This is a genomic window from Metabacillus hrfriensis (assembly GCF_030127205.1).
Classification (GTDB): Bacteria; Bacillota; Bacilli; order Bacillales; family Bacillaceae; genus Bacillus_P; species Bacillus_P dongyingensis.
Window position 1 is genome coordinate 1,943,575 of sequence record NZ_CP126116.1, and the last position, 114,098, is coordinate 2,057,672.

The 114,098-nt window shown below is 41.4% G+C and carries 124 protein-coding genes and 1 riboswitch (2 of these 125 only partly in view); of the genes, 96 read left to right on the top strand and 28 right to left on the bottom strand.

Going from position 1 to position 114,098, the window contains the following annotated elements; genetic code table 11:
* Window positions 1-76: the end of a DUF3993 domain-containing protein gene (locus QLQ22_RS09635; protein WP_223441734.1), read on the top strand. Its footprint begins 608 nt before the window's first position; only the last 76 of its 684 coding nucleotides appear in the window; the start codon falls outside the window, past its left edge; it ends in the stop codon at window positions 74-76.
* Between the two features lie 303 nt (window positions 77-379).
* Window positions 380-1,384, top strand: a complete 1,005-nt coding sequence (locus tag QLQ22_RS09640) for a DUF3231 family protein (protein ID WP_284016547.1) — start codon at window positions 380-382, stop codon at window positions 1,382-1,384.
* A 260-nt stretch (window positions 1,385-1,644) separates the two neighbouring features.
* Here QLQ22_RS09640 and QLQ22_RS09645 read toward each other — a convergent pair whose 3' ends face one another.
* Window positions 1,645-1,890: a glutaredoxin domain-containing protein gene (locus tag QLQ22_RS09645; RefSeq protein ID WP_223441738.1), complete on the bottom strand. Its 246-nt coding sequence runs from the start codon at window positions 1,888-1,890 to the stop codon at window positions 1,645-1,647.
* Between the two features lie 10 nt (window positions 1,891-1,900).
* Entirely contained in the window at window positions 1,901-2,869 is a 969-nt protein-coding gene (locus QLQ22_RS09650; RefSeq protein WP_284016548.1) for an MBL fold metallo-hydrolase, read from the bottom strand.
* A gap of 203 nt (window positions 2,870-3,072) precedes the next feature.
* Here QLQ22_RS09650 and QLQ22_RS09655 point away from each other — a divergent pair, with 203 nt between their 5' ends.
* From QLQ22_RS09655 to QLQ22_RS09680, 6 genes are all read left to right on the top strand, one after another.
* Window positions 3,073-3,309, top strand: coding sequence for a YkuJ family protein (locus QLQ22_RS09655; protein ID WP_101564785.1), 237 nt, complete (start codon window positions 3,073-3,075; stop codon window positions 3,307-3,309).
* A 13-nt stretch (window positions 3,310-3,322) separates the two neighbouring features.
* A complete protein-coding gene (locus QLQ22_RS09660; RefSeq protein ID WP_223441744.1) occupies window positions 3,323-3,472 on the top strand; it encodes a hypothetical protein in 150 nt (49 codons plus the stop codon).
* 472 nt (window positions 3,473-3,944) lie between these two features.
* The gene (locus QLQ22_RS09665; protein WP_223441747.1) at window positions 3,945-4,463 is read left to right on the top strand and encodes a ribonuclease H-like YkuK family protein; all 519 of its coding nucleotides are present in this window, start codon (window positions 3,945-3,947) and stop codon (window positions 4,461-4,463) included.
* Between the two features lie 74 nt (window positions 4,464-4,537).
* On the top strand, window positions 4,538-4,729 hold the full coding sequence (abbA, locus tag QLQ22_RS09670) for an antirepressor AbbA (protein WP_223441750.1): 192 nt from the start codon (window positions 4,538-4,540) through the stop codon (window positions 4,727-4,729).
* Window positions 4,730-5,116: 387 nt separating this feature from the next.
* Window positions 5,117-5,563, top strand: coding sequence for a cyclic-di-AMP-binding protein CbpB (cbpB, locus tag QLQ22_RS09675; protein WP_223441753.1), 447 nt, complete (start codon window positions 5,117-5,119; stop codon window positions 5,561-5,563).
* 70 nt (window positions 5,564-5,633) lie between these two features.
* Window positions 5,634-7,148, top strand: a complete 1,515-nt coding sequence (locus QLQ22_RS09680; RefSeq protein ID WP_223441757.1) for an MDR family MFS transporter — start codon at window positions 5,634-5,636, stop codon at window positions 7,146-7,148.
* A 94-nt stretch (window positions 7,149-7,242) separates the two neighbouring features.
* On the opposite strand, the gene QLQ22_RS09685 is transcribed toward QLQ22_RS09680, so the two are convergent.
* On the bottom strand, window positions 7,243-7,623 hold the full coding sequence (locus QLQ22_RS09685) for a VOC family protein (RefSeq protein WP_223441760.1): 381 nt from the start codon (window positions 7,621-7,623) through the stop codon (window positions 7,243-7,245).
* A gap of 12 nt (window positions 7,624-7,635) precedes the next feature.
* Window positions 7,636-8,367 carry a sulfite exporter TauE/SafE family protein gene (locus QLQ22_RS09690; protein WP_223441762.1) on the bottom strand — a complete coding sequence of 244 codons (732 nt, stop codon included), beginning with the start codon at window positions 8,365-8,367 and terminating at the stop codon, window positions 7,636-7,638.
* A 121-nt stretch (window positions 8,368-8,488) separates the two neighbouring features.
* Between QLQ22_RS09690 and QLQ22_RS09695 the strand changes: the two genes are divergently transcribed.
* The 7 genes from QLQ22_RS09695 to QLQ22_RS09725 all read left to right on the top strand — a co-directional run bounded on the left by QLQ22_RS09695 (window position 8,489) and on the right by QLQ22_RS09725 (window position 13,612).
* Entirely contained in the window at window positions 8,489-9,367 is an 879-nt protein-coding gene (locus QLQ22_RS09695) for a transcriptional regulator CcpC (RefSeq protein ID WP_223441763.1), read from the top strand.
* A gap of 119 nt (window positions 9,368-9,486) precedes the next feature.
* A complete protein-coding gene (locus tag QLQ22_RS09700; protein ID WP_420828840.1) occupies window positions 9,487-9,963 on the top strand; it encodes a flavodoxin in 477 nt (158 codons plus the stop codon).
* Window positions 9,953-10,849, top strand: coding sequence for an exo-alpha-sialidase (locus tag QLQ22_RS09705; protein ID WP_223441767.1), 897 nt, complete (start codon window positions 9,953-9,955; stop codon window positions 10,847-10,849). Before QLQ22_RS09700 ends, QLQ22_RS09705 begins: the two co-directional genes overlap by 11 nt.
* Before the next feature lie 17 nt (window positions 10,850-10,866).
* Window positions 10,867-11,325, top strand: coding sequence for a flavodoxin (locus QLQ22_RS09710; protein WP_223441769.1), 459 nt, complete (start codon window positions 10,867-10,869; stop codon window positions 11,323-11,325).
* Window positions 11,326-11,404: 79 nt separating this feature from the next.
* Window positions 11,405-12,115 carry a 2,3,4,5-tetrahydropyridine-2,6-dicarboxylate N-acetyltransferase gene (gene dapD / locus QLQ22_RS09715; protein ID WP_223441770.1) on the top strand — a complete coding sequence of 237 codons (711 nt, stop codon included), beginning with the start codon at window positions 11,405-11,407 and terminating at the stop codon, window positions 12,113-12,115.
* A gap of 71 nt (window positions 12,116-12,186) precedes the next feature.
* Window positions 12,187-13,314, top strand: coding sequence for an N-acetyldiaminopimelate deacetylase (locus QLQ22_RS09720; RefSeq protein ID WP_223441773.1), 1,128 nt, complete (start codon window positions 12,187-12,189; stop codon window positions 13,312-13,314).
* Between the two features lie 55 nt (window positions 13,315-13,369).
* The gene (locus QLQ22_RS09725) at window positions 13,370-13,612 is read left to right on the top strand and encodes a YkuS family protein (RefSeq protein WP_223441776.1); all 243 of its coding nucleotides are present in this window, start codon (window positions 13,370-13,372) and stop codon (window positions 13,610-13,612) included.
* Window positions 13,613-13,647: 35 nt separating this feature from the next.
* On the opposite strand, the gene QLQ22_RS09730 is transcribed toward QLQ22_RS09725, so the two are convergent.
* Window positions 13,648-14,505, bottom strand: coding sequence for a mechanosensitive ion channel family protein (locus QLQ22_RS09730; RefSeq protein ID WP_275976751.1), 858 nt, complete (start codon window positions 14,503-14,505; stop codon window positions 13,648-13,650).
* Window positions 14,506-14,837: 332 nt separating this feature from the next.
* Here QLQ22_RS09730 and QLQ22_RS09735 point away from each other — a divergent pair, with 332 nt between their 5' ends.
* The 5 genes from QLQ22_RS09735 to QLQ22_RS09755 all read left to right on the top strand — a co-directional run bounded on the left by QLQ22_RS09735 (window position 14,838) and on the right by QLQ22_RS09755 (window position 17,995).
* Window positions 14,838-15,380 carry a peroxiredoxin gene (locus QLQ22_RS09735; protein WP_223441779.1) on the top strand — a complete coding sequence of 181 codons (543 nt, stop codon included), beginning with the start codon at window positions 14,838-14,840 and terminating at the stop codon, window positions 15,378-15,380.
* Window positions 15,381-15,449: 69 nt separating this feature from the next.
* Window positions 15,450-15,905 (top strand): TlpA disulfide reductase family protein, encoded by a 456-nt coding sequence (locus tag QLQ22_RS09740; protein WP_223441781.1) that lies wholly within the window; start codon window positions 15,450-15,452, stop codon window positions 15,903-15,905.
* Between the two features lie 622 nt (window positions 15,906-16,527).
* The gene (gene cspD / locus QLQ22_RS09745; RefSeq protein WP_070878053.1) at window positions 16,528-16,731 is read left to right on the top strand and encodes a cold-shock protein CspD; all 204 of its coding nucleotides are present in this window, start codon (window positions 16,528-16,530) and stop codon (window positions 16,729-16,731) included.
* 154 nt (window positions 16,732-16,885) lie between these two features.
* The gene (locus QLQ22_RS09750; RefSeq protein ID WP_223441783.1) at window positions 16,886-17,503 is read left to right on the top strand and encodes an acetate uptake transporter; all 618 of its coding nucleotides are present in this window, start codon (window positions 16,886-16,888) and stop codon (window positions 17,501-17,503) included.
* 96 nt (window positions 17,504-17,599) lie between these two features.
* Window positions 17,600-17,995: a cytosolic protein gene (locus QLQ22_RS09755; RefSeq protein ID WP_223441785.1), complete on the top strand. Its 396-nt coding sequence runs from the start codon at window positions 17,600-17,602 to the stop codon at window positions 17,993-17,995.
* A gap of 36 nt (window positions 17,996-18,031) precedes the next feature.
* Here QLQ22_RS09755 and QLQ22_RS09760 read toward each other — a convergent pair whose 3' ends face one another.
* The gene (locus tag QLQ22_RS09760; RefSeq protein WP_070878059.1) at window positions 18,032-18,322 is read right to left on the bottom strand and encodes a DUF6509 family protein; all 291 of its coding nucleotides are present in this window, start codon (window positions 18,320-18,322) and stop codon (window positions 18,032-18,034) included.
* A gap of 306 nt (window positions 18,323-18,628) precedes the next feature.
* Here QLQ22_RS09760 and QLQ22_RS09765 point away from each other — a divergent pair, with 306 nt between their 5' ends.
* The 9 genes from QLQ22_RS09765 (at window position 18,629) to QLQ22_RS09805 (ending at window position 30,545) form a co-directional block, all read left to right on the top strand.
* Entirely contained in the window at window positions 18,629-19,519 is an 891-nt protein-coding gene (locus QLQ22_RS09765) for a nitrilase-related carbon-nitrogen hydrolase (protein WP_223441787.1), read from the top strand.
* 66 nt (window positions 19,520-19,585) lie between these two features.
* On the top strand, window positions 19,586-20,902 hold the full coding sequence (locus QLQ22_RS09770) for an NAD(P)-dependent oxidoreductase (RefSeq protein WP_223443294.1): 1,317 nt from the start codon (window positions 19,586-19,588) through the stop codon (window positions 20,900-20,902).
* Between the two features lie 199 nt (window positions 20,903-21,101).
* Entirely contained in the window at window positions 21,102-22,388 is a 1,287-nt protein-coding gene (preA, locus tag QLQ22_RS09775) for an NAD-dependent dihydropyrimidine dehydrogenase subunit PreA (protein ID WP_223441790.1), read from the top strand.
* Between the two features lie 17 nt (window positions 22,389-22,405).
* A complete protein-coding gene (hydA, locus tag QLQ22_RS09780; RefSeq protein ID WP_223441792.1) occupies window positions 22,406-23,824 on the top strand; it encodes a dihydropyrimidinase in 1,419 nt (472 codons plus the stop codon).
* A gap of 41 nt (window positions 23,825-23,865) precedes the next feature.
* Complete coding sequence (locus QLQ22_RS09785; protein ID WP_223441795.1) at window positions 23,866-25,341, top strand: NCS1 family transporter; 1,476 nt, start codon at window positions 23,866-23,868, stop codon at window positions 25,339-25,341.
* 16 nt (window positions 25,342-25,357) lie between these two features.
* Window positions 25,358-25,573, top strand: coding sequence for a hypothetical protein (locus tag QLQ22_RS09790; protein ID WP_223441797.1), 216 nt, complete (start codon window positions 25,358-25,360; stop codon window positions 25,571-25,573).
* Window positions 25,574-25,699: 126 nt separating this feature from the next.
* Window positions 25,700-27,322 carry a PucR family transcriptional regulator gene (locus tag QLQ22_RS09795; protein WP_223441799.1) on the top strand — a complete coding sequence of 541 codons (1,623 nt, stop codon included), beginning with the start codon at window positions 25,700-25,702 and terminating at the stop codon, window positions 27,320-27,322.
* Window positions 27,323-27,698: 376 nt separating this feature from the next.
* Entirely contained in the window at window positions 27,699-29,162 is a 1,464-nt protein-coding gene (locus tag QLQ22_RS09800; protein ID WP_223441801.1) for a CoA-acylating methylmalonate-semialdehyde dehydrogenase, read from the top strand.
* 18 nt (window positions 29,163-29,180) lie between these two features.
* Window positions 29,181-30,545, top strand: coding sequence for an aspartate aminotransferase family protein (locus QLQ22_RS09805; RefSeq protein WP_275976752.1), 1,365 nt, complete (start codon window positions 29,181-29,183; stop codon window positions 30,543-30,545).
* A 55-nt stretch (window positions 30,546-30,600) separates the two neighbouring features.
* On the opposite strand, the gene QLQ22_RS09810 is transcribed toward QLQ22_RS09805, so the two are convergent.
* Window positions 30,601-30,915, bottom strand: coding sequence for a DeoR/GlpR family DNA-binding transcription regulator (locus tag QLQ22_RS09810; RefSeq protein ID WP_223441805.1), 315 nt, complete (start codon window positions 30,913-30,915; stop codon window positions 30,601-30,603).
* Between the two features lie 65 nt (window positions 30,916-30,980).
* On the opposite strand from QLQ22_RS09810, the gene QLQ22_RS09815 reads away from it, so the two are divergent.
* On the top strand, window positions 30,981-31,541 hold the full coding sequence (locus tag QLQ22_RS09815) for a maltose acetyltransferase domain-containing protein (protein WP_223441807.1): 561 nt from the start codon (window positions 30,981-30,983) through the stop codon (window positions 31,539-31,541).
* A gap of 46 nt (window positions 31,542-31,587) precedes the next feature.
* On the opposite strand, the gene QLQ22_RS09820 is transcribed toward QLQ22_RS09815, so the two are convergent.
* Window positions 31,588-31,998 carry a VOC family protein gene (locus QLQ22_RS09820; RefSeq protein WP_223441809.1) on the bottom strand — a complete coding sequence of 137 codons (411 nt, stop codon included), beginning with the start codon at window positions 31,996-31,998 and terminating at the stop codon, window positions 31,588-31,590.
* 254 nt (window positions 31,999-32,252) lie between these two features.
* Between QLQ22_RS09820 and QLQ22_RS09825 the strand changes: the two genes are divergently transcribed.
* The 10 genes from QLQ22_RS09825 (at window position 32,253) to QLQ22_RS09870 (ending at window position 42,082) form a co-directional block, all read left to right on the top strand.
* On the top strand, window positions 32,253-32,423 hold the full coding sequence (locus tag QLQ22_RS09825; RefSeq protein WP_223441812.1) for a DUF6440 family protein: 171 nt from the start codon (window positions 32,253-32,255) through the stop codon (window positions 32,421-32,423).
* Complete coding sequence (locus QLQ22_RS09830; protein ID WP_223441814.1) at window positions 32,413-33,000, top strand: GrpB family protein; 588 nt, start codon at window positions 32,413-32,415, stop codon at window positions 32,998-33,000. Before QLQ22_RS09825 ends, QLQ22_RS09830 begins: the two co-directional genes overlap by 11 nt.
* Window positions 33,001-33,013: 13 nt before the next feature.
* A complete protein-coding gene (locus QLQ22_RS09835) occupies window positions 33,014-33,562 on the top strand; it encodes a flavodoxin family protein (RefSeq protein ID WP_223441816.1) in 549 nt (182 codons plus the stop codon).
* A 229-nt stretch (window positions 33,563-33,791) separates the two neighbouring features.
* Entirely contained in the window at window positions 33,792-35,546 is a 1,755-nt protein-coding gene (locus QLQ22_RS09840) for an ABC transporter ATP-binding protein (protein WP_223441818.1), read from the top strand.
* Between the two features lie 9 nt (window positions 35,547-35,555).
* Complete coding sequence (locus tag QLQ22_RS09845) at window positions 35,556-37,376, top strand: ABC transporter ATP-binding protein (protein ID WP_223441820.1); 1,821 nt, start codon at window positions 35,556-35,558, stop codon at window positions 37,374-37,376.
* 140 nt (window positions 37,377-37,516) lie between these two features.
* Window positions 37,517-38,224 (top strand): YknW family membrane protein, encoded by a 708-nt coding sequence (yknW, locus tag QLQ22_RS09850; protein ID WP_223441823.1) that lies wholly within the window; start codon window positions 37,517-37,519, stop codon window positions 38,222-38,224.
* Entirely contained in the window at window positions 38,221-39,348 is a 1,128-nt protein-coding gene (locus QLQ22_RS09855; protein WP_223441826.1) for an efflux RND transporter periplasmic adaptor subunit, read from the top strand. The genes yknW and QLQ22_RS09855 overlap by 4 nt, the downstream gene beginning before the upstream one ends.
* A complete protein-coding gene (locus QLQ22_RS09860) occupies window positions 39,345-40,031 on the top strand; it encodes an ABC transporter ATP-binding protein (protein WP_223441830.1) in 687 nt (228 codons plus the stop codon). The genes QLQ22_RS09855 and QLQ22_RS09860 overlap by 4 nt, the downstream gene beginning before the upstream one ends.
* Entirely contained in the window at window positions 40,028-41,221 is a 1,194-nt protein-coding gene (locus tag QLQ22_RS09865; protein ID WP_284016549.1) for an ABC transporter permease, read from the top strand. Before QLQ22_RS09860 ends, QLQ22_RS09865 begins: the two co-directional genes overlap by 4 nt.
* Before the next feature lie 252 nt (window positions 41,222-41,473).
* Complete coding sequence (locus tag QLQ22_RS09870; protein WP_223443297.1) at window positions 41,474-42,082, top strand: YdcF family protein; 609 nt, start codon at window positions 41,474-41,476, stop codon at window positions 42,080-42,082.
* A gap of 81 nt (window positions 42,083-42,163) precedes the next feature.
* Here the strand turns inward: QLQ22_RS09870 and QLQ22_RS09875 are convergent, their stop codons facing one another.
* The gene (locus tag QLQ22_RS09875) at window positions 42,164-42,802 is read right to left on the bottom strand and encodes a LysE family transporter (protein ID WP_223441835.1); all 639 of its coding nucleotides are present in this window, start codon (window positions 42,800-42,802) and stop codon (window positions 42,164-42,166) included.
* 223 nt (window positions 42,803-43,025) lie between these two features.
* Here QLQ22_RS09875 and lepB point away from each other — a divergent pair, with 223 nt between their 5' ends.
* Window positions 43,026-43,577 carry a signal peptidase I gene (lepB, locus tag QLQ22_RS09880; protein WP_223441837.1) on the top strand — a complete coding sequence of 184 codons (552 nt, stop codon included), beginning with the start codon at window positions 43,026-43,028 and terminating at the stop codon, window positions 43,575-43,577.
* Window positions 43,578-43,645: 68 nt separating this feature from the next.
* Window positions 43,646-44,581: a DUF4349 domain-containing protein gene (locus tag QLQ22_RS09885; RefSeq protein ID WP_223441838.1), complete on the top strand. Its 936-nt coding sequence runs from the start codon at window positions 43,646-43,648 to the stop codon at window positions 44,579-44,581.
* A gap of 136 nt (window positions 44,582-44,717) precedes the next feature.
* Here the strand turns inward: QLQ22_RS09885 and QLQ22_RS09890 are convergent, their stop codons facing one another.
* A complete protein-coding gene (locus tag QLQ22_RS09890) occupies window positions 44,718-44,978 on the bottom strand; it encodes a hypothetical protein (RefSeq protein WP_223441839.1) in 261 nt (86 codons plus the stop codon).
* 196 nt (window positions 44,979-45,174) lie between these two features.
* On the opposite strand from QLQ22_RS09890, the gene QLQ22_RS09895 reads away from it, so the two are divergent.
* Window positions 45,175-46,794: an ABC-F family ATP-binding cassette domain-containing protein gene (locus QLQ22_RS09895; protein ID WP_223441840.1), complete on the top strand. Its 1,620-nt coding sequence runs from the start codon at window positions 45,175-45,177 to the stop codon at window positions 46,792-46,794.
* 101 nt (window positions 46,795-46,895) lie between these two features.
* Here QLQ22_RS09895 and QLQ22_RS25135 read toward each other — a convergent pair whose 3' ends face one another.
* A complete protein-coding gene (locus QLQ22_RS25135; RefSeq protein ID WP_420828841.1) occupies window positions 46,896-47,141 on the bottom strand; it encodes a glycine betaine ABC transporter substrate-binding protein in 246 nt (81 codons plus the stop codon).
* A gap of 277 nt (window positions 47,142-47,418) precedes the next feature.
* Between QLQ22_RS25135 and QLQ22_RS09900 the strand changes: the two genes are divergently transcribed.
* Window positions 47,419-48,333: a ketopantoate reductase family protein gene (locus tag QLQ22_RS09900; protein ID WP_223441843.1), complete on the top strand. Its 915-nt coding sequence runs from the start codon at window positions 47,419-47,421 to the stop codon at window positions 48,331-48,333.
* Window positions 48,334-49,181: 848 nt separating this feature from the next.
* Here QLQ22_RS09900 and QLQ22_RS09905 read toward each other — a convergent pair.
* Entirely contained in the window at window positions 49,182-50,096 is a 915-nt protein-coding gene (locus QLQ22_RS09905) for a CobW family GTP-binding protein (RefSeq protein ID WP_223441844.1), read from the bottom strand.
* 276 nt (window positions 50,097-50,372) lie between these two features.
* On the opposite strand from QLQ22_RS09905, the gene QLQ22_RS09910 reads away from it, so the two are divergent.
* Window positions 50,373-51,230 carry a DegV family protein gene (locus QLQ22_RS09910; RefSeq protein ID WP_223441846.1) on the top strand — a complete coding sequence of 286 codons (858 nt, stop codon included), beginning with the start codon at window positions 50,373-50,375 and terminating at the stop codon, window positions 51,228-51,230.
* 56 nt (window positions 51,231-51,286) lie between these two features.
* On the opposite strand, the gene QLQ22_RS09915 is transcribed toward QLQ22_RS09910, so the two are convergent.
* Window positions 51,287-52,516: an aminopeptidase gene (locus tag QLQ22_RS09915; RefSeq protein WP_223441847.1), complete on the bottom strand. Its 1,230-nt coding sequence runs from the start codon at window positions 52,514-52,516 to the stop codon at window positions 51,287-51,289.
* A 156-nt stretch (window positions 52,517-52,672) separates the two neighbouring features.
* On the opposite strand from QLQ22_RS09915, the gene QLQ22_RS09920 reads away from it, so the two are divergent.
* The 3 genes from QLQ22_RS09920 (at window position 52,673) to abc-f (ending at window position 56,774) form a co-directional block, all read left to right on the top strand.
* Window positions 52,673-53,851 (top strand): acyl-CoA dehydrogenase family protein, encoded by a 1,179-nt coding sequence (locus tag QLQ22_RS09920; protein ID WP_223443301.1) that lies wholly within the window; start codon window positions 52,673-52,675, stop codon window positions 53,849-53,851.
* Complete coding sequence (locus QLQ22_RS09925) at window positions 53,848-54,729, top strand: aminoglycoside phosphotransferase family protein (RefSeq protein WP_223441848.1); 882 nt, start codon at window positions 53,848-53,850, stop codon at window positions 54,727-54,729. Before QLQ22_RS09920 ends, QLQ22_RS09925 begins: the two co-directional genes overlap by 4 nt.
* 287 nt (window positions 54,730-55,016) lie before the next feature.
* Window positions 55,017-56,774 (top strand): ribosomal protection-like ABC-F family protein, encoded by a 1,758-nt coding sequence (gene abc-f / locus QLQ22_RS09930; RefSeq protein WP_223441849.1) that lies wholly within the window; start codon window positions 55,017-55,019, stop codon window positions 56,772-56,774.
* Between the two features lie 45 nt (window positions 56,775-56,819).
* Here abc-f and QLQ22_RS09935 read toward each other — a convergent pair whose 3' ends face one another.
* Both QLQ22_RS09935 and mreBH read right to left on the bottom strand, forming a co-directional pair.
* Entirely contained in the window at window positions 56,820-57,674 is an 855-nt protein-coding gene (locus QLQ22_RS09935; RefSeq protein ID WP_252208572.1) for a VanW family protein, read from the bottom strand.
* 284 nt (window positions 57,675-57,958) lie between these two features.
* Window positions 57,959-58,966, bottom strand: coding sequence for a rod-share determining protein MreBH (gene mreBH, locus QLQ22_RS09940; protein WP_223441855.1), 1,008 nt, complete (start codon window positions 58,964-58,966; stop codon window positions 57,959-57,961).
* Window positions 58,967-59,068: 102 nt separating this feature from the next.
* On the opposite strand from mreBH, the gene QLQ22_RS09945 reads away from it, so the two are divergent.
* The 8 genes from QLQ22_RS09945 (at window position 59,069) to ade (ending at window position 68,221) form a co-directional block, all read left to right on the top strand.
* Window positions 59,069-59,635 carry an acyl-CoA thioesterase gene (locus tag QLQ22_RS09945; protein WP_223441858.1) on the top strand — a complete coding sequence of 189 codons (567 nt, stop codon included), beginning with the start codon at window positions 59,069-59,071 and terminating at the stop codon, window positions 59,633-59,635.
* A gap of 277 nt (window positions 59,636-59,912) precedes the next feature.
* Window positions 59,913-60,365 carry a DUF6884 domain-containing protein gene (locus tag QLQ22_RS09950; RefSeq protein WP_284016550.1) on the top strand — a complete coding sequence of 151 codons (453 nt, stop codon included), beginning with the start codon at window positions 59,913-59,915 and terminating at the stop codon, window positions 60,363-60,365.
* 82 nt (window positions 60,366-60,447) lie between these two features.
* Entirely contained in the window at window positions 60,448-61,755 is a 1,308-nt protein-coding gene (locus QLQ22_RS09955) for an ATP-binding protein (protein ID WP_284016551.1), read from the top strand.
* A gap of 15 nt (window positions 61,756-61,770) precedes the next feature.
* On the top strand, window positions 61,771-62,631 hold the full coding sequence (locus tag QLQ22_RS09960; protein WP_223441867.1) for a gamma-glutamylcyclotransferase family protein: 861 nt from the start codon (window positions 61,771-61,773) through the stop codon (window positions 62,629-62,631).
* Between the two features lie 130 nt (window positions 62,632-62,761).
* Window positions 62,762-64,090, top strand: coding sequence for a cytochrome ubiquinol oxidase subunit I (locus QLQ22_RS09965; protein WP_284016552.1), 1,329 nt, complete (start codon window positions 62,762-62,764; stop codon window positions 64,088-64,090).
* Between the two features lie 15 nt (window positions 64,091-64,105).
* Window positions 64,106-65,119, top strand: coding sequence for a cytochrome d ubiquinol oxidase subunit II (locus QLQ22_RS09970; RefSeq protein ID WP_284016553.1), 1,014 nt, complete (start codon window positions 64,106-64,108; stop codon window positions 65,117-65,119).
* 76 nt (window positions 65,120-65,195) lie between these two features.
* A complete protein-coding gene (locus QLQ22_RS09975) occupies window positions 65,196-65,858 on the top strand; it encodes a potassium channel family protein (RefSeq protein ID WP_223441875.1) in 663 nt (220 codons plus the stop codon).
* 476 nt (window positions 65,859-66,334) lie between these two features.
* Window positions 66,335-66,437, top strand: a riboswitch (purine riboswitch).
* 56 nt (window positions 66,438-66,493) lie between these two features.
* A complete protein-coding gene (ade, locus tag QLQ22_RS09980; RefSeq protein WP_284016554.1) occupies window positions 66,494-68,221 on the top strand; it encodes an adenine deaminase in 1,728 nt (575 codons plus the stop codon).
* A gap of 79 nt (window positions 68,222-68,300) precedes the next feature.
* Here the strand turns inward: ade and QLQ22_RS09985 are convergent, their stop codons facing one another.
* The 3 genes from QLQ22_RS09985 to QLQ22_RS09995 form a co-directional block, all read right to left on the bottom strand.
* Window positions 68,301-68,450, bottom strand: a complete 150-nt coding sequence (locus tag QLQ22_RS09985) for a hypothetical protein (RefSeq protein WP_223441879.1) — start codon at window positions 68,448-68,450, stop codon at window positions 68,301-68,303.
* Window positions 68,451-68,606: 156 nt separating this feature from the next.
* Window positions 68,607-70,274 carry a ribonuclease J1 gene (rnjA, locus tag QLQ22_RS09990; RefSeq protein ID WP_223441882.1) on the bottom strand — a complete coding sequence of 556 codons (1,668 nt, stop codon included), beginning with the start codon at window positions 70,272-70,274 and terminating at the stop codon, window positions 68,607-68,609.
* A 5-nt stretch (window positions 70,275-70,279) separates the two neighbouring features.
* Window positions 70,280-70,489, bottom strand: a complete 210-nt coding sequence (locus tag QLQ22_RS09995; RefSeq protein ID WP_070878987.1) for a DNA-dependent RNA polymerase subunit epsilon — start codon at window positions 70,487-70,489, stop codon at window positions 70,280-70,282.
* A gap of 443 nt (window positions 70,490-70,932) precedes the next feature.
* On the opposite strand from QLQ22_RS09995, the gene QLQ22_RS10000 reads away from it, so the two are divergent.
* Window positions 70,933-71,703 carry a Cof-type HAD-IIB family hydrolase gene (locus QLQ22_RS10000; protein WP_223441885.1) on the top strand — a complete coding sequence of 257 codons (771 nt, stop codon included), beginning with the start codon at window positions 70,933-70,935 and terminating at the stop codon, window positions 71,701-71,703.
* A 97-nt stretch (window positions 71,704-71,800) separates the two neighbouring features.
* Here the strand turns inward: QLQ22_RS10000 and def are convergent, their stop codons facing one another.
* Window positions 71,801-72,355 carry a peptide deformylase gene (gene def / locus QLQ22_RS10005; RefSeq protein ID WP_223441889.1) on the bottom strand — a complete coding sequence of 185 codons (555 nt, stop codon included), beginning with the start codon at window positions 72,353-72,355 and terminating at the stop codon, window positions 71,801-71,803.
* 151 nt (window positions 72,356-72,506) lie between these two features.
* Entirely contained in the window at window positions 72,507-72,632 is a 126-nt protein-coding gene (locus QLQ22_RS10010) for a YjcZ family sporulation protein (RefSeq protein ID WP_223441891.1), read from the bottom strand.
* 383 nt (window positions 72,633-73,015) lie between these two features.
* On the opposite strand from QLQ22_RS10010, the gene QLQ22_RS10015 reads away from it, so the two are divergent.
* The 5 genes from QLQ22_RS10015 (at window position 73,016) to lpdA (ending at window position 79,258) form a co-directional block, all read left to right on the top strand.
* Complete coding sequence (locus QLQ22_RS10015) at window positions 73,016-73,702, top strand: YkyA family protein (RefSeq protein WP_223441893.1); 687 nt, start codon at window positions 73,016-73,018, stop codon at window positions 73,700-73,702.
* A 509-nt stretch (window positions 73,703-74,211) separates the two neighbouring features.
* Entirely contained in the window at window positions 74,212-75,327 is a 1,116-nt protein-coding gene (pdhA, locus tag QLQ22_RS10020) for a pyruvate dehydrogenase (acetyl-transferring) E1 component subunit alpha (RefSeq protein WP_223441895.1), read from the top strand.
* A gap of 3 nt (window positions 75,328-75,330) precedes the next feature.
* Complete coding sequence (locus QLQ22_RS10025) at window positions 75,331-76,308, top strand: alpha-ketoacid dehydrogenase subunit beta (protein WP_101564924.1); 978 nt, start codon at window positions 75,331-75,333, stop codon at window positions 76,306-76,308.
* A gap of 171 nt (window positions 76,309-76,479) precedes the next feature.
* Window positions 76,480-77,841, top strand: coding sequence for a dihydrolipoamide acetyltransferase family protein (locus QLQ22_RS10030; protein ID WP_223441897.1), 1,362 nt, complete (start codon window positions 76,480-76,482; stop codon window positions 77,839-77,841).
* A gap of 4 nt (window positions 77,842-77,845) precedes the next feature.
* A complete protein-coding gene (lpdA, locus tag QLQ22_RS10035) occupies window positions 77,846-79,258 on the top strand; it encodes a dihydrolipoyl dehydrogenase (RefSeq protein WP_223441898.1) in 1,413 nt (470 codons plus the stop codon).
* An 87-nt stretch (window positions 79,259-79,345) separates the two neighbouring features.
* Here lpdA and QLQ22_RS10040 read toward each other — a convergent pair whose 3' ends face one another.
* Entirely contained in the window at window positions 79,346-79,735 is a 390-nt protein-coding gene (locus QLQ22_RS10040; RefSeq protein ID WP_223441899.1) for a hypothetical protein, read from the bottom strand.
* 238 nt (window positions 79,736-79,973) lie between these two features.
* Here QLQ22_RS10040 and QLQ22_RS10045 point away from each other — a divergent pair, with 238 nt between their 5' ends.
* Both QLQ22_RS10045 and QLQ22_RS10050 read left to right on the top strand, forming a co-directional pair.
* The gene (locus QLQ22_RS10045; protein ID WP_223441901.1) at window positions 79,974-80,228 is read left to right on the top strand and encodes a hypothetical protein; all 255 of its coding nucleotides are present in this window, start codon (window positions 79,974-79,976) and stop codon (window positions 80,226-80,228) included.
* A 172-nt stretch (window positions 80,229-80,400) separates the two neighbouring features.
* Window positions 80,401-81,237 carry a polysaccharide deacetylase family protein gene (locus QLQ22_RS10050; RefSeq protein ID WP_284016555.1) on the top strand — a complete coding sequence of 279 codons (837 nt, stop codon included), beginning with the start codon at window positions 80,401-80,403 and terminating at the stop codon, window positions 81,235-81,237.
* Between the two features lie 25 nt (window positions 81,238-81,262).
* Here QLQ22_RS10050 and QLQ22_RS10055 read toward each other — a convergent pair whose 3' ends face one another.
* The gene (locus tag QLQ22_RS10055; protein WP_284016556.1) at window positions 81,263-81,661 is read right to left on the bottom strand and encodes a DUF1885 family protein; all 399 of its coding nucleotides are present in this window, start codon (window positions 81,659-81,661) and stop codon (window positions 81,263-81,265) included.
* A gap of 151 nt (window positions 81,662-81,812) precedes the next feature.
* On the opposite strand from QLQ22_RS10055, the gene QLQ22_RS10060 reads away from it, so the two are divergent.
* Both QLQ22_RS10060 and QLQ22_RS10065 read left to right on the top strand, forming a co-directional pair.
* Complete coding sequence (locus QLQ22_RS10060) at window positions 81,813-82,112, top strand: DUF3055 domain-containing protein (protein WP_223441906.1); 300 nt, start codon at window positions 81,813-81,815, stop codon at window positions 82,110-82,112.
* A 199-nt stretch (window positions 82,113-82,311) separates the two neighbouring features.
* The gene (locus QLQ22_RS10065; protein ID WP_083328358.1) at window positions 82,312-82,452 is read left to right on the top strand and encodes a GapA-binding peptide SR1P; all 141 of its coding nucleotides are present in this window, start codon (window positions 82,312-82,314) and stop codon (window positions 82,450-82,452) included.
* A 955-nt stretch (window positions 82,453-83,407) separates the two neighbouring features.
* Here the strand turns inward: QLQ22_RS10065 and QLQ22_RS10070 are convergent.
* Window positions 83,408-84,880 (bottom strand): aminotransferase class I/II-fold pyridoxal phosphate-dependent enzyme, encoded by a 1,473-nt coding sequence (locus QLQ22_RS10070; RefSeq protein ID WP_223441907.1) that lies wholly within the window; start codon window positions 84,878-84,880, stop codon window positions 83,408-83,410.
* Window positions 84,881-85,138: 258 nt separating this feature from the next.
* On the opposite strand from QLQ22_RS10070, the gene QLQ22_RS10075 reads away from it, so the two are divergent.
* From QLQ22_RS10075 to QLQ22_RS10185, 23 genes are all read left to right on the top strand, one after another.
* Entirely contained in the window at window positions 85,139-86,365 is a 1,227-nt protein-coding gene (locus tag QLQ22_RS10075; protein WP_223441909.1) for an acyl-CoA dehydrogenase, read from the top strand.
* Window positions 86,366-86,376: 11 nt separating this feature from the next.
* Entirely contained in the window at window positions 86,377-87,153 is a 777-nt protein-coding gene (locus QLQ22_RS10080; protein WP_284016557.1) for an SDR family oxidoreductase, read from the top strand.
* Between the two features lie 16 nt (window positions 87,154-87,169).
* On the top strand, window positions 87,170-88,345 hold the full coding sequence (locus tag QLQ22_RS10085) for a thiolase family protein (RefSeq protein WP_284016558.1): 1,176 nt from the start codon (window positions 87,170-87,172) through the stop codon (window positions 88,343-88,345).
* Window positions 88,345-89,097 (top strand): SDR family NAD(P)-dependent oxidoreductase, encoded by a 753-nt coding sequence (locus tag QLQ22_RS10090; RefSeq protein WP_284016559.1) that lies wholly within the window; start codon window positions 88,345-88,347, stop codon window positions 89,095-89,097. The genes QLQ22_RS10085 and QLQ22_RS10090 overlap by 1 nt, the downstream gene beginning before the upstream one ends.
* A gap of 77 nt (window positions 89,098-89,174) precedes the next feature.
* Entirely contained in the window at window positions 89,175-90,785 is a 1,611-nt protein-coding gene (locus tag QLQ22_RS10095) for a long-chain-fatty-acid--CoA ligase (RefSeq protein WP_423246256.1), read from the top strand.
* Between the two features lie 83 nt (window positions 90,786-90,868).
* Window positions 90,869-91,432: a TetR/AcrR family transcriptional regulator gene (locus QLQ22_RS10100; protein ID WP_284016560.1), complete on the top strand. Its 564-nt coding sequence runs from the start codon at window positions 90,869-90,871 to the stop codon at window positions 91,430-91,432.
* A 76-nt stretch (window positions 91,433-91,508) separates the two neighbouring features.
* Window positions 91,509-92,393 carry a 3-hydroxyacyl-CoA dehydrogenase family protein gene (locus tag QLQ22_RS10105; RefSeq protein ID WP_284016561.1) on the top strand — a complete coding sequence of 295 codons (885 nt, stop codon included), beginning with the start codon at window positions 91,509-91,511 and terminating at the stop codon, window positions 92,391-92,393.
* Window positions 92,390-93,172: an enoyl-CoA hydratase gene (locus QLQ22_RS10110; protein WP_284016562.1), complete on the top strand. Its 783-nt coding sequence runs from the start codon at window positions 92,390-92,392 to the stop codon at window positions 93,170-93,172. Before QLQ22_RS10105 ends, QLQ22_RS10110 begins: the two co-directional genes overlap by 4 nt.
* A gap of 15 nt (window positions 93,173-93,187) precedes the next feature.
* Window positions 93,188-93,595, top strand: coding sequence for an acyl-CoA thioesterase (locus QLQ22_RS10115; protein WP_284016563.1), 408 nt, complete (start codon window positions 93,188-93,190; stop codon window positions 93,593-93,595).
* A gap of 25 nt (window positions 93,596-93,620) precedes the next feature.
* Window positions 93,621-94,676, top strand: a complete 1,056-nt coding sequence (locus QLQ22_RS10120; protein ID WP_284016564.1) for a phosphotransferase family protein — start codon at window positions 93,621-93,623, stop codon at window positions 94,674-94,676.
* Between the two features lie 2 nt (window positions 94,677-94,678).
* Entirely contained in the window at window positions 94,679-95,422 is a 744-nt protein-coding gene (locus QLQ22_RS10125; RefSeq protein WP_284016565.1) for a 2-phosphosulfolactate phosphatase, read from the top strand.
* Between the two features lie 14 nt (window positions 95,423-95,436).
* A complete protein-coding gene (locus tag QLQ22_RS10130; protein WP_223441932.1) occupies window positions 95,437-96,201 on the top strand; it encodes an SDR family NAD(P)-dependent oxidoreductase in 765 nt (254 codons plus the stop codon).
* 19 nt (window positions 96,202-96,220) lie between these two features.
* Window positions 96,221-96,994 carry an enoyl-CoA hydratase/isomerase family protein gene (locus QLQ22_RS10135; RefSeq protein WP_284016566.1) on the top strand — a complete coding sequence of 258 codons (774 nt, stop codon included), beginning with the start codon at window positions 96,221-96,223 and terminating at the stop codon, window positions 96,992-96,994.
* Between the two features lie 5 nt (window positions 96,995-96,999).
* Window positions 97,000-97,983: a quinone oxidoreductase family protein gene (locus QLQ22_RS10140; RefSeq protein ID WP_284016567.1), complete on the top strand. Its 984-nt coding sequence runs from the start codon at window positions 97,000-97,002 to the stop codon at window positions 97,981-97,983.
* 298 nt (window positions 97,984-98,281) lie between these two features.
* Window positions 98,282-99,148 (top strand): branched-chain amino acid ABC transporter permease, encoded by an 867-nt coding sequence (locus QLQ22_RS10145; RefSeq protein WP_223441937.1) that lies wholly within the window; start codon window positions 98,282-98,284, stop codon window positions 99,146-99,148.
* Window positions 99,145-100,125: a branched-chain amino acid ABC transporter permease gene (locus QLQ22_RS10150; protein WP_252208583.1), complete on the top strand. Its 981-nt coding sequence runs from the start codon at window positions 99,145-99,147 to the stop codon at window positions 100,123-100,125. Before QLQ22_RS10145 ends, QLQ22_RS10150 begins: the two co-directional genes overlap by 4 nt.
* Complete coding sequence (locus QLQ22_RS10155; protein ID WP_284016568.1) at window positions 100,125-100,904, top strand: ABC transporter ATP-binding protein; 780 nt, start codon at window positions 100,125-100,127, stop codon at window positions 100,902-100,904. The genes QLQ22_RS10150 and QLQ22_RS10155 overlap by 1 nt, the downstream gene beginning before the upstream one ends.
* Window positions 100,882-101,589: an ABC transporter ATP-binding protein gene (locus tag QLQ22_RS10160; RefSeq protein WP_252208587.1), complete on the top strand. Its 708-nt coding sequence runs from the start codon at window positions 100,882-100,884 to the stop codon at window positions 101,587-101,589. The genes QLQ22_RS10155 and QLQ22_RS10160 overlap by 23 nt, the downstream gene beginning before the upstream one ends.
* Before the next feature lie 68 nt (window positions 101,590-101,657).
* The gene (locus tag QLQ22_RS10165; protein ID WP_284016784.1) at window positions 101,658-102,821 is read left to right on the top strand and encodes an ABC transporter substrate-binding protein; all 1,164 of its coding nucleotides are present in this window, start codon (window positions 101,658-101,660) and stop codon (window positions 102,819-102,821) included.
* 151 nt (window positions 102,822-102,972) lie between these two features.
* Complete coding sequence (locus QLQ22_RS10170; protein WP_284016569.1) at window positions 102,973-104,646, top strand: long-chain-fatty-acid--CoA ligase; 1,674 nt, start codon at window positions 102,973-102,975, stop codon at window positions 104,644-104,646.
* Between the two features lie 4 nt (window positions 104,647-104,650).
* Window positions 104,651-105,652 (top strand): phosphotriesterase family protein, encoded by a 1,002-nt coding sequence (locus tag QLQ22_RS10175; RefSeq protein WP_284016570.1) that lies wholly within the window; start codon window positions 104,651-104,653, stop codon window positions 105,650-105,652.
* A gap of 117 nt (window positions 105,653-105,769) precedes the next feature.
* Window positions 105,770-106,726: an NAD(P)H-dependent flavin oxidoreductase gene (locus tag QLQ22_RS10180; RefSeq protein WP_284016571.1), complete on the top strand. Its 957-nt coding sequence runs from the start codon at window positions 105,770-105,772 to the stop codon at window positions 106,724-106,726.
* 35 nt (window positions 106,727-106,761) lie between these two features.
* A complete protein-coding gene (locus tag QLQ22_RS10185) occupies window positions 106,762-107,031 on the top strand; it encodes a UPF0223 family protein (RefSeq protein ID WP_223441956.1) in 270 nt (89 codons plus the stop codon).
* A 34-nt stretch (window positions 107,032-107,065) separates the two neighbouring features.
* Here the strand turns inward: QLQ22_RS10185 and QLQ22_RS10190 are convergent, their stop codons facing one another.
* Entirely contained in the window at window positions 107,066-107,704 is a 639-nt protein-coding gene (locus QLQ22_RS10190; RefSeq protein WP_223441959.1) for a YktB family protein, read from the bottom strand.
* A 253-nt stretch (window positions 107,705-107,957) separates the two neighbouring features.
* Between QLQ22_RS10190 and QLQ22_RS10195 the strand changes: the two genes are divergently transcribed.
* The 3 genes from QLQ22_RS10195 to QLQ22_RS10205 all read left to right on the top strand — a co-directional run bounded on the left by QLQ22_RS10195 (window position 107,958) and on the right by QLQ22_RS10205 (window position 109,550).
* Complete coding sequence (locus QLQ22_RS10195) at window positions 107,958-108,146, top strand: hypothetical protein (protein WP_070879022.1); 189 nt, start codon at window positions 107,958-107,960, stop codon at window positions 108,144-108,146.
* Window positions 108,147-108,302: 156 nt separating this feature from the next.
* A complete protein-coding gene (locus tag QLQ22_RS10200) occupies window positions 108,303-109,094 on the top strand; it encodes an inositol monophosphatase family protein (RefSeq protein ID WP_223441962.1) in 792 nt (263 codons plus the stop codon).
* Window positions 109,095-109,550, top strand: coding sequence for a GNAT family N-acetyltransferase (locus QLQ22_RS10205; protein WP_284016572.1), 456 nt, complete (start codon window positions 109,095-109,097; stop codon window positions 109,548-109,550). It abuts the gene before it with no gap.
* Between the two features lie 57 nt (window positions 109,551-109,607).
* Here QLQ22_RS10205 and QLQ22_RS10210 read toward each other — a convergent pair whose 3' ends face one another.
* A complete protein-coding gene (locus QLQ22_RS10210) occupies window positions 109,608-109,793 on the bottom strand; it encodes a YlaF family protein (protein WP_223441967.1) in 186 nt (61 codons plus the stop codon).
* A gap of 140 nt (window positions 109,794-109,933) precedes the next feature.
* Between QLQ22_RS10210 and typA the strand changes: the two genes are divergently transcribed.
* From typA to QLQ22_RS10225, 3 genes are all read left to right on the top strand, one after another.
* Window positions 109,934-111,778 (top strand): translational GTPase TypA, encoded by a 1,845-nt coding sequence (typA, locus tag QLQ22_RS10215; RefSeq protein ID WP_223441970.1) that lies wholly within the window; start codon window positions 109,934-109,936, stop codon window positions 111,776-111,778.
* A 106-nt stretch (window positions 111,779-111,884) separates the two neighbouring features.
* Window positions 111,885-112,139 carry a YlaH-like family protein gene (locus tag QLQ22_RS10220; protein ID WP_223443309.1) on the top strand — a complete coding sequence of 85 codons (255 nt, stop codon included), beginning with the start codon at window positions 111,885-111,887 and terminating at the stop codon, window positions 112,137-112,139.
* Complete coding sequence (locus QLQ22_RS10225) at window positions 112,136-112,420, top strand: hypothetical protein (RefSeq protein WP_284016573.1); 285 nt, start codon at window positions 112,136-112,138, stop codon at window positions 112,418-112,420. Before QLQ22_RS10220 ends, QLQ22_RS10225 begins: the two co-directional genes overlap by 4 nt.
* A 9-nt stretch (window positions 112,421-112,429) precedes the next feature.
* On the opposite strand, the gene QLQ22_RS10230 is transcribed toward QLQ22_RS10225, so the two are convergent.
* Together QLQ22_RS10230 and QLQ22_RS10235 are read right to left on the bottom strand one after the other, a co-directional pair.
* Window positions 112,430-112,765, bottom strand: coding sequence for a hypothetical protein (locus QLQ22_RS10230; protein ID WP_284016574.1), 336 nt, complete (start codon window positions 112,763-112,765; stop codon window positions 112,430-112,432).
* Window positions 112,766-112,860: 95 nt separating this feature from the next.
* Window positions 112,861-113,061, bottom strand: coding sequence for a YlaI family protein (locus QLQ22_RS10235; RefSeq protein WP_223441976.1), 201 nt, complete (start codon window positions 113,059-113,061; stop codon window positions 112,861-112,863).
* A 393-nt stretch (window positions 113,062-113,454) separates the two neighbouring features.
* Here QLQ22_RS10235 and QLQ22_RS10240 point away from each other — a divergent pair, with 393 nt between their 5' ends.
* Window positions 113,455-113,910: a pyridoxamine 5'-phosphate oxidase family protein gene (locus QLQ22_RS10240; protein WP_223441978.1), complete on the top strand. Its 456-nt coding sequence runs from the start codon at window positions 113,455-113,457 to the stop codon at window positions 113,908-113,910.
* 60 nt (window positions 113,911-113,970) lie between these two features.
* Here the strand turns inward: QLQ22_RS10240 and QLQ22_RS10245 are convergent, their stop codons facing one another.
* Window positions 113,971-114,098, bottom strand: partial view of a YhcN/YlaJ family sporulation lipoprotein gene (locus QLQ22_RS10245; protein ID WP_284016575.1) — the 3' portion only. 493 nt of this gene lie beyond the right edge of the window; 128 of the gene's 621 nt are visible here — the last part of the coding sequence; the start codon falls outside the window, past its right edge; it ends in the stop codon at window positions 113,971-113,973.

Consider the following 114,098-nt stretch of genomic DNA (forward strand, 5'->3'; position numbering starts at 1 on the left):
TTCCTATTTTGAAGCCAAAACCTTTTTAACCGATTATTACCAGCCGCAAACTGATTTTGCCTATTACGGTGAGTAAAGCACAGGGACATCTGTTTCTGTGTTTTTTTGATGTTTAAAATTGATAAGCCTTTATAATGAACAGCCGGCTCCGCTATTCTATTAGTAATAAGACAAATCACACGCCCTGCATACAGGGTTTTTGAACCTATTTAATGGGTTTTGACTTTTTTATAATGGACATCAAGTAGAGTACACATAAGGGAAAATGCCAAATTCACAGCCAATTAAGAAGGTTATCGCTCCAACCTTTTTCTGCTCTCAGAATTAATAATACAAATCTTTATTGCACATATTAAGAAAAAAATCAAGGAGTCTAAAAATGGAACATAGCCCTAAACTTGTTTCTTCAGAAGTTGCAGCTTTGTGGAGTGCCTATATGCAGAATTCAATGTCTTATTGTATAGTTCAGCACTTTGCCAATGTAAATGAAGATCATGACAGTACAGATATTATTCAAACCGCTCTAACAAATTGTTCATATGTTGTAAATGAAGTCAAACTAATCTTTGAAAATGAAAATCACGCCATACCCATTGGATTCACACAAGAAGATGTAAATTTAAAAGCTGGTCGATTATATTCAGACTTATTTGCCTTGAGATACATAAAACATATGGCTGCTGCTGGAACAGCTGCCGCAGCAGCTTTACTCGAAGTATTGGCGCGAAACGATGCAAGAGATTTTTTTTCGAAAACATCCCAAATGTTTATGAAACTTTACAATGATGCTTGTGATTTACTTCTTAAGAAGGGAGCTTTTGTCCGTTCTCCTACTATAGCTCCAATGGAAAAGGCTGAATACCTTCAAAGTGAAACATTTTTATCAGGATTAATCGGAAAGCATCGTCCGTTAACAGCCATTGAACTAGCCCATATTTCGAAAAATACGGAAACAAACTCCATTGGCAGAACATTTGTCTCTGGCTTTTCCCAAGCTGCTAAATCACCTGAAGTTAGAAAATATATGGAGAGAGGCACGGAGATAGCAGCAAAGCACGAAACCGTTTTTAGGCAGGTTTTAATAGAAGATGGTGTGCCGATGCCAAGTACGTGGGATTCAACCATTTCTCAATCCATTGATGCACCTTTTTCGGATAAGTTGATGATGTTTCAAACCAATAGTCTGACTGCAATTAGCATCGCTGGGTATGGTGCCGCCATTGGAGCAACTCTTAGAAAGGATTTAGACGGCCATTACACAAGACTAGTGGCTGAAATAATGCAATATGCAAATGATGGGATAAAATTGATGATTGAAAACCAATGGATGGAACAGCCACCGCAAAATATAGACAGGGAAGCTTTGAGAAACAGAAGGGTTTAATTGAAGTAATAACAATGAAAACAGCGATTTAGTATTGCAGATCGCTGTTAATTTTATTATAGAACTTACAGGTTCACAATTCCTAATTGAGAACCAGCAGCCTGAACACCATAAAAAAAGCAAACTCGCCGATACCGCGGCGAGTTTTGCTTTTTTATATACCAATAGCTATGTCAAAATGACTGTCATTTCGTCTTATAATTTAAGAAAAGCACCTCAAAACGGAAACCTTTACATTTCGGTGGCGGCTTTATAACGTTTTATGAAAGACCAAGCAATTTATCAAGCTTCTGCAGGTCAAAACCTGCTACAATTTCCCCATCAACTGTAACAGTTGGGGTTGAATATGACTTAAACTCGTTAACCATTTTGTTTCTGGCATTGGCATCTTCCGAAACGTCAAATACCAAATAGTCAATCTTATGATGATCTAAATATTGCTTCACAATCTGACAAGGCGGACAGTCAGGCTGTGTATAAACTTCAACACGTTTACTCTGTGACATAGAGACTCCTTTATGTACCTGATTTCATTTTTATATAACATGCATCAACAAGACCCATGGCACAGACCGATAAATCTAATGCTAATATATTATACACGCGGTGAGACCTGGAAATTCCCTGTTGATCCAGGAAAGAAAACACTTGATTTTGAAGCTCTATTTTAACATGCTCTGCTGCATTTTCTAAAGAAAAAGGTTTGGAGAGTTCCATTCCTTTTTGTGCACATTCGAGGAAAATAGGAAGCCATTTTCTCATCGCGTTTATGGCGTGATTGGGATTTGTACTGACGCCGTAGTGACTGAAATTAAGGGCATTTAGTTTCATTCTTTCATAAAATGCAGCTGATTTTTCCATAGCTTCCGGATCGAACTGGTTCGGTGAGGTAGAAGGCAAATAAAATTCAAGACCATCTGGCAGCAGCTCCTGGTAAAATATTCCGATTGTATCGCCTGTGAACATGCTGTTGCTTTTATGGTCAAGAATACTGAAGTGATGATTGGCGTGTCCCGGTGTATCATAAAATGTAAGGACTGAATCGCGGCCAATCCGGAGTGATTCTCCGTCCTCTTTTATTACGATGCGATCTTCTGGAATCGGTACAATCGGTGAAAATAATTCTTCAAATTTATCTCCGTACACCGCTTTTGCCCCAGCAATTAAACGCGAGGGATTAATTAAATGTTTTGCGCCTTTCGGATGCACAATCACTTTTGCTTTTGGACAGCTTTCAAGCAGCAAACCCGCGCCCCCAGCGTGATCTAGGTGAATGTGTGTAACAATGATATTGGATATATCTTCAAGATTTATACGGAGTTCCTTTAACCCATTTTTAATATGTGGGACAGAAGGACTTGATGAAGGCTCAAAGAGTGTGATATCCTCTTCAAGTAATACATAGGAACTTGTCCGACCCGTCATCCCTAAATCATGACTATCAATGATTGCTAAACGTTCATCAATTTTGGTTACAAGCGACATTTATCTTAAACCCCCTTGTGATCGATAAAAAATTTGTTTCTCCCATCACTACCATTTTAAATTTGCAGACTCTTAATGTAAAGAACGATGCGAATATTCTGATTTATTTTCAAATTAAAATGGATGGATAGAATAAAGAAGGACGCACAAACTAGAGGCGAAGGCGGACCTCAAGTTGACTCACTCTGTTGGAGGTGATACTAATGTCACAGCTTTTAGGTATCATTACTAGACTTCAAAGTCTGCAAGAAAACGCGACTTCAAATGAACCCAACCAGCGCTTCTTTGAAGTAGAGGGTGAAAAACGTTGCAGTGTTAAATACTTTGATAAAACCGATACGTTCGAATTAGAAGTATTTCAAAAAGATGAAAAGCCTCAATCTTATCAATTTGACAATATCGATATGATCGCAATTGAAATTTTTGATTTGCTCCAATAATAGGAGGGAACTGATGAATACGAAACCAAGCGTCATTTGTCCAAATTGTCATGAGCAGCAGCCTCTTGATGAAGTGCTGACTGCCCAGTCCAATCAAAATGTCATTTATTCGTGTTCCAACTGCAATTATCATATGCGTAATATTCAAACGAAAAAAGGTTAAGCAGCCAAATTTATTGGCTGTTTTTTTATTTTTTAAGAAAATATTAAATATCGTTTTGCGGTTAATTGTTGGATAAATTGTTCGTACATAAATATAAGGAATGATATTGCCCATGTTAATGGGTATCTTTAAAAAGAGTGTCAAAGCAGATGAAATAAATAAATCTTTTCCATCTCATATTGCCATTTCAACGATAAAAAAGCAGTCATCATAAATTTTTTTAACATTTTTTTAAAAATCGGAAACTTTCAAGATGAAATGGGCGTCTTATAACTAAATGGAATTTCAGAAAAGAGGGTGATGAAAAAGCTCCATGAGAAGAGGGAAAGGCTTTAATACGGATTCCAGTTTAAAAATGGAAGAGTGAGGAAAAAATATACAATAAAATTTACGCCAATTTTACTCAACACTCCAAACAGCCAAGCATATAATATGTTGTTTCCGTATTCTTTTCTTGAAAAGGAGCTGCCATATGACTGATCACTTTATCTTTTATAATGTGTCTGAAGGAAGTATGTCATTTGAAACTATGATCCAAAGAATTAAAACGTTCATTTCAAATGATCCGCGTTCTGAATATATATTGTCCATCGGAACGGATTCTCAAGTGCATCAGCACGATACCAAGTTTATAACAGCAGTGCATGTTCACCGTGTTGGAAAAGGGGCATGGGGCTGTTTAAAAAATACGGTCATCCCAAGACCGATTGATAGCCTGCATGAAAAAATTTCAATGGAAACAACATTAAGTCAGGAACTTGCTTATGCTTTTACAACAAGCTATCTTTCAGAGCTTGCAGAAATTCTGATTCCTTTTTCAGATGAAGGGGCAGATCTGCTGTTTGAAATTCATCTTGATATTGGGAGAAAAGGACTAACTAAAGACCTGATCCAGGAGATGACAGGCAGAATTCAGGCGATGGGAATAGAGGCTAAAATAAAGCCTGATTCCTATACTGCATTCAGCTATGCCAATCGATTCACAAAATAAAGAATGTGTCGGAATTTGCGGTTGACGCAAGCTTGAAAAATTGATTACTCTAAATAACAAGGGGGCATTAAAAAATGAATTCTGCAGTCGAAATACTCTCATCAGACGATCAAAAATTTTTAGTGGAGCTTTTGCTTAAACAGCAATATGCACTAGAACTGATCAGCAGCGAAATTTATGAAATCGAGAGCGGCACCAAACAAACAGATAACGCAACGTATCAGAAGCTCGTAAGCTTGTATGACCGAATCAGATTTGAACTATAGAGATACATATGTTTGATACTCTGCGTTAGAGTATCTTTTTTTGTGATATAATTTAGAATGTATGCGCTTTCAATAGGTTGGAATTGCTTGTCGGTCACAATTATGCGGAGTTAATTTTAAAAGTCTTGGAATTAAATACGAAAGTCTTGGAATTAAATTCGAAAGTCTTGGAATTAAATCACGAAGGTTCTGGAATGAATTTCTGAGGGGCATGGGATTGAACATAAAAGGATCCGAAATAAATGAAACCACTTTCTGTCTGTCGGAGTAAGCCAGGGGTTCCGCATTTCTTGTATCCTTTGTGGTAAAATAAAAAAGAGATGTTTCAAAAAAGACATGAAAGGGTATTATTGTTCGGTCTGAACTTTTTTAGAGAGGAAGAACATATTGATTAGTCTACATACAACCAAATTATTAAATGATTCAACAATAGAAGAGTATATGATTCCAGCTGATAAAGTTGCGCATGTGCAAGTGGGGAATAACCTTGAGCACGCCCTTCTGGTTCTGACAAAAACGGGATATACAGCGGTACCTGTGCTTGATCCTTTTTTCAAGCTTCACGGGCTGCTCGGCACAAATATGATGATGGATGCGATTCTTGGCCTCCAGAGAATCGAATTTGAAAAGCTTGAAGTGATGAAAGTCGAAGAAGCGATGAATTCTGATATCCCGAGTCTCTTACTGAATGATCCACTGTCTAAAGGATTAGATTTAGTCATCGACCATTCTTTTGTCTGCGTAGTGGATGCGGAAGGTGTGTTTGAAGGGATTTTGACAAGACGCGCCATTTTAAAAGAATTGAAAAAACAAATGAAAATAAATGACAATTAAGCGATGAAGCTAAGAGAAGGAGAGCATGCCTCCTTCTTTTGTTTTGCGGTCCCCGAGGGAGTGAGATCATATGACACAGGCAGTACTTGAAAAAGAACGAATCAAAAAGCAACCATCCAATATGAAGCGTCCCTTCGTTCTTGCGGCTGTCATGCTTGCTATGTTTATGGCAGCGATTGAGGCGACAATTGTATCCACCGCCATGCCTGCGATTGTAGGCGAGCTTGGAGGCTTCTCTCTTTACAGCTGGATTTTTTCTTCTTATTTGCTGATGAATGCCGTGACGGTTTTAATTTATGGAAAGCTTTCTGATTTATTCGGGCGAAAGCCAGTATTGATATTTGGGATTTCCGTTTTTTTAGTCGGCTCCATTTTATGTGGACTGGTGAATTCAATGGAATGGCTGATTGCAGCGAGATTTGTCCAGGGATTTGGTGCAGGAGCTGTCATGCCGGTAGCGTCAACGATTGTAGGGGATATTTATTCGAAGGAAGAGCGGGCCAAGATACAGGGGTATTTATCCAGCGTTTGGGGAATCTCAGCAATCATGGGCCCGGCAATAGGAGGATTGCTCGTCCAATTTGTCAGCTGGCGATTTGTGTTTTGGATAAACATTCCGCTTGGGCTATTGGCGATAGCTGGATTGGTGCTGTATCTCCATGAAGATGTGGAGCGGAAAAAGCATTCGATTGACTACAAAGGCGCTTTCCTCTTATTTGCGTCAATATGTACAGCAATGGTCGTTCTTGTTGAAGGCGGCATCAGATGGCCGTGGCTGTCAACTCAAATTCTTTTTCTGACTGCTGCAGCCATTCTTTCTTTTGTCCTATTTATTCGACAAGAAAAATGTGCGAAAGAGCCTATGATGCCTTTTGAAATTTGGAGAGAGAAAAGCATCTTTATTGCGAATATGACATCGCTGACTACCGGTGTCATGCTGATTGGCATTTCTTCCTTTTTACCGGCATTTGTCCAGGCAGTAATGGGACAAACCCCAATCGTCGCAGGTTTTACACTAACAGCAATGTCGATTGGATGGCCGATTGCTGCCACTGCATCGGGCAATCTGCTGTTGAAAATTGGGTTTCGGACAACCTCTGTTATAGGGGGAATCGCCCTGATTGCAGGAAGTCTTGTATTTTTTAATTTAAGCCCTGATGATGGCCCATTATGGGCAGCCCTAGGGTCGTTTATTGTCGGGATTGGCATGGGGATGACGACGACAGCATTTATTGTCTCCATTCAAAGTACAGTCAGCTGGGAGCAAAGAGGATCAGCGACAGCGGCAAATATGTTTATGAGAACGCTTGGCAATACAATTGGAGCAGCCCTTTTAGGCGGGATTTTAAATACAAGGCTACAATCCTATTTTAACAAACAGGGAATTAATGAATCGGTCAATTTGGATTCCGTGAATCAGCTGTTAAGCTCTGAGTCTGCATCCAAGCTTTCAAACGAGGCTATTCAGGCGTTAAAAGCCGGTTTGACGCAATCCCTTCACAGTGTTTACATGGTTGTTTTTGCGTTTGCAATCATCAGTTTTCTGCTGGTTTTAAATTTGCCTAAAGAAAGAAAAAAAGCGTAGGGGGGGGGAACCTCTTATGCTTTTTTATTATGTGCTTCAAGCTAGAGTCCACCCTCAAAGAGGTCTAATCTGTGTGCACCTCTTCTCTCTATTGTTAAGCTTCGCTTTTCTGTATTTGAAGCAGCTCTATCCTATTTCCAAAAGGATCAAAAAAAGAAAGCCGCTGAATTCCGGGAATCTCTGTTTCTTCTTGAATTTTGATATTATTTTTTACAAGCAAACATCTTGAAGCTTCCAGATCCTCTACCTGAAAGGCAGGATGGCGTTTGCTTTTAGTCTCTTCCATTTCCTCAAGCCCAATATGGAGCTCCACATTTCCCGCTTTGCACCAGAACCCGCCATTCTTAATAAGAGATTCGGGTTTATTAATTTCTTGGAAACCCAATTTTCCTAAGTAAAATTCACGCGCTTTTTCTGCTTTTTCAAATGGTGCACACAGCTGGATATGATGCAGCTTTACAATCGACAAACTCATCCGCTTTCCCTCCTAAAAAATAAGATTATAAAATAACTGGATGATGATCAGGACAGTGATCAGCCGTATCAGCCAAGAGGCATGGGCAAAACTGAGCTTTCTCGCAAACCTCACTGCAAGCTGTGCACCAATAATGCTTCCCGCCGCCAGACTCAAAGCGATCGTCCAGTTCATGATTCCGGCCATTGCATATGTGGCAAATGCGCCAGAGCAGCTTAAAAACGTTTGAAATCTTGTAAACGCAACGGATTTAATGTACGAAAAACCCTGATGAAGGAATGTGTACATCAGAAGAGTGCCCTGACCTGGTCCGAACATGCCGTCATAAGCGCCGATCCCAAAGACAAGAGGATAGAGTCTTTTTTTAATTTTGCTCTCCCCCGAGTTTTGTTCCTTGGGCTTTCTTAAAAAATTTAATCCCAATGCGAAGATCAACAGAAAAAGAGCGATGTATGTCATCGTGTTCTCATTAATCCTGCTCGTGAAATAAGCTCCGGCAATTCCTCCTGATATTGTAAAAGGGGCTGTATACAAAATCTCTTTAAAATGAATTTCCCGTTTCTTCAGCAGCACATAAAAGCTTGAAAAGGAGCTCAAAGTATTGGCAAATTTATTTGAGGAGATGATTGTATGAACAGGCAAGCCATAAAGCAGCATGAGCGGCATATTGATCATGCCTCCGCTGCCCGCAAGAGTTCCGATAAATGTCGCTGCAATTCCAATGAAAAAAATCGGCCATTCCATATTGTCATCACATCCCGATTAAAAGTGTTTCTCTAAAATTAGTATATTCTTCCTTTAATGATTATGAAATGTTGAAAAAATTAGCTTATAATATAAGAAAAACTTATCAAGGAGAATATAGATGCAATTAACCGAATTGAGAATGCTTGTTGTTCTGTCAGAGGAAATGAATATGCGAAAAGCATCTGAACGGCTGTTTGTCTCCCAGCCTGCGTTGTCTCAAAGACTTCAGTCGATTGAGAAATCATGGGGGTTTCAGATTTTTATCCGCTCTCAAAAGGGACTCACTCTCACTCCTTCAGGAGAAAAAATTGTGGCCTTTGCAAAAGAAGTAACAAAAAAAGAAGAGAAACTGAGAGAAGAAATATCAGAGCTTGAAGGAGAGGTTCATGGAACGCTCAAGATAGCTGTTGCGTCAATTATTGGACAGCACTGGCTTCCTAACATCTTAAAGCAATATGTCAATAAATACCCGCATGCAAAAATATCGCTCATAACAGGCTGGAGCAGTGAAATATTGAAAAGCATGTACGAGGACCATGTTCACATCGGCATCATCAGGGGAAATCCTGAGTGGAAAGGCGTCAAACAGCATTTACTGACAGATACTCTGTATTTAGTAGACACTGAAATTCAGAAGGTTGAGGACCTTATTGAAACAGAAAGACCTTTTATTCAATTTAAAAGCGATTCATCTTACTATCAGGAAATTCAGGATTGGTGGCACAAGCATTTTCAAAGCAGTCCGAAGCGCACCATTGTTGTCGATCAAATCGAAACGTGCAAACAAATGGCATACAATGGCATCGGCTACGCCATTCTGCCATCCGTCACACTGCTTGATGATGAACGGGATATTTATAAAATACCGCTGCTGAATGAACACGGCGAGCCAATTGTCAGGGATACGTGGCTGCTTGGATTTGAATCTTCTTTTAAGTTAAAGCAGGTTCAGGCATTTCTTGATGTTTTAAAAGAGAATAATAAAGAGATTCATTAAGCAGCTTGTATCTGAAGCTGCTTTTTCTTTTTGTAAAACGCTATTGACAATGAGAATCAATTTCAATTATAGTGAGTTTATGAAAATGAAAATCATTATCAATTAAAGAGGTGGCTTTATTGAAAAAAACTCTTATTATATATGCAAGTATGTCAGGAAACACAGAAGATATCGCTAAACTGATCGGAAAAAGACTTCAAGAAGACGAGATGGATGTTACATATGAAGATATGGATGCTTGTGATAGCGAGAGTCTCAGGAAATACGATTATATACTTGCAGGATCTTATACCTGGGGGGATGGAGATCTTCCTTATGAAGCAGAGGACTTTTACGAAGAACTCTCAGACGCTGATTTTACAGGCAAAAAAATCGGCTGCTTTGGTTCTGGGGATCACGCATATCCGAAATTTTGCGAGGCGGTCGACCTCTTACAGGGAAGATTTGCAGAAACAGGGGCGGATGTTTTTACAGACTTGCTTAAGATAGAGGGTTCTCCTGAAACGGATGAGGCCATTTCTGAATGCATCCAGTTTGCAGAATCTTTTTCTGCATGGTGTGCCAAAAGCGGAAGGGTGACAATGAATGCTTCATAGAGGTGCGACAGCAGTCGAAAAAGTACAGGGGAGCGGATATTTTGTTGCAATAAAAAATGAAGGGCTTTATTTTTTTGACGGCCATGATCACTGGGAAAGGCTTCTGAGAATTGATAAGAAAATCCGCTGCTTAAAAATGCTTGGTTCTTATTTATTCGGGGTCGGTGAAGAAGGCTTTATTTTCCGTATGAATACATCTGATTTGACAAGCACTGAAGCATACCTTCCGACAACAGCAGCCATTTGGTCCATTGCAGGCGATGATCACGGAACGGTCATCATTCATGGAAAGCATACGATTTATCAGTCAAATGACAGCGGGAGATCATGGAAAGGCTTTAAGCCATTTAAGCACTTTTCCTCAAAACCTGTTATCAGATCACTCTATCTGCATGAAAATCAGCTTTTTATCGGCACGCAGATTCATGCAGAGCATGGGGGCCTGTGGAAATATGATCATAATCATGGCTCCTTTGCAAGAATTAAAAAGGAAGCTTACTCCATGATTTCTTCAATAGCGGTTGATAAAAATAGGAACCTTCTTATCTGCAGAGGCTCTGCAAAAGGCCATGCAGGAAGTATTGAAATGGCTAAACTAAATGATGGGAATAACCTCAACTGGGTCAGCTGTCAAAATATCTACAGCGAGGAAGCCTTTTTGGATGTTTTTTGTGATGAAACGATCACGTACGCAGCGTCAAGCCAGGATAAGTACGGCTTTTCCAGGATATACGCATTAAATGAAGATACCATGGCTCTTTTTCCTGCAGAAACATTAAAAGGGCATGCGTTCAGGGTTGCAGGCAGCGGACGTTCTTTTTTCGCGGCAGGCCTGCATGAAAGCAAACAGGGTGACTTGTACGGTTATTCAGCAGTGGTCCATTAAGAAAGGAGATTGATCAAATGGGGAAAACAGCAATTATCTATGCAAGCATGTCAGGCAACACGGAAGCCATTGCCGATTTAATTGAAAAAGGATTAAAAGAAGCGGGTGCAGAAGCAGAGAAGTTTGAAGCAATGGATATTGACGGCTCTGTTTTCACAAAATATAATCACTTATTGATTGGTGCTTACACATGGGGAGACGGGGAGCTGCCTGATGAAATCATGGATCTTTATGATGAGATGGACGATTATGATTTTTCGGATAAAACCATCGCTTTATTTGGTTCCGGCGATACGGCTTATGATATTTTTTGCGGTGCGGTTGATCTGCTTGCTGAAAAAATTCAGGAAAATAAAGGCTCTCTAGCGATTGAAAGCCTTAAGATTGAGTGTTTTCCAGATGGTGAGCAGGAAGATGCGTGTTTGGAATTTGGTCGTCAATTTGCTCGCTTCATCCAATCTGCCGTGCGCTCATAAATTGTATAGACAATCGGCTTGTCAACTAACACTTCCTTTGATACAGTAATGAAGTACATAGTCTGAAGGAGGAATACATATGAAAATGATGGATGCAAATGAGATTATTTCATTTATACAAAATAGCACGAAATCGACACCTGTAAAAGTTTACGTAAAAGGTGACTTAGAAAGTATTGATTTTGGTACTTCTACACAAACGTTTTTAAATGGTAACAGCGGGGTTGTTTTTGGCGAATGGGCTGAAATTCAAGAGGCTTTGACAAAAAATGAGGCTAAAATTGAAGACTTTGTTGTGGAAAACGACCGCCGCAACTCTGCGATACCTCTGCTTGACATGAAGGGCATCAAAGCCCGTATTGAGCCAGGCGCTATCATCCGTGATCAAGTGGAAATCGGCGATAATGCTGTTATTATGATGGGTGCTTCAATTAACATCGGTTCTGTCATCGGGGAAGGTACAATGATCGACATGAACGTTGTCCTTGGCGGACGCGCAACTGTCGGCAAAAACTGTCACATTGGTGCAGGTTCTGTACTTGCAGGTGTAATTGAACCGCCTTCAGCTAAACCAGTTGTCATTGAAGATGATGTTGTAATCGGAGCTAATGCAGTTGTCCTTGAAGGCGTTACGGTCGGAAAAGGAGCGGTTGTTGCTGCTGGTGCAATTGTAATTGATGACGTTGCCCCTTATACAGTGGTAGCTGGTACTCCTGCACGCAAGATTAAAGAAATCGACGAAAAAACAAAATCAAAAACAGAAATCAAACAAGAATTAAGACAGCTATAATACGATTTTCTGTTTTTCGGCGTGGATGACTTTCATCCACGCCTTCTCTATAGGTATAAGGGGGAAGCATTATGGATCTATTACCATCATTAATCAATATTCGAAGGGATCTCCACCGTATCCCTGAACTTGGCTTCCAGGAGTTTAAAACACAGGAATATCTTTTGGCTTATTTAGGCTCCCTGCCTTCTGAAAGAATGGAAATCAAAACGTGGAAAACAGGAATATTTGTAAAAGTAAAAGGGATCGATCCTGTGAAAACAATTGCCTATCGCGCAGATATGGACGGGCTTCCGATTATTGAAGAAACGGAATATTCTTTTCAGTCAGAGCACCCAGACCGAATGCACGCCTGCGGTCATGATTTTCATATGACTATTGCCCTTGGCATTATCACTTATTTTGTTCAGAATCCAGTAAGAGACGATCTCCTTTTTATTTTTCAGCCTGCTGAGGAGGGACCAGGCGGAGCTGAACCGATGCTTCGCAGTGATATCATGAAAGAGTGGAAGCCGGATCTTATAACAGCTCTTCATATTGCACCTGAATATCCGGCAGGAACAATTGCAACTCGTCCCGGGCTGCTTTTTGCCAATACATCTGAGCTGTTCATTGACTTAAAAGGCAAGGGCGGACATGCAGCATATCCTCATACAACTCAGGATATGATCGTTGCAGCTGCATCATTGGTCACACAGCTGCAATCTGTAGTGGCAAGGAATGTAGATCCTCTGGACAGTGCAGTCATTACTTTCGGAAAGATTACGGGCGGGACAGTACAAAATATTATTGCAGAGAATGCAAGACTCGAAGGCACCATCCGTACGCTCTCTGTAGAATCCATGCAAAAAGTGAAGGAACGGATTGAGGCGCTTGTCCATGGTCTTGAAATCGGCTACTCATGCAAGGCTGTTATTGATTATGGTTCTATGTATCACCAAGTATATAACCATCACGAGCTTACAGAAGAATTTATGGACTTTACAAAAGCAAATACCGATACAGAGGTTGTATTATGCCGTGAAGCCATGACAGGCGAGGATTTCGGTTATATGCTTGATGAAATTCCGGGATTTATGTTCTGGCTTGGAGTGGAATCACCATATGGACTCCATCATTCCAAGCTGCAGCCAAAGGAAGAAGCTATTCAAATGGCAGTTCAGCTGATGTGCAAATATTTTCTCTATAAAGCAAACTGATTCAAAGAATAAACGTCCCTTCCATGTGACACATTAGTGATAGGAGGTGGATGTAATGCCAAAAATAGGTGTTGAACAATCATTATCAGATGTAACAGCTGCTCTTCAGGAAAAAGGTTATGAAGTTGTTCAATTGCGAAATGAAGAAGATGCGAAAGGCTGTGACTTCTGCATCATCACAGGTCAAGACTCCAATATCATGGGGATCAGCAATGCGGTGACAAATGGTTCTGTATTCAGTGCAAGCGGTTATACGGCAGATGAAATTTGCCAGCATGTTGAGAGCAGAATGCAATAGCACACAACATTAAAGAGCTGCCTGATGGCAGCTCTTTAATGTTGTACTTCATTCGCCTTCTTTTCCACAAAAACCTGATGCGGAAATGGAATTTCAATTCCATGGGCATCAAGCGTTTCTTTTAATTTTTTGCGGAGATTTCTCTCAACACCCCATTGCATCATGTTTTCTGTTTTGGCAATGATGCGGATCACAACATCTGAAGCTCCTAAACCCTGAACGCCAATGACGCTTGGGCCATCAACGATAGCCGGATCTTCCGCGGCAATGCGGTCACATGCTTGCTGAAGAACTGCGATGGCTTCATCTATATTATCATCATAGGATATTCCTATATCTACGAGCGCTCTCATATTTCCGCGCGAATGATTGCTTAAACTGATAATTTCCCGATTCGGCACAAAGTTCAGAGTGCCGTCAAAACTTCTAATCTGAGTCGTCCGCAGTCCAACCTGTTCAACAATTCCTGAGTATCCTGCAGTTGTAACGTAGTCCTCCACATCAAGCTGTTTTTCAAGAAGTAAAAAGAAACCTGTTACCACATCGCTTACAAGCCCCTGGGCCCCAAAACCGATGGCAAGACCGACAACACCGGCACCGGCAAGCAGTGCAGTCGCATCATATTCAAATACCTCGAACACCATTACGACAAAAATGAAAATCAGAATATAAGAAAAGAGATTTAATGTTAAGCTTTGAAGTGTTCTTGATCGGCCGATTGAAATGGACTGGCGCTCCTGCACACGTGCAAAGGTCTTATCAACGATCCTTGTGCCAATCGCTCTCACCACGATAAAAGCAATCAGGATTCCAATCAGCTTTAAGGTGATAATTCCAGCAGTTGTCATAAGACCTGCCCAATTAATTTTGTTCAGTAAATCAATAAAATCCATGTACAACATCCTTTCTGTGCAATTAAAAATAAGTCTAATTATTTGGTTACCCGCTGCTGTGCATGTTAAACTTAATTTGTTGAAATGAATCGCATTTTAAAGATATTTGTTGATTGATTTTGCACAGAAAAGGGAATACCAATTGATGTATTCATTTTAACTCGAGCGGTCTATATTAAATTAATTATTATTTAACATTGACTAAAAATACAGATTGCTCTATAATGATCAATGTGAAAAGATTATGTCACCAGTTGAGAAAATCATTTGATTATTCTCAATTAAGCTGATATCGATACAAGATATCAAAATACATTTTGGAGGGATACATAATGGCAGAACGCATGGTAGGAAAACAAGCTCCGCGCTTTGAAATGGACGCTGTAATGGTTAACAAAGAATTTGGTAAAGTAAGTCTTGAAGAAAACATGAAAAACGATAAATGGACAGTATTATTCTTCTATCCAATGGATTTCACGTTTGTATGTCCAACTGAAATTACATCTATGTCTGACCGTTACGATGAGTTCGATGACCTTGATGCTGAAGTAATCGGCGTTTCAACGGATACAATTCACACTCACTTAGCATGGATCAACACAGACCGCAAAGAAAACGGTCTTGGCGAATTGAAATTCCCGCTTGCAGCTGATACGAACCATGTTGTATCACGCGAGTACGGGGTGTTAATTGAAGAAGAGGGTGTTGCTCTTCGCGGACTATTCATTATCAATCCAGACGGCGAGCTTCAATATGCTGTTGTAAACCACAACAACATCGGCCGCGATGTAGATGAAACACTTCGTGTGCTTCAAGCATTGCAAACTGGCGGACTTTGCCCAGCTAACTGGAAGCCGGGACAAGCAACTCTATAAGTTTTAAATGAAAAGTAAGGTCTAACTCTCTGTTAGGCCTTTTTTAAACAAGTAATGGAGGAATTTACAATGAAATTACGCGAACAAATGCCGGAATTAAACGGTGCTGTGGAGTGGCTGAACGGTCAGCAGACAAAAGAAGATTTAATCGGGGAAAAACCAACGCTCATTCACTTTTGGTCTGTAAGCTGCCATCTTTGCAAGGAGGCAATGCCCCAGGTGAATGAATTCAGAGATCAATACAAAGATAAGCTGAACGTAGTTGCTGTTCATATGCCTAGATCAGAAGATGATCTTAACATAGAGGATATTAAAAAAGTTGCAGCCGAGCATGACATCACTCAGCCGGTTTTCGTTGACAGCGAGCACAAGCTGACAGATGCTTTTGACAATCAATATGTGCCAGCATATTATGTATTTGATAAAACTGGCGCTCTTCGTCATTTCCAGGCAGGCGGAAGCGGCATGAAAATGCTTGAGAAGCGCGTAAATCGCGTATTAGCAGAAACAGAAAACGCAGAATAAGAAGAGAGCCCCTTACGTTGGGGCGCTTTTTTTTATGGATTAAGAAAGCATATATTTCCTGCCTAATGTCTTTTTTGACTTTGACTAAAGTGATTATCGCTGAAATACAATTTAACTGGCGGCCAAAATGGAGTAAACGACACTGGTTTTAGAAAGTGCACTTCCTTACACACTTTCCAAAAAAGCTCAATCAATCCAAAATGTTGATTTTCTTCTTCTATCAATGTATAATAAAAAAGTTAGTTCATAATATAAATGCCCTTCTACCAAGAAATAATAGAGATTCACATTCAATTATCCTTAGTGGATAATCTAGTTTTTTAAGTTCAAATCCTTTGATTTTTGTTAGCTCAATTCAAGCTGGCGCGGTCATCGGAGCCGCAAGGACGAGAGAGAGGTAGGGCTTTCGTTGCTTTGTGTTCACAGATAAATAAATGAATAACCAATAGATATTGTCAGACTATCAGTCAAATCTTTTTAAGATGAATTCATATGGGGTATAGCATTCACATGTTATAAAGGCTATCTATTCCTCTTATTGATACTCTTTATAATATGTGAATATTTTATTTACCATGTTGTAAATAGTAGGACATATTAAAAAATTTTTGGAGGTTTTCTCATGCAAGCAACTGGAAAAGTAAAATGGTTTAATTCAGAAAAAGGCTTTGGATTTATCGAAGTTGAAGGCGGAAACGATGTATTCGTTCACTTCAGCGCGATCACTGGCGAAGGGTACAAAACGTTAGAAGAAGGTCAAGAAGTTGAATTCAACATCGTTGAAGGCAACCGCGGACCTCAAGCTGAGAACGTTGTAAAATTATAATGAGCTAAAAAGCTGCCTACTGGCAGCTTTTTTTTATTTTCCCCTTAAAAAAATGTAATCGTTTACTATATTAAATCCCCTAAAAACTCATTGACACCACTATTCCAATCCTGTATCTTGTTCAAGTATGTGTTTAAAATATAGGAGGTTCATCATGAACAATCAGAATGTACAACAAGTAAAAATGACAACCGCAGATCCTTCAGCGCTTGGACTTTTTGGACTTGCAATGGTTACACTCGTTGCTTCTTCGCAAAAGCTTGGGTTAACGGAGGGTCTTTCATTTATTTTACCGTGGGCGATCTTTTTAGGAGGGTTTGCTCAGCTGTTTGCCTGCATCAATGACGCTAAGCACAACAACACGTTTGGGACGACTGCTTTCGGTGCGTTTGGCCTGTTTTGGCTTGGTGTAGGAGGTTCCTGGCTCATTCAGTTAGGTGTATTCGGAGAAGAGCTTGCAGCAAGCGTTGATCCAAAACAGCTTGGATTTGCTTTTGTCGGTTATTTAATCTTCAGCTTATTTATGACAATTGGTGCAATGGAAACCCATAAAGTGTTATTTTTTATCTTTGTTCTCATTGATTTCTTATTTATCGGTTTATCTTTAAGCTCTTTCGGCATCATGCACGAAGCGACTCATATGCTTGCGGCTGTTTCTGAAATGCTGATTGCCCTCTTATCATTTTACGGGTCTGCAGCGGCAGTATTGAATGCACATTTCGGACGTGTTTTCTTGCCGATCGGAAAACCTTTTGGCATTTTTAAAAAGTAAGGAAACGGCCCCTTTTTTGAAAAAGGGGTCTTCGTTTTGTTTTTCAGGTGAAAGTGGTATACGATAGGTAAGAATCTAATACATAGGAGAGATATCATGAATCCATTTTCAGTAGAATTTCATAAAGAAGATCAAACAGATGCCATGACAGTTCAAAAGATGAACGAGGAAGATTTTCACCGCGCAACAGAAGGCGGAACACGCCATTTGTTCGAGCTAGATACAAACGTTGGTTTTTTCGTTTTCTTTGACGGGGAAGACAAAGACGGAAAAGAGTGGTACCTCGTTCTTCATTATGAGGAGGAGCAGGAAGATCCAAGTGCATGCTATTCATTTGAGCTGAAGGATTTCTATCAATTCACTGCTCTATATTTAAATGATCTGGAGTTTAATGAAGAAACGAACGAAGAGGAAGAAGCATATGGACCAATTCATCATCTGGCGCATCTTCTATTTCATATCGTTGAAGAAGGCAAAAAAACAGAAGCTTAAAAAAGGAGCAGGCGAGTTAAATTCGCCTGCTCTTTCTTAATTTTCCTCTGAATAATGACCTTGGCAAAACTCTTTTATCATGGCTTCTTCTTCTTCATCAAGCTCAAAATCAAGGAATGTATTTGTTTCCTTTTCCATGAGATGATAGACAGAGATTCTTCCGCCGCTGTCATCCACTAAATAAATAACCTTCAATAGCAGACCCTTTTCCGTATAAAGTTCATCGTCTTCATCAACATCCAGCTCTAAAAAGAATTCGTAGCGATCCCCAGATAATATTCCGAATGGATCATGCAATTTTTCAACCGTGTAGGCTGCAATATTCAATATGTATCATTCCAATCTCTCAAGTTTAATTCACTTGTCCCATACCTATCCTAACGAAAAACCGGAAATAACACAAATTTTACACAAAAAGAAAATAGATTCAATCTGACTGCTCCCTGAAAAATGTTACATACTCTCACATTACCCTCATCTTTTTTACATAGTGCAAGAGAAATGAAAGAAACCTTTTAACAATATGTACAATGTAAACGGACAGAAATGAAAGTAGAATAGATACAAAGATTGAATTTTTAATATTTTGAATATTTTTTATTATAAGAATAACGGTTCCTAAGGAGGGTTTCAATGTCAGACAAAGTTGTAATTGGATTAATTCAGGCAAGCAATGATGTAGATGGAAATGAAGCTGTCGAAGTTCACAAGGAAAAAGCCATTGAAAAGCATATCAAGCTTGTGAAAGAAGCAAGCGGCAGAGGTGCACAGATTGTTTGTCTTCAGGAAATCTTTTATGGCCCATACTTCTGCACGGAGCAGAACACGAAATGGTACGACGCAGCGGAAGAAATTCCAAATGGACCGACTGCAAAAAGGTTTCAGGACCTTGCCCGTGAACTGGGCGTCGTAATTGTGCTGCCAATTTATGAACGCGAAGGAATTGCTACTTATTATAATACAGCCGCAGTTATTGATGCGGATGGATCATACTTAGGAAAATACCGTAAACATCATATTCCTCATGTGGGAGTTGGCAAAGAAGGCGGCGGTTTCTGGGAGAAGTTTTACTTTAAACCGGGCAACCTTGGCTATCCCGTTTTTGATACAGCTTTTGCGAAAATTGGAGTCTATATCTGTTATGACCGGCATTTCCCTGAAGGTGCAAGGCTCCTTGGGTTAAATGGAGCTGAAATTGTCTTTAATCCATCTGCTACTGTAGCGGGTCTGTCAGAATATTTATGGAAGCTTGAACAGCCAGCTCATGCAGTTGCAAACGGGTATTACATCGGGGCCATCAACCGGGTTGGTTATGAGGGGCCATGGAACATGGGTGAGTTTTACGGACAATCCTATCTTGCCGATCCAAGAGGACGCTTTGTGGCTGAAGGAAGCCGTGACAGGGACGAGGTCGTCATCGGTGAGATGGATAAAAAATTAATCCGTGAAGTCCGGGATACATGGCAGTTTTATCGTGACAGACGTCCCGAAACATATCAGGATATGACGGCTTTGCTGCCTTAATTGCGGGAAAAGGAGGATTTTATCTTGACTAGGGAAATTTCTTTAATCGATTTAGAGAGAAATTTTATGGAGGTTGAGCAGGCCCTGTCAAACAGGGAAGCGTTCGAGGAAGCCAATCGATGTTTATTTTGCTACGACGCTCCTTGTATTCAGGCCTGTCCGACTGGTATTGATATCCCCTCTTTTATAAAGAAAATCGCTTCAGGAAATCTGAAGGGATCCGCCAAAACCATTATGACGGCTAATCCTGTTGGAGCAAGTTGTTCACGTGTTTGCCCGACGGAGGAGCTTTGTGAAGGTGCGTGTGTACTTAATTCATCTACAAAGCCCATTATGATCGGCAACCTGCAGCGCTATGCGACCGATTGGGCGATTCATAATGAACAGATCCTGTTTCGGGCTGGTGAAAAGAATGGGAAGACAGTGGCCATTGTCGGCGGAGGACCTGCAGGATTATCAGCAGCAAGAGAGCTTGCATTGCTCGGCTACAGCGTAACGATTTTTGAAGCTGAACAATATGCCGGAGGCTTAAATACGTATGGCATCGTCTCTTTCAGGCTTCCCCAATCCATTTCTTTTTGGGAAGTAGAGCAAGTAAAAAGCCTGGATGTTGAAATCAGGACAAATACCCGGGTCGGAAAAGATGTCATGGCTTCCGAATTGATAGAGAACTATGATGCCATTGTTCTCGCTGTAGGCATGTCTTCAGTTCCAAAGCTTGGCATTGAAGGCGAAGATGCAGATGGTGTCTACGATGCGATTGATTTTGTAAAAGAAACGAAAACGGCAAAAACAATGGACCTGATTGGGAAGAAGGCCGTTGTAATAGGAGCTGGAAACACGGCAATAGATGCTGCAACATGCTCAGTCAGACTTGGTGCAGAGGATGTCAGCATTCTCTACCGCAGGACTCAGGCAGAAATGACAGCATACGATTTTGAATATGATTTCGCCAAACAGGACGGTGTTGCTTTCAAATGGCTTACTGCTCCAAAGCGGATTGTGACGAATGAGGATAACAGAGTAATAGGAATTGAATGCTTCAAAATGGAGCTTTCTGCTGGAACTAATGGACAGCGTCCGCGCCCTGTTCCCGTTCCAGGCTCTGAGTTTATCATCGAAACGGATGCAGTCATCCGAGCAATCGGACAATCAAGATATCTCCATTTAATCGAGCAATTCGGCATAGAACATTCTGAAGGAGTGGTGCGAATTTCAGAAGAATCTTATCAAACCTCAAACGAGAAGATTTTTGCCTGCGGAGATGTAATTTTCGGTAAAGGCCAGGGAGAAGCGATGGTCGTTTCAGCTGCTCAGCAAGGGAAGCTGACAGCTTATGAGATTCATAAAAAGATATCTTTTGAAGAACTGAAGCTTGCCTGAATGACACAGATCTGAAAGGATCCGCCTTTAGAAACTAAAGAAGGCGGTTCCGCATTTCAAGTTGTCCAGCTCCACGGCCCAACTCCTCGGCCAGAACGGCTCCGTCAGTAAAGGCAAAAAGCGCCTTTTCTGCCGGATCCTTATCTGTCTGTCGGAGCTAAACGGGCCCTTCCGCATTTCTATATAAGGAGGTTCATCTATGGCTGATTTAAGAATTGATTTTGCAGGGATTAAGTCACCGAATCCTTTTTGGCTCGCATCCGCCCCTCCTACGAACTCGGGCTATCAGGTTCAGAGGGCGTTTGAGGCAGGGTGGGGAGGAGCTGTATGGAAGACGCTCGGGGATCCAATTTTAAATGTATCCTCCCGCTTTGCTGCAGTCAGTTTTAATGGGCAGCGTGTAGCCGGTTTTAATAATATTGAATTAATTACAGACCGTCCTCTTGAAGTCAATTTAAAAGAAATCTATGAAACAAAAAAAAGATTCCCGAACCATGCCATTATTGTGTCGCTGATGGTTGAACCGAAGCAGGAGAAATGGCATGAAATTGTAAAGCGGGTAGAGGATGTCGGGGTAGACGGACTTGAGCTGAATTTCGGCTGTCCCCACGGCATGGCAGAGCGAGGCATGGGAGCCGCATCAGGTCAGGTGCCGGACCTGGTGGAGAGACAAACCTACTGGGCAAAAGAAGCGGCTAAAACCCCTGTAATTGTCAAACTCACGCCAAATATTACCGATATTACAGTGACAGCTGAGGCAGCCGTTGCGGGCGGAGCTGATGCCATTTCCATGATCAATACGATTAACAGCCTCGCCGGCGTTGACATTGATACGTGGAATACGATTCCGCATGTAGCAGGAAAAGGAGCACACGGTGGATACTGCGGCCCTGCAGTTAAGCCGATTGCTTTAAACATGGTTGCTGAATGTGCAAGAAATCCGCGGATCAACGTCCCTATTTCAGGCATCGGCGGAATCGCAAACTGGAAAGATACCGTTGAATTTATGCTGATGGGTGCGATGGGCGTCCAGGTTTGTACAGCCGCCATGCATCACGGATTCCGAATTGTTGATGATATGATTGAAGGCCTGTCCAATTATTTAGATGACAAAGGCTTATCCTCAGTCATGGATCTGGTCGGCAAGTCTGTTCAAAGATACTCGGACTGGGGAGAGCTCGATTTAAACTATAAAGTTGTAGCGAAAATTAATACTGATGTCTGCATTAACTGTAATAAATGCCACATTGCCTGTGAAGATACATCCCATCAGTGCATTGACATGCTTAAGGATGAGAGCGGTCAGTCATATCTGAAAGTGCGCGAGGAAGATTGTGTAGGCTGCAACCTTTGCTCAATCGTATGTCCAGCGGACGGCGCGATCGATATGGTGGAGCTTGCAAATGAACTGCCTCCGATGACATGGAATGAAAGACAGGCAGTGATTGGTTCACTTGGAACATCAAGTGCGGACTTTGTGAAGTAAAGGAAGGGCGTGGACTGATGAAAAAATTAATTAAAAATGGCATAATCGTCACCGCTGCTGATACGTATAAAGCAGATATTTTAGTGGAAGAGGAACAAATTGCAGCGATTGGCTGCAACCTGCCTGAGGAAGGTGCAGAAATCGTTGATGCAAAGGGCTGCTACGTTTTTCCCGGCGGAATAGATCCGCATACACATCTTGATATGCCTTTTGGAGGAACCGTAACAAAGGATGATTTTGAGTCCGGAACAATGGCCGCAGCATTTGGAGGCACAACAACGGTTATTGATTTTTGTTTAACTGAAAAAGGAAAACCATTAAAGGATGCCATTCAGACATGGCATGAAAAATCCAGGGATAAAGCAGTGATCGATTACAGTTTTCACTTAATGATTTCTGAAATAAATGAAGATGTACTTGGTGAGCTTCCTGCTGTGATTAATGAAGAAGGCATTTCTTCATTTAAAGTCTTTATGGCTTACAAAAACGTTTTTCAGGCTGATGACGAAACATTATTCCGGACGCTTTTAACGGCTAAAGAACTTGGCGGTCTTGTTATGGTTCATGCTGAAAATGGTGATGTCATTGATTATCTGACTAAAAAGGCACTTGCTGAAGGAAAGACAGACCCGATTTACCATGCCTTAACACGCCCTCCAGAAGTTGAAGGCGAAGCAACCGGCAGAGCTGCTCAATTAACAGGGCTTGCTGGTTCACAGCTATATGTTGTACACGTGTCTTGTGCTGATGCTGTTGAAAAAATTGCAGAAGCAAGAAGCAAGGGCTTTGATGTATGGGGGGAAACATGTCCTCAGTACTTGGTCCTTGATCAAACGTATTTGGAAAAGCCTGATTTTGAAGGGGCAAAATATGTCTGGTCACCGCCTCTCCGAGATAAGAAACATCAGGATGTGCTGTGGAATGCACTTAAAACTGGAGTGCTGCAAACTCTTGGATCTGATCAATGCTCTTTTGATTTTAAAGGACAAAAGGATTTGGGAAAAGAAGACTTCACTAAAATTCCAAATGGGGGCCCTATAATAGAAGATCGTCTGAGTATTCTTTTTTCAGAAGGTGTGAAAAAAGGCAGAATATCTTTAAATCAATTTGTGGATATGACAAGCACCAAAACAGCAAAGCTATTCGGTCTTTATCCTAAAAAAGGAACGATTGCAGTCGGCTCTGATGCGGATCTTGTCCTTTTTGATCCCGCTGCAGAACGGACGATTTCCGCTGAAACTCACCATATGGCGGTTGATTATAACGCATTTGAGGGTCTGCAAGTAACAGGAGAGCCAGTATCCGTGCTATCAAGAGGTGAATTTGTCGTACGGGATAAGCAATTTGCCGGCCGGGCAGGCAGAGGGCAATATCAAAAGAGAGCTAAATATGGAGAGCTGCTTGACACGAGCGAAAACCCAAAAATATCTATCTGAAATATCCGAAGATATAACCAATTGGAAGGGGATATGCGAAAGTGGCTAAAAATTATTTGAAGTCTCCTGATTTGCTGCCGATTCCTCATCAAAAGAAAAACATTGGTTCGCTTGGCTTTGCTCTAATCTGGGTTGGGATGGCAGTTGTACTGGCTGCATTTGCCATTGGAGGAGCAGGTGTACAAAGTCTTCCGCTTGGATGGGTTGTTGCTGCAACCATCATCGGTTCGGTTGCCCTTGGTCTTTTGATGACATTGACCGGTGATATCGGAGTTGAGCATGGGTTATCCTTTCCTGTTTATATGAGGGCTCCTTTTGGGACAATCGGGACACATATTCCTTCCGTTGTACGCGGTTTTGTAGCTTCATGCTGGTTTGGAGTGAATACTTATTTCGGCGCTGCTGCGATGAATGCCATTCTTGCCACATTAACGGAATTTGACAACTTTTTTGTTTGCTTCTATATATTTGCCATTTTGCAGATTGTAAATACAGCTCTTGGTATGAAAGCGATTGAACGCTTTGCAGATATAGCTGCACCTGTCATTATCATCATTTCAGGATGGATGTATTTTACCCTGTCCGATCAGGCTTTGCAGGAAGGAAGAAACGTCTGGTCCTGGGTTGAAACACCAGTAACCGGAGGGGCAGCGGTCACAGCGTTCATGGTTGTCATTATGTCCAACATGGGATTTTGGGGAACGCTAGCTGCCGATATGCCATCCTTATCCCGCTTTGTGAAAGCCCCAAAATTAGAAAGAAACTGGTTTAAGCGAAACAAAAGCCAAATTGCAGGCAATCTCATTGCCTATCCGCTCGTTCAAACCTTTATGGTTGTCATCGGGGCTGTCTCCTATATTGCTGTAAAAAACTATGACCCTGTCGTTGCCCTGCAGCAATCTGCTACAGGAATGATTCTTGGTATTCTTTTGATCATGATTGTGTTTGCCCAATGGTCTACAAATACCTCTGCAAATCTTATTCCGGCTGCCGCAATCTTTTCAAATGTAGGCGGTCCTAAGGTTCCTATATGGGCAGGTGTTGCCATTGCCGGTATTATCGGGATTGTCGTTCAGCCATGGGATTTATTTGGAGTCATTATTGACATCTTATTAATTGTCGGAGGTATTTTATCCGCCATTGTCGGAATTTTAGTTGCTGACTACTATTTGCTCCGTAAACGCAGAGTAAATGTTCGCGACCTCTATGAAGATGAGGGTCAATATAAATATTTGAAGGGTGTGAATGCTGCCGGCTTCATCGCATGGATTCTTGGGGGCGGTGCAGCGCTGATTATACCTGAATACTCTTTTGTTCTAGGCTTTGCAGTGGGATGCATCAGCTATTATGTACTTGCAAAATACTGGTGGTTTAAAAAATATGTTCAGGCTGAAATAGAAGATCCTGATGATCAAAAGTATCTTGGCATTTCAGTGGGAAATGACTGGACAATCGATCTTGAAGATGAATCCGTTTCGAACGTCGCGGCTGGCCCTGTTCAAACAGAACAATTCTAAACAAGGGAGGATCCTTATGTCTGATTATCAGGAATACCTGTCTGAAAGAGATAAGATTGATTTTTATCTGGGTCAGGGCTACAAAATTATACGTGTTACTGAAAATTTAAGCGGTGCTTTTCTTACATTCAGAAATAAGAAGGATCAGAACGATTCAGCTGAAATGCATGTGAAAACGGCGGATGCCAGAAAGTATTTTTCAGCAAAGCTGCTGTCTCAAAGCTTCAAATGACACCGTTCGACAAAGATAGGGCAGAATTTGTCCTATCTTTTTTATGAGAAAAACTGACAAACGTATAGTGTTCAAACATGCCCTTCTTTATAATAGACAGTAGCGACATCAAAAAGGGGTGTGCGGATGAAATCATACATAACGATTGATGAGATTTTAAATCGAAAGCATTTTTCCCAAACTGAAGTAATCGCTGGTGTTAAAGGATTGCACCGCCAATTGAAATGGGTCCATATTGTCGAATCGATCCAAATCAGCAATTTATTAAATGGCCATGAGCTGATTCTTACAACGGGTCTGGGCTTTAAAGATAATCCCCAAAACTTTGTTTCCTTTCTAAGACAATTGATCGAGAGGCATACTGCTGGCTTATGCATCGAAATGGGCACACACATTCACAGTATTCCGGTTGAAGTTATTGAACTTGCAGATCACCACCATTTTCCTATCATTTTGTTTCATCAAGAGGTTCCCTTTGTTGAAATTACTCAAGACGTGCATTCCCTCATCATCAATAAACAATATCAACTTCTCTCAGATTTAGAAAATTATTCTCAGCAGCTGAACAAGATGCTGCTTGAAATTGAAGACTATGAGCAAATCCTAAAATTTCTCCAGGCCTATTTAGAGGTTCAGGTTATTGCTGTATTAAGCGGAAATAAAGCTGATTTCTTCCCTGAGCCAAAGGGAGAGGAAAAAGAAGCGCTGCTTTTGAAAATCAAGAACAGAGATGAAAATATTAAATTCAATATCGCAAGTCAGAATGTACAGATTCTCGGCGAGACCTACGCAGAGCTGCTGATTATCGCGAACTGCCGCGAACTGAACGAATTTGATCTGCTCATTTTAGACAGAACCGCTAACGCATTTGCCCAGCATTTACTGAGGGATTTATATGTAAAAGAAAAAAAGATGGCAGAAGAAAGCGAGTGGCTTACAAACTGGCTTGAAGGCGAATACACGGATGAAATTATTAAAGAACAGCTTTCCTTTATTGATCCCAAACTTCGTTTGAATGGTGGAGCAGTCTGTATTTGCAAGCTGTCTCCTGATTCGTCGGGCCAGGCGCCAAACGTAGACAGCACCTATCTCAAGCTTTTGTTCAGAACGGTATTTGAACAATTTGGGTTTCATTTATTTACGGTTGAAGTCCGTCATCATCTCATTTTTATCGTTGGAAACAAACGGCACAAACAGGATTGGAAAGAGAGGATGGAAGGCGCCCTCTCAAGAATCCATTCAGGAAATGGATCAGAACGGATCAGAACCTCCTCTATTTCCACTGGTGTCGGGAAGTTTGCCGACAAACTTGGAAATATTCATCTAAGCTATCAAACAGCTAAAGAAACCCTTGCCCTGCAAGACTCCCTTTCAAAAGAAGGCAAAAGCTACTTTTATCAGGACCTGCATATGTATCGAATGATGTCATTGTTAAAAAAACACGGTGATCTCGAAGAAACGATTCATGAATATTTGGCGCCTGTAATTGAATATGACCGGAAATACAACGGGGACATGATGATCACTTTAAAAACGTATTTAGCATGCAACGGATCCAAGCAAGAGACATCAAAAAAATTATTTATTGTCAGGCAAACCCTTTACCATCGAATAGAAAAGCTAGAACTGCTGCTTGGAGAAAACTTCATGAACTCAGACAGAAGACTGGCCCTCGAATTTATGCTCATGGCTCATGATTTTATCATGAATACAGAAGGGTCCATTCCGCTCCAGCATAAAATTGAATAGGAGAACAGAGTGCTCTTTGCAAGAGTGCTCTTTTTTGATTAGATTTCTGTCTGGTTTGGTGAACCGAGTTTGTTTACATTTGTACGGAATAAATTATGGAAGTCTCGGAATTACCATGAAAAGTATGGGAATTAATTGTGAAAGTCTTGGAATTAAGTCCGAAAGTCTTGGAATTAATTAAAAAGGATCGCAAGTAAAGGCAAAAAGCGTCTTTAATTGCGGATCCTTATCTGTCTGCCTGGGGCTAAGCGGGCGTTTCCGCTTTTCTATTCAAACTGTAGCGTTATTCCCCGCGTTTCTTTTACATAGTGTCTAATGATTGCCGTTGCTTTGTGAGAGATAATGAACATAATTTCAGAATATCAGGAGGGATGACATGACAGTTGCAAATGAAGCGGCCGCAATTAAGAATTTCATCAATGGAAAATGGGTGAGTGCGACGGGAAATGAAGTGCAGGATGTAATAAATCCGGCAACAGGGAAGAAGATTGCAGCCGTTCCGATATCAACCGCGGAAGATGTAGACCAGGCGGCAAAAGCAGCAGCACAAGCATTTAAGACGTGGAAGCTGATGCCGGTTCCTAAAAGAGCAAGAATTCTATTTAAATATCATCATCTATTGACGGAAAATCATGCGGAGCTTGCCAAATTAATTGTTTCTGAGAATGGCAAGGCCTATAAAGAAGCCTATGGGGAGGTTCAAAGAGGAATAGAGTGTGTTGAGTTTGCAGCTGGGGCACCAAGCTTAATGATGGGTGAATCCTTATCTGGAATTGCTGAAGAGATGGATTCGGAAATGTTCCGCTATCCGCTTGGTGCAGTCGGCGGAATCACTCCATTTAACTTTCCAATGATGGTTCCTTTATGGATGTTCCCCCTTGCGGTGGCATGCGGAAATACATTCGTTTTAAAACCATCTGAGCGGACACCGCTGCTTTCCAATAAGCTTGCTGAGATGTTCACGGAAGCAGGTGCTCCAGACGGCGTTTTGAACATTGTTCATGGGAGTCATGACGTTGTAAACGGGTTATTGGAGCATCCGGATATTAAAGCGATTTCATTTGTGGGCTCACAGCCTGTCGCTAAATATGTCTATGAAAAAGCTGCTGCAAAAGGGAAGCGGGTTCAAGCCCTCTCGGGTGCAAAAAATCATCATGTCGTTATGCCGGATGCGGATTTTGATAAAGCGGCACAGCATATCGTAAGCTCAGCTTTCGGCAGCGCAGGCCAGCGCTGTATGGCTTGCAGCGCAGTAGTTGTTGTTGGAAACGGCGATCAATTTATGCAGACTCTAAAGCAAAAAGCAGATGATTTGGTGATGGGAAATGGACTCGATGAAGAAGTGCTTCTGACTCCTGTAATCCGTGATACTCACCTGAATAAAGTCATGGGATATATTGAAAAAGGAATAGAAGAAGGGGCAGCTCTTCTGCGTGATGGACGAAGAGATATAGAGAATCAAACGGAAGGATATTTTTTAGGCGCTACGATTTTTGACAAGGTTACACCTGAGATGACCCTTGCAAAGGATGAAATTTTTGCCCCGGTGCTCAGTGTGCTTCGTGCGGGAAATTTAGATGAAGGCCTTGAATATATTCGAAAATCCCGCTATGGAAACGGCGCGACCATTTACACAAAGGATGCTCAGGCTATTCGCACATTCAGAGAAGAAGCAGATGCAGGGATGCTTGGAATTAATGTAGGAGTGCCAGCTACGATGGCTTTCTTCCCATTTTCGGGCTGGAAGGATTCTTTCTACGGTGATTTACATGTTAACGGCAAAGACGGCGTAAACTTCTATACACGCAAAAAAATGATTACATCCAGATTTGATTTTTAATAGACAAGGAGGATGAATATGCAAAAGAGTACAGATATAAGAGATGCTCTGCAAAAAGATGAAGCACATCTCTGGCATTCTATGAAGCCATTCAATCCTGATGCGACTATTATTGCAGCGGAAGCAAGGGGCGCATGGATCAGTGATGCAAATGGGAAAAAGTATTTAGACGGCATGGCCGGTTTGTGGTGCGTAAATGCAGGCTATGGAAGAACAGAGCTTGCGGAAGCTGCATATGAGCAGCTGAAAAAACTTGCTTATTTTCCGCTGACACATAGTCATCTGCCTGCTATTCAGCTTTCAGAAAAACTGAATGACATGCTTGGCGGGGACTATGTCATTTTTTTCTCCAACAGCGGATCTGAGGCAAATGAAACAGCGTTCAAGATTGCCCGCCAATATCATCAGCAAACAGGCAGCCATGAACGCTATAAAATTATTTCAAGGTACAGAGCCTATCACGGCAATACAATGGGTTCACTTGCTGCAACCGGTCAGGCGCAGCGGAAGTATAAATACGAGCCGCTTGCACCGGGATTTATTCATGTGCCGCCGCCGGATTCCTACCGTTATCCTGAAGACGACAAAGCAGCAGCGGCTGAATTGAAATCGGTTCAGGCCATCGATCAGACCATGACATGGGAGCTAAGCGAAACGGTTGCTGCGATGATCATGGAACCAATTATTACGGGCGGAGGCATTTTGATGCCGCCCGAGAACTATATGAAAGGTGTAAAGGAAGTCTGTGAAAAGCATGGTGCTTTGCTCATTGTTGACGAGGTTATCTGCGGCTTCGGCAGAACCGGTAAAGCCTTCGGATTCATGAATTACGGAGTGAAGCCGGATATCATTACGATGGCTAAAGGGATTACTAGTGCCTACTTGCCTCTCTCCGCTACAGCTGTTAAAAAAGAAATCTATGAAGCTTTTAAAGGAACTGAGGAATATGATTATTTCCGCCATGTAAACACATTTGGCGGAAATCCCGCTGCCTGTGCACTTGCCCTGAAGAACATCGAAATCTTTGAAAATGAAAAGCTGTTTGAACGATCAAGCGAAGTAGGCGGACGCATCAAAGCTGAACTCACATCACGTCTCCAGCATAATCCCTATGTTGGAAATGTAAGAGGAAAAGGTCTCCTGATCGGCATCGAGCTAGTTGAAAACAAAGATACGAAAAAACCGCTGGATGCAGGACTTGTGAATAAAGTGATTGCCTCCTGCATGGAAAAAGGGCTGATTATCGGGAAAAATGGAGCCACTGTAGCAGGGTATAACAACGTACTTGCCATATCCCCTCCTCTTAATCTTGAAGAAGAGGACGCCGTGTTTATCGTTGATACGGTTGTAGGGGAGCTGAATGGTATAACCGAAACGAATTAAACGGGAAGAACAGCGCATGATCCTATGCGCTGTTTTTTTTGTGATTCCATATTGCTTAATAATGCTTAACGATGGCACAGGCTCCGATAAATGCTTTATCAAAAGTTATGCTTTCAATTGCCGTCCGAAATTCAGGCTCATAGAAAAAACGATGGGTTCTGTCTAATCTTCCCCCCAGCAGGTGGAAATCTGCATTCTCATTGTCTGAAAGGGATTCCGCGTTATCAAGCGAATGAGTATAAATGGTTGCAGGTGTCTCAAGGTGATCACATAAAAACTTTATCGTTGTGGAGGAATCAAGAGAGCAAGTATCGCGCTTTTGATTTTTCAATGATTCATGTACTTGTAACGGACCGGAGGCCTCCTGCAAAGTTTCAGGAAATCCTCAGGGAACACAATGTGAAAATAATGATCAGCAAATAAGGAGTAATATGGATGAAAACAGAAAAAGAAAAGATGTTAGACGGAGAACTGTATCTTGCAGGAGACGAAGAACTAATACGTGAACGTGTCCGCGCCAGAAGGTTAACAAGGCTGTTCCACCAGACAATTGAAACGGATGACAATGCTCGAAAAAACATCCTTAAGGAATTGTTTGGAACAACAGGAGAAAACATTTATATCGAACCAACATTCCGCTGCGATTATGGCTCAAACATCCATGTAGGCGAAAATTTCTACGCTAACTTTGACTGCGTCATTTTGGATGTGTGCAAGGTAACAATCGGGGCCAATTGCATGCTTGCGCCAGGGGTTCACATCTATACAGCCGCTCATCCATTAAATGCTGAGGAAAGAAACAGCGGAGCAGAACTCGGAAAACCTGTTACAATCGGTGACAATGTATGGATCGGCGGAAGAGCGGTCATTAATCCGGGAGTGTCAATCGGAAACAACGCGGTCATTGCATCCGGCGCAGTTGTGACGAAGGACGTCCCTGAGAATGTTGTAGTTGGAGGGAATCCGGCAAGAGTTTTAAAACATATTGAGAATTGAAAAAAGAGGCCAGCTCGGCCTCTTTTTTTGTGGAAATCCCTTTTTCTTATTCGTAATTAACCTGCCAATGAATTCCGAATTTATCTGTTACTTGTCCATAAAGCTTGCTCCAGAATGTTTCCTGAAGATCCATGACTACTGTGCCGCCATCTTTAAGCTGATTAAAAATAGAGGTCAGCTCTTCTATGTTTTTGTTAACTAAAGCAAGGGTGATATTATTCCCTTCAACAAATGGCATTCCAGGAAAGACATCAGAAAACATCACATTGCTTCCATCAATGTTAAGCCTTGTATGCATAATCAAATCTTTCGCTTCCTCTGGCATAGGGTACTCTGGGTTAGGCGGTGTTTCGCCGAACGTCATAAATTTAGGTTCTTCTGTTTTGAAAACCTTTGCATAAAACCCCACTGCTTCCCGGCAATTACCATTGAAATTAAGGTAAACGTCTACGGACATTTGAATCACTCCTCCGATTAAGATTTTTTTCTGGCAATATTTATCATCTTATCATTTTTCTGGTATAAAACAAATCCTCCAAAAGGAAATTTAATGAGCCGTAACTTTTAACATAATGACAAAGGGTCCATAGCATTTCTTTCTTTTGTAAAACTGCTAACCAAACATTCTGACTTCAGGATTCAAACAATAATATGATACGATGGATGTGAAATCAGCTTAGAAGGATAAAAATGAAAAGAGGAGTGATCTGGATGGCAGCAAATAAACGCTTTGAGGTAACTCAGTCTCAAGGGACACTCGATGCAATAGGGGTCATCAAGGACACAGAAACAGGTGTTCAATACTTGCAGACGATCTCTGGAGGCGGAGCCGGGATTACCTTGCTTGTAGATGCTGAAGGCAAACCATTGCTTGATAAATAAGATGAAGATCCATCTTTCTGAATATAACCCTGACTGGAAAATGCAATTCCGCCTGCATGAGCAGAGACTGAAAAATGCCTTTAAAGATCCTTCTATTAAAATTGAACATATCGGAAGCACCTCTGTTGAAGGTCTTTCTGCTAAGCCGGTCATTGATATTTTAATTGGCGTGCCGTCAATGGAAAAGCTGTCTGGTGCAGTTGATGCTTTAGCTGATTCCTCCTATATTTATAAAAAGGTTTACGATGAAGCTTTGCCATTCAGACGTTTTTTTATTGGGATAAAAGAAGAATATCTTCATCTTTATCCAAATGTTATTGAAAAAGAAGAAGTAAACATTCCGCATGGCCACCGAACTGCTCACATACATACAGTGCCCATAACCCATCAGTGGTGGGAGGATCATCTCCTTTTCCGTGATCATCTTCGAACGCATCCTGAAGATCGTGAGAAGTATGAGGCTGTAAAGCAGAACCTTTCAAAGAATGATTGGAAAACAGGAAATGAATATGCAGATGCAAAGACGGAGTGTGTCTTGCAGATTTTGAATAAAGCGAAACGAAATCCCAATAGTTAGAGGAAGTGTCAGTATGAACGTTTTAGCCATCTATGGCAGCAGCCGTGACAATGGAAACTCTGAGAAATTAGCTAGTTACTTGTTAAAAGGCATCAATCATACTCCTGTACATCTCAGGGAAATGAAAATAAAGCCTATTACTGATCAGCGGCATGATTCAAATGGTTTTCAGCAAGTAGAAGATGATTTCAATGAACTGATTGAAGCTTTTCTAAAAGCAGATGCTGTTGTGTTTGTAACCCCGCTTTATTGGTACGGCATGTCAGGAGCAATGAAGGATTTCTTTGATCGCTGGTCACAGGCTTTGAGAGATGAACGGTTTTCTTTTAAAGAAAAAGCAAAAGATAAGAAAGCATATGTAATAATTGCTGGCGGAGACTCCCCTAAAATCAAGGCATTGCCGCTCATACAGCAATTTCAGTACATTTTTGACTTTGTCGGCATGAAACTTGAAGGATATGTGATAGGCGAGGCAAATGCACCCGGGGACATTGAAAAAGATACAAAAGCGATTTCCGAAGCAGCGGTCATGAATGACTGGCTTAAACATAATAATAGATAGTGTGTTTTTAAAAGCATGGATCTTTGATTCCATGTTTTTTTATTTACTAAGACCTATGACTGAGAAGGCTCATATTAAGGGAGGAGTATGAATTCATTAATTAGCATTAATTTTTTAAAAATTGCGTAAAATGACTAGAAATATATTTCGAAACCCGATATATTAAGTAATACGTTGTAAATATTTTCAAAGTTGAAGAAAACAGCAAAGGCCAAAGGAGGGATTTTCATTGGAAACATTTAAAAAACTAAGGGCCTTTTATATGCCTTACAAAAATGATTTTTTATGGTCAATAGGTTTTTTGCTCATCATGACAGCCATCACAGTTGTGTATCCGATGGTGCTGCAGTTTACAATTGATGATGTCGTATTAAAAGAAGAGTTTTATCTCGTGCCATGGATCGCGCTCGGGTTTGTCGGCATTATGACGGTGAAGGGAGTGGCGACTTATTTTCACCAGTATTTAGGGGATATGTTTGGGATAAAATCCGTATATAGAATGAGAAATGAACTTTATGAAAAGCTTCAGCGCCTCCCTTTTCGCTATTATGACAATGCAAAAACAGGAGATTTGATGTCACGGCTTACAGCAGATGTGGAAGGCTTTCGTTTTTTCCTGTCTTTTGGGATTGCAGAGTTAATCCGCTTCATTATTCTGATTTGCATCAGTCTTTGCGTCATGTTCTATTATTCGGTTCCGCTGACATTCGTCACGATTGCAGCTCTGCCGTTCTTGGCCGTGGCCGTTTACCGGTTTGACAAGCGGGTTCACCCTGCCTTCAGAAGCATTCGTAAGTCGTTTGGGAAACTGAATACAAATGTTCAGGAAAATATCAGCGGCATTCATACTGTAAAATCATTATCCAGAGAGGATTTTGAAATTTCAAAGTTTAATTCCTCAAACAACGATTACAAACAGAAGTATTTAGATACATCCAATGTATGGGCTAAATATTTTCCGCTTATGGAGTTCATCGGAAATATTTCAGTTGTTGCTTTGCTTGCTTTCGGCGGATATATGGTGATAAACGGCAGTCTTAAACCAGGTGAGCTTGTAGCTTTTTACAGCCTTGTCTGGTATATCATGTGGCCAATTATGAACTTGGGATTTGTCATCAACCTGTTCTCTCAATCCAAAGCTTCCGGAGAGCGGCTGCTTGAAATATTGGAAGCGGATGAAGAAATCAGTGATGCCAATCTTGATTTGTCCGCTGACAAATTATCGGGTCATGTCACATTTAAAAATGTTTCGCTTAAATACAATGATGAAGATGTGCCGGCATTAACAAATGTGTCATTTGATGCGCCTCCTGGAAAAACGGTTGGACTGATTGGAGCCACTGGTTCAGGAAAAACAACCGTCACCCAATTAATGACGCGTTTTTATGAACCGACATCAGGCGAGATCCTTCTTGACGGAAAGGATATTAAAGATCATTCTTTAAAATCCCTGAGAGGAAGTATTGGCGTTGTTCTTCAGGAATCCTTCCTTTTTTCAACAACAATTAAATCAAATATTGCTTATGGAAAGCCAAATGCAACAATGGATGAAATCATCGATGCAGCGAAGCGCGCTCAAGCACATGAATTTATTATGGAACTTCCTGAAGGGTATGACACCATGCTTGGCGAACGGGGCATGGGCCTATCCGGAGGACAAAAGCAGAGAATATCCATTGCACGCGCCATTTGTGTTGATCCAAGCATTCTGATTTTGGATGATTCAACTAGCGCGGTTGATATGGATACAGAGTTCCGTATTCAGAAAGATTTAAAAGCCGTGATGAAAGATCGTACGACTATTATTATTGCTCACCGGATTTCTTCTTTAAAGCACGCAGATGAAATCATCGTGCTTCAGGATGGCGAGGTAGCCGAAAGAGGAACACATGAAGAGCTGCTTCATACAGGCGGTTCTTACAAACGAATTTATGACATTCAATATAAAGACCAAAAAGCTGTTGTACAGTCAAATGCAGGGTAGGTGAAAAAGATGCAAAAGAAAGAAAAACAGGATTTAATTAAGCAGAGGTTCTACTACTCTACAGATCAAATTATAGAGAAACCTTTTAACTGGAAACAGATGGGGAGGTTAATGGGGTATATTAAGCCGTATTCGAAAAACCTTTTGCCCCTCTCATTTCTTACTGTTATTTTAACGACCATTGTCCGTTTAATTGTGCCGATTTTAATCGGGGTATACACGCTGGATAAAGCAATCGTTCAAAAAGATCTGGATTTGCTTTGGGTGCTGGTAGGGTCCATTTTTGGGCTTTACCTCGTTTCTTATGTGGCCAATACGCTCAGGATCAGGTGGATGAACATGCTTGGTCAAAATGTGATATATGATTTGCGCAAGCATTTGTTTACACATGTGCAATCTCTGTCCCACCGCTTTTTTGATTCCAGATCAGCAGGATCCATTCTCGTTCGGATCATGAATGACATTAACTCTCTTCAGGAGCTTTTTACAAGCGGGGTTATCAATCTATTAATGGATTTCCTGCTGCTGATAGGCGTTATCGTTATTCTGTTTACAATCAGTCCGCCTCTTGCCCTTGCGATCATGATTATCCTGCCGGTCATGTTTTTTATCTCAACAAGCCTGCGGAAAAAAATCCGGAGATCCTGGCAAACGGTCCGCCTGAAGCAGTCCATGCTGAATTCACATTTGAATGAAAGCATACAGGGCATCCGGGTTACTCAAGCTTACACACAGGAAAAGGAAAATATCGAATTCTTTGATGGCATCAATACGGAAAACTTCAGCAGCTGGCAGGATGCCACTCAGAAAAATGCCGTGTTCCGTCCATTCGTTGAAATGACAAATGCCATCGGAACAGCCATCCTTATTTGGTTCGGTGCCTCATTAATTGCAAATGAATCGATTACAATTGGTGAGTTTGTTTCATTTGCTTTTTACCTTGGCATGTTTTGGGAGCCGATTTCAAGGCTTGGCCAAGTGTATAATCAGCTTCTGATGGGGATGGCATCATCTGAACGGATATTTGAATTTTTAGATGAAAAGCCAATTGTTTCAGAATCTGATGATCCGGTCGTTCTTTTAGATATGAAGGGGGATATCGCGTTTGATAAAGTTGAATTCTCATATGATGGAAACCGCAAAGCGTTAAAAGGGGTATCACTTCAAATCGCGTCTGGTCAAACTGTTGCACTTGTTGGCCATACAGGTTCAGGAAAAACAACGATTGCTAATTTAATCAGCCGCTTTTACGATGCAACAGGCGGCGAGGTAAAGATAGACGGCTATAACATCCGGGATTTATCAATTGGAAGCTTGCGGTCACAAATCAGTGTAGTCCTGCAGGATACTTTTATCTTCTCGGGAACGATCATGGAAAATATCCGATTCGGCCGACCGGATGCAGCAGACGAAGAAGTCATTGCAGCAGCTGAAGCTGTCGGGGCAGATGAATTTATTAAAGATTTAGTAAATGGCTATGAGACAGAGGTGGAAGAACGCGGCAACGTTTTATCTGTTGGGGAAAGACAGCTTCTCTCCTTTGCAAGAGCCATTCTGGCAGATCCAAAAATATTAATTTTGGATGAAGCAACAGCAAGTATCGATACAGAATCAGAAGTGAAAATCCAGCAGGCATTAAAAACGCTTTTAAAAGGAAGAACCGCAATCATGATTGCCCATCGCTTATCAACTATTCGCGAGGCAGACAACATCATTGTACTCGATCATGGGAATATCATGGAGCAGGGCAATCACGAAGAGCTTATGAAGCAGCAGGGAATCTACTATGAGCTTGTTAAGGCTCAATTCAGAATGCTTGATGCAGGGTAAAAACAAAGAGCCAATCGATCGCGATTGGCTCTTTTTCTTGCGTTGAATAAATATATTCGAAGAATAATAGAAATTGTGAAACCTATTTTTATAAGAATCGTATTACTTACAGAACATATAAAATTGGAGGTAATTGGATTATGGAACAGCAAACAAATCCGGCAGTAGAAGGAAACGCATCTCAGCCGCCAAAACCGTCTTTATTCGGTATGATCATGAACCCGGGGGAGCAGTTTGACCGTATTCGTCAAAAACCAAAGGTGCTTGTCGGTTTTCTGCTTGTCACATTATTTCTTTTAGCAGGTACGTTTTTATCGTTAGCTAATAGTCCTGAAATAACAGGAGAGTTAACATCAGAGCTTGGAATGACTGCTGAAGAAGCAGCTATGTTCGGCACGGTTATGGGAGTTGTGGGAATTGTTGCAGGAGGTATTGGGAGCATTATTGTTCTTATTATTATGGCTGCCATTACACTGGCGATTGCGAAAATGACTGGTTCTGCCGTTAAATTTAAACAAATCCTTTCCATGACGATTTACATTGCATTTGTCACATCTATCGGAACGCTTTTAAACGGTCTTATTGCATTTTTAGTAAAAGAAGAAAATTATATTAATCCATACACTAGCTTAAACAGCATTGTTGGTGCTGAAGGCGGCTTGGGCGGATTGCTCATGACGTTTGAAGTTTTCACGATTTGGGGAACGATTTTGACGGCAATCGGTCTTCAGCGTGTTGCAGGTTTATCTAAAGCAGCAGCCTGGACAATCGCGATCGTTTTCTTCGTCATCGGCGCAGTATTAGCCGCTGCAGGAGGAGTGCTTGAAGGGATGTTCCCTGCAGCATGAAGAAAAAAATCTGGCTTTCAATCGGTGTCGTTTCAATCATAGTTTTGCTTGTGGGTGTAAACGTCTATCGTGCGATGAGTAAAGAAGAGGTAACGGTCAGTACAGTGAAGCTTTCACAGCAGGAAATTGCTTCGAATGTCATGGTGCCCGGTACCCTAAGATTCCAAAATGAACAGTATATTTATCAAGATCCTGAAAAAGGGGAAATTGCTGAAATTCTAGTAAAAGAGGGAGAGACCGTAAATGCGGGAACTCCCCTCCTCCGCTATGAAAATGAACAATTCTCTCTTGAAAAAGAGCAAAATGCTCTATCCATTGAATCAAGCTATCTTAAAATCAATCAGCTTGAAAAACAGCTGGATGATTTAAGTGAGAAAGAAAAAGATTTATCCAAGCAAGTTGGAAAAGAGGAAGCAGAAAAAACGATCGAAGCAGAGCATAATCAGCTGGAAATGGAGCAAAAGATGGCTGATATTGAACTTCGTCAGCTGCTGCTTCAAAAAGAGACAATAGAAAAACAGCTGAATACTCTCGAAGTGAAAAGCGACATTGCAGGCACTGTCATTACAATTGAAGAACATCCCGAACAGACTTCAGAACAGGGCGGCATGAAAGCAGTTATACATATTGCAAAAACAGATCAATTTATTGTCAGCGGTGTTTTGTCAGAATATGATTCTTTAAAAGCTGCAGAAGGACAGCCTGTTACCTTAAGTTCTGATGTTGTGCCGGATGCTGAGTGGAAGGGCAAAGTGAGCAAAATCGGACTGTTTCCTGAGACTTCATCAAGTACAATGGGAACGGAAAATGCGGCCGTACAATATCCGGTTGAGGTAATCATTGAAGGCAGCGAAATGAAGGCAAAACCCGGCTTTAAGCTGATCATGGAAATTGAAACTGAAAAGCGCAATGTTCAGACCGTACCTGTAGATGCTGTAAAACAGGATGGCGAGGACTATTTTGTCTATACAGTTGAAGACGGAAAAACAAAGAAAAAGACCATTGAAATTGGAACGGCTTCTTCCGATTATATGGAAGTGAAAGAGGGCTTATCAGCCGATGATGCCATCGTTTCAAAGCCGAAAGATGATCTTCTCAGCGGAACGGAAGTGACGGTGAAATGATCCAGCTTTCCGGCATTACGAAAAGCTACAAGGTCGGAAAAGAATCATTCGACGTTTTAAAAGATATCCATCTGACCATTGAAGAAGGCGAATTCATTTCCATCATGGGGCCATCCGGCTCAGGTAAATCGACGCTAATGAATATTATCGGCTGTCTCGACAGGCCGACAACCGGCCACTATTTTCTGGACGGGGAAGATGTAGCAGCCTATCAGGACACAGATCTTGCAAAAGTGAGGAACCTCTCCATCGGCTTTGTGTTTCAGCAGTTTCAGCTCCTGCCTAGACTTACGGCCTTGAAAAATGCAGAGCTTCCAATGGTGTATGCAGGTGTAAAGAAAAAAGAGCGGGAAGAGCGGGCGATGCTGGCATTGGAGAAAGTTGGCCTTGCAGACCGCATGAATCATCTCCCTAATGAGCTCTCAGGCGGACAAAAACAGCGTGTAGCTATTGCCCGTTCCATCGTCAACAAACCCCGGCTAATTCTTGCAGATGAGCCGACAGGTGCTCTTGATACAAAGACAAGCGTTTCCGTTATGGAGCAATTTGCAGCTCTTAATGTTGAGGGGACAACAGTCATCATTGTTACGCATGAACAGGAAGTAGCGGACTACACGAAGCGTATAATCATGGTAAGAGACGGGGAAGTTCAGTCTCACGGGGCAGAAAGGAGAAACGCATGAGCATGTTAGAAAACCTGCGAATGGCGTTCGCTTCTGTCCTTGCTCATAAGCTCAGATCCATTTTAACAATGCTTGGAATTATTATTGGTGTTGCATCTGTTATACTGGTCGTTGCAATCGGACAGGGCGGAGAGCAGATGCTGAAATCACAATTTACCGGATCCAGCAACACAATTGAAGTGTTTTACCAGCCAAGTGAAGAAGAAATGCAGTCCAATCCCAATGCTTATATGGAGTCAGCATTTACGCAGTCTGATATTGATGATTTATCCGAAATCCCTGAAGTCTCTAAAGTAGTGGCCTCAAGCTCTGAATTCATGCAAGCCCGGTACAGGGAAGATACGGCGGATACGTCCATTTTCGGCATTAATAAGGCTTACATTGAGGTAAACGAACTGAAAATTGAGTCTGGAAGAAACCTTATCGATGGCGATTTTATCAGCGGACGCCGTGTAGGCATTATCAGTCAGGAGACAAAGAAAGAGCTATTTAAAGAGACGGATCCTTTGGGAGAAGTGATCTGGATAAACGGGCAGCCGTTTGAAATTATCGGTGTGCTTGAAAAGCCGACTGGTCTTTTTTCTTTTGGTTCGATGGAAATTTACATTCCTTCCAATACGTATCGGGATTCATTCGGCAAATCTGATTTTAATCAGGTAACTATTCAGGCGGACAATGCTGAAATGCTTCAAGAAGCAGGAAAAAAAGCAACCGCTCTCTTAAATCAGAAGCATGACAAAGAAGATGAGTATCAAGTCTTTAATATGGAAGAAATCGCAGAAGGGATTGGTCAGGTGACAAGAATTATGACATTAATCATCGGATCAATCGCAGGGATTTCACTCTTTGTCGGCGGCATCGGGGTCATGAATATTATGCTTGTATCTGTCACAGAAAGAACCCGCGAAATTGGCATAAGAAAAGCGCTTGGTGCGACAAAAAGACAAATACTCACTCAGTTTCTAATTGAGTCCATCACCCGTACGCTCATCGGCGGAATCATCGGTATCCTGCTAGGGGCTTGCGGAGCATCGCTTGTCTCCGTTATTGCAGGATGGCCTTCACTCGTTTCATGGCAGGTTGTACTCGGCGGACTTGCATTCTCCATGATCATCGGCGTCATCTTTGGCATGCTGCCTGCAAATAAAGCAGCTCGTCTTGATCCGATTGATTCTCTCAGGTATGAATAGCGTTAGCTCATCTCCTTAGATGAGCTTTTTTCGTTAGTAAGAAGGACTACTATTTACTGGAAAAGATGCCCCAGTTCTAATGTGTTGTTTTCCTTCGGGGTGTCTATAATTAGAAGTAAAGGGATGTATGGTCAAAAACCAGGGACAAGTGGTCAGTACAGGCTTTTCCGTATTTCTAATAAAAAACTCTTGCTCCATGCTGTTGATGATGGTAAAAAGGGAATAGGTATTTCATGTGCAGATGAGATTGGAATGATTTGGATGAAGGTAGGAAAAATTGCAGCATTTCTGGTTAAAATGATGCTGCTTGCCGTTCTTTTGCTGTTGGTTTATTCTTCGGTCAGCATCTGGAATTTCGGCAATAAACACGAATCGGTTAAAACGGATGCAGCCATTGTGCTCGGAGCAGCTGCATGGGGAGAGGATCCTTCGCCGGTATTTAAAGAACGGATCAATCACGCAATCCGGCTTTATAAAAAGGAAGATGTTGATAAGATTATCTTCACAGGCGGCAAAGCGATAAAAACAGACTTGCCTGAAGCAGTAGTCGGAAAAAACTATGCCGTGAAGAACGGTGTGAAAGAATCTGATATTTTAATTGAGACAAGCTCAAGACTGACAGAAGATAATTTAAAATACGCTTACGAAGCAGGAAAAAAAGCAGGATTGCAGTCATACACGATCGTAAGCGATCCCTATCATATGAAGCGGTCTGTTCTGCTTGCGAAACAGATTGGGATGAATGTTTCTTCTTCTCCTACTACGACTTCAGCGTATCAAACTTGGGAAACGAAATTGCCTGTGTATTCAAAAGAAGTACTTTTTTATGCAGGATACCTGGTAACTTCGACATTTGAATAAAAAGAAAAATAAGAGGATTCATCCATGGATGAATCCTCTTGTTTTATTATGTCTGCTACTGAAAAAGCGCTGTTTGAGGATTCATATAACTAATTCAATCATTTGATTGAATAATTTTATACTAAAACCAAGCAAGATTATACCTGCAATAAAGGTAACGGCTTTCAGCATTTTATCCTGAATAAAATCACGGATAAAATGAACAGTAATTGCGATATTCAGATTCCAGAGAGTAACGCCTCCAATAATAAGCAGACTGTAAATCAGGAGATAAAAAACGGTATGGTGCGGCCCAAGACTGGTCAGCGCAGTGCCATAAACACCAAGCCAGAACACAAAAATAAACGGGTCGCCCAGTGCTATCAAAAAGCCCGTCCAATAAGATCCTGCACTGCTGGTATTTTCGTCTTCTTTCTTTATCATTTTTTCAGAAGACAGGGAACGAAGAATACTGTTTATACCAAGCCTTGCTAATAGAAAACATCCGACTGCGCTAAAAATTGCAGAGAACAGCGTGCTTTGTAGAAACGTAACGAGTCCGAGAAATATCCCAAACATTAATAGCATATCAACCGTGATGGCGCCGATTCCAACAAGCATCGCAGGCCAAAACCCCCCCATTATCCCCCTTTTGATCATCTCTAACTTAATCGGACCTATTGGTGCAGCTAAACTTATGCCAAGAACAATCGGCTTAACAATAAAGAGCAGGCTTTCCATCCGCATTCATCCGCCTTTCGATTCCTTGTCCATTAAGTGTATTCGGGGAGGGTGCGTTTATTGTTCATAAATTCTCCAGCTGCATAATAAATAGTAAAATTAAATGGCTTGGATGGATAAAAAGGACATGTGATTTTTTCTTTTTTATTTGTGCAAAAAGGGTTTTAAATCGTCTGCGCCTAACTACTAAAGGAGAAAAATATCAGGCAAAAGGGGGATCAATATGAATAATATACATAAGTCACACTCATTACTGGAATGGGGGAAGGCTATCTTGCTTGCTGCTTGTCTGGCTCTTATCATTCGTCTTTTTCTCTTTGAGCCATATTTAGTGGAGGGGTCTTCAATGGACCCGACCCTTCATGACGGTGAACGCCTGTTTGTAAACAAATCCAGCTTTATGATCGGGGATGTGAACAGGGGAGATATCGTCATCATTGATGGCGAGGAGAAGAATGTTCATTATGTGAAACGGGTTATTGGACTGCCTGGGGATACAGTGGAGGTTAAAGATCATCAGGTTTTAATAAATGGCAAGCTGCTTGAGGAACCATATTTGCTTTCAAATAAAAAGAAGGCGGAAAAACTCGGACTGTATTTGATGGATGATTTTGAATCCATTACTGTTCCTGATCATGAAGTTTTTGTTATGGGGGATAACCGCACAAACAGTATGGATTCAAGAAACGGTCTTGGCAGCATCACGAAAGATCGCATTGCCGGCAAGGCAGAATTTGTGTTCTTTCCATTTGAAAAGATAAGAAAAACAAAATAATTCAGAGATGTAACGAAATGGAAATCGCACTCGTCTAATCGTTTATATAAAAGGGGAGTGTGTTGATCATGAAAAAGTTTGGAACTATTATCGTTATCCTATTACTTACTTTATTTAGCGCAGCTTGCAGCAATTCAGAAAGCAAGTCAGATAAAAGCGCGGACAGCTCAGCCGGAAAGTCCGCCAATGAAATAGCGGACTCTGATATGACAATGAATTCAGAAGGTGAGCAGGCTGATAAAGCAGAAATTTCTTCACCTGAAAACAAAGTCTCGTCAACACCTGATAACCGCAAAGTTATTTACACAGCTGATCTGTATATTAGAGTTAAAAACTTTAATCAGGCTGTATCGGCTTTTCAAGATACGATTGCCTCACTTGGCGGGTATGTCATTGAATCAAATACATATTCAAGTGAGGATGAAATGCCAAAAGAAGGGTCATTAACAGTCAAAGTCCCCCAGGATAAATTCCAGAGCTTCTTAAAAACCGTTGAAAAAGGAAGCGTAAAAGTGAATCAGCAAACTGTCACAGGCCAGGATGTAACAGAGGAATACGTCGACCTAGAATCAAGACTGAAAGCAAAAAAGGCTGTTGAAGAAAGACTATTAAGCTTTATGAAAGATGCTCAAAAAACAGAGGATCTGCTGAAAATTTCCTCGGATCTAAGTGCAGTACAAGAGGAGATGGAACAGATTACAGGCAGAATCAATTACTTGAAAAACCAAACTTCTTTTGCAACGATCACGATGCAGATTTCTGAGGATAAGATTTCTGTGCCCGGACTTGAAAACGAAGAATTGAATACGTGGGAGAAAACGAAAAAACAGTTCATGGAAAGCCTGAACGCTCTGCTTGCAGCAGGTTCTGCCGTGATTGTCTTCACAGCAGGAAATCTTCCTGTTCTGCTAGTCCTTTTATTAATTTGTTTTGCAGTGTGGCTTGGAATTAAGAAATACATGAATAAAGGCAATTCAGCGCCTCCAACTGATATGGGAGAATAATCTCTGGTTTTCGTTTTTCCATGATGAAAAAAGACGGGATGCGAATACCGTAAGCGTAGGGAGGAAATAAGATTTCGATCCGGTAAAGAAACGCGAAGAATAGAAAAAACAGACATCCGATAAGGATGTCTGTTTTTTATGTGTAAATCAATGTTAAAACAAGCATCGTAACAAATACGGCACCGATAATTCCGAGTATAGATTTCAGAAAGGATACCTTCGCATCTATTTTTCCATATTTGGTTAAGATTTTTTTGCTGAAATAGTGGACGATGAGATAAATGACGACGAGGCCGATGAAAAATGTGACATTGCTCGTCTGAAAACCTGTAAAAGCAAGAAACAATCCGGTAAATAGAATATAAAGAGAGTATTCTAGGAGTGTAAGTAATTTCATATGGGATAACCTCCGGGATGTAATACACATAATCCTATCATAAAAAAGTACCGTTCAAAACGTTTGGAATGTGAACATTAGATGGACTTTGCGGAAATGCCAGGAATATTTTTGAGGCAAAGCTGCAATTATTATTTTTTTTCGCCAGTTCGTGTTATAATTTTGTAGATTATGTATAGATGGAGGACTAACTTTAATGATTACAGTAAGCAATGTAGGATTGCGCTATGGTGACCGCAAACTTTTTGAAGATGTTAACATAAAATTCACCCCTGGCAACTGCTATGGTTTAATTGGAGCAAACGGTGCTGGGAAATCTACCTTTATTAAGATTCTCTCAGGCGAGATTGAAGCACAGACAGGAAACGTGAGCTTAGGACCTGGAGAGCGTCTGGCTGTTCTTAAACAAAATCACTTTGAATATGAAGACTATGAAGTGATGAAGGTTGTCATAATGGGTCATGCACGCCTTTATGAAGTCATGCAGGAGAAGGATGCCATTTACATGAAAGCTGACTTCTCAGATGAAGACGGCATGCGGGCAGCCGAACTTGAAGGCGAATTTGCCGAACTTAACGGGTGGGAAGCAGAGAGTGAAGCTGCCATTCTATTAAAAGGACTTGGCATTACTGATGAGCTTCATTCGAAGAAAATGGCTGACTTAACAGGCGGAGACAAAGTGAAAGTATTGCTTGCTCAAGCATTGTTTGGCAAGCCTGACGTTCTTCTTCTTGATGAGCCTACGAACCACTTGGACATCAAAGCGATTCAATGGCTGGAAGAGTTCCTGATCAATTTTGAAAATACTGTTATTGTCGTATCCCATGACCGTCACTTCCTTAATAAAGTATGTACGCATATTGCAGACCTTGATTATGGGAAAATTCAGGTTTATGTCGGAAACTATGATTTCTGGTATGAATCAAGTCAGCTTGCGAGCCGCATGGCATCTGATGCAAACAAGAAAAAAGAAGAGAAAATCAAAGAGCTTCAAGCGTTTATCGCGCGATTCAGTGCAAATGCATCGAAATCAAAGCAGGCAACATCAAGAAAGAAATTGCTTGATAAAATTTCTCTTGATGATATCAGACCATCTTCACGCCGCTATCCTTGGGTCGGCTTTACACCTGAGCGTGAAATCGGCAATGATGTTCTGCGCGTTGACGGCATTTCAAAAACAATTGACGGAGTAAAAGTTCTTGATAATGTAAGCTTTATTATGAATAAAGAAGATAAAATCGCTCTTGTCGGCCGTGATGAAATCGCGATTACAGCTTTATTTAAAATTCTGATGGGTGAAATGGAAGCAGACAGCGGAACATTCAAATGGGGAGTAACAACTTCTCAAGCGTATTTCCCTAAAGACAACAGCGAATTTTTCGAAGGCGTAGAATCAAACCTTGTAGACTGGCTTCGCCAATACTCGCCGAACGACCAAAGCGAAAGCTTCCTTCGCGGGTTCCTTGGAAGAATGCTCTTCTCAGGCGAAGAAGTTCTCAAAAAAGCAAGCGTCTTATCGGGTGGAGAAAAAGTCCGCTGCATGCTGTCTAAAATGATGCTAAGCAGCTCAAACATTCTGCTTTTAGATGAGCCTACGAACCATTTAGACTTAGAATCAATCACTGCACTTAACAACGGATTAATCGCATTCAAGGGCGCAATGATTTTCACATCTCATGACCATCAGTTTGTTCAAACGATTGCAAATCGCATCATTGAAGTAACACCAAATGGCGTTATTGACAAACAAATGTCATATGATGAGTACCTAGAGAATGAGGATGTTCAAAAACAGATTCAAACAATGTATGCATAGGAAAGCTAAGCCGACTGTAATTTAGTCTGATCCAGCACAAAAAAACCGCCAATCGGCGGTTTTTATTTTTTTCTATCCAGCTGTCAACAAGCCCGGGGTTTTTATCCATCCATCTTTTTCACAGGCATCTGTTCTTGTGTGAGAGACTCTTCCTGTACGTATTTAATAAGGGAATTTAACAGTTTATCATTCATTTTCCATTCTGACATCCATTTTACGATTTCAGGGTGTTCTTCAGTAAACCGAATGGGGGACATGGAGTGGATTTTGTCAGGTGCTTTGGGATACTTTAAATATTTGATTTTGTAATCCGCAAAAACCCAGTGCGGACTCCAAAGCACATTCACTCCAAGTACCGGAGCAAAACAAGAGATGCGATAACGACCATAGACAGGGCAAGGATTCTTTGGTTATCCCGCCATAACGGTTGCAAGGATTGAGGTCGGTCGCGGATTTGAAGCAGGTATCGCATTGTCATCCTTGCCATTATTTTAGACCGGATTACTCAAAATCTTGGACGAAGAAAAAAGAAGTATAAGAAGAAATCCTGCTTTTTCAAGCAGGATTTTTTGTTTTTTCTCAATTGGTTCTATAAACTTATGATGTAGGGAAGGGGATGGAAAAGTGAAAGTATTAGTTGTTGGAGCAGGAGCGGTTGGCGGATATTTTGGTGCTCGCCTCGCTGAAAAAGGGGAAGATGTCACATTTTTAGTCAGAGAAAAAAGGGCACATTTACTCAATAAGCATGGATTACAAGTTAAAAGTATACACGGTGACTATCACTTTCATGCTAAAACATTGCTTGCAGGAGATAATAGGGAAACATTTGATCTCATTTTGTTATCTGTGAAAGCGTATCATCTGGAAAAGGTCGTGGAAGAATTAACTCCATTTGCAGGAGATCAAACACTCATTATGCCGCTGCTGAATGGCTTCGCCCACTTGGAAATGCTGCAGGAGAGATTTTCGAAACAGCGTGTAATCGGCGGTTTATGTTTTATTGAATCGACAGTAGATCAGGAAGGTGCGATCGTGCAGACCAGTCCGATCCATGAGCTTGTATACGGCGCCCTATTTGGCCAGCAGACGGAAAAAGTGGAAAAACTTAAAGCATTATTTGCAGGAACAAATGCCGAAATTCGAAATAGTGACAGGATTCTTGCTGATATGTGGCATAAATATATGTTTATCTCAGGTTTGTCTGGTGTAACCACGCTGTTCCGTTCACCAATCGGGCCTATTCGAGAAAATGAATTCGGCTTGAATGTTATTGAGAAACTCTTTTATGAAATCGGATCGATTATGCGTGCTGAAGGTGCGCCAATTGCTGACGGCATTGAAGATATTCAGCTTAAAAAAATACTTAACATGACAGAGGGAATGAAGTCTTCCATGCAGAGGGATATGGAGAAGCTGACAGAAGTTGAGGCAGATCATTTGCAGGGGTACCTTTTGAAGCTTGCCGAAAAACACAAAATAGATGCACCGATTTTATCCATTGTGTATTCAAATTTAAAAATATACGAGAAGAATCGTTAAGAGAACCGACCTCCTTTATGTTTACGGGTTCCCTTTTGAATGAAAAAATGTCTAAGTGAATAACATAAATACAACGCCCATTTCTCTATCTGGGCGTTTTTATCTTTTTGTCCGGAATTGAATAAAGGCTAATTATGGTATTGAATAATGATATATTCACAACTAATTCACTTTAGTTTGATTCCTCAGTTTGGTGTACCTGATGGTTTTGAGGAATCGAAGGAGACGTATGATTCCTCAACTAGGCAAGCACGCGGGTTTTGTGGAATCAAAGGAGACGTATGATTCCTCAATTAGGCAAGCACGCGGGTTTTGGGGAATCAAAGGAGACGTATGATTCCTCAATTAGGCAAGCTCGCGGGTTATGGGGAATCAAAGGAGAGGTATGATTCCTCAATTAGGCAAACTCCCGGGATTAGGGGAATCAAAGGAGAGGTATGATTCCTCAATTAGGCAAGCTCCGGAGTTTTGAGGAATCAAAGAGTGCGAATGATTCCTGAACTAGGCAAACTCCCGGGTTTTGGGGAATCAAAGGAGGCGTATGATTCCTCAATCAGGCAAGCTCCGGAGTTTTGAAGAATCAAAGAAGCTGTTTTAATACCAAAACATGCATAATCCTGTATTTTGAGGAATCATACAAAATGGTTGAATTACTGAAAAACGATGACTCCAGGGTACTAAATACTCAAACAGTTAATACACCCGTTTCTTCCAAAAACCATCAAGCTGTTAACAACAAAAAACGGATACAAATTGCTGTACAATTTAATACCCGTTTTTATCTCTATTTTTCAGTTTTGCTTAAAGCGGAACCCACTTGCATAATATAGAAGGCCGTTTTAAAAAAGCTATTTCTGCAAGGCATTCAGCTGATTCTTCAGCCCTGAATGATCTAAATTTTCGCCGATAAAAACAAGCGTCTTTTTCATTTTTACAGGCTCTTTTAAGTAGAGCGGCATGCCATATGAATACTGAAACAGGTACGTATCCTCAGAATGTGTGAAGGAAAGGTAACCCTTTATGCGGTAGATCGTATCAGGCATGTTTCTCAGAAAATCCTCAAAAGCTTCAAAATCAATTTGTTCTGTAAAAGTATGAACATATGTTTTTAAATGCAGATCAAGGCTTACATGTGTTTTCTGATGCTCCTTCTGCTGCTTGCGGGTTAATTGCTGAAAATCGCTTAATCTTATATTGGCGTACTGAGTCAGCAGCACCTTGGAATCAGGGGCAATGTTTTGAATGTCAAAGACAAGGGATGCCTGTTCTGATTCTGAGAGATTGTCCACTTTATTTAAGAGGACAATGTCTGCATGATGAATTTGTTCATGCAGAAGTTTTTGAAGCTGAATACTTAAGGCATGGCGATCGTGATAACGGGCTCCATCTATAAGTGTAACAATGGATCCTATCGCTAGTTTTTCAGCAAAAACAGGCGATAAACAAGCATCCAGCACTTCAATTGGATGTGCCGCCCCAGTTGTTTCAATGTAGATGGCATCAAGATCGTATTGAGAGAGCATACCCTGGAGCTGTGCTTCTAGCTGGCCTTGCATTGTGCAGCATACACATCCATTTAGAAGCTCTTTTAAGGGAATATCATCTGAGACAGCGTCCGAATCGATGGAAACTTTCCCGAGTTCATTCATAATAACGGCAATTTTACGGTTTTTATTTTGTTCTTGTTTTAAAATATTTTTTAAAAGAGTTGTTTTACCCGCTCCTAAAAATCCGGATAATATGTATACTTCAACAGATTTCATCGTTATACGCTCCCGTTCAGATTGATATGTCTCATCGTACATGAATTTTGCTTTTTCCGTCAATCTTCTTCATGAAATAAGAAAATTCAATGAACATGCTATTCTTTCTATTGTTTATTCCTTTAGTTCACTATAGAATGAAAACTGTTGACATTTTTCCTGGCATTCTAGAATGAGTTGGCAGTATGTGTTAATGAAAGGGCTGTTTTTCAAAGACTGATATAGAAACAAAGTCTTTGTAAAGAGCTAGTGAATATGCCTGGGGGTAACAATTCGTTGAAAAAAATAGCATGGGTAACAGATAGTGTATCTTGTATTTCTGAAGATACAGCTGAAAAATACGGATTTAATGTTGTGCCGCTCTCCATTATATTTGATGGGAATTGTTATAAAGACGGCATTGAACTTACAAATGAAGAATTTTATAAAAAGTTAAAAGCATCGAAAGTTTCACCAACAACAAGTCAGCCTGCTGTAGGTGATTTCGTCGAATTATATGAGAAACTGAAACAGGAATACGAAATGGGGATTGCCATTCATGTGACTTCAAAAGTAAGCGGCACACTGAATGCTTCCATGCTCGCTGCTGAAATTGCCGGGTTTAATATGGTTCATATTGATTCAAAAATTGGCGCAAAAGCCCAGGAATATATGATGCTCGAGGGTGCCCGCATGGACCGGGAAGGGTATACAGGCGTAGAAATAGCCAAACATTTGCAGGAGCTTCCCGAGCGGGTAAGAGGGCTTAACTTGATCGGCAGCCTCGAACAGCTTCACAAAGGGGGACGTGTCTCCGGCGCAGGCATGGTGATCGGCAACCTGCTCCAAATTCGTCCCATTATTGAGTTTCAAAATGGCGAATTAGTGCAGCTGGAAAAAGTAAGAACGACGAAAAAAGCTGAAAACCGCATTTTTGAGCTTTTTAAAGCATCCTATACGGAGAAAGGCGTTTATGGAGTAGCTGTTATTCACAGCAATCTCTTCGAAAAAGCGAGAGAGTGGAAGGAAAGACTTTCACAAATCGACCCTGCATTAGAAATAGAAGTTGGAGATTTAAGTCCAGTTATTTCAGCACATGTTGGTGAAGGAACGATCGGACTGATGTGGTTTGAAAAGAAAACATCTGACAAATAAGCAGAAACCGCCAAGAGATCACCTCCAGGCGGTTTTTAAGTTTTTTATGAGGCAGTTTAGATTGCCCAAGTGCCTTTTCTGAATAGAGGCTCGCTTGTGCCGTCTTCCAAAATGCCGTCAATATCCATTTCTGCTGAACCGATCATAAAATCAACATGAGTGATACTTGAGTTGACGCCGTTTTTCTCCAATTCTTCGCGGGACATCTTCTTTCCGCCTTCAATACAGAAAGCATAAGCATTGCCGATTGCTAAATGATTGGATGCATTTTCATCGAAAAGTGTATTATAAAATAAAACATTTGACATAGAAATAGGAGAATCATGAGGAACAAGAGCCACTTCTCCGAGGTAATGCGAGCCCTCATCTGTTGCTGTGAGTTCCTTTAAAATCTCTTCGCCTTCTTCTGCCTTGACGTCTGTAATCCGGCCTTTTTCAAATGTGATCGAAAAATTGTCAATCAAATTACCACCGTAGCTAAGGGGCTTTGTGCTTGCTACAACACCATTTACGCCTTCTTTTTCAGGAACAGTGAACACTTCTTCTGTCGGCATATTAGCCATAAATTCGTTGCCTTGTTCATTGACGCTTCCAGCGCCAATCCATAGGTGTTTCTCAGGAAGTTCGATTGTTAAATCTGTTCCCTGTGCGCGGTAATGGAGCTTTTTATATTTTCTGCCGTTTAAATATTCTACCTTGCTGTTCAGTGATCGGTCATGTTCCTTCCATGCTGCTACAGGATCTTCAAGATCTGTGCGGGTTGCTTTGAAGATTGCATCCCACAGCTGTTCAACTGCATTTTCACCAGCTTCCGGAAACACTTTTGCAGCCCATTTCTCAGATGGGACCGCAATCACAGACCAGCTTACTTTGTCTGCCTGAACATAATTTCTGTATGTAGATAATGCAGTGCCTGCAGCTTTTGAATTAGCAGCAATTCTCTTCGAGTCAATGCCCTTTAATAAATCAGGGGACGATGAAACGATCGACATAAATGCAGCGCCATTTTCGGCAAGCGTTTCAAGCCCTTTTGCACGCCACTCAGGAAATTCTTCGAAAGCTTCCTGCGGTGCAAGCTCAAATCTTGTACGGGTTACTTCGTCATCATTCCAGTCTACCTGCACGTGTTTTGCACCTGTTTCATAGGCTTTTTTTACAACTAATCGAACAAACTCAGCTGCATCAATGGAAGCGTTGATGACAAGCGTTTGCCCCTTTTGGATATTCACTCCGACTTTGACAGCAAGCTCTGCATATTTTTCGAGATTTTTTTGAAAAGAGGTCATTAGTTTATCTCCTTTAACCAGAATTAGTTCTATTTTATCAGAACTGCTAACATTAGGAAATAAAAAGACTGAGTATTCTATATACAAACAGATATCAGATCGGAATACTTTATCAAATTCACAAGAAAAGTTAGAATAGAAGGGAAAGAAGGTGGAATTGTGCTTGATCATCAATTCATCAAAACGGACAGACAACGGATATTTTTGGAGAAGGCTGCCGAGCTTGCACAGCAGTTCTCAGTGCGTGCCGATTATTACGATAAGCAGGCTCTTTTCCCTTTTGAAAATTTCAATGATTTAAAAAGAGCGGGCTTTTTGAAATTATCAATCCCTCAGAAATATGGCGGAGACGATCTGACTCTTTATGAATTCGTGTTAATACAGGAAAAGCTTGCACAGGGTGACGGAGCAACAGCTCTATCACTTGGATGGCATCTTGGAATTCTTATGAATATTAGAGAAACTGAAAAGTGGGAAGAAAAAACGTATGCACGGATTTCCCGAGAAATCATACAGTTCGACAAATTATTGAACAGTGCAGCGTCTGAACCGAATGGAGGAAGTCCTGCAAGAGGCGGAAAACCTGAAACGACGGCAAAACGCAATGGGGAGAAGTGGATCATTAACGGCAAGAAAATATTCACTTCACTTGCACCTGCGCTTGATTATTTCCTGATTACTGCAACAATAGAGGATACAGGCGAAGTGGGGGAATTTATTATTCCAAGGGAATCTCCCGGGCTGTCCATTGAAGAAACGTGGAACACGCTTGGAATGAGAGGAACAAGAAGTGACGATTTAATTCTTGTGAATGTGGTACTCGAAGCAGAGGCCTTAACGGGTTTGAAAACGAAATCTTCTAAAGGACCGGTTCCGCAAGGCTGGCTGCTCCATATACCGGCATGTTACTTGGGAATTGCCATTGCAGCAAGAAATTTTGCTGTTCAGTTTGCAAAAAAACATCAGCCAAACAGCTTAAATCATCCAATTAAAGATCTGCCTGAAGTAAGAAGAAAAATAGCAAAAATGGATCTTTCGCTTCTGACGGCGAGACATCTTTTATACGGTACAGCGGAAAAATGGGACGCATCACCTAATGAGCGAAATAAGCTCTCAGCTGAACTTGCAGCTGCCAAGACAGTTGCTACAAATACAGCAGTCGAAGTGGTAGATTTAGCCATGCGAGTAGTTGGGGGGCAAAGCATGTTTAATTCCCTTCCCCTCCAAAGATATTACAGAGATGTAAGAGCGGGACTACATAATCCTCCGGCTGATGAGATTACATATTCGATTCTTGCAGACCAGGCTTTTCAAGGAGAGGAACAAGGTAAATGAACCTTTCAAGCGAGTTTAAACAGACAATTATCGGAGTTCATGGAGATTCAGGAGAAGCATGGCTGCGTGAACTGCCTTACCATATTGCCCGCTGTGAGCAGACATACGGTCTTAAAATAGGTGATCCTTATAAATTGACGTATCATTATGTGGCACAGGCTAGTATGGAAAATGGAGAAGAGGCAGTTGTTAAAATCGGTCTTCCCAACCACAAAGATTTAATCGCAGAGTGCATCGCTTTAAAGATAATGGGCAGCGGCAATGGCATGGTAAAGCTGATTGATGACCATTTAAATCAGGGACTATTAATTTTGGAAAAATTAAACCCAGGCACCATGCTGTCAGAGGTGAACAGCGATGAAACGGCTGTTTCAATTGCTTCATCTGTTATGAAGAAAATTTGGCAGCCTTATGCAGGTGACCATGATTTCCCCCACTTGTCAGATTGGATGGCGGGTTTGAGGAGGGTGGAGCAAAATATCATTGCTGAAAAATGGATTCATAAAGCGGAAATTCTTTTTGATGATTTAATTAACTCCAGTACTAACCCCATTCTTCTGCATGGAGATCTTCATCAGGACAATATCTTGAAAAAGGGCAAGGACTGGCTTGCCATAGACCCTAAGGGGGTTATAGGGGAAGCGGAATATGAAGTAACAAGCTTTTCCAAAAATTATCTATTTGATAAAAAAAATCCTAAGGATGTGCTGAGAAAGAGACTTGACCTGTTTGAAAAAGAATTAGGCCTGGACCGAACCCGGATGATTGGCTGGGGCTTTTGTCAGGCTGTACTGAGTGCATGCTGGTGTCTTGAGGATGGGGCAGCATGTTTTGAAGAGAATCTTCACCTAGCCGAGATGTACGATGTCATGATGTAACTGCTTTCAAATGGTGTTGACATATTCAGTTTTTTTATCATATACTAATATCATTCTAATATCGGAAAGGAAAAGGTACAGGAGACATGTGGAACTAATCTTATTTTCTAAACGTTTTTTGAATAATCAAAAAAACGAGACCTAGAGAATAGGATGAGTGCGCTCATTTTTCATACCATTTCCAGCTGAAGGCCCAGAAACATGCATCTTTTTGCATTTTTTTCTGTACCCTTCTGTCTATTTCATATGGTTGAAATCCTCTCTAGGCGAACTTGGGAGGTTTTTTTATGGGTAAAAATGAAAGATTAAAACAGCGAAGTGCAAATACAATCCTTAATGTAAAGGATGTAAAAAAACAATATGGAGATAAAGTGATACTTGAAAACATACAGTTTGAATTGAAACAAGGAGATTGTGCGGGATTAGTCGGATACAACGGTGCAGGCAAGACGACCTTAGCCAATCTGATTTTTGGGAAGCTTCTTCCTGATGAAGGCAGCATCTACAGAAAAAAAGACCTGAAAGTCGGATATCTGATGCAATCAGTTGATTACACCGTACATGATTTTAAAGGTGTTTTGGAAGATCAAAGCTTCGAAGCAATCTTTGAAACGACAAAAAAATTAGGACTTGAAAAAGTGCAGAATTGGGAAGATGACCGGCTTCATCATTTAAGCGGCGGTGAGAAGCTGAAGCTCGCACTCGCTCATGTATGGGCCTCAAACCCCGATCTGCTGATTCTGGATGAACCGACCAATCATTTGGACTATCAGGGAATAGAATGGCTTGTGGATCAGCTGAGGACGTTTAGCGGAGCTGTGCTGATTATCTCACATGACAGGTATTTTCTCGACAGAACCGTATCTTATATTTTTGAACTTGAAAATAAGAAGATGGTGGAATACAAAGGGAATTACACAGCTTACAGGATCGAGAAGAAAAGGCTCTTGGAAGAACAAAAGCATCAGTATGAAGTGCAGCAGCGGTATAAAGCAAAAATTGAAGGGCAAATGGAAAATTTAAAGAATTGGTCAGATAAAGCTCACCGTGAATCAACCAAGCAGGGAAGTCCTTCTGAACGGAAACAAATGGGTTTTAAAGAATACAACAGAGTAAAGGCAAAAAAAATGGACATTCAGGTTCGTTCTAAGATGAAGCGGTTAACGGCTGAGCTTGAAAAAAATAAAATAGAAAAGCCGCAAGAAGAAGCGAAAATCTTGTTTCAGTTCGATTCAAGCGGCAAGAGGGGCAGACGTGTACTTGAAGCAAAGGATCTTGAAAAAACGTTTGGGCAGCTGTCCTTGATTAAGAAAAGCCATTTTTATATTAAACATGGCGAGAGAATTGGCATGATTGGAAAAAACGGTGCAGGTAAATCGACGCTTATCCGGATGATTCAAGGCATGGAAGACGTAACCGGAGGCGAGTTATGGAAAAGCGAAACGATGAAAATCGCTTATTTAAGTCAGGATGTGAATGATTTAAAAGAAGATGCAACGGTTCTTCGGGCTCTTGATCTTCATGAGAGGGAACAGATCCTAAGAGCGCGGACCATTTTCGCAAATATGGGGCTGCCTGAAGAAAAACTTCAGCAGACAATCGGTTCACTTAGCCTGGGTGAACGTACAAGGGTGAAGCTCGTGTCTATGATCCTCAAAGAATATGACGTTCTCATACTCGATGAGCCGACAAACCATTTGGACCTCCCGAGCCGCGAACAGCTAGAGGAGACCCTTGATGAGTTTGAAGGGACCATCATCATTGTCTCTCACGATCAGTATTTTATAAATAAATTATGTGATAAGCTGCTCGTATTTGAAGATGGGACCGTAAGAAGAGTGGAAATGAAGCTTGATGACTATTTTTCCAGGAGCAAAAGTGAATCGAATGAAACTGATATTGAGAAAGAGCTGCTTAAAATAGATCATCAGCTGACAGCTGTTTTAAGCAAGCTGAGTGTAATCAGCAGAGATGATCCTTCTTTTGAACTGCTTGATGAAGAGTACAGCAGACTTCTTAAAGCTAAGAAAAAGTTAACAGGCTGATCATAAAAGGCTGAGTCACGATGACTCAGCCTTTTATAATAATAGTTAGATTTTAGAAGCTGCTATAATTTGAACCTCTAGAGTGCCGCTTTTTTGATCGGTTATGGATTTAATAATGACTGGATAGTCTTTATTATTCATGAATTTAAAATCGTAGCCTCCCCAGGAAACAGTTGCATCCTGATTAATAGGGACATAGCCGACTGTTTTAGAATGATGATGAAGTTCGATTATTTCAAGACCTGCCTTGGCAACAGCATTGTACAAAGTGCTTGAAGTCTGGCAGATGCCTCCGCCGATTCCTTCGACAAACTCTTTATTTACAATCTCAAGCGCTTTTTGATATCCGCGTGCAGGTGTTCTCTCGCCGACGATTAAATTAAAATAAAATCTGTCTCCAGGACCAAGTACAATTTCATTAATCGCATTCGAAGAAATGGCAATATTGGTGCTTCTGCCTGCAACAGAAGGATTGAAAGCTGTTTTATAGCTTCCGATCACTGTTTGTTTAGCGCCATTTAGGGCTTCCTGCGTAATATTTGGAGCTGTCTCCGTGATAGGGAGCGGGATTTCCTGATTAAAAGCAGAAAGATTCAGCAATTGATTTAATAGAGCCTCTTCGTCCAGGACAACTCGGCTTTGACCCGGGAAAAGCTTGCCGTTTTTAACTTTTGAAGGGGTCATCGGCTGATCAAATTTATCTGCCATCTGCCGGACCAGTGCCTTCATATCCTTTTCATGCTGCTCTTTATTTTTATCTGCAGCCGGTATAAATGTGGTTACTGTGCTGCCGTCTCTGCTGTCAATCAGAGCAAACTCCCGGTTCATCTCCATCGCCTTTGAAGAAACAGCTTTTGCACTCACGGCATTATTCGCCATGATAAGTTTTTCTTTTTCCACCAAACCGCATCCGCTTAGAACAAAAGTAATTGATACGAACAATAATAAGCGTTTTATGTCGTTCTCCCCCAGTGAAATTGTAGATTAGATGTTTTTATGTGAATCATACAATAGGTAAGACGCATATGAAAAGAGAAAAGTTTCAAAAAATTGGAGAAAAAAAGAATAATTTTCAAGTGATTGATTTATTTAGAAAAAGAAAGTAGAATGAAAAAACAGGAACAAACGTTCTGTGTCGAGCAAAAAAAAGAACCGCAGTAAAATGCGGCTCTTTCACACTAATATTATTTTGAAACTTTTTGAAGCTTGTGAATGACCTGAAGAGATCTTCCTGTTCCGATTGCAACTGATTCAAGCGGGCTTGGAGCAAGGTGTACAGGGACGACAATTTCTTCACTGAGCCATTCCTGCATGCCTTTCATTAATGCACCGCCGCCTGTCAGAATAACTCCGCGGTCTACAATATCACCGCTAAGCTCAGGAGGACAGTCTTCAAGGGTAGCACGAATCGCTTCCAGTATATGAAGCAATGATTCTCTCATTGAATTCTGCATTTCTGTTGAAGATAGAGTTATCGTCTTTGGAAGACCTGTAACCAAGTCACGTCCTCTGACTTCCATTAACAGCTCGTCATGCTTGACAAGAGCATAGCCGATTTCCATCTTAATGTTTTCAGCAGTGCGCTCGCCGATTAACAGGTTATAGTTTTTACGGACATATCCAATAATATCCTCATCAAGCTGATCACCGCCGATTCTGATGGAGTGGCATGATACAACCCCGCCAAAAGAGATAATGGCAACCTCTGTTGTACCGCCGCCGATATCAACAATCACATTAGCGATCGGTTCATCTACAGGAAGATCTGCACCAATAGCTGCTGCAACCGGCTCCTCAATTAAATGAACGATTTTAGCACCTGCATTTTTTACCGCATCGTGAATGGCACGGCGTTCAACACTGGTTGCACCTGATGGAGTACATACAACAACAGTAGGCTTTCTAATAGAAAAACCTAATTTTTTTGAAGCTTTTTTCATAATTTGCTTAAGCATTTCAGTTGTTACATCATAATCAGCAATTACGCCATCTTTTAGCGGTCTGACCGCCACAATTTTACCAGGCGTTTTGCCGATCATGCTTTTTGCTTCCGTCCCTACAGCCAAAACATTTTTTGTTACTGTATCAATCGCCACAACGGACGGTTCATTTATTGCGATTCCTTTATCCTTGCTGTATACAAGAATATTTGCTGTACCTAAGTCAATACCAATTTCAGAAGTAGAAAACATATATCTTCACCCAATCCTCATAGATTTCGAGTCTTTAATATTCATTCTGCGAACAGTGTCGATTTATGGGGGTAGCTGGCCTTTTTTTTTAGAATGTATTTTATGGGAACTTCAGGGAATAAGAAAAAGAGTATTGAAAAAGGAAGTGCATCTAAAGTGGAAGTGAAATTCTGTAGACATTCTTTTGTAGTAAAAACCAGTATCGTGCTCCCCTCTGATACAAACAATTATGGAACATTGTTCGGAGGGAAGCTTATGGCTTATATCGATGACGTAGCAGCCATTTCTGCAATCAGACATGCCCGGGCGCATGTTGTCACTGCTTCAACGGACTCTGTTGATTTTCTGCATCCAATATATGAAGGAAACTCAGTTTGTCTTGAAGCGTTTGTGACATATACGGGAAGAACATCAATGGAGGTTTTTGTAAAAGTCATTGCAGAAGACCTCCTGAACGGAAATCGAAATGTTTGCGCTCTATCCTTTCTTACAATGGTCGCCGTTGATGAACACAATAGACCTACTCCCGTACCAAATGTTATTCCCGAGTCAGAAACAGAAAAGATGCTGAACGACTCTGCACTTAAGCGTGCAGAAATCCGGAAAAAGCGAAAAGAAGACACTGAATCAATGGCAGCCGCATTCGGAACCGATTATCCCTGGCTGTAAGCGGAAAGAAAGTGATGCAAAGCCTAAAGGAGCAGGATGTCCTGTTTCTTTGGCTGAATGCATTATGGGGGAATCTAAAACCTTGGTCTTATTCATTCTAAATGAAATACTGAAGCAGTCATTTTCTATGCATGTATAGAGAAGCAGTAATCTTTCATAAATAATTGGACAGAAAACAGGATCTTCTGATAAAAAGAAGTATATCTTTCTATTAATTGATCTATAAATCTATTGACGACGGTGTCAGGTATCACCCTTAAAAAAAGGAGAAACTAAATTGAAACAGTTATGTGTTATACCATGCGGAAATAAAAAAATTTGGGATAAGGTGCCTCATCTTGGAAAAGTTGAAGCTCAAAATGCCTATACGGGAACCTTTCATTTGCTCTGCCGGCAGTATGCCGAAAAGTTTTTCGATGATTGGGTCATTCTTTCTGCTAAACATGGCTTCTTATTCCCTGAGGATTTTGTTCCGGGCAATTACAATGTCTCGTTCAGCATGAAAACAGAAGAAGTGATAAGACTTGAAGAGCTGAACATGCAGGCTTATGAAAAGAACCTGCATCAATTTAATAAGTTTGTTGTGCTTGGAGGCAAGAAATTCAGACCCATTATAGAAACTGCGGTTGAAGGGGAATACATTTATCCGCTGCAGGGCTGTACAGGAATCGGATATATGCAGCAAATGCTAAAAAAAGCGGTTCTTACAAATCATAGTCTCCATGATTGATAGAGAGACATAAGACAGTTGAATATACTGATAAATCAGAAAATGGTATACTATAAAAAAACAGAGGCGAAAAGGTGCTGTGATGAACAAATATACGGGCAGAATTATGATTACTTTAATAGCAGTATGTATTCTGATTTTATGGAATATCTTAGACTATTATTTGGGGAGTCAGTCTGTCCCTTTGATACTCAGAAGTTTATTCTGCTTATTAGTCTTGTCTGTTGTCTGGAAATTAGGCACTTATTTTGACCGTTCCAAATTGTTGATTCATCAGCTGAGCGAAAGTCAGCTCCGCTATAAAAACCTGCTTGGTGAGACGAAGATGGTCCTTGAAAATATTCAGGAAGTCGTGTTTCAAACAGATGGTGAAGGGAATTTTATTTACTTAAATCCTGCATGGACGGACGTAACAGGGTATGAAAGATCAGAAAGTCTTTATTCCAGTTTTTATCATTACATTACATTTGAAGATAAAAAGCGGGTAAAAAGCAAGCTTGTTGAATATACAGCTGCGAAACGACCCGAGGGAAAACTGGAAACATCCTATCGCAAGAAAAGCGGCGGAGAATTTTATGCTCATGTTCAATTCAAAATGTATTATGACAATGAAGGCTATTTGATCGGAACGGTCGGGACAATTCAGGACATTACTGACAGAAAACTGGAAGAGCGGGAATGGAGAGAAATGAATGAGCACCTTGCCCTGAAATCCCAAAAACTTTCCATTGCCGGACAGCTTGCAGCGGGCATTGCACATGAGGTAAGAAATCCGCTTACATCCATCAGCGGTTTTCTTCAGCTGATTAAAAAAGAATTTCCTGGCAAAGATACATATTTTGATATTATCTTTGGAGAAATAAAGAGAATTGAGCTGGTTCTTAGTGAAATGCTTGTCTTGGCCAAACCGCAGGCGATTCATTTCAGGGAAAAGAATATGATTTCCATTTTGGACCAAGTGGCTGTACTGATTGAATCCAATGCCATTTTACATAATATCCAGATTGAAAAAAGTTTGCCCTCAACAGAAATTATAGTGGAATGTGATGAAAATCAATTAAAACAGGTATTTATAAATCTAATTAAAAACGCGATTGAAGCACTGCCTGATGGAGGAAATATCCACATGAGCTGCAGACTGAAAGGGGAATATGTGATCATAGCAATTGAAGATGATGGTATGGGGATACCAAAAGAAAAAATCTCAAAACTTGGCGAACCATTCTTTTCTACAAAAGAAAAAGGGACTGGTCTTGGTCTGACCGTTTGCTTAAGGATAATAAAAGATCACTATGGCCATATCAATGTAAACAGCAGCTTAAATAAGGGGACTACCTTCGAGGTTGTACTGCCAGTTGTGAATCGCCATACGATATTAGAACCAGTTTAAGAGGAGAATGGTAAGATGAACTGTCATTTATTTGTTTATGGGACACTGCGCTATATGGAGAAAAATCATCATTTTTTAAAGGATAGAACATGTATTGCCGAACAGGCGTGGACAAATGGATCGCTGTATGATTCGAATGACGGCTATCCTGCGATGACTGTGGAACAGGAAACAGTTTACGGAGAACTCTATGAAATTGATGAGGAACTGCTTCCTGAAGTTCATGTACTAGAAGGGTACAATGGACCTGAAGCAGATGACAATTTGTTCGAATTTGTGCCAATCCGTGTCTATACAGATAAAATGGAATATGATGCTTTTTGTTATGTCATAAAGCCGGAACAGGCTGATACAATGAAAAAAATAAAGAGCGGAGACTGGAAAGAATATCAGTTTATCTTGAATCCGCCAGCTGAAACGTTTTATTTTGCTTATGGCTCGTGCATGGATACCGAACGATTTCAAAAAGCGGCTGTTGATCATCATTTTGCCGATGTAATCGGCGGAGGAAAAGCAGAAAAGTATTCTGTTAAATTCACAGTTACGATGGAAGATGGGGGCCGTGCTGACATCGTTGAAGATGGCGGAGGGGCTGAGGGCATTTTATACCGTGTACCTGAGGAAGCGGTGGACTATCTTTACATGCGTGAAGGTGTTGATTCTAAATTGTATCGTCCAGCCTTCATTAAGGTGGAAACGGGCGGAGTGGTTTATGAGCAGTGCCTTACCTTTACAGTGGTTCAGAAAAAAGAAGAGTTCCGCCCGCCTGGCCATTACTCAACAGAAATATTAAGAGGTGCAAAAAGCAGACTCGGAGAGGAGTATATTGAAAAAATCCGGGCATATATGGCTGCTCTTCCTGAATATAAACCATAATCAGCAAAGAGAAATCTTCTTTGCTGATTATGATTTCAAAAATTGTTCATCACATCACAATCTTGGCATGTTTTACTTTGGGGAAACTGTGATATAAGATCATTAGAACAATAAAAGGAGATGTGGCCCTTTGGCTGAACTTGATAGCGTCATACTTAGCCGGATGCTTACGACATTGACACTTGCCTTCCACATTATTTTTGCAACAATTGGAGTCGGAGTTCCTGTTTTAATATCTATTGCAGAGTGGATGGGAATCAGGAAAAACGATCCGCACTATATCCTGCTGGCAAGACGCTGGACGAGGGGCTTTGTAGTGACAGTGGCAGTGGGTGTCGTTACAGGAACATGTATTGGATTGCAGTTATCTTTATTATGGCCGAGTTTCATGGAAATTGCCGGCCAGGTGATTGCCTTGCCGCTTTTTATGGAAACATTCGCTTTTTTCTTTGAGGCAATCTTTTTGGGGATTTATCTTTACACATGGGACAGGTTTAAAAAACCAATTTACCACTGGCTTATCTCCATTCCGATTATGATAGGATCATCGATGTCTGCCGTGTTTATTACCACCGTCAATGCTTTCATGAATACTCCTCAGGGATTTACGCTGAAGGGCAGAACGATTACAGGCATCGATCCGATTGCTGCAATGTTTAATCCTGCAGCACCTTCAAAAGTCTTTCATGTGCTGATGTCTTCCTATATGACTTCAGCCTTTGTGCTCGCTGCTATAACTGCTTTTATGATCATTAAAGGAAGAAGAACAGACTATCACCGTAAAGCCTTGCAGGTGACAATGGTCTCGGCTCTTGTCTTTTCGCTTGGTACGGCTCTCGCTGGTGATCTCTCTGCAAAATTTTTGGCGGAGCATCAGCCTGAAAAGCTTGCAGCAGGGGAGTGGCATTTTGAAACAGAAGCCGGAGCTGATTTAATTTTATACGGTACACTGAATGAAAAAGGGGAAATCACCAATGAAATAAGAGTTCCTAAAATGCTCAGTTTCTTATCATTCAGTGATTTTAATGCAGAAGTAACAGGATTAAATGAAATAGAAGAAGATTTAAGACCTCCTCTATGGATTCACTATATGTTTGATGTAATGGTCACTATTGGGATGTTCGGCCTGGGACTGTCTATGCTGTTTGTTTTATTTGGAAAAATAAAAAGGCTGAATGGTTTCCAATCGAGGCTTTTATGGCCGATTGTAGCTGCAGGACCTCTTTCCATGATTGCAATCGAAGCAGGCTGGATTTTTGCCGAGGTAGGACGTCAGCCATGGATTCTCAGAGGTTATATGAAGGTTGCTGAAGGAGCAACGACCTCTGATCATGTAGGGTTAATGTTTGTACTGTTTTTTGGCCTGTACACCTTGCTCGGAACACTGTGCATTATTGTGTTAAAACGAATGTTTAAAGAAAATCCGGCAGAAGCGGAGCTAGAGTACCGGTTTAAATAGGAGGGAGAAGTCTAAATGGATATTCCAATCGTTGGAATGACGGTTCTGTGGGTTTTTCTTTACGGTTATTTAATTGTTGCTTCTATAGATTTTGGAGCTGGTTTCTTTGCTTTTTACGCCCAGCTGACAAAGCGGGATGATATCGTAAATAACTTAATCAGCCGCTATTTGTCGCCGGTGTGGGAAGTAACAAATGTCTTCTTCGTCTTCTTTTTTGTGGGGATCGTCGGTTTTTTTCCGCAAACAGCGTATTATTATGGTACAGCACTGCTGGTTCCAGGCAGCATAGCGCTGGTTTTAATCGCGATCCGCGGTTCCTTTTACGCATTTGGGAACTACGGGGCTAAAGACAGTCTTTTTTATACGTTTTTATATGGAGCCACAGGACTTTTAATTCCTGCGTCTCTGTCTACAGCTCTTTCAATATCAGAAGGCGGCTTTTTGGAAGAACGAAATGGCACGGTCGTATTTCTTGCTAATGAGTTATTTACAAGCTTTTATTCGTGGAGTGTGGTATTCCTTGCCATTGTATCCGTTTTGTTTATCAGTGCTTCTTTTTTAACCTACTATGCAGATCGTGCGTCAGACAGCAAAGCTTTATCGCTGCTTAGAAAGTTTGCTCTTTTTTGGGCGCCGCCTACAATCATTGCTAGCTTTCTTGTCTTTCTTTCCCTTCAGCAGCATAATCCCAGGCATTTTAATCATGCGCTCGATCTTTGGTGGATGTTCGGATCCTCACTCTTGTTTTTTATGATATCCGTTTGGCTAATCTATAAAAGAAAGAATTTTGGAACGGCCTTTATTATGGTGATGCTGCAATTTTTCTTTGCCTTCTTTGGCTACGGGGCATCACATTTGCCTTACATTCTTGATCCGTTTGTTACTATTTATTCGGGATATACCAACGAAACGATGGGGATCACACTTGTCATCGTTTTTATAGCCGGGCTGCTGCTTTTGATTCCCTCACTTATTTTGCTTTTGCGCCTGTTTTTATTTGATGCGGAATATGTGAAGGGCAAAAAGTAAAGCTTTAATTTATTTTAATTACGAATAGAGTTATGATAAACTTTGTTTATAGTATGATGGCTGGAGGAACGTACATATGAAAAAGGATTTTGCAGTTATTGGACTTGGGCGTTTTGGAGGCAGTATTTGCCGCGAGCTGAGCGAAGAGGGCATGGAAGTAATGGCCATCGATATGGATGAAGATAAAGTGAATGAGTATGCCAATATTGCTTCCCATGCTGTTGTCGGAGATTCAACGGATGAAGCCGTTTTAAAAAGCCTGGGCATCCGCAACTTCGATCACGTCATCGTGGCGATTGGCGATAATATTCAGTCAAGTATTTTAACAACATTGATGCTGAAAGAGCTAGGCGTAAAATTTATTACTGTAAAAGCGCAAAACGATTATCATGAGAAAATTTTAAGGAAAATAGGAGCTGATCAAATCGTTCATCCAGAGAGAGATATGGGCCGAAGAATTGCTCATAATCTGATCTCCAATAACGTTCTTGATTACCTTGAACTTTCCGATGAACACAGTATTGTAGAGATTGTCGTAAATAATAAACTGTCAGGAAATACATTAATCGACCTTGATATTCGTGCTAAATACGGAATTAACATAGTTGCTATAAAAAGAGGCAAAGAAATATTTGTGACACCACAGGCAGATGAAGTGATTCAAAAAGATGATATTTTAATTGTTATTGGTGCAGATACAGATATCGACAGATTTGAAAAAAGGGTTTTAGAAGCTTAATCGGAAAAGGACACGTGAAAGTGTCTTTTTTTGTTTTTTGTAATAGAACGTTTGTTCTTTGTGGATTGTGGTATAATGGAAGATGTATACATTCGTGAACATATGGGTGGTCGGCTAGCCCCTGTCTCTTTTCTTTGTGAAGCAAGGAAAGGGGGTGATGCCCGGGTGACAGTATATGAGAGCTTAACATTTGCCATTTCATTTGCTACGCTTATCATTGCCGTTCTGTCGTTTGACCAGAAAAAATAGACCTCCCAGCTTTGTCGATTGCGGGTGAGGTCTATTTTTTAATTGATTGAGAAAAATGGCCGACCCCGAGCGTGGGACCGAATGTATGCATGGCCGTAAGTGTTGCTGCACTTGCGGTCATTTTTATGTTATTCAACTTTATGGCTATCATACCACAGAATAAAAAATTATTAAACGGAAACAAAAAACGTTGACTGCAGGTTTATTTACTATTACTATATGTTACTAAATACTTATATTCAAGAACTCGTATAATATTGGAGATATGGTCCAAAAAGTTTCTACCGAACTGCCGTAAAAAGTTTGACTACGAGGAATGAATAATTAAGGCATGATTCAATTGCCTTTATTTATCTCACTCCTCCATAACAGCGAGGGGTTTTTTTATGAAAAAAGAAGAAATTATTCAATCAATAGAAGCAAGTACAAAAAGAAAAAAAGCCGATATCGTTTTTAAAAATGCTCAGATTGTCGATGTGTTTAATTCGGAGATTATAAGCGGCGACGTAGCCGTCACAAATGGAAGAATTGTAGGTATAGGCGATTATGAAGGCAATGAGGAAATTGATATAAGCGGGAAGTATCTTTGTCCCGGATTAATTGATGGTCATGTTCATATTGAATCGTCAATGGTACCGCCGCATGAATTTGCCAAAGTGGTGCTTCCTCATGGTGTAACAACTGTCATTGCAGATCCTCACGAAATTGCGAATGTTTCCGGGGTGAAAGGAATTCAATATATGCTGGACAGCTCAGAAGGAATTTTGCTTGATGTATTTGTCATGCTGCCGTCCAGTGTGCCTGCTACAAGCTTTGAACATGCAGGTGCAAGGCTGGAAGCTGTTGATTTAGAACCGCTTTTTGACCATGAACGAGTCATTGGGCTTGCAGAAGTCATGGATTATGTTGCTGTTCAAACAGCTTCTGACAGCATGCTGAATAAACTTGAAATGACTGCAAGGCACTCGCGCCTGATTGATGGACATATGGCGGGCCTTCCTGCTGATTTAATCAATGTCTACCGCTCTGCGGGGATTATGACAGATCATGAAGTGACGAATGCGGCAGAGGCAAAGGAGAGAGTGCAGCGGGGAATGTATGTGTTAATCAGACAGGGCTCTGTAGCAAAGGATCTTCCGAATGTAATAGAAGCTGTCAATGAACGCAATTCCAGACGATTTTTATTCTGCACGGATGATAAGCATTTGGATGATTTAGCAGCAGAAGGAAGCATCGATCATAATATTAGACTTGCTGTGCAGTATGGGGTTGATCCTATTACAGCCATACAAATGGCTACTTTAAATGCGGCAGAATGCTATGAGCTTAAAAATAAAGGGGCAGTGGCGCCCGGGTATGAAGCCGACCTCCTGATTCTAAACAGTCTCAGCGATTTTCAGATTGAACAAGTTTATAAAGCAGGGAAATTAGCAGCACTTGAGGGTGGGGTAAAGACGAATGATCAGAGAACAGTGAAAACACCTTCTGCATTATTAAATACAGTTCATCTGCATGATTTGCAGCATTCAGATCTTAAACTCGCTATATCGAACGATCAGCCTGTACCGATTATTGAAATCATTCCAAATCAGCTTGTTACAAGAAAAATATACGAACAAACAAGTGTCAGCGATGGTATTTTCCATCCTTCCACTGAGCTTGATCATTTAAAGCTAATAATGGCTGAACGTCATAAGAATACAGGATTAGTCGGAAAAGGAATTGTAAAGGGCTTTCAGCTGAAAAGAGGGGCAATCGCAACTTCGATTTCGCACGATTCACATAACCTTATTGCTGTCGGTACGAATGATTCAGACTTGTTGCTTGCTGTCAAAGCACTGAAAACCAATCAAGGAGGCTTAGCCGTTGTACAGGATGGAAACATTCTCGCACAGCTACCGCTCTCAATCTCGGGTTTAATATCTGATCAGCCTTATGAAGAAGTGCTGCACGGCCTAAAATCGATACATGAAGCATTAGAAAAGGTAGGTCTGCCTGACACCTTTAATCCATTCTTAACGTTATCTTTTCTTGGACTTCCTGTCATTCCGGAATTAAAAATAACATGTCAGGGAATCTTTGATGTCCATTCTTTTAAACATTTAGTGTATTAACCACAAACAACCGGTCTCGCAGTGAGACCGGTTGTTTAAATTTATGTATGATCGCCAGGGAGCTTTGTGCGAATAAATATTATTGCTCTAATGTATATTGCTTCATTTGCTTGCAGTCTAATTGAAGGATAGTCACTACTTTTTTTGTGGCAGGGCTGATCAGATCTGCTTTAACTCCTTTATCCTTTAGACGCTGTACGAATTTTTCAAGAGAGGACGGCTTTTTCATGGTTAGGCACTACCTTTCTTTCGACTTAAAATTTGACTGAACGGTCAGTGCAGTTTATTATACAGCATATTTTCTGATTCTACAATATGATGGAGCGCACATAAAGACAGTTCTTCTAATAGAAAAAAGCTGCCGGATTTCCGGCAGCTTTGCAGATTAAACCTCCATAATGATAGGTAAAATCATTGGGCGGCGTTTTGTTTTTTCGTATAGGAATGGTGCAAGAGTATCTGTAATTTCATTTTTAATTTCAGACCACTGGCTTGTGCGGCGCTCCATCACTTTATTTAAATGCTTGGTAATCAGAACTTGAGCATCATTAATAAGATCACCTGATTCTCTCATGTAGACGAATCCGCGTGAGATGATGTCAGGACCGGCAGAAATTTTAAATTCCTTCATATTAATGCTGACAACGACAATAACTAATCCTTCTTCCGAAAGAATGCGGCGGTCACGAAGTACGATGTTTCCGATATCGCCAATTCCGCTCCCGTCAATATAGACAGAACCAGAAGGAATTTTGCCTGCTACAGATACTTCGCGGTCACTGAGGGCCAGAACTTCTCCATTATCCATGATAAAGCAGTTTTCTTCCGCAACACCACAGTCCTTGGCAAGTCTTGAATGCATAATCTGCATGCGGTACTCACCATGAATTGGCATGAAGTATTCTGGCTTCATTAGACGAAGCATCAGCTTTTGCTCTTCCTGGCCGCCATGGCCGGACGTATGAACATCGCTTAAAGAACCATGAATGACTTCTGCGCCTGCACGGTAAAGCTGGTTGATTGTTCTGCTTACGCTGATTGTGTTTCCAGGAATCGGCGAAGAAGAAAATACAACGGTATCTCCAGGAATGATTTGAATTTGACGGTGTGTGCCATTTGCAATTCGAGATAGAGCTGCCATAGGTTCACCCTGGCTTCCAGTACATAAAATAGTCACTTTATTAGCAGGCAGGCGGTTAATTTCATGCGGTTCAACAAAAGTTTCTTTTGGACATTGAATGTATCCAAGATCTTGTCCGATTGCAATCGCTGATTCCATACTGCGGCCAAATACAGCTATTTTACGGTTATGCTGAACAGCTGCTTCTACGACTTGCTGAAGTCTGTGAATGTTTGATGCAAAAGTTGCGAAGATGACACGTCCATCAACTTTCCGGAAGATCTCCTGAATGCTCTCGCCGACACGGCGCTCAGACATCGTAAAGTGAGGAATTTCACTGTTTGTGCTGTCTGAAAGCAGACATAAAACGCCTTCTTTTCCGATTTCAGCCATTTTTGTCAAGTTTGCAGGTTCGCCGACAGGTGTAAAATCAAACTTGAAATCTCCAGTATGTACGATATTTCCTGGGGGTGTCTTTACAACGATTCCGTACGAATCCGGGATGCTGTGTGTAGTTCTGAAGAAGGTAACAGACGTCTTTCTGAATTTAATGATGTCATCTTCTTTAATTTCATATAATTTAGCCTGACGCAATAAACCATGCTCTTCAAGTTTGTTGCGGATTAAGCCGAGTGCAAGCTTGCCTCCGTAAATTGGCACATTTACTTGCTTCAGAAGATAAGGAATCCCGCCGATATGGTCTTCATGGCCATGTGTAATGAAAAGACCTTTAATCTTATCTTCATTCTTGACTAAATACGTGTAATCCGGAATCACGTAGTCAATTCCAAGCAATTCCTCTTCAGGGAATTTAATGCCGGCATCTATCATAATTATTTCATCCTGGAATTGGACACCGTACGTGTTCTTGCCGATTTCTCCGAGTCCACCAAGTGCGAATACCGCAACTTGATCATTTTTAACAAATTTCATAAAAATCAAATCTCCAATACTTTAAAGTTTTCGTTTTGTTTTTCATATTCAAGAAAAGCGCCTTCTACCGATTGAATAAATTCAATGTTATAAAAGCGGTCTTTTAGTTTATTTCTTGCGTCACCTTCTGTTTTAGCTTCAACAAAAAGTGTTTTTGTTTTTTCGCGGACAGGAACCTGATTTAATTTCTCCTGATAATAAACTTTATATAGCATTGCCAAATCTCTCCTTAACTGCCGTATGTTAGACTAACTTGTTCTATTATATGCGATAATCGTCCCTAAGCCAACCCTCATGAGCACTAGGCCCGTTTCAATTAGAAAAAAAACCCTCTATAACTAGAAAGGGTTTTTGTTAAGCCATTGTTTTTCTGCCAAGTATACTATTCCATTGAGATCTTAATCTGCGTCGCAATCTTTTCATCATTTCTGTCTCACTCCTTATCTTGTCCAATTCGATGTGTGCCGAGCCTTCGTGAATCTGCCAGACTTAGTATATGTGATATAGAGCAAAGTTAACATGGGTATTTGTGGAAAATGATTGTGTTTAATGATTAAATAAGAAGAGATTAAGCGATTTCGGTTGAGAAGCTAAATTTTTTCCTTTATTATGGGTCTAGATATGGTTGATTAATTCAGGACAGGTTAGGAGACGTTTTATGAATGGAAAAGTAATATTTTTTGATATTGACGGTACTTTATTAAATCACGATAAAGAAATACCGGACTCCACACGGGCAGCAATCGAAGATTTAAAAAAAGCAGGTCATCATGTTGCCATCGCGACAGGCAGGGCTCCTTTCATGTTTGAGGATCTTAGAAAAGAACTTGGAATCGATTCCTTTGTCAGTTTTAATGGGCAGTTTGTAGTTTTTGAAGGAAATGTCATTTATAAAAATCCTCTTAATACTGAAAGACTTGAAGAATTATATGAATTTGCTCGCACGTCAAATCACCCGTTAGTTTTCATGAGTGATGACACTATGATGTCAACAGAAACGGATCATCCTTATATACACGAGAGCATGGGCAGTCTGAAGTTTATGCATCCGGAGCGGGATCCTGACTTTTACCGCCATCACGAAATTTATCAGACGCTTCTTTTTTGTAAAGAGGGCGAAGAAGAAAATTATAAAAAATATGAAGACTTTCATATCATCCGCTGGCATGAGCTTGCTACCGATATCCTGCCTTTTGGAGGTTCTAAGGCTGAAGGCATTAAAAAGCTGATGGAACGCCTTGAGATTGAGAAAGATGATGTTTATGCATTCGGTGATGGATTGAATGATCTTGAAATGATTAAATATGCTGGTACCGGCGTAGCGATGGGGAATGCAGTTCCTGAACTGAAAGAGCTTGCAGATGAAGTGACATCAGATGTAAACCAGGACGGCATCCTTAATGGGCTGAAAAAAGTGGGACTGCTGTAGAAAAGCATAAGTTTATTGGGCCGAGATTAATATATGTAAAAAGAATTAATTGTTCTTATGACAATAAAAAACCTGTCTGCTAAAGCAGACAGGTTTTTTAGCGCTCAATGGCAATAGCATCTTCGGGTTCTTGCATAGGATCTTTTACATTCATATGATCATAAAACATGACTCCATTTAGATGGTCTATTTCATGCTGAAATACAATGGAAAGCAGGCCGCGGAGTCTTAAGTCGAGTTCTTCTCCTTCAAGCGAAACCGCTTTGACGCGAATTCTTGCATAGCGGGGCACATATCCAGGTACAGGGCGATCAACTGACAGACAGCCTTCACCGCTTGTTAAGTAGCTTTTTTCAACGGAATGGCTGATAATTTTCGGATTAAATAAAGCGTAGCTGTGCAATGTTCCTTTTTCATCTGTCAGCCGAATGGCAATCATCCGTTTTGAAACGTTTATTTGCGGTGCAGCAAGTCCTATGCCAGGTCTTAAGCCGTATTTTTCGATCATTTCAGGATTTTGACTATTTGAAACATAATCAAGCAAATCCTGCAATGTTTTTTTGTCTTCATCAGAAGGAGGCATGGCAACTTCTTCTGCCACCTTGCGAAGTGCCGGATGGCCTTCCCTGATAATATCATCCATTGTAATCATGGGGACTCACACTCCATTTCTTGCTAAATCATCTATATAAGTATAATGGAATTGCAGAAAAACGAAAAGTATTGCTTGTCCATTCAGGATAAGCGCCATTATTTTGCGGCTTGCCCACATAAAATGTGGGCATCTCTTCCGCAATCATTCATTAATAGTTGCCACAAAAAGCTGCACCGACGATAATTAATAGAATAAACAACACTACAATTAAAGCGAAAGTGCGTCCGCAATCACCCGCGTGGCCGTACCCGTATCCAGGATAACATCCGTACATGCAAAAAACCTCCTTTTAATTGACCCTCATGTTCTGTGCATTAGCCTGAGTGTCTAATATAACCTATGTCACGGAATGGGAAGTGTATAGACAAAAGCCCAGGTCCAATAAAAAAATTGGGAATTGAAGATGATCAGAATAAGGGGATTTAACATTTAATTATATAAAGTTTGATTGAACCTGTTGACCGCCTGAGTTTAAGCAAGCTTGCTCAGTATGAAAGTCTGGTCCCGCATTTCTCGCTGTCCACTCCTGGATACTTGGCCAAAACAAACGGCTGTCGGGTCTGACCAGTCGATTCTGCTTTTCTATTTAAAGAAGATATTGTAAAAAAACGAAGAACGTCTTATAGTTAAAGTGTTGAATGGTTAGGGGGACCCGCGGTGACAAAATTTTCAAAAGCAATTTCAGCAGCAGCAGCAATCTTTATTGGATCGGTAGTATTATCTGGCTGTTCAGGCTCTTCGCCAGAAGAAGAAATGTACAGTGCTCTTGAGAAGGTAGTATCTCTTGAAGATACATTTGAGGAGCAGCAGAAGCCTCTAATTGAGCTTGAAAAAGAGGAAAATGATCTTTACGAAGAAATTATTTCTTTGGGAATGAAAGAGTACGATAAAATTGTTTCTCTTTCAAAGGAAGCGGCAGCTGTTGTAGAAGAAAGAGAAAAGCGATTAGAGGATGAAAGGCAAAGCATTCTTGATTCCAAGGAAGAATTTAAAAACATTGCAGCTCTTTCAAATGAGCTCAAAGAAGACGGAGCGAAAGATAAGGCTGATAAGCTGCAGGGGCTGATGCAGAATCGCTATGATTCCTACGATGCCCTTTATGCTTCATATAAAGAAGCGATTGTCCTTGATAAAGAGCTTTATCAAATGTTTCAAAAAAAGGATTTGAAGCTTGAAGAGCTTGAAGCGAAAATTACTGAAATTAACAGTACTTACGAAAAAGTATTGGCCGAAAATAAAAAATTTAATGATTATACAGAACAGTATAATCAGGCAAAAATGGACTTTTATAAAGAAGCAGAGATTGAGGTAGAACAGCCGGAAGAAAATGCATCAAAATCCTAACAATACAGCTTGTTTAATAAAGTATGGCCTGCAGAGAGATAGTTCTCTGCAGTTTTTTTGTATTTAGACGTAAATCGCTGTGTCTATAGGCAGCTGCTTCAGCAATTTTCGAGATTCGGTTATAATGATACCTGTATCGATTTTTGTAATACAGAAGAACAATTAGTTATAGTACAGATTGATAAATAGGGAATAAAAGTAAAATGAAAACACTTGATATCTTTTAAGAATATCGATATAAATCAATTGACGAACTTATTTTTAATGGTGTACACTAAGAAATGTTGAAACGAATTGTATTAATTTCTTTCATCACTTAAATTAGTACAGATATTTGTACTGTCCAATACATAGAGAACGTTTCGGCATTCTCTCAGGTGGTATAAAGATATATAGAGGATAGCCTAAAAAAATGTGTCAGGCGTACTCATTTTGGGTAGGCTAATGCTGTATGTGTCAGTAATTATCTAAAACTATTTTTTTATAAGAGAAAGGATAGGTGACTAAAGATGGCTGCTAAGACTAAAAATGCTGTAGTTGACAGCAAAAAGCAATTCGAAGGAATTGCAAAGCAGTTTGAAACGTTCCAAATTCTGAATGAACAGGGCGAGGTTGTAAACGACTCTGCAATGCCTGATTTATCAGATGATCAATTAAAAGAATTAATGCGCCGTATGGTTTATACGCGTATTTTGGACCAGCGTTCTATTTCACTGAACCGTCAAGGACGTTTAGGATTTTATGCTCCAACAGCAGGACAGGAAGCATCTCAGATCGCTTCTCATTTTGCACTTGAAAAAGAAGATTTCGTTCTTCCAGGATACCGTGACGTTCCACAAATCATCTGGCACGGACTTCCATTATACCAAGCATTTTTATTCTCACGCGGACATTTCCACGGAAATCAGTTCCCTGAAGATGTAAATGCGATTTCACCGCAGATTATCATAGGTGCACAAATCATCCAGACTGCCGGTGTAGCTCTTGGAATGAAAAAGAAAGACCTTAAAACAGTTGCAATTACTTATACTGGCGACGGCGGAGCATCTCAAGGTGACTTCTACGAAGGAATCAACTTTGCAGGCGCTTATAAAGCACCAGCGATTTTTGTTGTGCAAAACAACAGATTTGCGATCTCAACACCTGTTGAAAAGCAATCTGCTGCTCAAACAATCGCTCAAAAAGCTGCAGCTGCAGGTATCGTAGGAATTCAGGTTGATGGAATGGATGCATTAGCTGTATATGCTGCAGTACGTGATGCACGCGAACGCGCTGTTAATGGTGAAGGCCCTACATTAATTGAAACGCTTACTTATCGTTATGGCCCTCATACAATGGCTGGTGACGACCCAACCCGCTATCGTACGAAAGAACTTGATAACGAGTGGGAAGAGAAAGATCCTCTTGTACGTTTCCGTAAATTCTTAGAAAACAAAGGCTTATGGAACGAAGAAGAAGAAAATAAAGCGATTGAACAAGCGAAAGAAGATATTAAAGAAGCAATCAAAAAAGCGGATGAATATCCAAAACAAAAAGTAACAGATCTAATGGATAACATGTACGAAGAAATGCCATACAATCTGAAAGAGCAATATGAAATCTACAAAGCAAAGGAGTCGAAGTAAGCCATGGCTCAAATGACAATGATTCAAGCAATCACTGATGCGCTGCGCTCAGAATTAAAAAATGATTCTAACGTCTTAGTGTTTGGAGAAGATGTTGGTGTAAATGGCGGCGTATTCCGTGCTACTGAAGGATTACAAAAAGAATTTGGCGAAGACCGTGTATTTGATACACCTCTTGCTGAATCAGGAATCGGCGGTCTTGCGATCGGTCTTGGATTAACAGGATTCCGTCCTGTAGCTGAAATTCAATTCTTCGGTTTCGTTTATGAAGTAATGGACTCTATTTCAGGCCAAATGGCTCGTATGCGCTACCGTTCAGGCGGACGCTGGTCTTCACCAGTTACAATCCGTTCACCATTCGGCGGAGGCGTTCATACACCTGAACTTCATGCTGACAGCTTAGAAGGTCTTATGGCTCAGCAGCCTGGTGTGAAAGTTGTTATTCCTTCAACTCCATACGACGCAAAAGGACTTTTAATCTCTGCTATTCGTGATAACGATCCTGTCGTTTTCCTTGAGCATATGAAACTTTACCGTTCTTTCCGTCAGGAAGTTCCGGAAGAAGAATATACGATTGAAATCGGCAAAGCTGAAGTGAAAAGAGAAGGTTCTGACCTTTCTATTATTACTTACGGCGCAATGGTGCATGAGTCATTAAAAGCAGCAGAAGAGCTTGAAAAAGAAGGAATTTCTGCTGAAGTGATCGACCTGCGCACAATCAGCCCATTAGATATCGACACAATCATTGCATCTGTTGAAAAAACAGGACGTGCGATTGTTGTACAAGAAGCTCAAAAGCAAGCAGGAATTGCAGCTAATGTTGTTGCTGAAATCAATGACCGTGCGATCTTAAGCTTAGAAGCTCCAGTACTTCGCGTGACAGCTCCAGACACTGTATTTGCTTTCTCTCAAGCTGAAGGTGTTTGGCTGCCAAACTTCAAAGATGTGATTGAAACAGCTAAAAAAGTAATGAATTTTTAATTATACATTCTGAGAAAAGAAATCAGAGGGTCCCAGGAAGAATGCGTGTTTATGTTCCATGATCAGCGCGGCGCGGCTGCGTGAAAGCATTTGAACAAACATCAAATGTTTATTCTTTTGAAACCTGCAAACTGGTTTCTTTTCCATATGAAAAATAGGAGGTAATATACCGTGTCATTCGAATTTAAAATGCCGGATATCGGTGAGGGTATCCACGAAGGTGAAATTGTAAAGTGGTTTATCAAGCCAGGCGATGAAGTAAACGAAGATGATGTACTGGCTGAAATCCAGAACGATAAAGCTGTCGTTGAAATTCCTTCTCCTGTAAAAGGAAAAGTTATTGAGCTTAAAGTTGAAGAGGGAACTGTTGCTACTGTTGGACAAACTCTTATCACATTTGATGCTCCTGGTTACGAAAACCTTAAATTTAAAGGTGATGACCATGGAGATGAGCCTGCCAAAGAAGAGAAAACAGAAGCACAAGTTCAATCTACAGCTGAAGCTGGCCAAGATGTGAAAAAAGAAGAAGCTCCTAAACAAGAAACAGCAGCAGCTACAGGCGCAGGTGCACAGGATCAGGCTGAAGTCGATCCAGACCGCCGCATCATTGCAATGCCTTCTGTACGCAAATATGCACGTGAAAAAGGCGTTGAAATCCGCCAAGTATCTGGATCAGGCAAAAACGGACGCATCGGCAAAGAAGACATTGATGCATTCTTAGAAGGCGGATCTAAACCTGCTGAAACGCAAACTGAAGCTCCTCAAACAGAAGCTAAAGAAGAAAAAGCAGAGCAAAAAGCACCTGCAAAACAAGCTGTTCCAGAAGGCGACTTCCCGGAAACACGCGAGAAAATGAGCCCAATGCGCAAAGCAATCTCTAAAGCAATGGTTAACTCAAAACAAACAGCTCCACACGTAACTTTGATGGATGAAGTGGATGTGACGAAACTAGTTTCTCACAGAAAACAGTTCAAAGGTGTTGCAGCGGAGCAGGGAATTAAGTTAACATATTTACCGTACGTAGTGAAAGCTCTTACATCAGCGCTTAAAAAATATCCGGTTCTTAACACTTCTATCGATGACAAAACAGAAGAAGTTATTCAAAAGCATTACTACAACATCGGTATTGCTGCTGATACAGAAAAAGGACTTATGGTTCCAGTTGTTAAAAACGCAGAACGCAAATCAATCTTTGACATTTCTGATGAAATTAACGGCTTAGCTACTAAAGCACGCGACGGTAAACTTTCTGCTGCGGAAATGAAGGGCGCTTCTTGTACAATTACAAACATCGGCTCAGCTGGCGGACAATGGTTCACTCCAGTAATTAATCACCCAGAGGTTGCAATCCTTGGAATCGGCCGCATTGCTGAAAAAGCAATCGTAGTTGACGGTGAAATTGTTGCTGCTCCAGTGCTTGCTTTATCATTAAGCTTTGACCACCGCATGATCGATGGTGCTACAGCACAAAATGCATTAAATCACATTAAGCGTTTATTGAACGACCCACAACTTATTCTAATGGAGGCGTAATCGAATGGTAGTAGGAGATTTCCCTATTGAAACAGATACTCTTGTCATTGGTGCGGGACCTGGCGGCTATGTAGCTGCCATCCGCGCTGCACAGCTTGGACAGAAAGTAACAATCGTAGAAAGAGGAAACCTTGGCGGCGTATGTTTGAACGTTGGATGTATTCCTTCTAAAGCGTTAATCGCTGCGGGTCACCGTTTTGAACATGCAAAGCATTCAGAAGACATGGGTATCATTGCAGAAAATGTAAAAGTTGATTTTACAAAAGTTCAAGAATTCAAAGCTGGCGTTGTGAAAAAGCTTGTCGGCGGAGTTGAAGGACTTCTTAAAGGAAACAAAGTTGAAATCGTTCGCGGCGAAGCTTATTTTGTTGACAGTGAATCTATTAAAGTTATGGATGACAATTCATCTCAAACTTATAAATTCAAAAATGCAATCATCGCTACAGGTTCACGCCCGATTGAAATTCCAGGATTCAAATATTCTAAACGCGTTTTAGATTCAACTGGCGCGCTAAGCTTAAATGAAATCCCTAAGAAAATTGTTGTAATTGGTGCAGGATACATCGGCACTGAGCTTGGAACAGCATATGCTAACTTCGGTTCTGAAGTAGTTTTCATTGAAGCAATGGATGAGATCTTAATGGGCTTTGAAAAGCAAATGAGCTCACTTGTAAAACGCAACCTTAAGAAAAAGGGCAACGTTGAAATCCATACAAAAGCTAAAGCTAAATCTGTTGAAGAAACAGAAAACGGCGTTAAGGTAACATTTGAAGTAAAAGGCGAAGAGCAGACAGTTGAAGCTGACTACTTGTTAGTAACAGTTGGACGCCGTGCTAACACAGACGAGCTTGGCCTTGAGCAAGTTGGGGTTGAAATGTCAGACCGCGGCGTGATTAAAATTGATAAGCAGTGCCGCACAAGCGTTTCTAACATCTTTGCAATCGGTGATATCGTTGAAGGACCTCCGCTTGCACATAAAGCTTCTTATGAAGGCAAAATTGCTGCAGAGGTAATCGCCGGAGAGAACGCTGAAATTGATTACTTAGGAATTCCTGCTGTTGTATTCTCTGAGCCTGAACTTGCTTCAGTAGGCTACACAGAAGCACAAGCTAAAGAAGAAGGACTTGAGGTTGTTGCTGCTAAGTTCCCATTTGCTGCAAATGGACGTGCACTTTCTCTTAACCAAACTGACGGATTCTTAAAACTGGTTACACGTAAAGAAGACGGTCTTGTTATTGGAGCGCAAATTGCTGGTGCTGCAGCTTCTGATATGATTTCAGAGCTTAGCCTTGCAATTGAAGCCGGCATGACTGCTGAAGATATTGCGATGACAATTCATGCGCATCCAACATTGGGAGAAATCACAATGGAAGCTGCTGAAGTTGCAATCGGAAGCCCGATTCACATCGTGAAATAATGAGAGAAAAACCCCCTTAATGCTTAGCATTAAGGGGGTTTTTTGACAAAAAAAGGCGGCTAATTATATTAGAACCACCTGACAAGCTTAACGCTGTCCGCTGCTCTTTGAAAGAGCTTTAATGACAGAATTAATAATCTCCTCTTTATTTCCTACATGCCCTTCAATTTGGAAAATCACTTGATTATCATCCACAACAACAAGAGAAGGGTATTTTTCTACATCAAACGGATAATTTTCTTCCGCACTTGAATCGATAAATTGCAAACCTTCAATTTCTTCTGGGAAATCCCGTTTTAAATCGATAAGTGCGTCATAGTAAACGGATTCCCGATATTCATCCTGTTCATCTGAGAAGAATAATAGCTTTCTTTCTTCCGGTTCAGGCTGATTATTCGCCTCAGAAGTGAAATTCAAACTGCAGGATGATAGAAGAAATACTGGAATGATGAAGGCGACAATAACCGACTTTGCCATATTGCCCACCTCTTTAAAATGAAATGGTCTAAACATACCGTTCTAATTGTGAATAAAAACAATACTTACTACCCAGTTTTATTGTGCCGTCTTGCTAAATTAATGCTATTCTATCATGTTTTCCGAATATTCCCCTGAATGTTACCTATTTGTTACATAAATGAAAAATATACAGTAGGAATGTCGCATAACCTAAATATAGGAGATAAAGCGGCTGAGTAAAAGAAGGGGAGTAACGATGAAATGGCCAATGATTATTTTTCTGCAATGTTTCATGTGGGGCGGTTATTTATTGGTGGAATGGATTTCTGAAAAAGATTCGCTGCAGGCTAAATTGATCTTGCTTGGGGTCTTTCTGTACATAGCATATATTGTAGCAGCATCTCTTTCACAATCTAAAAAAATCGCTCTATTCGTGACGGCTGCAACTGCAGCAGCGGCATTTTTATGCAAGGATGAATTCTTACTGCTCATTAGGACGTTTATTTACTAACACTGCCGCATAATCAAAAAACACTTTCCAAAACTAGTGTTTTTTGATTTTTTCTTTTATATAGGATGATTCATAGTTAGCTGGTACTTTTGTTAATTAATTCCTCTTTTTATATAGTGAAGCATTCTCCCTTATATTATACTAATAAAGGAGAATGATTGGGGGATACATAATGAAGCATTTGCTTTGCATCTTGGCTGCGGTCTGTTTACTTGCAGCGTGCAGCTCAGATCAAACTGGTAATCAAGCAGCGAAACATGAAATAGCGGACAAACAGGATGAAGGACAAAAGAGTGACAAGGCACCTGAAGAGCCTGCGCCTGAGGAAAAGGAAAAAGAAAGCGCGGAGACCGAAGCAGAACCAGAAGCTCTTCCTAAATACAAGATAAATCCGGCCAATTGGACAATTGAGCCTTTAAGTGCAAATATCAATGCAAAGACTGTCCTGATTACGATTGATGATGCACCTGATAAACACAGTCTGGAAATGGCTCATACGCTAAAAGATCTGGGTGTAAATGCGATTTTTTTCGTTAATGGCCACTTCATAGATTCAGATGAAGAAAAAAAGACACTGATAGATATTCATAATCTCGGGTTTCCGATCGGCAATCATACGATGACACATGCTAATTTGAAAGATCTTTCTCCTGAAGAGCAGCGAAACGAAATCGTTCGGCTGAATGATCTAGTAGAAGCGACAATTGGAGAAAGGCCTCGTTTCTTTCGTGCTCCATTCGGAAGCAACACAGACGAAAGCCGGAAGCTTGCAAAGGAAGAAAAGATGGTCTTGATGAACTGGACATACGGTTATGATTGGGAAAAGGCGTATCAATCAAAAGATGCCCTTACAGACATTATGGTCCATTCACCGTTCCTGACAGATGGAGCGAATCTGTTAATGCATGACCGGAAATGGACAAACGAAGCATTAAAGGGGATTGTAGAAGGATTAAGAGCCAGGGGATATGAAATAGCTGATCCCGATTCAATCGGAAAAATCTCATGAAAAAGCGGTCCTGTAAGGATCGCTTTCATCTTTTATAATAGTACATCTTTCTGCCATTAAATAAGGTTAGTTCGCCTTTAAGTTTTTTTGCAAGGAACTTTGAAAACTCATTTGCTTTATTCTTGTCTCCGTATTTTGAATCAGAGAGGAGGGTGATTTGAAGAAAAGAAGGCTGTTCATCACCGGCTGAACTGACTCCGACATACATTTTGGAATATCCTCGTTCTTCTGACGATAAGGTAAGATATCCATTCGCTTGTTTACATTCATAAGGGAAAGCAGAGCTTTCATAAGCGAAGTTTAATTGCTCTCCTGTTTTGCTCGTAATGTCCTTGTAGTAGTGAAAAAGCTCTTCTACTTCATCAACCGTTATATACTGTTTAATGGATCCGCCGACTAATTTAATAAATGCGTGAGAGGCCATCCTGTCAACTCCTAATTTTTCTGACTGATTAAATTAAATTTTACAAATATTTAAACAATCTGACAAGATAAAGGTGAAATAATTGTGCTGAGGCATAATGTAGGGTATAATTAATCTGAATAATCAGATAATAAAATAGAAGGAGGCCATCATGAATGCATTAGAGAAGTTTTATGATGATACCGAGCAGGCTAACGTAAGGTATGTGGGATTTGCTTCAAGTGACCGGAGGTATGATTTGGCAATAGTTTACTCAAGCATGTTTTTTGGGAAACCTCTCGTCATATGTCTCCAAACCGGTAAAGCAGCACTCCTTGACTCGTCTGATATCGAAGACCTCGAACTCCTCAAGCACACATTTCGCACTGAAACCCTGCAGCAGGCATCAGAACTCTCTGATTTCTTCAAAGAAGTGATCCCAGACGTCCAATTGACCACCGAATATGAATAAGAAAAACTGGCGTATTTCAGCCAGTTTTTTTCTATGCTTATAGTAAAAGAAAGATAAATATATTGATAGAAAATAGATAAATGTGTTATACAATTTAGGCTTGACGAATTAAATGTGTTATATTATTATAGAGTTACAAAGCGTTAAGCGCTTTCAATAATTTCAAAAGCGCTAATCTATTCAAAAAAGGGGTATGGAAATGGGAACAATCGTATGTCAAACATGCAATGGTACTATCGATCATTTTGAGGACGAAAAGGTCAGTGTTTTGTATGGGAAGTGCACAAGCTGCGATTGCCAAGTACTCGAGAGAGAAATTACAGTTATTCAAGGGGTTTAAATAGAAGATAGATGAAAGCATGCGGGATTTCCTGCATGCTTTTATTTTTTAGATGATTTCTGTTTGTTTGGTAAAATTAGGTTTTAAAATCATTAGGAGGAAATTAGCAGAACGCGCACAAATTCATTTTTTGAACGCGTACACATACTGGATGAGCTCGCAGAAACTAATTTTGAGTGAATAAATGTATATTCCCTATAAAATGGTAAGGAATTCTGATTATTGGTTTTATGTGTTGCGTCATAACTTAGTTTGATGCACTTAATATCGTGATCAGCCTAATTTGTTGTGTCATAACTTAGTTTGATGCACTTAATATCGTGATCAGCCTAATTTGTTGTATCATAACTTAGTTTGATGCACTTAATATCGTGATCAGCCTAATTTGTTGCGTCATAACTTAGTTTGATGCACTTACTATCGTGATCAGCCTAATTTGTTGCGTCATAACATAGTTTGATGCACTTAATATCGTGATCAGCCTAATTTGTTGCGTCATAACTTAGTTTGATGCACTTATTATCGAGATTGGCCTAATTTGTTGTATCATAACTTAGTTTGATGCACTTAATATCGTGAACGGCCTAATTTGTTGCGTCATAACATAGTTTGATGCACTTACTATCGTGATTGGTCTAATTTGTTGTGTTATAACATAGTTTGATGCACTTATTATCCGGATCGGCCTAATTTGTTGTATCATAACTTAGTTTGATGCACTTAATATCGTGAACGGCCTAATTTGTTGCGTCATAACATAGTTTGATGCACTTATTATCGTGATTGGCCTAATTTGATGTGTTATAACTTAGTTTGATGCACTTATTATCGTGAACGGCCTTATTTATTTGTCAAAATCTGACGTTGATCGCTGCCTGTTGGAAGTTGAATACGTTACAGACTCAACAAATCATGCGCAAAAAAAGACGATTCATAAATGAATCGTCTTTTACTATTATCTGATTGCTTTATGCTCTTTTATCACTCTCAAATAATTAAGCTCAGGATCTTCTGGTCCTTGTACAGGGAGACCGACTTCCAGGTTCTTGCGCACATATGCAAGATTTTCTTCAGATATGATTTCTCCAGGGATGAAAATTGGAATTCCTGGGGGATAAACCATGATAAACTCGGCAATGATGCGTCCTGCCGATTCACTGAAAGGGACAATTTCTGTTTCTGCGTAAAAAGCATCGCGAGGTGTCAGTGCTAAAACAGGAATATCAGGCAGCATGACAGTCGGTTTTACCAAGTCTGCAGATGCATTCATAAATTCTGAAGACAGAGCCTGTAGCGCTTCAACTAAAATGCCTGTTTCTCTTTCAGAATCCCCTGGTGTAATGATGCAAAGAATGTTATATAAATCTGACATTTCAACTTCAATATTATAGTTTTCGCGCAGCCATTTTTCAACATCATAGCCATTTAAGCCGAGCTCTTTGATGGAAATGATCAGCTTAGTCGGATCGTAATCATATGCCGCTTTGGTGCCGACAATCTCCTCGCCGATGCACTCGATTTTATCTATCTCATTAATCTTTCTGCGTGTATCCTCTGCAAGGTGGATTGCCCGTTCGACGAGCTCGCGGCCTTCTGTTGCCAAACGTTTTCTTGCCACATCAAGCGATGCTAAAAGCAGATATGATGTAGAAGTTGTTGTCAGCATGCTTAAGATGGTTTGAACTCTTTGAACAGATACCAATCCTTCGCGGACGTTTAACACAGAGCTTTGTGTCATTGATCCGCCCAGCTTATGAACACTTGTTGCCGCCATGTCTGCACCTGCCTGCATGGCTGACATTGGGAGGTCCTCATGAAAATGTATATGAACCCCATGAGCCTCATCGACAAGAACAGGGACCTTGTACGAATGGGCAATTTCAACGATTTTTTTTAAATCAGCCGAAACTCCGAAATAAGTAGGGTTGATGACAAGCAGTCCTTTTGCATCTGGGTGCTGCTCAAGAGCATGTTCAACAGATTCAGTTGTAATGCCGTGTGAAATGCCAAGCTCTTTATCAATTTCAGGGTGAATAAAGATTGGAGTAGCTCCCGAGAAAACGACCGCGGACATAACCGACTTATGAACATTGCGGGGAACAAGGATTTTATCTCCAGGTCCGCAAACAGCCATCACCATTGTCATGATAGCCCCGCTTGTTCCCTGTACAGAGAAGAAAGTATAATCTGCACCAAATGCTTCAGCTGCCAAGTCTTGAGCTTTTTTGATCATTCCTTTTGGAGAGTGAAGATCATCCAAAGGTCCGATGTTGATTAAATCTATGGAAAGAGCAGGGTCCCCGATAAACGAGCGGAATTCAGGATCAATTCCTGCACCTTTTTTATGTCCTGGGATATGGAATTGAACAGGATCTTTTTTTGCATGCTCTTTTAATCCTGTAAATAAGGGTGTTTCATATTGCGACAATTTGTATTCCCACCTTCTTTAATAAAAAATAGCATCTATTTTCATCATTTCATTTTAGTTATTTACACATAAAACAAGTGAATTATATCACTTTCTAAATAGATTGAAAAGGAATTTTTCAAAAGGGGAAAACCGTGCAAAATAATTAATTTGGCAGAATTTTTAGAATAACAGTTGTTTTTTTTGCCAGTTACATATTATGATAGAAGTAGCTTCACATACCAACCGGTTAGTAAGTTATTAGAAAGGGTGATCTAGTTGAACTTTACTTACTCAGATAAAGTGATTGTCTTACAAAAACAAGTAACATCTTTTATGGAAGAATTCGTTTATCCAAATGAAAAAAAGTATGAAGAACAATTGAATGCGCAGGAATCCAGGTGGTCTGAAGTTCCGCCCATTATGGAAGAGCTGAAAATCAAGGCTAAAGAAAGAGGTTTATGGAATTTATTTTTGCCTGAAAGCGAGCACGGGGCAGGACTTACAAATTTGGAATATGCACCGCTATGTGAAATTATGGGACGCTCATTGCTTGCACCTGAAGTGTTTAACTGTGCAGCGCCTGATACAGGAAACATGGAGGTCCTCGTGCGATACGGCACAGATGAACAAAAAGAGAAATGGCTGAAGCCTCTTCTTGCAGGGGAAATTCGTTCATGCTTTTCCATGACTGAGCCAGATGTTGCGTCAGCAGATGCGACGAATATTGGAGCAAGCATCATCCGTGATGGGGATGAGTATGTCATTAACGGAAGAAAATGGTGGTCTTCAGGAGCCGGCGACCCACGCTGCAAGATTGCCATTGTGATGGGCAAATCTGATTTTCAGGCACCAAAATATGAACAGCAGTCGATGATTTTAGTGCCGCTTGATGCTGAAGGCGTCAAAATTGAAAGAGTTCTGCCTGTTTTCGGCTACGATCACGCACCGCACGGTCATGCTGAAATCACTTTTGATAACGTAAGGGTGCCGTCTTCAAATATGCTCCTCGGAGAAGGAAGAGGATTTGAAATTGCCCAGGGCCGGCTTGGACCGGGTAGGATTCATCACTGCATGAGATTAATCGGGGCTGCAGAACGTGCGCTTGAAGAATTATGTAAGCGTGTACAAACCAGAGAGGCGTTCGGCAAACCGATTTCAAGCCAGGGGGTCATCAGAGAATGGATCGCAGACTCCCGCATTGAAATTGAGCAGGCCCGCTTATTGACATTAAAAGCGGCATACATGATGGATACAGTCGGCAATAAAGCAGCCAAAACAGAAATCGCAATGATTAAAGTCATTGCTCCGAATATGGCTCTTAAAGTAATCGACCGGGCTATTCAGGCATTCGGTGCAGCTGGAGTCAGCGAGGACACACCGCTTGCTGCTCAGTGGGCAAGTGCCAGAACCTTGAGAATTGCTGACGGTCCTGATGAAGTGCATCGCGCTCAGCTGGCAAGGCTTGAGCTGAAAAAATACGATGTGAATCTTCAGACTGTATAAGGAGGGATAGTATGCATGTGAAAGAAATGTTCGATCTGACAGATAAAGTAGCTATTATAACGGGCGGGGGACGTGGACTCGGCGAGCAGATGGCTGAGGGATTTGCACAGGCAGGAGCCTCGCTTGTCCTCTGTTCCAGAAAAGCCGCGGCATGTGAAGAGGCAGCTTGCCGGTTAAGCAGGGAATATGGAGTAAAAGCTATTGCATTATCTTGTGATGTAACAAATAGTGAAGATGTAAAAAATGTTGTAAAAACAACAATCGAGGAATTTGGCAAGATTGATATATTAGTAAATAACAGCGGAGCAACATGGGGAGCTCCTGTTCAAGATATGCCGCTTGAAGCGTGGAATAAGGTAATGAATGTAAATGTTACCGGTACATTTTTGATGTCTCAGGAAGCCGGCAAACATATGATTAAGCAAAAGAGCGGGAAAATCATCAATATCGCCTCTGTTGCAGGGCTTGGCGGAACAGACCCACGTTATATGGATACCATTGCATACAACACAAGTAAAGGCGCTGTCATCACTTTTACAAAGGACCTGGCCGTGAAATGGGGACAGCACAACATTAATGTGAATGCTATTGCACCAGGCTTTTTCCCTACTAAAATGTCACAGGTGATCATTGAAAACGGGAAAGATCATTTCCTGAATATCACACCGCTTAAACGATTTGGAACAGATCAGGATTTAAAAGGCGCTGCCCTGTTTTTGGCGGCAAGAGCTTCTGATTTTATCACAGGTGATGTTCTCGTCGTAGACGGCGGAACACATGCCATGTAAGAAAGGGGTAAGTTATATGAATCGTGATCCGGTCATCGTAGCTGCTGTCAGAACTCCAATTGGGAGACAGGGCGGTGCACTTTCATCAATGGAAGCCAGTGAATTTGGCGCCATAGTTATAAAAGAGGCAATGAACAGAGCAAAGGTATCAGCAGACATGATCGATGATGTCATTTTTGGAAATGTTCTCTCAGGCGGAGGGAATATTGCAAGATTAACAGCCTTGTCCACAGGACTATCACTGGATATACCGGGGCTGACAGTTGACCGTCAATGCGGCTCAGGCATCAATGCAGTCAATCTTGCAGCGCAGGCGATCAAAGCGGGCGACGGAGACGTTTATATTGCAGGCGGCACGGAAAGCATGTCTCTTGCTCCTTATTTAATGGAGAAACCGAAAAAACCATTCAGTCCGGCACCGCCGATATTTAAGTCAGCTGTGCTGTCGCCAAAAGAAATCGGCAATCCTCCTATGGGAATTACAGCTGAGAATCTGGTTTCCAAATATGAGATCAGCCGCGCGGAACAAGATGAATATGCTCTCCGCAGCCAGCAGAGAATGGCAGCAGCTGTATCAGAAGGAAGATTTGACGAGCAGATTGTTCCTGTAGAAATACGTCAGCGAAAAGGAGACCCTTTCTTTTTCAAAGCAGATGAACATCCCCGTCCGAATACAACGCTCGAAGGTTTAAAAGCATTGGGTCCTGCTTTTAAAGAAGGCGGCACTGTTACTGCCGGCAGCAGTTCTGGACTGAATGATGCTGCATCAGCAGTTGTTGTCATGTCCCGGGAAAAAGCTTTGGAACTTGGTTTGACGCCGCTATGCACAGTAAAGCAGTATGCAGTTGCAGGTGTCGACCCGAATATTATGGGAATCGGTCCTGTTCCAGCAGTGAAAAAAGTACTTGAGAGAGCAAATTTATCACTGGCAGACATGGACATCGTCGAACTGAATGAAGCCTTTGCGGCACAGGTCTTAGCATGCGACCGGGAACTGGATTTTGATCACAGCAAGCTAAACGTAAACGGGGGCGCGATTGCTCACGGCCATCCTCTTGGGGCAACAGGTGCCATTTTGATGACAAAGGCCATCTATGAGCTGAAGCGATCTGGGGGACGCTATGCCCTTATCACAGCGTGCATTGGAGGCGGTCAGGGAATTGCGACAATCATAGAAAGAGAGACTGATTAATGAGACTTGCAGGAAAGGTTGCTGTCATTACAGGTGGAGCAGGCGGCATAGGCAAAGCAACTGCGATGCTGTTTGCAGATCAGGGAGCGAAAGTAGTGATCGGCGATTACAACAGTGAAGCTGGAGAAAAAGCGGCTCATGAAATCAGAGAGAAAAACCTGCCATGCCTTTTTGTTAAAACGGATGTGACAAACTCTGATGATGTCCAGGCATTAATGAAAACAGCTGTAAATGAATATGGCGCACTTGATGTTCTTTTTAACAATGCAGGTGTATCGAACCAGAGCGTAAAAATTGGCGAAATGGATACAGATGAATGGGACCGGGTCGTGGACATCAATCTTAAAGGTGTTTTCTTGGGGATCAAACATGCCGTTCCATTCATGATACAGAGCGGCGGAGGCTCAATTATTAATACTTCCAGTGTGCTTGGAATGAAAGGGAAAAAGCGGATGGGTCCGTATAATGCATCAAAAGCGGGTGTTATTGCTCTGACAAAGAACGCCGCTCTTGATTATGGAAAGGAAAACATCCGTGTAAACGCGATTGCACCAGGAGTGATTGATACGTCCATTATTGATGAATGGCGCAAAGATGAAAGAAGATGGGAGATCTATTCGAAATCGAATGCTCTTGCAAGAATCGGGCATCCTGATGAAATCGCCAAGGCCGTCCTGTTTCTGGCAAGTGATGATGCTTCTTATGTGACGGCAGCCACGCTGCTTGTAGATGGCGGCACGATTACCTTTTAATCATTGGCCCTCTTTGGTGAATGCAGTTAAAAAAAACAGCAAATTCTCAGAAAAGAGCCTAACCATAAAGGAGGAACCTGCAATTGGATAAATGGCTTGCAACGTACCCAGGGCACGTTCATCATGATTTTGACATACCTTACATCTCCATTCCGCAAATGTTTGAGGAAACCGTACATAAGTATGGTGAAAAAGAGGCCATTTCATTTTACGGGAAATCTATTTCTTATCATCAAGCTGCCGGAATGATCATTGCCTTCGCATCTGCCCTTCAGAAAAAAGGAATTCGGAAAGGCGACAGGGTGGCGATTATGCTTCCGAATTGCCCGCAGTATGTTGTCGCCTACTACGGTGCATTAAAAGCAGGTGCGATTATTACTCAGGTAAACCCGATGCTTGTCGAACGTGAGCTCGATTATATTCTCAATGATTCAGGGGCTGAAACCATCGTTGTTTTTGATGCGCTTTATCCAAGAGTAAAAGCGGTTAAAAGAAGTACAAACTTAAAGCAAGTCATAACAGTGAGCCTCCATGAAGAAATCATGCCTGATGCAGATGACCATACGTTTCAGCAGTTTCTGGGCATGGGGACAGGGGAAGTGCTGCCTGTGCAGATTGAGCCAGAGCATGATATTGCCGTCCTTCAATACACAGGCGGAACAACGGGCCGCTCCAAAGGGGCAATGCTCACACACCGCAACTTAATGGCAAACATTTATCAATCGTATGAATTCTTTAAGAATGAAGTGCAGTCTGGGGCAGAGCGCTGTTTAACCGTTATTCCGCTATTTCATGTGTTTGGGATGACATCCTGCATGAACTTAACGGTTCTTCGCGGCAACTCGATGATCATGCTGCCCCGTTTTGACCTTGAAGAAGTCATGCAGACGATAAAACGTGAACAGCCCACTATTTTTCCGGGAGTTCCGACCATGTATGTGGCGATCACGAACCACCCGAGGGCAGAAGAATACGGAATCAGCAGCATCCGGATCTGCAATAGCGGCAGCGCACCAATGCCGGTAGAGCTGTTAAATGAATTTGAACGGAAAACAGGAGCAAAGATACTGGAAGGATACGGTTTATCCGAAGCGGCGCCGACGACGCACTGCAATCCTCCTTTTGGAGAGCGGAAACCGGGGAGTGTAGGAATCGGTGTTCCGGGAACAGCTTATAAAATTGTTGATGTAGCAACAGGAAAAGAAGAGGTTCCTGCAGGGACTCTCGGGGAAGTGATAATAAAAGGCCCCCAGGTGATGAAAGGTTACTGGAATATGCCTGAGGAAACAGCAAATACAATTCGTGACGGCTGGCTCTATACCGGTGATATTGCAAAGGTGGACAAGGAAGGATATTTATATATTGCCGACCGCAAAAAGGATATGATCATTGCCAGCGGATACAATGTTTATCCGAGAGATATCGAAGAGGTTTTATACGAACATGAAGCAATCCAGGAAGCAGTTGTCATAGGCGTGCCGGATCCTTACCGCGGGGAGACGGTTAAGGCCTTTGCTGTATTAAAGTCAGGGAAAAGTGCAACAGAAGACGAAATCATTTCATTTTGCCGAAGTCAATTGGCATCTTATAAAGTGCCTGCCATCATCGAGTTCCGGGATCAGCTGCCGAAAACGAGCGTCGGCAAAATATTGCGCAGGGCTCTCAGAGAAGAAGTTGTAAAAAGGTAAATCTGAAAGCAAATAATCTATGAATCTCTTAATAGGGCTTATGGTATAATCTCTTTAATCTAGGCAAGAGAGGATTAGGCATAATGAAAGAAAAAATCATACAGCAAAGCATACAGCTATTCGGAGAAAAAGGATTTAAAGAAACATCTATACAGGATATTGTTGACAGCCTGAGCGTAACTAAAGGCACCTTTTATTATTACTATAAAAGCAAAACAGAGCTGTTAATGGCGATTCACTTAAAGTACATTGACGATCTTCTCCGAAAACAGGAAGAAATCATCCAGGATGATGAAAAAATGTACAAAGATAAACTGCATGAAATTGTTTATATGCTGATTCATGACATCGAAAAAGAAGGATTAAGCGCGAAGGTCTTCTTCAGGGAAATGAGAAATTTAAGTGAAGAGGATATGGAGGAAGTAGTAGCCAAAAGAGATCTTTTCAGAGTGAAGATTCAGCAGGTTATTGAAGCGGGAATTGCTGCCGGAGAATTCCGTTCAGATCTGCAGACAGATATTGTCACATTCGGGATATTGGGCATGACGAACTGGAGTTACTTCTGGTTTGATCCGAACGGCCGCGTATCTGATCGTGAAGTATCGCAAATTTTTCTCAAAATGGTGCTTGAAGGACTTAATATCTAAAGGGATTTTCGGGTGACCGGGAATTTCTTCGTCTGAAACATACCGACTGGTTAGTAGTCATAAAGGGAGGATAAACATGAAAAAAGAGGACATTCAGCAAATTTCGGTCATTGGAGCAGGGCAAATGGGACATCAAATTGCTATGCTGTGCGCGCTTGGCGGCTTTGAAACCATCCTTCAGGATGTTCAGGAAACCGCTTTAGAAAAAGCCGAGTCGACCTTGCATTCCATCATGGATAAATGGGTGAAAAAATCCAAGCTGACAGAAGAAGCGAAACAGGCTGCTTTTGCAAGATTGAAATTCACATCTTCACTTGAGCGGGCAGCAAGTCATGCAGATTTTATTATTGAAGCTGTAGTAGAGAAGCTGGATGTGAAGAGGGAACTCTTTGCAAGGCTTGATCAGCTTGCGAAGCCTCATGCTATTTTGGCTTCTAACAGCTCAACGATTGTCAATTCTCTGATCGCATCAGCGACAAATCGGGAAGACAAAGTCGTGAACATGCATTTCTTTTTCCCACCGCTTGTCATGGATTGTGTAGAGGTTGTTATGAGTGATCAGACCTCAAGTGAAACGGCCGATTTAACAATGGAAGTCTGCAAAACAATCAACCGCACTGCTGTACTATTGAAGAAAGAAATTTCAGGATTTATTGCCAATCGCATTTTAGGAGCACTCCAAAGGGAAGCGGTTTTCCTATATGAAGAGGGATATGCAAGCTATGAAGATATTGACATTATTTGCCGCAAAGCTTTAAACCATCCAATCGGTCCGTTTGAATTAATGGACTTATCCGGCATAGATGTAGGGTATTACGTTATGCAGCAGAGGTTCGCAGAGTCGGGAGATCCTGCAGATAAACCATTTGCCTGCATTGAACAAAAGGTAAGAGAAGGAAACCTTGGCCGAAAAACAGGAAAGGGCTGGTACACATATCAAAAAGAAGAGGTGAGAAAATGACAGAGCGTGCCGTTTCATATGAAAAAAAGAGTGCTGTTGCCATCGTAACGATCGATAATCCTCCGCTTAACGTCATGAACCAGCAGGTCACACGGGAGCTGAAAGAAGCCTTTGCAGCTCTTAAAGAAGACAATGAGACCGTTGCTGTGATCCTGACGGGGGCTGGAGACAGGGCGTTTATGGCCGGAGCGGACATTAAAGAATTTCCTAATTTGATCGGCAGAAAAGGAATTAAAGCCGATTTTCTTGAGGGGCATGCTTTTTTAAATGAAATCGATCAGTTTCCAAAGCCGACAATTGCCGTTTTGAACGGGCTTACCTTTGGCGGAGGCTGTGAACTCGCTTTAACATGCGATCTCCGCATTGCTGAGGAACATGCTCAGGTCGGACTTCCGGAAATTAAGCTTGGATTGTTCCCGGGGGGAGGAGGCACACAAAGACTTCCTCGCACAGTTGGAGATGCCAAAGCGAAAGAGCTGATGTTTACTGGCGATCCGATTGATGCAGCAGAAGCCAAAAACATAGGGCTTGTGTCTTATGTTGTTCCTAAAGGGGAAGGGCTCCAAAAAGCGCTGGAACTTGCAGGCCGTATGACTCGCCATTCACTTCCTGCCCTTTCTAAGATTAAAAAAGCGGTTGATCAGGGACTGAGCACCTCACTTGATGAAGGGCTTGACCTTGAAGCGGAGCTGTTTGAAGAAGTGTTTCAGACAGAAGATATCAAAGAGGGAGTACAGGCATTTATTGAAAAAAGAAAGCCTGCTTTCAGCCATAAATAAAGGGATGTGGGCTCTATGCATGAAGCACGGATGAGAGTAAGGTTTTGCGAAACAGATGCGCTCGGACATGTGAACAATACGAGTTACTTTATTTATCTGGAAGATGCACGCGTTCAGTTTTTCGAAGCATTGGGCTATTCCATGTCTTCCGGAGACTGGCCGTTTATCCTTGCAAGAGCGACATGCGATTTTCGCGGTCAGGCTTATTTTAACGAGCATTTGATCATTAAAACCGCCGTTCGGAAAATCGGTTCAAAAAGCTTTACCGTTCTTCATGAAATAACAGAGCAGGAGACCGGAAGACTGATCGCTGAAGGGGAGGCAGTTATTGTCACATTTAACTTTAAGACGCAGGCCACAGAAGTCATGCCGGAGCATCTTAAAGAACAGCTGAAGAGAATTGCTGCAGAAATAAAAATCTGAATCTTCAAACTAAAGAGGTGATTCGATGTCTCAAATCATTCCAGTCCGCACAGGGGAAGAGTTGCATGCAGAGGTTCTTGAGAACTGCTTAAGAACGGAAATTCATGATATTCCCTTAGGTTCTCTGCAAATTGATCAATTTGGCACAGGCGCTTCAAATTTAACGTACGCTTTGAAAATAGGGGATTGGGAAGGGGTATTGAGGAGGCCGCCTCTTGGTCCTGTTGCCCCTAAAGCTCATGATATGGAAAGAGAGTATACCATTTTGAAAGACTTGCATCCTCTTTTTCCACTGGCACCCAAGCCCTATTTTTTCAGCAGCGATGAGTCCATTGCAGGCAGTCCGTTTTTCGTCATGGAAAGACGCCACGGTGTTCTGGTGGATACAGAGCTTCCAGAAGGAATGGAGGCATCACAAGAACTTGGCCATTCAATGTCCGAGCTGATGGTGGATACGCTGGTCAGCCTTCATGAAGTCCCCTATAAAGGAACAGCGATTGAAAGGCTGAGCAAGCCTGACGGATTTATGGAGCGCCAGGTGCACGGCTGGATTGGCCGCTATCACAGGGCAAAAACAGATGACATTCCCGAAGTGGAACTGCTGACAAACTGGCTGGAAGAAAAGCTGCCGTCATCACCCGAACCGACTGTCATTCACTATGATTTCAAACTGAATAATTCCTTGTTTTCAAGTGACTTGAAAAAGATGACAGGTTTGTTTGACTGGGAGATGACCACGATTGGCGATCCCCTCGCAGATCTAGGGGCCGCCATGAGCTACTGGATGGAGGAAGAGGATCCTGAACCGCTGAAAAAAGGAATGGGCAAGCCATCAATCACAACAAATGGCACCTTCTATTCAAGAAAGCAGTTTATTGAAAGCTATGCGAGAAAAAGCGGAAGAGATGTCACAAATATTCATTATTACACGACGTTTGCCACGTTTAAGCTGGCTGTCATTTGCCAGCAAATTTACTACCGGTATAAAAAAGGGCAGACAAATGACCAGCGCTTTGCCCGGTTTGGTCCGTTTACAGAAACTCTGATCCAGCATGCCCTGCGCCTGGCACAGAAGGACTGACTATGGGGAAAATACATGTTGTGACAAGGAAAGAAGAAATTGATGAAGTCAAAATGGATAACAAAATAGCGGTTGTGTTTGATGTCCTGCTCGCAACATCCACCATTACGACTGTCCTTCATCACGGGGCCGTTTCCGTTATCCCGGTGCTGGACGGCGATCAGGCAAGGGACCGTGCAGCAGGGATGAACAAGGATGAATACATTCTGGTTGGCGAATACGAAGGCAGGACAATCGAGGGATTTCTTGATCCGAATCCTTCCGCTCTAAAAGACACTGCAGCAGGAAAAAAGGTTATTTTATCCACAACAAACGGGACAGTTGCCGTTCATAAAAGCAGCCCGGCAAAAAAAGTCTATGCTTGTTCTCTATTAAACTCAAAAGCTATTGCTGATGCTCTTTCAGCTTCACATGAAGATGAAACAATCATCATCGTTTGCTCTGGTTCATCCGGCCAGTTCAGCCTGGAAGACTTCTATGGAGCAGGGTATTTAATTCATCAGCTGACAGCTCAGGAAGGCTGGAGCCTCAGTGATTCTGCCTTGACGGCAAAATTATTTTACGAAGGCAGCATACAGGAGCCAGCTACGGTTCTTGGCCAGTCAAGAGTAGGAAAGATGCTTGAAGAGTATGGATTTAGAGAAGAAATCACCTTTATCAGCAATCGAGATTGTTTCAGCACAGTACCAGTACTGATAGGGGATGAACTGGTTGATTTCAATCGGATAAAGGTAAGTTCCAATTGAAAGGATGGGTGCGCATGAGATTTCAGCATCAAGTGGCCGTTGTAACTGGAGCCGGAAGCGGCATTGGGTTTGAAACGGCCAAACGATTCATTGCAGAAGGAGCAAAAGTCATTCTTGTCGGCAGAAATGAGGAAAAGCTGACAGCAGCGGCTAATCAGCTGAACATTGCTGAAACAGCGGCTTTCCCATTCTCTGCGGATGTGACGAAGGAAGAGGATATCAGCGCTCTGCTGGCATATGTAAAAGAGGAGTTTGGAGATCTGCATATTCTTGTCAACAATGCAGGCGGCTCCGTACATTCAAGAATCATGGAAACAACTGTTGAACAATGGGATTTTGTTCAGAGTGTCAATTTAAAAAGTGTCTTCCTTGCCTCAAAAGCACTGGGCGGCTATATGACAGAGAGAAGCACTGTTCAGAGGGGGAACAGAGCGATTGTCAATGTTGCTTCCCTTTCAGGACATAAAGCAGGGGCCGAAATTCCTCATTACAGCTCAGCTAAAGCAGCTGTTATCAATTTCACAAAAGCTTTAGCGTATGAGTTTGCCCCAAACGGGATCAGAGTCAATTCCGTGTCACCGGGCTTTATTGAAACTCCGCTTACTGAACCTGGTCTTCAGAACGAGAGATTCTCAGAAGCCATTAAGCGGAATACCGCATTAAAGCGCGTTGGAAAACCAGAAGAAATTGCAAACATTATTGCATTTGCCGCTTCACACGAAGCGTCATATATGACCGGTTCCGATCTGCTTGCAGACGGCGGCTGGCTGATTACATAAACCAAGGAGGAGAAAAAAGATGAGCGATTTACTGGTAGAAAAAAGCGGGAATGTACTGTTTTTAACATTGAACCGTCCTGAAAGGCTGAATGCATTCAGCGCAGACATGATTTTAGCATTAACAACTGAGCTGCACCAAGCAAAAGCGGATGACAGCATAAGGGCTGTTGTCCTAAGCGGTTCAGGCAGATCATTCAGTGCCGGCGGAGACGTGAAAACGATGGGTGAGGCTAATGGCCAGCAGGTATACGACCACATCGGACGCTTGAATGAATGCATCAAGGCGTTCAAAGACCTTGATAAGCCGATTATTGCAGCTGTACACGGATTTGCTGCTGGTGCAGCATTTAATCTTGCTCTTGCATGCGACCAAATTCTTGCAGCAGAAGACAGCAAGTTTGTGATGAGTTTTTCACAGGTAGGTCTGATCTCTGATGGCGGAGGGTTATATTTTCTTCCTCGCATCATCGGCCCTTATAAAGCGAAGCAATTGTTCTTTAATGCTGAACCAATTACTGCAGCGCAGGCAGAGGAATATGGAATTGTCAACAAAGTGGTTCCATTAGAACAGCTGAAGGATGAAGCTGTTTCGTATGCCCATAAGCTTTCGCAGGGACCTGTAAAAGCGTATGGCATGATGAAAAAAATCATCAATGCTTCTGCTGTCAGTACACTTGAAGAAATATTGGAGCAGGAACGGATTGCCCAGACACTGATGATTTCAACAGAAGATCATCAGGAAGGCATTCATGCATTTAAAGAAAAACGCAAGCCAATCTTTCAGGGGAAGTGATGATAATGAGAGCGATTCAATTAGAAGAATACGGCGGTCCAGAGGTTCTGAAAGTAGTTGAAATGGAAGTTCCGGAGCCTGCAGCAAACGAAGTTTTAATCAAAATAGAAGCAATTGGCGTTAACTATGCAGATACAGCTAGAAGAGAAGGACAATATGTCATTGATACACCTCTCCCGTTTGTTCCGGGTGCAGAGGTTGCGGGAACAGTTGAGGCAATCGGCAGTGAGGTCACCCGCTTTAAAAAAGGAGATAAAGTCGTCACACTTCTTGGTTCCAGCCGCGCAACCGGCTATGCGGAATTCACAGTAGCTGAGGAGAGAGGATTAATTCCTGTTCCAGACGGTGTGGATGTCAAACAAGCGGTGTCACTTCCTCTTCAAGGGCTCAGTGCGTATCACATTTTAAAAACCATGGGGCGAATCGAACCGGGAGAAACTGTCCTGATTCATGCAGCTGCAGGCGGCGTAGGGACAATCGCCGTTCAGCTTGCAAAGCTGTTTGGAGCATCTATTGTCATTGCAACCGCGAGCACCCCGGAAAAAAGAAGCCTTGCTATTGAAATGGGTGCAGACGAAGCGGTCGATTATACCCAAGAAGGCTGGGAAAAGGAAGTTCTTCAGCTGACAGGAGGCAAAGGGGTGGATGTAGCACTCGAAATGGCTGGAGGCGATGTGTTCCGTAAGACATTATCCTGTATGGCGCCATTTGGCCGTCTTGTTATCTATGGAGTGGCGAGCGGTGAACAGTCGAAGCTTTACCCATCATCACTCATGGCACAAAATCTGTCAGTTATCGGATTTTTCCTTCCGCAGATCATGAGAAAGAAAGAGTTATATTTACAAAGCCTGTCAGACCTGCTTGGTTACCTTCAAAATGGAGAATTAAAGCTGACAATCGGCGGGGTCTATCCTTTGGAAAGTGCGAAGGAAGTCCATCAGATGCTGCAGGGAAGACAAACAAAAGGGAAACTTATCTTAGTTCCTTAAATAAGAAAAGCGAAATCGGCTGTTTTCCCCGGAAGGGCAGATAAAAGAATTTGTTCGCTTTCCCTTGCCATCATTGAGCAAAACTCAGTCATTTTTTCTAAATAAAATGGGGCCCGTTCGGGTATGAAACAGGCCTCATTTTTTTCCATTGCATTCTGCAAATCCTTCTACTTAATCCGCCTATATGCTGAAAAAAACACTTCTTATTCATACAGACTTCATTAATATGGACACATATGAACGTATCTATTCAACTTATTGGTCATTTTCAGATACAAAAAAAGTAAGGGGGCCCGCAATGGAACTATTACTTCAGCAATTATTTAACGGTATTACAATTGGAAGCGTTTACAGTTTGGTTGCCTTAGGTTTGACGCTCGTTTTTGGCATTCTCCACATCCCTAATTTTGCTCACGGATCCTTTTACACGATCGGAGCCTATGTAAGCCTTCTGTTTATGACCCAATATGGCATTAATTATTGGATAGCCATGTTATTGTCGATCCTCATTGTGGCTGTTTTAGGGATTCTATGCGAACAGTTTGTGTTCAAATTCTTAGGGAACGTGAACCCGATGAGAGTGATGGTTGCCGCCATTGGACTTATGCTCTTTTTCGAAGCACTGGCTCATTTAATTTGGGGCACAGATTATAAACAAATGCCAACTCCTTTTTCAGGAGTTGTGGAAATTTTCGGGTTGACCCTGACCCAGCAGCGAATCTTGATTGTTGTATCTTCAATTCTATTAATGCTTGCTCTCCATTTTTTCCTGAGAAAGACAATGACTGGCGCTTCGATTGTGGCCATGTCGCAAAATAGAGAAGGGGCGTTTTTAGTAGGTATAAATGCAAACATGGTCGCCATGCTTACATTCGCCATTGCAGCGGGTCTTGCTTCTGCAGCAGCGACGCTTGCTTCCCCTATTAATCTTGTCTTTCCAACGATGGGAAGTCTGGTTATTATGAAAGCCTTTGTCATTATTATCATCGGAGGCATGGGAAGTATTCCAGGGGCAATTGTCGGAGGCTTTCTTCTTGGATTAACGGAAAGCCTTGGCGCTACTTATTTATCAAATGATTATAAAGATATGATAGCCTTTCTGCTCTTAGTGGCGATTTTAACGATTAAGCCAACAGGATTATTTTCAAAGGGGGTGCGCACATGAAGATTCAAAGACTTGTGCTGCTGGGTATCCTGCTGATTACTGTCTTGTTCCCGCTGATGTCTCAAAATCACTATCACAAGCAAATTATCATTCTCGTTATGATTTGGTCGATAGCGGTTTACGGATTAAATATCATCTCTGGATTTACAGGGCAGCTTTCACTTGCACACGCCGGTTTTTTTGCATGCGGGGCATATACTCTCGGCATATTGACGTCGACCTTTCAAATAAATTTCTGGCTGGCTTTTCTTGCTGCTCTGGCCGTTACAGTAGTTTTAAGCTTATTAATTGGTTTGATTGCGCTTAGAACAAGACATCACTTTTTTGCAATTTATACGATGTGTGTCGGTTTCATTATTTATTTGACCATTGATAAATGGGATGAGGTGACAGGGGGAGTCAGAGGTCTGATCGGTATTCCTGTTCCGTCTCCAATCGGACCGATCACGTTTGAAACAATTGAATCTCAATATTACTTCATTCTGTTTTTCCTGCTTGGAACTATCTTTGTTGTTAAAAGAATAAAAGATTCTCTTTTTGGAAGAACACTTCAAGCGATTCGCGGGAGTGAAGATCTTTCAAAAACAATCGGAATCAATATTATGAAAAATCAGCTGCTGTCATTTGTGCTGTCTGCCTTTTTTGCAGGGCTTGCCGGTGTTCTTTATGCAGGTTTTATCCGTTTTCTCGGCCCGGACATTTCAGCGATCACGGTGACGTTTGAAATGCTGATGTATTTGCTTGTCGGAGGGATCGGAACAATGACGGGGCCGATTCTGGGCACATTTTTAATTGTTTCTGTCACACAATCTCTTCAATTTTTAGAAGAGTACAGAATGCTGATTTTTGGGCCGATTGTTGTGCTGATCATGCTTTTCTATCCTAAAGGGCTGGTCGGCAGTTATTATTCTGTAAAAGCGCATCTTTATAACCGCAGGACAGCACAGGTAAAAGAGAAAGTGAAGGAGGCAGGCTGATGCTGATCGAGATTAATCAATTGACTAAATCCTTTGGCGGTCTAACGGCAGTGAATCACGTTGATCTTGCGATTGAACAAGGTAAGATTACCGCCATTATCGGTCCAAATGGCGCAGGGAAATCCACATTTCTGAACTTGATCAGCGGCTTTCATTCCCCTACGTCAGGAAGCATTCATTTTGAAGGAAAAGATGTGACCAGAGCCAAACCCGCAAAAATGGCGAAGCTTGGAATCGGCAGAACGTTTCAAATGACGAATTTATTTTCAGATTCAACGGTTATTGATAACGTTTTGATCGGCTACCGCCTCCGGACGAAAGCGCATCTGTTCGATGGCATTTTTAACAGCAGGAGAGAGAAATCAGAACAAAAAGCGTGTTATGACAAAGCGATGGAAGCTCTTTCTTTCTGCGGAATTGAACATTTGGCGGGAGAGGTAGCATCCTCTATTACCCAAGAATCGCAAAAGAGGGTTGCCATTGCTCTGGCGCTTGCCACTGAACCGAAGATCGTGCTGCTGGATGAGCCGGCAGCAGGTGTGAACCCTGATGAGACGGATGGATTGTCAGAACTCATTCTTAAGCTGAAAAACCACGGCTATACCGTCTGTTTCATCGAACACAAGATGAAGATGGTCATGAGTCTCGCTGATAAAGTCATGGTCCTGAATCACGGAAAAAAAATTGCTGAGGGTCTGCCGCGGGATATTCAGTCGGATCCTAATGTCATTGAAGCCTATTTAGGAGGACATGCCTATGCTGAAGCTGCAACATATTGATGTTTATTACGGCCGCTATCAGGCGCTTAAAAATGTTTCAATGGAGATTGGACAAGGCGAGCTGGTCACGATCCTTGGTGCAAATGGAGCAGGGAAAAGCACTTTATTCAATACAATCTCAGGACTGAATAAAGTTTCAGGAGGACAAATCATATTTGATGAAGCAGAAATCCAGAACAAACCTCCCCATAAGCTGGTCAGATCCGGAATCGTCCAGTGTGCGGAGGGAAGAAAGCTGTTTCCTGAAATGTCCGTTTATGAAAACTTAAAAATGGGAAGCTACAGTCACCGCAAGGAAAGAGAGATGGTCAAACAGCGGCTGGATGAAATTTATGCACTCTTCCCGATTTTGTTTGACAAAAGAAAAGATGCAGCAGGCTCTTTAAGCGGGGGACAGCAGCAGATGCTTGCGATCGGACGGGCACTCATGTCCCATCCGAAAATCCTTCTTCTTGATGAACCATCGCTTGGACTTGCACCGCTTATCGTTGACCAAATGTTCAAAGTCATAGAGGAAATCCATAAAAACGGCACCACCATAATGCTTGCGGAACAAAATGCGCATGCGGCTCTCTCCATCTCTTCAAGAGGATATGTCATGGAAAGCGGACAGCTTGTAATGGAAGGCTCAAGAGATGAACTGTTTGATAACGAAGAGATTAAGCGTGCTTACATAGGCGCATGATCATAGCCTTCAGTCTGAAGAAGGCAAACAAAAAAATAGGGGGAATCAATGTGATATCGCTGAAAAAAATGGGTCTTGTTCTTGGATTGTCTATTTCTTTATTCGGACTCACAGCCTGCAATTCAAGTGAATCGTCAACTGCTTCGGGAGAATCAGGTTCAAAAGACGGAACAGTCAATATCGGTTTTAGCGGTCCTCTTTCAGGCCCTGCGGCGTTTTACGGGGAAAATACATTAAGAGGTTTAACGATGGCTGCAGATGAAATTAATCAAGATGGTTTTGAAGTAGACGGGAAAAAATACAAAGTAAAAATAGTTTCCCTTGATGACAAATATCTCCCGAATGAAACAGGTACAAACGCACGGAGACTTGTGCAGGAAAACAAGACTCCAATCGTTTTCGTTCCGCACAGCGGAGGGGTTTTCGCAACACAAGTATTTAATGAACAGGAAAATTTCATTATCGGCGCCTATACGAGTGAGCCTAAAATTCAGGAACAGGGAAATAAGCTGACCTTGAGCATTCCTCCGGCTTATGATGCCTATCCAGAGCCGTTTGCAGACTATCAAATGGAGCGTTTTGGGAAGAAGCTTGCTTTAATACCCACAGCTACTCAATACGGAAAAGATTGGACCGATACCATTAAGCCTGTTTGGGAAAAAAAAGGCGGGGAAATCGTGTTTGACGGCTCAGTCGATTTCAGCAAAGAAACAGACTTCTTCACAATCATGACAAATGCCTTAAAAGAAAAGCCAGACGTTCTATTTGTCGGCGGGCCATCTCAGCCAACGGCTCTTCTAATCAAGCAGGCAAGAGAGCTTGGTTTTAAAGGGGGAATTATGGTGATGGATCAGGCGAAATTTGAAGAAATGGAGCCGGTGTTAGGCGGATATGAGATGCTGGAAGGTGCGATTGGGACGCTTCCAATTAAAGAAAGTGACGCATCTGGCGGACAGGCATTTGTTGATAAATATGCAGAAGTGAGTGACGGGATTCCTACTGCAGAGAGTGCGTTTAACTATCAGGCTCTGCATGCAGCTGTAAAAGCCATGCAGGCTGCAGGAACAGTCTCAGATCCGGCTAAAATCATGGAAAACATGGAAGAAGGAATTAAAAACCTAGAAGGCGAGCAGATGGTCTGGCATTTAACAGGCATTGAAAACAATGGATTTGACTGGAAAACTTCTATTTATGCCGTAGAAGATGGAAAGCTTGTCAATATCAAAAAATAATAGCTGGAGTTTCCCGGTTATCTTTCGGGAAACTCTATTTCATTACCGCGATCAGAATTTTCGAAAATATTTTAATTAGAAAAAGGTATTTATCAGAAAAGTTAGAAATTACTTGTAAGCGTTACCAATAAAGAGGAGAGGTGTGATAACGATGATTCAAACTCATTTTGAACATTGGCCGGTAAGAGTGCCGTATACGTTAACAGTTCCTGAAACGACGCTTTATGACAATCTGGAAATTTCGGCGAGGAGATACCCTGAAAAAACAGCGATTTATTATTATGGTGCAGAAATTACATACAGGCAGCTACTGCGTGAAGTTGATGCGCTCGCAGGGTTCCTGGAAAAGAAATTATCCGTCTCGCGTGGTGAAAAAGTTTTGTTGTTCGTTCAAAATTCCCCTCAGTTTGTCATCGGTTATTATGCCATTCTTAGAGCGGGCGGGGTTGTTGTTCCGATTAATCCGATGAATACGGCAGAGGAGCTAAGGTTTTATATTCATGATTGTCAGATGAAGACAGGCATTATCGGACAGGAGCTATACGAACGGATACAGCCTGTTTTTGATTCGACCACACTGAAAAATGTTATTGTCGCTGCTTACTGTGATTATCTTTCTCCAGATTCACTGAATGAGGACATCCCGGAAGAGGTAAAAAAAGGAGCGATTGAGCTATTAAATCATGATCATACGATCTGGAAAGATGCTGTACAGGGATTATTTGGCCCATCTGAAATGACAGCTCTTGCAGATGATCTGGCTGTTTTGCCTTACACTTCCGGCACAACCGGACTGCCAAAAGGATGCATGCATACACATCGGACAGTTCAGGCAAATACATTTGGAGGCTATCATTGGCTGAATGCTACTTCTGATGCAATCTGTTTAGCAACACTGCCTCTTTTTCATGTGACAGGGATGGTACACAGCATGCATATCCCGATTCTTTCAGGAGCAACGGTCATTATGATGACCAGATGGGATAGGGAATATGCCAGAAAAGTCATTCGCGATTTAAAAGTGACACACTGGATCAACATCAGCACGATGCTGATTGACTTTTTAGCAAATCCTGCGCTTATCAAGGAAGACATGTCATCCTTGATGAACCTCGCAGGAGGAGGGGCAGCTCTTCCTGCTGCTGTAGGAGAAAAGCTGTATAAAATGACCGGCCTCAAGTTCATTGAAGGATATGGTCTTTCTGAAACCATTGCCCAAACTCATTTTAATCCGCCTGACCGTTCAAAGCTTCAGTGTCTGGGAATTCCATCTTTCGATGTGGACGCAAGAGTGATCGATCCTGTTCATCTTACGGAGCTTGGAACAGGGCAGGAGGGAGAGATCATTGTTTCCGGTCCGCAGATTTTCCTGGGCTATTTTAATCGTGAAGAGGAAAATGAAAACTCATTTATTGAGATTGAGGGTAAAAAGTTTTTTAGAACAGGTGACATCGGCAAGCGCGATGAGGAAGGCTATTACTTTATTGTGGACCGTGTCAAAAGGATGATTAACGCATCAGGATTCAAAGTGTGGCCGACGGAAATTGAGGGAGTTCTGTATCAGCATCCTGCCGTGCTGCAGGCATGCGTCGTGGGGATTCCTGATGAACGACGCGGTGAAACCGTTAAAGCGTTCATTATTTTAAATAAAGAATTTGAAGGGAATATCGATGCAGAAGAAATTGTGAACTGGTCAAAAGAAAGAATGGCCGCTTATAAGTATCCGCGGCACATTGAATTCAGAGATAGCCTGCCAATGACATCAAGCGGAAAACTGCTGTGGAGAAAGCTCCAGGAAGAAGAAAAACAAAAGGTTATGGGGTGAGAGCATGAAACATATGGTTGAAACAGTTACTGGGCCAATAGCAGCCGATCAGCTTGGCAAAACATTAATTCATGAACATTTTGTCTTTGGTTATCCCGGATTCCACGGTGATGACTCTCTTGGGGGATTTGATGAACAGGATGCTCTTGAGACAGGGATTACCATTGCCCTTCAGCTCTTGAGCTTCGGGGTTGACACGGTGGTCGATCCAACTCCGAATGAATGCGGCAGAAACCCTGAATTATTAAAGGAAATCTCTGAACGTACAGGACTGCAAATTGTGTGCGCAACAGGTTTTTATTATGAGGGAGAAGGAGCAATTCCTTATTTTAAATTCAGGCAGGGACTCGGTACAGCTGAAGAAGAAATCTATGAAATGTTTAAGAAGGAAATAACAGAAGGAATCAGGAATACCGGAATCAAGCCGGGCATTATCAAGCTAGCGTCAAGCAAAGGTGTGATTACCGAGTATGAACGAATGTTTTTTAAAGCCGCTGCAAGGGTGCAGCGGGAGGAAGGAACCGTCATTCTGACTCATACACAAGAAGGTACAATGGGGCCTGAACAAGTTGAATTATTGATGGAGCTTGGCTGTGATCCTAAAAAAATAGTGATTGGCCATATGTGCGGGAACACGGATACAGACTATCATATAAGGGTATTGGAAAAAGGGGCATTCATAGCATTTGACCGGTTTGGCATTCAGGGCATGGTAGGGGCTCCGAATGATGACGAACGAATAAAAACGCTTTTGAAATTAGTATCGCTTGGCTATACAGATCAAATCATGCTGTCTCATGACACGGTTAATCATTGGATGGGCAGGCCGTTAATTCTGCCTGAACTGATTCAGGAAAAAATGAAAAACTGGCATCCTGCTCACCTTTTTGAAAATATTATCCCGGAGCTTCGGGAACAGGGAATGCCTGAAGATAACATCCGGACGATGCTTGAGATCAATCCTTCGAAACTGTTTTTTCATCAGGAAGCAAAAATCAATTCATGATGACTTGAGGCAGCCTCAGCTGCCTTTTTTTATTCCCTTTAAAAAAGGAGATAACTCAGAAAAAGAGAATTTGAATAAAAGAGGGATTTTTCATGTTTAAACGAAAGGGGAGTTTTTATGAAATGGAAGACTAGAATTACAGAGCTTTTAAACATTCAATATCCAATTATTCAGGGAGGACTTGCATACCTTGCCTATTCTGATTTGGCAGCTGCTGTATCAAACGCAGGCGGACTGGGCCAAATAACAGCCATGTCTCTTGGGGAACCTGAACTGCTTCGGGAAGAGATTGCAAAAGTCCGCAAAAAAACAGATAAGCCGTTTGGTGTGAACTTTGCGGTCGGCCAGCACGGAAGACCATTCTCAGATCTGCTGGATGTGGCTATTGAAGAAGAAGTACCTGTCATTTCGATGACAGGAGGCAATCCATCCGCTATCTTTGATCAATTAAAAGGGATAAATGTAAAAAAGCTAGTTCTTGTGGCTGCCAGAAGGCAAGCTGAAAAAGCAGAAGAGCTTGGTGCAGATGCTGTCATGGTTGTAGGACAAGAAGGCGGGGGCCATTTAGGGAGAGATGACACCGGGACGTTCGTTTTAATTCCTCAAGTAGTTGATTCAGTGTCCATTCCTGTAATTGCATCCGGAGGGATCGGTGACGGCAGAGGATTGATGGCTGCTCTAAGTCTCGGCGCAGAAGGAATTGAAATGGGAACGAGGTTTATTGCGACACAGGAATGTGTTCATGCGCATTCGGAATATAAGCATGCACTTGTAAACAGCTCAGAACGCGACACCGTTGTCATTAAACGCAGTATTGGAGCGCCGGCAAGAGCTCTAGCGGGAACCTGGACAGCCAAAATATTGGAGATGGAACAAAAAGAAGCTGATTATGAGCAGCTAAAAGATTATATTAGCGGCCAAGCTAACAAAAGATACATATATGATGGTATGATAGACAATGGTTTTGCGTGGGCTGGACAAGTAACTGGCTTAATCCGCGATGTGCCAAGCGTCGAACAGCTTATGTCGCGGATGATATCTGAGGCCTCCGAGATAAGACAAAGGTGGAGTTAACTTACCACTCAACAGGAAAAGGCAGGTGAGGAACAATGGATTATCAATATCCGATTCAGCCGGATTGGAGCACAAATGAAATCATTGATGTGATTGCATTTTTTCAATCAATTGAAAAAGCATACGAAAAGGGGATCAGCCGGGAAGACTTGATGAAAGCGTACCGGAGATTCAAGGAGATTGTCCCAAGCAAAGCAGAAGAGAAGAATCTCTGTGATGATTTTGAAGAAATGAGCGGGTATTCTTCTTACCGGGCCATTAAAAAAAGCAGAGAAAGCAGCGATGCAGATAAAATCAAAATGTAAAAGGACGGGTTCATCCCGTCCTTTTGTGTATTTCTTATGAAACAGCAGCTTTTTGAGCAATAGTATATAGAGGAAGCAGTGTCTTAAATGTCTCTTCCATTTTGTCAGTAAATTCTTTTCCGCTCATTTTAACGGCATCTTCTCTGTCCATTTTAATTCCGCATAATAATTCCGCTTTTTTGACATTTTGCAGGCGTTCAAACATTTTTTGAAAATCTTTTTGGCTCATGTCTTTTTGAACGGTTACTTCCGGTTTTGTATGGTCCGCCGACCAGACGAAATGGTCTGGAATTTGTGAACGCAGTCTGGTCCAGTTTTTTGCAAGCTCAGCTCCGTATTGGTCTTTTACAGGAGACTCATAAATAACCGCAAACCAGGCGAAAGCGTGAGTTTCCCATAGGCCGATTTGAAAGTGGGGAAGCATTTTATATCCGCGCTTATTGCTTGCGAATGCAACCCAAGTATCTTTAGGCGGGTTAACGGACCGTCGTGCGTGCTTTGCGACATGCGCAAACATCTCATCCCCCGTCATTCCTGAGAGTTCAGAGGCAAATTTTTCACCTAGCTGCTCAAGCTTTGGCCTTACTGTATGAATTAATGCTTCCATTCGCTCATCTAAGCCGTCAATTTTAAATACATCGAAATCTTCATTTGTAAATCCTTTGAAGTCCATTCCTTCTTACCTCCTGATCACGGTGCATGCCAACATTTTAGCACATCAGCCAGCATATTCGAAAGAAACTTGCACGTTTCGACACTTTGAAAATGTGGTATTAACTAAATAATAGGTAAATACACAATTTTCACTTCCAAGTTGCATCCTATTTTCAAGTTTCATATCATATATAAAAATATCAGAAAATTATGTTAAATGAAAAGTCGCTGGTTAACAATTATAGACAATATTTGAAAGGGGCGGTAGAAAGATGAAGCAAATTGTGAAAACTACTGGACAAAAGGAATCGGATAATCGTATTGGGGTGCTGAAACTTGAATTAGATTACGAATTGGCCACCCTTTATGACGCCATGAGCGAAAATGATGAAACAAAGAAGAATGAATGCAAACGGAAGCTTGAGAGACTAAGAAAAGAATGGCTAAGACTGCAGGCTTAAATGCAGCATACAAAGCGAACCTCGCACAAGGGTTCGTTTTTATCTGAGTAATTGATTTTGGACAGATGAGTGCGCCCTTTGCTTGCTTTCCATAATTTCCTTGCGTTATTCTTATTTTATATAAATAGCTTACATACATAGAAAGAAGGTTTATACATGGCAAATTGGTCTAAGATCGAAAGTGATGCAAAAACATGGATTTACGCTGCAGGAGAAACGATCAGACAGTCTTTTCAAAATGTGCTGCAGATCCAGTCAAAATCTAATCCGGATGATCTTGTCACCAATATGGATAAAGAAACCGAGCAATATCTAATTTCGAAAATTAATGAAACATACCCGGAGCACAGGATCCTTGGGGAAGAGGGGTTTGGTCACGACATACAATCTTTAGAAGGAATTGTCTGGATTGTGGACCCGATTGACGGAACAATGAATTTTGTTCATCAGCAAAGAAATTTCGCCATCTCAATCGGAATTTATGAAGATGGGGTGGGACAAGTCGGTCTGATCTATGATGTTGTTCATGACGAGCTGTACCATGCAGTCAAGGGCAAAGGAGCCTACATGAATGATTACAGACTCCCAGAGCTGAAGGATGTTCCTTTAAACCAAGCTGTGATTGCTTTAAATGCAACATGGGTCATGGAAAATAAACGATTTGATCATAACTTATTAGTTCCAGTTGCAAAAGCTGTCAGAGGAACACGGTCATATGGTTCTGCCACGCTGGAATTTGCCTATGTTGCATCAGGAAGGCTTGACGCGTATATTACGCTCAGACTTGCTCCGTGGGATTTTGCTGCCGGTCTGATTTTACTCGATGAAGTTGGGGCAAAAGCAACGACATTAGATGGTGAAAAAATAAATTTGATAGGACAAAACAGTATTTTCGTTGCCAAAAAAGGGATTCACTCCACTATTCTAAAGGATTATCTGCATAAGTAGATGCTGAATTACCGTTTATTTGAAGAAAAAGATTATCCCTTTTTTGCAGAGCTGATTTCAGCAAGCGAAGCTTGGCATGAAGAGGAATGCAGGCCGGATCAGGCAGAAGAATACATGACATCCTATAAAATGTATAAAGGCACTTGGCTTATTTGGATGAAGTCAGCTGAAGAAATTGGCATCTCCTTTCATCTTAACTGGGCTCCTTCCAATGAGAAGCCGTGGATTGGAACGGTCCTGATTCATCCCAAGCACCGTAAACAAGGTCTAGCTAAGAAAGTGATCGAACAGATATCGGCACAATTAAAAAGCGATGGCCATAAAGCAGTATTCGCTGGCTGTCCGGCTTCGAGGCTGGACTGGCTGAAGTTTTTAGGAAGGTGCGGATTTGAACAGCTTAAATCTGAAAAAGATTCTGAAGGCAAAGAATATATAATCACAGTAAAACCTGTATAGCCCCTTATTTAGGGGTTTTTTAATGAAAAAAACCTGGGCTCGGAGCCCAGGCATTTGTTAAAGAATTCCTTTATCACGCATTTTCTTTTTTGTAGCAAATCCAAATCCCATTGCCGCAATAAGGGCAATAATAGAAATTACTATACCTAAAATACTTCTTTCACCAACCGCTATACCGACGCTTACCATCGATGCAGCTGCAATGAATGCTAAAAGAAAGAAGACCCATTTTCCAGATTTCATCTGATATTTCATCCCTTTCAAGAACCGTTTGAACAGCAAATTTTGTCCCTTTTATCAGTTTACATAAAATGATTCCTTTTTTCTATAAAAGTTTGTGGTATAATACATAAGGTTATTTTAATTTTTTAGGAGATGAAAATGTGAAACTTCGAAATGATATTCGAAACATTGCTATTATTGCCCACGTAGACCACGGAAAAACGACACTAGTCGACAAAATGCTTCATCAGGCAGGTACGTTCCGTGCGAACGAACAAGTTGCTGAAAGAGCGATGGATTCCAATGATTTAGAGCGCGAGCGCGGAATTACGATCTTAGCAAAAAATACGGCAATTAATTATAAAGATACACGCATCAACATTATGGATACACCAGGACATGCCGACTTTGGCGGCGAAGTTGAGCGCATCATGAAAATGGTTGACGGCGTATTGCTTGTTGTCGACGCTTATGAAGGCTGTATGCCTCAAACACGCTTTGTGCTTAAAAAAGCACTTGAGCAAAATTTAACGCCAATCGTAGTAGTTAACAAAATTGACCGTGATTTTGCCCGTCCAGAGGAAGTTGTGGATGAAGTTCTTGACTTATTTATTGAACTTGATGCATCAGAAGAGCAGCTTGAATTCCCGGTTATTTTTGCTTCAGCTATGAACGGAACAGCAAGCACTAGCCCGGATCCTGCTGATCAGGAAGAAAACATGGTTTCATTGTTTGATTCTATTGTTGAGCACATTCCAGCTCCTGTTGATAACACAGATGAGCCTCTTCAATTCCAGGTAGCTCTTCTTGATTACAATGATTATGTTGGACGTATCGGAATCGGCCGCGTATTCCGCGGAACGATGGAAGTTGGCCAGCAGGTTTCATTAATGAAAATTGACGGTTCTTTCAAAAACTTCCGTGTAACAAAATTATTCGGTTTCCAAGGCTTAAAACGCGTAGAAATTGAAAGCGCAAAAGCAGGAGATCTAGTTGCTGTTTCAGGTATGGAAGATATCAACGTAGGGGAAACAGTCTGCCCGGTTGAACATCAGGAAGCTTTGCCAATCCTTCGTATTGATGAGCCGACTCTGCAAATGACATTTGTTGTAAACAACAGTCCTTTTGCAGGCCGTGAAGGAAAATATGTTACTTCACGTAAAATTGAAGAGCGTTTAATGTCTCAATTACAGACTGATGTTAGTTTGCGTGTGGAAAACACGGAATCTCCTGACGCTTGGATTGTTTCAGGCCGCGGTGAGCTTCATCTTTCTATTTTAATCGAGAACATGCGTCGTGAAGGCTACGAACTTCAAGTATCTAAACCAGAAGTTATCGTTAAGGAAATTGATGGAGTTAGATGTGAGCCGGTTGAACGTGTTCAAATTGATGTACCGGAAGAGCATACAGGTTCTGTAATGGAATCTATTGGTGCCCGTAAAGGCGAAATGCTTGACATGATTAATAACGGCAATGGTCAAGTCCGTTTAATTTTCAACGTGCCAGCACGCGGATTAATAGGCTATTCAACAGAATTCATGTCAATCACTCGCGGATTCGGTATTATCAACCACACATTTGACAGCTACCAGCCAATGCAGCCAGGTCAAGTTGGCGGACGTCGTCAGGGCGTGCTGATTTCTATGGAAAATGGAAAGTCAACAACTTATGGTATTCAAGGCGTTGAAGACCGCGGCATTATCTTCCTGGATGCTGGTAAAGATGTTTATGAGGGTATGATCGTTGGAGAGCACAATCGTGAAAACGATCTTGTTGTTAATATCTGCAGAATGAAACAGCAGACTAACATCCGTTCAGCGAACAAGGATCAAACGAATTCGATGAAAAAACCTCGCATCATGTCTCTTGAAGAATCTCTTGAATACTTGAACGATGATGAGTACTGTGAGCTTACTCCAACTTCTATCCGTTTGAGAAAGAAAATTCTTGATAAGAATGAGCGCGAAAAACAAGCTAAGAAGAAAAAATTAGCTGGCTTACTGTAAGAGATAACCCTAGACATGCAATGGAGGGGAACACGGGATGAACGTTTACGAAAGTATGTGGCCGGTTGCGTATTCCATCTATACAGCAACTGAACCTGATACTCAAATGGGGGCAAATATTTTATACTTGGTCATTCTCGGATTATCAATTGTCGTATTTAAGCTGGGGTTTGCTAAAAAACTCCCCCTACTAAAGGCAATTGTCATCTATTTGTTCTTAATGTTCGGGTGTACTGTTTTAACCTTTTTAGGTGCATTTCTTCCTGTCGCTGAAGGACTCATTGTCGCAGCACTCATCTTAATCATCTATAAGATCCGTCTGCATCAGTCCAAAAAAGCTGAGCGGAATGCTGCAACATGAGATCACTTCAGGACTCTCTTTATAATTGGCTTTCCATTAAAGTTGTAGCGGATGCCCGTCCTGAAGATACTGCTGCAGGTGATACATTCAGGCTGTTTGATGAATTGCTTAAGGAAAACCATGATTTGAACGATGTTCAAGTTCATAAAGATGAAGTCATGTATCTTGTGAGCTATACACTGAATGGCGAGTCTAAATCATCCAGGTTTCCTGTAGAATTAATTGACAGCATGATTGATCAAATCGAGGCAGAACCTGAAAAATATGTGAATTATAAATAAAAACACCTCTTAATGAGGTGTTTTTTTGTGCATAATTTGAGCTGAGGCGGCCATTACTGCTGCAAACAGGATGTGACCTAATGTCCACCAGGCAATCGCTTCAATGTCGTTACTTGCTGGCGTCTCTCTTACAGCAAGTATAGTTAAAGGCAAATATAATAATATGGCCGGCAGAATAAGCACAAATGATGTCAGCCATTTAATCAGAATAGCTGAGATCGTAAAAAAGTTCAAAGTGAAAATATAAAGAATTCCTACCACAACAGCTACAGCTAAATGAAGAATAAATTCAAAAAGCTCAGGGAGAGGCTCTCTGTAAATAAAATCAATATTAAGTAAAAGCACATACACTTTTACTCCACTGACTCTTTCAGCGAATTTCAAAAATAGACCAAGAATAATTCCGCTTAACAGGCCAATAAGAGCTCCCCGTTTAACAACTACCAGTTTTCCTCTGTTTTTTTATCTCTGTACAATCTGAAATTACCCGTGTTAGCCCGTTCAATCGTCCGATTTTCAATCCTCAGATCGCATTCATTGCACATATAAGTATGGATTGGGCGGTTTCTCAGCCTCTTCGCCTGAAGCGTTTCGTCATTAATGGTTTCGACTTTATCGCATAAAACACATTTTACTCTCATGGTACACCTCATTATTCTTTTTATAAAAAATACATTCAATTCAGCTGCTTTTTTAGTTTTTTGTGAATAAATCTTAAAAAATGGTAAAATTCCGTTGATAAAAAACCGAATTTGGTTGATTGACAAAACAGGCTGAAAAGTTTTGGAGTCGGCTGATAAAACCGATTGTGATTTATGAAAGCTCCTGTATAAATGTTTTTCTGCCTGCGCTGAGCCGGTTCCGCTTTTCCATAATGTCCAGCTCCGCCGACTAACTCATCGGCCAGAACGGATTAAACTTATCTGTCTGCCTGCTTTAAACAGGAGGTTTCGCTTTTCTGAGTGATATTACAGTTGGAAACAAAAATAAAAAAAGGTATGATAGCATTATACAACTTTAATGGAGGGAAGAAAATGGCTAATAAGGTAGAAACAAAATTGATTCAGCCTTTGTTTGACAATCTCCAAAAAGAAAGATTTGCTGTTTTTGCAACTCTTGATCATGAAACAGGATCTCCTAATGTATCAGCCGTTTCGTGGGTGTATGCACCCGATATAGAACGGGTTTACCTGGCTGTTGACAATCGTTCCAGAATCGTTGAAAACGTCAAAAAGCATCCGGCAGCTGCCATTACGCTGCTTGCAAATGAGTCTACATATTCTATTAATGGAAATGCCCATGTGAAAATTGAAAAGCTTGATGGAGTCCCGTTAAAACTTGCATTAATTGAGCTTAACATTTCTGAAGTCCGAGATGTGATGTTTTACGGCTCAAAAATTTCAGCTGAACCTGCATATGAAAAAACATATGATGAAAAAGCAGCGGCAAAGCTTGACAGCCAGGTTTTAGAAGCAATGAAAAAAGCTTAGACAGTTACGTTCTAAGCTTTTTTTCAGTGCATTTTTTATCCTTGGACTCGGGACTGGTCATCAGTTTTTATTTAAATGATTCTGAGATTGATCTTCCTGTTCACGATCAAGCTCTTTTTGCTCCTTTTCATTCAGCTGATCATTATCTTGTTCCGTTGGTCTGTTTTGATTATTATTATTATTATTAT

Excerpts from the sequence above, each read along its gene's own strand:
- QLQ22_RS09640 (WP_284016547.1), top strand. The coding sequence starts at position 380 with ATGGAACATAGCCCTAAACTTGTTTCTTCAGAAGTTGCAGCTTTGTGG.
- QLQ22_RS09645 (WP_223441738.1), bottom strand. The coding sequence starts at position 1,890 with ATGTCACAGAGTAAACGTGTTGAAGTTTATACACAGCCTGACTGTCCG.
- QLQ22_RS09650 (WP_284016548.1), bottom strand. The coding sequence starts at position 2,869 with ATGTCGCTTGTAACCAAAATTGATGAACGTTTAGCAATCATTGATAGT.
- QLQ22_RS09655 (WP_101564785.1), top strand. The coding sequence starts at position 3,073 with ATGTCACAGCTTTTAGGTATCATTACTAGACTTCAAAGTCTGCAAGAA.
- QLQ22_RS09660 (WP_223441744.1), top strand. The coding sequence starts at position 3,323 with ATGAATACGAAACCAAGCGTCATTTGTCCAAATTGTCATGAGCAGCAG.
- QLQ22_RS09665 (WP_223441747.1), top strand. The coding sequence starts at position 3,945 with ATGACTGATCACTTTATCTTTTATAATGTGTCTGAAGGAAGTATGTCA.
- abbA (WP_223441750.1), top strand. The coding sequence starts at position 4,538 with ATGAATTCTGCAGTCGAAATACTCTCATCAGACGATCAAAAATTTTTA.
- QLQ22_RS09680 (WP_223441757.1), top strand. The coding sequence starts at position 5,634 with ATGACACAGGCAGTACTTGAAAAAGAACGAATCAAAAAGCAACCATCC.
- QLQ22_RS09685 (WP_223441760.1), bottom strand. The coding sequence starts at position 7,623 with ATGAGTTTGTCGATTGTAAAGCTGCATCATATCCAGCTGTGTGCACCA.
- QLQ22_RS09690 (WP_223441762.1), bottom strand. The coding sequence starts at position 8,367 with ATGGAATGGCCGATTTTTTTCATTGGAATTGCAGCGACATTTATCGGA.
- QLQ22_RS09695 (WP_223441763.1), top strand. The coding sequence starts at position 8,489 with ATGCAATTAACCGAATTGAGAATGCTTGTTGTTCTGTCAGAGGAAATG.
- QLQ22_RS09705 (WP_223441767.1), top strand. The coding sequence starts at position 9,953 with ATGCTTCATAGAGGTGCGACAGCAGTCGAAAAAGTACAGGGGAGCGGA.
- QLQ22_RS09710 (WP_223441769.1), top strand. The coding sequence starts at position 10,867 with ATGGGGAAAACAGCAATTATCTATGCAAGCATGTCAGGCAACACGGAA.
- dapD (WP_223441770.1), top strand. The coding sequence starts at position 11,405 with ATGAAAATGATGGATGCAAATGAGATTATTTCATTTATACAAAATAGC.
- QLQ22_RS09720 (WP_223441773.1), top strand. The coding sequence starts at position 12,187 with ATGGATCTATTACCATCATTAATCAATATTCGAAGGGATCTCCACCGT.
- QLQ22_RS09725 (WP_223441776.1), top strand. The coding sequence starts at position 13,370 with ATGCCAAAAATAGGTGTTGAACAATCATTATCAGATGTAACAGCTGCT.
- QLQ22_RS09730 (WP_275976751.1), bottom strand. The coding sequence starts at position 14,505 with ATGGATTTTATTGATTTACTGAACAAAATTAATTGGGCAGGTCTTATG.
- QLQ22_RS09735 (WP_223441779.1), top strand. The coding sequence starts at position 14,838 with ATGGCAGAACGCATGGTAGGAAAACAAGCTCCGCGCTTTGAAATGGAC.
- QLQ22_RS09740 (WP_223441781.1), top strand. The coding sequence starts at position 15,450 with ATGAAATTACGCGAACAAATGCCGGAATTAAACGGTGCTGTGGAGTGG.
- cspD (WP_070878053.1), top strand. The coding sequence starts at position 16,528 with ATGCAAGCAACTGGAAAAGTAAAATGGTTTAATTCAGAAAAAGGCTTT.
- QLQ22_RS09750 (WP_223441783.1), top strand. The coding sequence starts at position 16,886 with ATGAACAATCAGAATGTACAACAAGTAAAAATGACAACCGCAGATCCT.
- QLQ22_RS09755 (WP_223441785.1), top strand. The coding sequence starts at position 17,600 with ATGAATCCATTTTCAGTAGAATTTCATAAAGAAGATCAAACAGATGCC.
- QLQ22_RS09765 (WP_223441787.1), top strand. The coding sequence starts at position 18,629 with ATGTCAGACAAAGTTGTAATTGGATTAATTCAGGCAAGCAATGATGTA.
- QLQ22_RS09770 (WP_223443294.1), top strand. The coding sequence starts at position 19,586 with ATGGAGGTTGAGCAGGCCCTGTCAAACAGGGAAGCGTTCGAGGAAGCC.
- preA (WP_223441790.1), top strand. The coding sequence starts at position 21,102 with ATGGCTGATTTAAGAATTGATTTTGCAGGGATTAAGTCACCGAATCCT.
- hydA (WP_223441792.1), top strand. The coding sequence starts at position 22,406 with ATGAAAAAATTAATTAAAAATGGCATAATCGTCACCGCTGCTGATACG.
- QLQ22_RS09790 (WP_223441797.1), top strand. The coding sequence starts at position 25,358 with ATGTCTGATTATCAGGAATACCTGTCTGAAAGAGATAAGATTGATTTT.
- QLQ22_RS09795 (WP_223441799.1), top strand. The coding sequence starts at position 25,700 with ATGAAATCATACATAACGATTGATGAGATTTTAAATCGAAAGCATTTT.
- QLQ22_RS09800 (WP_223441801.1), top strand. The coding sequence starts at position 27,699 with ATGACAGTTGCAAATGAAGCGGCCGCAATTAAGAATTTCATCAATGGA.
- QLQ22_RS09805 (WP_275976752.1), top strand. The coding sequence starts at position 29,181 with ATGCAAAAGAGTACAGATATAAGAGATGCTCTGCAAAAAGATGAAGCA.
- QLQ22_RS09815 (WP_223441807.1), top strand. The coding sequence starts at position 30,981 with ATGAAAACAGAAAAAGAAAAGATGTTAGACGGAGAACTGTATCTTGCA.
- QLQ22_RS09820 (WP_223441809.1), bottom strand. The coding sequence starts at position 31,998 with ATGTCCGTAGACGTTTACCTTAATTTCAATGGTAATTGCCGGGAAGCA.
- QLQ22_RS09825 (WP_223441812.1), top strand. The coding sequence starts at position 32,253 with ATGGCAGCAAATAAACGCTTTGAGGTAACTCAGTCTCAAGGGACACTC.
- QLQ22_RS09835 (WP_223441816.1), top strand. The coding sequence starts at position 33,014 with ATGAACGTTTTAGCCATCTATGGCAGCAGCCGTGACAATGGAAACTCT.
- QLQ22_RS09845 (WP_223441820.1), top strand. The coding sequence starts at position 35,556 with ATGCAAAAGAAAGAAAAACAGGATTTAATTAAGCAGAGGTTCTACTAC.
- yknW (WP_223441823.1), top strand. The coding sequence starts at position 37,517 with ATGGAACAGCAAACAAATCCGGCAGTAGAAGGAAACGCATCTCAGCCG.
- QLQ22_RS09855 (WP_223441826.1), top strand. The coding sequence starts at position 38,221 with ATGAAGAAAAAAATCTGGCTTTCAATCGGTGTCGTTTCAATCATAGTT.
- QLQ22_RS09860 (WP_223441830.1), top strand. The coding sequence starts at position 39,345 with ATGATCCAGCTTTCCGGCATTACGAAAAGCTACAAGGTCGGAAAAGAA.
- QLQ22_RS09865 (WP_284016549.1), top strand. The coding sequence starts at position 40,028 with ATGAGCATGTTAGAAAACCTGCGAATGGCGTTCGCTTCTGTCCTTGCT.
- QLQ22_RS09870 (WP_223443297.1), top strand. The coding sequence starts at position 41,474 with ATGATTTGGATGAAGGTAGGAAAAATTGCAGCATTTCTGGTTAAAATG.
- QLQ22_RS09875 (WP_223441835.1), bottom strand. The coding sequence starts at position 42,802 with ATGGAAAGCCTGCTCTTTATTGTTAAGCCGATTGTTCTTGGCATAAGT.
- lepB (WP_223441837.1), top strand. The coding sequence starts at position 43,026 with ATGAATAATATACATAAGTCACACTCATTACTGGAATGGGGGAAGGCT.
- QLQ22_RS09885 (WP_223441838.1), top strand. The coding sequence starts at position 43,646 with ATGAAAAAGTTTGGAACTATTATCGTTATCCTATTACTTACTTTATTT.
- QLQ22_RS09890 (WP_223441839.1), bottom strand. The coding sequence starts at position 44,978 with ATGAAATTACTTACACTCCTAGAATACTCTCTTTATATTCTATTTACC.
- QLQ22_RS09895 (WP_223441840.1), top strand. The coding sequence starts at position 45,175 with ATGATTACAGTAAGCAATGTAGGATTGCGCTATGGTGACCGCAAACTT.
- QLQ22_RS09905 (WP_223441844.1), bottom strand. The coding sequence starts at position 50,096 with ATGAAATCTGTTGAAGTATACATATTATCCGGATTTTTAGGAGCGGGT.
- QLQ22_RS09915 (WP_223441847.1), bottom strand. The coding sequence starts at position 52,516 with ATGACCTCTTTTCAAAAAAATCTCGAAAAATATGCAGAGCTTGCTGTC.
- QLQ22_RS09925 (WP_223441848.1), top strand. The coding sequence starts at position 53,848 with ATGAACCTTTCAAGCGAGTTTAAACAGACAATTATCGGAGTTCATGGA.
- abc-f (WP_223441849.1), top strand. The coding sequence starts at position 55,017 with ATGGGTAAAAATGAAAGATTAAAACAGCGAAGTGCAAATACAATCCTT.
- mreBH (WP_223441855.1), bottom strand. The coding sequence starts at position 58,966 with ATGTTTTCTACTTCTGAAATTGGTATTGACTTAGGTACAGCAAATATT.
- QLQ22_RS09945 (WP_223441858.1), top strand. The coding sequence starts at position 59,069 with ATGGGAACTTCAGGGAATAAGAAAAAGAGTATTGAAAAAGGAAGTGCA.
- QLQ22_RS09955 (WP_284016551.1), top strand. The coding sequence starts at position 60,448 with ATGAACAAATATACGGGCAGAATTATGATTACTTTAATAGCAGTATGT.
- QLQ22_RS09960 (WP_223441867.1), top strand. The coding sequence starts at position 61,771 with ATGAACTGTCATTTATTTGTTTATGGGACACTGCGCTATATGGAGAAA.
- QLQ22_RS09970 (WP_284016553.1), top strand. The coding sequence starts at position 64,106 with ATGGATATTCCAATCGTTGGAATGACGGTTCTGTGGGTTTTTCTTTAC.
- QLQ22_RS09975 (WP_223441875.1), top strand. The coding sequence starts at position 65,196 with ATGAAAAAGGATTTTGCAGTTATTGGACTTGGGCGTTTTGGAGGCAGT.
- ade (WP_284016554.1), top strand. The coding sequence starts at position 66,494 with ATGAAAAAAGAAGAAATTATTCAATCAATAGAAGCAAGTACAAAAAGA.
- QLQ22_RS09985 (WP_223441879.1), bottom strand. The coding sequence starts at position 68,450 with ATGAAAAAGCCGTCCTCTCTTGAAAAATTCGTACAGCGTCTAAAGGAT.
- rnjA (WP_223441882.1), bottom strand. The coding sequence starts at position 70,274 with ATGAAATTTGTTAAAAATGATCAAGTTGCGGTATTCGCACTTGGTGGA.
- QLQ22_RS09995 (WP_070878987.1), bottom strand. The coding sequence starts at position 70,489 with ATGCTATATAAAGTTTATTATCAGGAGAAATTAAATCAGGTTCCTGTC.
- QLQ22_RS10000 (WP_223441885.1), top strand. The coding sequence starts at position 70,933 with ATGAATGGAAAAGTAATATTTTTTGATATTGACGGTACTTTATTAAAT.
- def (WP_223441889.1), bottom strand. The coding sequence starts at position 72,355 with ATGATTACAATGGATGATATTATCAGGGAAGGCCATCCGGCACTTCGC.
- QLQ22_RS10010 (WP_223441891.1), bottom strand. The coding sequence starts at position 72,632 with ATGTACGGATGTTATCCTGGATACGGGTACGGCCACGCGGGTGATTGC.
- pdhA (WP_223441895.1), top strand. The coding sequence starts at position 74,212 with ATGGCTGCTAAGACTAAAAATGCTGTAGTTGACAGCAAAAAGCAATTC.
- QLQ22_RS10025 (WP_101564924.1), top strand. The coding sequence starts at position 75,331 with ATGGCTCAAATGACAATGATTCAAGCAATCACTGATGCGCTGCGCTCA.
- lpdA (WP_223441898.1), top strand. The coding sequence starts at position 77,846 with ATGGTAGTAGGAGATTTCCCTATTGAAACAGATACTCTTGTCATTGGT.
- QLQ22_RS10040 (WP_223441899.1), bottom strand. The coding sequence starts at position 79,735 with ATGGCAAAGTCGGTTATTGTCGCCTTCATCATTCCAGTATTTCTTCTA.
- QLQ22_RS10045 (WP_223441901.1), top strand. The coding sequence starts at position 79,974 with ATGAAATGGCCAATGATTATTTTTCTGCAATGTTTCATGTGGGGCGGT.
- QLQ22_RS10050 (WP_284016555.1), top strand. The coding sequence starts at position 80,401 with ATGAAGCATTTGCTTTGCATCTTGGCTGCGGTCTGTTTACTTGCAGCG.
- QLQ22_RS10055 (WP_284016556.1), bottom strand. The coding sequence starts at position 81,661 with ATGGCCTCTCACGCATTTATTAAATTAGTCGGCGGATCCATTAAACAG.
- QLQ22_RS10060 (WP_223441906.1), top strand. The coding sequence starts at position 81,813 with ATGAATGCATTAGAGAAGTTTTATGATGATACCGAGCAGGCTAACGTA.
- QLQ22_RS10065 (WP_083328358.1), top strand. The coding sequence starts at position 82,312 with ATGGGAACAATCGTATGTCAAACATGCAATGGTACTATCGATCATTTT.
- QLQ22_RS10080 (WP_284016557.1), top strand. The coding sequence starts at position 86,377 with ATGCATGTGAAAGAAATGTTCGATCTGACAGATAAAGTAGCTATTATA.
- QLQ22_RS10085 (WP_284016558.1), top strand. The coding sequence starts at position 87,170 with ATGAATCGTGATCCGGTCATCGTAGCTGCTGTCAGAACTCCAATTGGG.
- QLQ22_RS10090 (WP_284016559.1), top strand. The coding sequence starts at position 88,345 with ATGAGACTTGCAGGAAAGGTTGCTGTCATTACAGGTGGAGCAGGCGGC.
- QLQ22_RS10100 (WP_284016560.1), top strand. The coding sequence starts at position 90,869 with ATGAAAGAAAAAATCATACAGCAAAGCATACAGCTATTCGGAGAAAAA.
- QLQ22_RS10105 (WP_284016561.1), top strand. The coding sequence starts at position 91,509 with ATGAAAAAAGAGGACATTCAGCAAATTTCGGTCATTGGAGCAGGGCAA.
- QLQ22_RS10110 (WP_284016562.1), top strand. The coding sequence starts at position 92,390 with ATGACAGAGCGTGCCGTTTCATATGAAAAAAAGAGTGCTGTTGCCATC.
- QLQ22_RS10115 (WP_284016563.1), top strand. The coding sequence starts at position 93,188 with ATGCATGAAGCACGGATGAGAGTAAGGTTTTGCGAAACAGATGCGCTC.
- QLQ22_RS10120 (WP_284016564.1), top strand. The coding sequence starts at position 93,621 with ATGTCTCAAATCATTCCAGTCCGCACAGGGGAAGAGTTGCATGCAGAG.
- QLQ22_RS10125 (WP_284016565.1), top strand. The coding sequence starts at position 94,679 with ATGGGGAAAATACATGTTGTGACAAGGAAAGAAGAAATTGATGAAGTC.
- QLQ22_RS10130 (WP_223441932.1), top strand. The coding sequence starts at position 95,437 with ATGAGATTTCAGCATCAAGTGGCCGTTGTAACTGGAGCCGGAAGCGGC.
- QLQ22_RS10135 (WP_284016566.1), top strand. The coding sequence starts at position 96,221 with ATGAGCGATTTACTGGTAGAAAAAAGCGGGAATGTACTGTTTTTAACA.
- QLQ22_RS10140 (WP_284016567.1), top strand. The coding sequence starts at position 97,000 with ATGAGAGCGATTCAATTAGAAGAATACGGCGGTCCAGAGGTTCTGAAA.
- QLQ22_RS10145 (WP_223441937.1), top strand. The coding sequence starts at position 98,282 with ATGGAACTATTACTTCAGCAATTATTTAACGGTATTACAATTGGAAGC.
- QLQ22_RS10150 (WP_252208583.1), top strand. The coding sequence starts at position 99,145 with ATGAAGATTCAAAGACTTGTGCTGCTGGGTATCCTGCTGATTACTGTC.
- QLQ22_RS10155 (WP_284016568.1), top strand. The coding sequence starts at position 100,125 with ATGCTGATCGAGATTAATCAATTGACTAAATCCTTTGGCGGTCTAACG.
- QLQ22_RS10160 (WP_252208587.1), top strand. The coding sequence starts at position 100,882 with ATGCTGAAGCTGCAACATATTGATGTTTATTACGGCCGCTATCAGGCG.
- QLQ22_RS10165 (WP_284016784.1), top strand. The coding sequence starts at position 101,658 with ATGGGTCTTGTTCTTGGATTGTCTATTTCTTTATTCGGACTCACAGCC.
- QLQ22_RS10170 (WP_284016569.1), top strand. The coding sequence starts at position 102,973 with ATGATTCAAACTCATTTTGAACATTGGCCGGTAAGAGTGCCGTATACG.
- QLQ22_RS10175 (WP_284016570.1), top strand. The coding sequence starts at position 104,651 with ATGAAACATATGGTTGAAACAGTTACTGGGCCAATAGCAGCCGATCAG.
- QLQ22_RS10180 (WP_284016571.1), top strand. The coding sequence starts at position 105,770 with ATGAAATGGAAGACTAGAATTACAGAGCTTTTAAACATTCAATATCCA.
- QLQ22_RS10185 (WP_223441956.1), top strand. The coding sequence starts at position 106,762 with ATGGATTATCAATATCCGATTCAGCCGGATTGGAGCACAAATGAAATC.
- QLQ22_RS10190 (WP_223441959.1), bottom strand. The coding sequence starts at position 107,704 with ATGGACTTCAAAGGATTTACAAATGAAGATTTCGATGTATTTAAAATT.
- QLQ22_RS10195 (WP_070879022.1), top strand. The coding sequence starts at position 107,958 with ATGAAGCAAATTGTGAAAACTACTGGACAAAAGGAATCGGATAATCGT.
- QLQ22_RS10200 (WP_223441962.1), top strand. The coding sequence starts at position 108,303 with ATGGCAAATTGGTCTAAGATCGAAAGTGATGCAAAAACATGGATTTAC.
- QLQ22_RS10205 (WP_284016572.1), top strand. The coding sequence starts at position 109,095 with ATGCTGAATTACCGTTTATTTGAAGAAAAAGATTATCCCTTTTTTGCA.
- QLQ22_RS10210 (WP_223441967.1), bottom strand. The coding sequence starts at position 109,793 with ATGAAATCTGGAAAATGGGTCTTCTTTCTTTTAGCATTCATTGCAGCT.
- QLQ22_RS10220 (WP_223443309.1), top strand. The coding sequence starts at position 111,885 with ATGGGGGCAAATATTTTATACTTGGTCATTCTCGGATTATCAATTGTC.
- QLQ22_RS10225 (WP_284016573.1), top strand. The coding sequence starts at position 112,136 with ATGAGATCACTTCAGGACTCTCTTTATAATTGGCTTTCCATTAAAGTT.
- QLQ22_RS10235 (WP_223441976.1), bottom strand. The coding sequence starts at position 113,061 with ATGAGAGTAAAATGTGTTTTATGCGATAAAGTCGAAACCATTAATGAC.
- QLQ22_RS10240 (WP_223441978.1), top strand. The coding sequence starts at position 113,455 with ATGGCTAATAAGGTAGAAACAAAATTGATTCAGCCTTTGTTTGACAAT.